The organism is Streptomyces sp. MBT53, assembly GCF_016654115.1.
Taxonomy (GTDB): domain Bacteria; phylum Actinomycetota; class Actinomycetes; order Streptomycetales; family Streptomycetaceae; genus Streptomyces.
Genome location: NZ_JAEQAZ010000063.1, coordinates 1 through 86,088, shown reverse-complemented (window position 1 = coordinate 86,088; position 86,088 = coordinate 1). Strand labels below are relative to the sequence as shown.

General features: G+C 69.5%; 90 protein-coding genes and 2 pseudogenes. 51 read left to right on the top strand and 41 right to left on the bottom strand.

The genetic code is table 11. From position 1 onward, the window contains the following. Positions 1 to 1,096, top strand: a 1,096-nt coding sequence (locus tag JHN45_RS23615) for a magnesium and cobalt transport protein CorA (protein WP_374195638.1), incomplete at its 5' end; no start/stop codon positions are given. Between the two features lie 286 nt (positions 1,097 to 1,382). Here JHN45_RS23615 and JHN45_RS23610 read toward each other — a convergent pair. The 3 genes from JHN45_RS23610 to JHN45_RS23600 all read right to left on the bottom strand — a co-directional run bounded on the left by JHN45_RS23610 (position 1,383) and on the right by JHN45_RS23600 (position 3,472). Further along, the gene (locus tag JHN45_RS23610) at positions 1,383 to 2,609 is read right to left on the bottom strand and encodes a site-specific integrase (RefSeq protein ID WP_201050526.1); all 1,227 of its coding nucleotides are present in this window, start codon (positions 2,607 to 2,609) and stop codon (positions 1,383 to 1,385) included. A gap of 47 nt (positions 2,610 to 2,656) precedes the next feature. Beyond that, on the bottom strand, positions 2,657 to 2,935 hold the full coding sequence (locus tag JHN45_RS23605; protein ID WP_307783171.1) for a helix-turn-helix domain-containing protein: 279 nt from the start codon (positions 2,933 to 2,935) through the stop codon (positions 2,657 to 2,659). A gap of 279 nt (positions 2,936 to 3,214) precedes the next feature. Continuing rightward, positions 3,215 to 3,472, bottom strand: coding sequence for a helix-turn-helix domain-containing protein (locus tag JHN45_RS23600; protein ID WP_201050524.1), 258 nt, complete (start codon positions 3,470 to 3,472; stop codon positions 3,215 to 3,217). 512 nt (positions 3,473 to 3,984) lie between these two features. Here JHN45_RS23600 and JHN45_RS23595 point away from each other — a divergent pair. From JHN45_RS23595 to JHN45_RS23585, 3 genes are all read left to right on the top strand, one after another. Further along, complete coding sequence (locus JHN45_RS23595; protein WP_201050523.1) at positions 3,985 to 4,914, top strand: hypothetical protein; 930 nt, start codon at positions 3,985 to 3,987, stop codon at positions 4,912 to 4,914. Then, complete coding sequence (locus tag JHN45_RS23590; protein ID WP_201050531.1) at positions 4,911 to 5,606, top strand: ATP-binding protein; 696 nt, start codon at positions 4,911 to 4,913, stop codon at positions 5,604 to 5,606. The genes JHN45_RS23595 and JHN45_RS23590 overlap by 4 nt, the downstream gene beginning before the upstream one ends. 92 nt (positions 5,607 to 5,698) lie before the next feature. After that, positions 5,699 to 7,030, top strand: coding sequence for a hypothetical protein (locus tag JHN45_RS23585; protein WP_201050522.1), 1,332 nt, complete (start codon positions 5,699 to 5,701; stop codon positions 7,028 to 7,030). A gap of 306 nt (positions 7,031 to 7,336) precedes the next feature. Here the strand turns inward: JHN45_RS23585 and ltrA are convergent, their stop codons facing one another. Next, the gene (gene ltrA, locus JHN45_RS23580; RefSeq protein WP_201050521.1) at positions 7,337 to 9,133 is read right to left on the bottom strand and encodes a group II intron reverse transcriptase/maturase; all 1,797 of its coding nucleotides are present in this window, start codon (positions 9,131 to 9,133) and stop codon (positions 7,337 to 7,339) included. Between the two features lie 923 nt (positions 9,134 to 10,056). Here ltrA and JHN45_RS54745 point away from each other — a divergent pair. From JHN45_RS54745 to JHN45_RS23570, 3 genes and pseudogenes are all read left to right on the top strand, one after another. Then, a complete protein-coding gene (locus JHN45_RS54745) occupies positions 10,057 to 10,218 on the top strand; it encodes a hypothetical protein (protein WP_374192811.1) in 162 nt (53 codons plus the stop codon). Between the two features lie 12 nt (positions 10,219 to 10,230). Further along, positions 10,231 to 10,368: a hypothetical protein gene (locus JHN45_RS53135; RefSeq protein WP_236583986.1), complete on the top strand. Its 138-nt coding sequence runs from the start codon at positions 10,231 to 10,233 to the stop codon at positions 10,366 to 10,368. After that, positions 10,365 to 11,950 (top strand): annotated as a pseudogene (locus JHN45_RS23570) (relaxase/mobilization nuclease domain-containing protein). The gene JHN45_RS53135 and the pseudogene JHN45_RS23570 overlap by 4 nt, the downstream one beginning before the upstream one ends. Positions 11,951 to 12,032: 82 nt before the next feature. On the opposite strand, the gene JHN45_RS23565 reads toward JHN45_RS23570, so the two are convergent. From JHN45_RS23565 to JHN45_RS23555, 3 genes are all read right to left on the bottom strand, one after another. After that, on the bottom strand, positions 12,033 to 12,779 hold the full coding sequence (locus tag JHN45_RS23565; RefSeq protein ID WP_201050530.1) for a DUF317 domain-containing protein: 747 nt from the start codon (positions 12,777 to 12,779) through the stop codon (positions 12,033 to 12,035). A 487-nt stretch (positions 12,780 to 13,266) separates the two neighbouring features. Then, positions 13,267 to 17,757, bottom strand: a complete 4,491-nt coding sequence (locus tag JHN45_RS23560) for a caspase family protein (RefSeq protein WP_201050520.1) — start codon at positions 17,755 to 17,757, stop codon at positions 13,267 to 13,269. Further along, entirely contained in the window at positions 17,754 to 18,170 is a 417-nt protein-coding gene (locus JHN45_RS23555; protein ID WP_200717185.1) for a hypothetical protein, read from the bottom strand. The genes JHN45_RS23560 and JHN45_RS23555 overlap by 4 nt, the downstream gene beginning before the upstream one ends. Before the next feature lie 303 nt (positions 18,171 to 18,473). Here JHN45_RS23555 and JHN45_RS23550 point away from each other — a divergent pair, with 303 nt between their 5' ends. The 4 genes from JHN45_RS23550 (at position 18,474) to JHN45_RS23535 (ending at position 21,747) form a co-directional block, all read left to right on the top strand. Then, positions 18,474 to 18,881: a hypothetical protein gene (locus JHN45_RS23550; RefSeq protein WP_201050519.1), complete on the top strand. Its 408-nt coding sequence runs from the start codon at positions 18,474 to 18,476 to the stop codon at positions 18,879 to 18,881. A gap of 6 nt (positions 18,882 to 18,887) precedes the next feature. Further along, positions 18,888 to 19,808: a hypothetical protein gene (locus JHN45_RS23545; protein ID WP_201050518.1), complete on the top strand. Its 921-nt coding sequence runs from the start codon at positions 18,888 to 18,890 to the stop codon at positions 19,806 to 19,808. Positions 19,809 to 19,834: 26 nt separating this feature from the next. Beyond that, positions 19,835 to 20,800: a hypothetical protein gene (locus JHN45_RS23540; protein WP_201050517.1), complete on the top strand. Its 966-nt coding sequence runs from the start codon at positions 19,835 to 19,837 to the stop codon at positions 20,798 to 20,800. A gap of 434 nt (positions 20,801 to 21,234) precedes the next feature. Beyond that, positions 21,235 to 21,747, top strand: coding sequence for a DUF6879 family protein (locus tag JHN45_RS23535; protein ID WP_200710915.1), 513 nt, complete (start codon positions 21,235 to 21,237; stop codon positions 21,745 to 21,747). A gap of 30 nt (positions 21,748 to 21,777) precedes the next feature. On the opposite strand, the gene JHN45_RS23530 is transcribed toward JHN45_RS23535, so the two are convergent. Then, complete coding sequence (locus JHN45_RS23530; RefSeq protein WP_200710916.1) at positions 21,778 to 22,332, bottom strand: flavoprotein; 555 nt, start codon at positions 22,330 to 22,332, stop codon at positions 21,778 to 21,780. After that, complete coding sequence (locus JHN45_RS23525) at positions 22,329 to 23,600, bottom strand: helix-turn-helix domain-containing protein (RefSeq protein WP_201050516.1); 1,272 nt, start codon at positions 23,598 to 23,600, stop codon at positions 22,329 to 22,331. Before JHN45_RS23525 ends, JHN45_RS23530 begins: the two co-directional genes overlap by 4 nt. A gap of 175 nt (positions 23,601 to 23,775) precedes the next feature. Here JHN45_RS23525 and JHN45_RS23520 point away from each other — a divergent pair, with 175 nt between their 5' ends. The 7 genes from JHN45_RS23520 (at position 23,776) to JHN45_RS23490 (ending at position 30,052) form a co-directional block, all read left to right on the top strand. Further along, entirely contained in the window at positions 23,776 to 24,213 is a 438-nt protein-coding gene (locus JHN45_RS23520) for an ATP-binding protein (RefSeq protein ID WP_200710918.1), read from the top strand. Positions 24,214 to 24,254: 41 nt separating this feature from the next. Continuing rightward, the gene (locus JHN45_RS23515) at positions 24,255 to 25,538 is read left to right on the top strand and encodes a UDP-N-acetylglucosamine 1-carboxyvinyltransferase (RefSeq protein ID WP_200710976.1); all 1,284 of its coding nucleotides are present in this window, start codon (positions 24,255 to 24,257) and stop codon (positions 25,536 to 25,538) included. Then, positions 25,535 to 26,761 (top strand): metallophosphoesterase, encoded by a 1,227-nt coding sequence (locus JHN45_RS23510; protein ID WP_201050515.1) that lies wholly within the window; start codon positions 25,535 to 25,537, stop codon positions 26,759 to 26,761. The genes JHN45_RS23515 and JHN45_RS23510 overlap by 4 nt, the downstream gene beginning before the upstream one ends. Continuing rightward, positions 26,758 to 27,297: a dCTP deaminase gene (gene dcd / locus JHN45_RS23505; RefSeq protein WP_200710919.1), complete on the top strand. Its 540-nt coding sequence runs from the start codon at positions 26,758 to 26,760 to the stop codon at positions 27,295 to 27,297. The genes JHN45_RS23510 and dcd overlap by 4 nt, the downstream gene beginning before the upstream one ends. After that, entirely contained in the window at positions 27,294 to 27,830 is a 537-nt protein-coding gene (locus JHN45_RS23500; RefSeq protein ID WP_201050514.1) for a deoxycytidine triphosphate deaminase, read from the top strand. Before dcd ends, JHN45_RS23500 begins: the two co-directional genes overlap by 4 nt. Further along, positions 27,827 to 28,912, top strand: coding sequence for a glycosyltransferase family 4 protein (locus JHN45_RS23495; protein ID WP_201050513.1), 1,086 nt, complete (start codon positions 27,827 to 27,829; stop codon positions 28,910 to 28,912). Before JHN45_RS23500 ends, JHN45_RS23495 begins: the two co-directional genes overlap by 4 nt. A gap of 87 nt (positions 28,913 to 28,999) precedes the next feature. Continuing rightward, on the top strand, positions 29,000 to 30,052 hold the full coding sequence (locus JHN45_RS23490; protein ID WP_201050512.1) for a serine hydrolase: 1,053 nt from the start codon (positions 29,000 to 29,002) through the stop codon (positions 30,050 to 30,052). A gap of 1,221 nt (positions 30,053 to 31,273) precedes the next feature. Here JHN45_RS23490 and JHN45_RS23485 read toward each other — a convergent pair. From JHN45_RS23485 to JHN45_RS23470, 4 genes are all read right to left on the bottom strand, one after another. Beyond that, a complete protein-coding gene (locus JHN45_RS23485) occupies positions 31,274 to 31,963 on the bottom strand; it encodes an HAD family hydrolase (protein WP_201050511.1) in 690 nt (229 codons plus the stop codon). A gap of 7 nt (positions 31,964 to 31,970) precedes the next feature. Next, on the bottom strand, positions 31,971 to 32,936 hold the full coding sequence (locus tag JHN45_RS23480) for an LLM class F420-dependent oxidoreductase (protein WP_201050510.1): 966 nt from the start codon (positions 32,934 to 32,936) through the stop codon (positions 31,971 to 31,973). A gap of 55 nt (positions 32,937 to 32,991) precedes the next feature. Then, positions 32,992 to 33,336, bottom strand: coding sequence for a hypothetical protein (locus JHN45_RS23475; protein ID WP_201050509.1), 345 nt, complete (start codon positions 33,334 to 33,336; stop codon positions 32,992 to 32,994). Positions 33,337 to 33,428: 92 nt separating this feature from the next. Beyond that, the gene (locus JHN45_RS23470; protein ID WP_236583985.1) at positions 33,429 to 34,607 is read right to left on the bottom strand and encodes an AI-2E family transporter; all 1,179 of its coding nucleotides are present in this window, start codon (positions 34,605 to 34,607) and stop codon (positions 33,429 to 33,431) included. 172 nt (positions 34,608 to 34,779) lie between these two features. On the opposite strand from JHN45_RS23470, the gene JHN45_RS23465 reads away from it, so the two are divergent. Then, positions 34,780 to 35,268, top strand: a complete 489-nt coding sequence (locus tag JHN45_RS23465; protein WP_201050508.1) for a flavin reductase family protein — start codon at positions 34,780 to 34,782, stop codon at positions 35,266 to 35,268. A 4-nt stretch (positions 35,269 to 35,272) separates the two neighbouring features. Here the strand turns inward: JHN45_RS23465 and JHN45_RS23460 are convergent, their stop codons facing one another. From JHN45_RS23460 to JHN45_RS23430, 7 genes are all read right to left on the bottom strand, one after another. Next, entirely contained in the window at positions 35,273 to 36,286 is a 1,014-nt protein-coding gene (locus tag JHN45_RS23460; RefSeq protein ID WP_201050507.1) for an SDR family oxidoreductase, read from the bottom strand. A gap of 23 nt (positions 36,287 to 36,309) precedes the next feature. After that, positions 36,310 to 38,100, bottom strand: a complete 1,791-nt coding sequence (locus tag JHN45_RS23455; RefSeq protein ID WP_201050506.1) for a glycoside hydrolase family 15 protein — start codon at positions 38,098 to 38,100, stop codon at positions 36,310 to 36,312. A 12-nt stretch (positions 38,101 to 38,112) separates the two neighbouring features. Next, positions 38,113 to 39,240, bottom strand: coding sequence for an enolase C-terminal domain-like protein (locus tag JHN45_RS23450; protein WP_201050505.1), 1,128 nt, complete (start codon positions 39,238 to 39,240; stop codon positions 38,113 to 38,115). After that, complete coding sequence (locus JHN45_RS23445; protein ID WP_307783170.1) at positions 39,240 to 41,051, bottom strand: thiamine pyrophosphate-requiring protein; 1,812 nt, start codon at positions 41,049 to 41,051, stop codon at positions 39,240 to 39,242. Before JHN45_RS23445 ends, JHN45_RS23450 begins: the two co-directional genes overlap by 1 nt. An 11-nt stretch (positions 41,052 to 41,062) precedes the next feature. Continuing rightward, positions 41,063 to 44,134 (bottom strand): FAD-binding and (Fe-S)-binding domain-containing protein, encoded by a 3,072-nt coding sequence (locus tag JHN45_RS23440; protein WP_201050503.1) that lies wholly within the window; start codon positions 44,132 to 44,134, stop codon positions 41,063 to 41,065. A 100-nt stretch (positions 44,135 to 44,234) separates the two neighbouring features. Continuing rightward, on the bottom strand, positions 44,235 to 44,783 hold the full coding sequence (locus JHN45_RS23435) for a type 1 glutamine amidotransferase domain-containing protein (RefSeq protein WP_200710978.1): 549 nt from the start codon (positions 44,781 to 44,783) through the stop codon (positions 44,235 to 44,237). Between the two features lie 2 nt (positions 44,784 to 44,785). After that, a complete protein-coding gene (locus tag JHN45_RS23430; RefSeq protein WP_201050502.1) occupies positions 44,786 to 45,445 on the bottom strand; it encodes a diguanylate cyclase in 660 nt (219 codons plus the stop codon). A 195-nt stretch (positions 45,446 to 45,640) separates the two neighbouring features. Here JHN45_RS23430 and JHN45_RS23425 point away from each other — a divergent pair, with 195 nt between their 5' ends. From JHN45_RS23425 to JHN45_RS23390, 8 genes are all read left to right on the top strand, one after another. Continuing rightward, positions 45,641 to 45,886 (top strand): hypothetical protein, encoded by a 246-nt coding sequence (locus JHN45_RS23425; RefSeq protein WP_201050534.1) that lies wholly within the window; start codon positions 45,641 to 45,643, stop codon positions 45,884 to 45,886. Between the two features lie 161 nt (positions 45,887 to 46,047). Then, positions 46,048 to 46,848 (top strand): RNA polymerase sigma factor SigF, encoded by an 801-nt coding sequence (locus JHN45_RS23420; protein ID WP_200710933.1) that lies wholly within the window; start codon positions 46,048 to 46,050, stop codon positions 46,846 to 46,848. A 159-nt stretch (positions 46,849 to 47,007) separates the two neighbouring features. Then, positions 47,008 to 47,190: a hypothetical protein gene (locus tag JHN45_RS23415; protein ID WP_201050501.1), complete on the top strand. Its 183-nt coding sequence runs from the start codon at positions 47,008 to 47,010 to the stop codon at positions 47,188 to 47,190. After that, positions 47,187 to 47,639, top strand: coding sequence for a monovalent cation/H+ antiporter complex subunit F (locus JHN45_RS23410; RefSeq protein WP_201050500.1), 453 nt, complete (start codon positions 47,187 to 47,189; stop codon positions 47,637 to 47,639). Before JHN45_RS23415 ends, JHN45_RS23410 begins: the two co-directional genes overlap by 4 nt. Beyond that, positions 47,632 to 47,892 carry a DUF4040 domain-containing protein gene (locus JHN45_RS23405; protein WP_200710935.1) on the top strand — a complete coding sequence of 87 codons (261 nt, stop codon included), beginning with the start codon at positions 47,632 to 47,634 and terminating at the stop codon, positions 47,890 to 47,892. The genes JHN45_RS23410 and JHN45_RS23405 overlap by 8 nt, the downstream gene beginning before the upstream one ends. Further along, positions 47,889 to 48,629 (top strand): MnhB domain-containing protein, encoded by a 741-nt coding sequence (locus JHN45_RS23400; protein WP_201050499.1) that lies wholly within the window; start codon positions 47,889 to 47,891, stop codon positions 48,627 to 48,629. The genes JHN45_RS23405 and JHN45_RS23400 overlap by 4 nt, the downstream gene beginning before the upstream one ends. Next, the gene (locus JHN45_RS23395; RefSeq protein WP_200710937.1) at positions 48,629 to 48,976 is read left to right on the top strand and encodes a sodium:proton antiporter; all 348 of its coding nucleotides are present in this window, start codon (positions 48,629 to 48,631) and stop codon (positions 48,974 to 48,976) included. The genes JHN45_RS23400 and JHN45_RS23395 overlap by 1 nt, the downstream gene beginning before the upstream one ends. Further along, entirely contained in the window at positions 48,976 to 50,718 is a 1,743-nt protein-coding gene (locus JHN45_RS23390; RefSeq protein WP_201050498.1) for a complex I subunit 5 family protein, read from the top strand. The genes JHN45_RS23395 and JHN45_RS23390 overlap by 1 nt, the downstream gene beginning before the upstream one ends. A 117-nt stretch (positions 50,719 to 50,835) precedes the next feature. Here JHN45_RS23390 and JHN45_RS23385 read toward each other — a convergent pair whose 3' ends face one another. Continuing rightward, positions 50,836 to 51,180, bottom strand: a complete 345-nt coding sequence (locus tag JHN45_RS23385; RefSeq protein WP_201050497.1) for a DUF6479 family protein — start codon at positions 51,178 to 51,180, stop codon at positions 50,836 to 50,838. A gap of 160 nt (positions 51,181 to 51,340) precedes the next feature. Between JHN45_RS23385 and JHN45_RS23380 the strand changes: the two genes are divergently transcribed. Together JHN45_RS23380 and JHN45_RS23375 are read left to right on the top strand one after the other, a co-directional pair. Further along, on the top strand, positions 51,341 to 51,877 hold the full coding sequence (locus tag JHN45_RS23380) for a hypothetical protein (protein ID WP_201050496.1): 537 nt from the start codon (positions 51,341 to 51,343) through the stop codon (positions 51,875 to 51,877). Positions 51,878 to 52,086: 209 nt separating this feature from the next. Next, positions 52,087 to 52,257, top strand: coding sequence for a hydrophobic protein (locus JHN45_RS23375; RefSeq protein WP_200710941.1), 171 nt, complete (start codon positions 52,087 to 52,089; stop codon positions 52,255 to 52,257). Positions 52,258 to 52,361: 104 nt separating this feature from the next. On the opposite strand, the gene JHN45_RS23370 is transcribed toward JHN45_RS23375, so the two are convergent. The 4 genes from JHN45_RS23370 to JHN45_RS23355 all read right to left on the bottom strand — a co-directional run bounded on the left by JHN45_RS23370 (position 52,362) and on the right by JHN45_RS23355 (position 54,993). Continuing rightward, entirely contained in the window at positions 52,362 to 52,733 is a 372-nt protein-coding gene (locus JHN45_RS23370; protein ID WP_201050495.1) for a PRC-barrel domain containing protein, read from the bottom strand. A 184-nt stretch (positions 52,734 to 52,917) separates the two neighbouring features. Beyond that, positions 52,918 to 53,715, bottom strand: coding sequence for a zeta toxin family protein (locus JHN45_RS23365; protein ID WP_236583994.1), 798 nt, complete (start codon positions 53,713 to 53,715; stop codon positions 52,918 to 52,920). A 60-nt stretch (positions 53,716 to 53,775) separates the two neighbouring features. Further along, positions 53,776 to 54,708, bottom strand: coding sequence for a zeta toxin family protein (locus tag JHN45_RS23360; protein ID WP_201050493.1), 933 nt, complete (start codon positions 54,706 to 54,708; stop codon positions 53,776 to 53,778). A 21-nt stretch (positions 54,709 to 54,729) separates the two neighbouring features. Next, on the bottom strand, positions 54,730 to 54,993 hold the full coding sequence (locus tag JHN45_RS23355) for a hypothetical protein (RefSeq protein ID WP_201050492.1): 264 nt from the start codon (positions 54,991 to 54,993) through the stop codon (positions 54,730 to 54,732). A 117-nt stretch (positions 54,994 to 55,110) separates the two neighbouring features. Between JHN45_RS23355 and JHN45_RS23350 the strand changes: the two genes are divergently transcribed. Together JHN45_RS23350 and JHN45_RS23345 are read left to right on the top strand one after the other, a co-directional pair. Continuing rightward, positions 55,111 to 55,935 (top strand): GntR family transcriptional regulator, encoded by an 825-nt coding sequence (locus JHN45_RS23350; RefSeq protein ID WP_201050491.1) that lies wholly within the window; start codon positions 55,111 to 55,113, stop codon positions 55,933 to 55,935. An 84-nt stretch (positions 55,936 to 56,019) separates the two neighbouring features. Next, on the top strand, positions 56,020 to 58,734 hold the full coding sequence (locus tag JHN45_RS23345; protein WP_201050490.1) for a tetratricopeptide repeat protein: 2,715 nt from the start codon (positions 56,020 to 56,022) through the stop codon (positions 58,732 to 58,734). A gap of 189 nt (positions 58,735 to 58,923) precedes the next feature. On the opposite strand, the gene JHN45_RS23340 is transcribed toward JHN45_RS23345, so the two are convergent. Next, positions 58,924 to 59,085, bottom strand: coding sequence for a hydrophobic protein (locus JHN45_RS23340; RefSeq protein WP_200710948.1), 162 nt, complete (start codon positions 59,083 to 59,085; stop codon positions 58,924 to 58,926). A gap of 42 nt (positions 59,086 to 59,127) precedes the next feature. Further along, on the bottom strand, positions 59,128 to 59,481 hold the full coding sequence (locus JHN45_RS23335) for a PRC-barrel domain containing protein (RefSeq protein WP_201050489.1): 354 nt from the start codon (positions 59,479 to 59,481) through the stop codon (positions 59,128 to 59,130). A gap of 198 nt (positions 59,482 to 59,679) precedes the next feature. Here JHN45_RS23335 and JHN45_RS23330 point away from each other — a divergent pair, with 198 nt between their 5' ends. The 4 genes from JHN45_RS23330 to JHN45_RS23315 are packed head-to-tail and all read left to right on the top strand — an operon-like array spanning position 59,680 to position 61,267. After that, positions 59,680 to 60,126, top strand: coding sequence for an SsgA family sporulation/cell division regulator (locus JHN45_RS23330; RefSeq protein WP_201050488.1), 447 nt, complete (start codon positions 59,680 to 59,682; stop codon positions 60,124 to 60,126). 21 nt (positions 60,127 to 60,147) lie between these two features. Next, positions 60,148 to 60,564 carry a phage holin family protein gene (locus JHN45_RS23325; RefSeq protein WP_201050487.1) on the top strand — a complete coding sequence of 139 codons (417 nt, stop codon included), beginning with the start codon at positions 60,148 to 60,150 and terminating at the stop codon, positions 60,562 to 60,564. Then, a complete protein-coding gene (locus JHN45_RS23320) occupies positions 60,561 to 60,989 on the top strand; it encodes a DUF3618 domain-containing protein (RefSeq protein WP_201050486.1) in 429 nt (142 codons plus the stop codon). The genes JHN45_RS23325 and JHN45_RS23320 overlap by 4 nt, the downstream gene beginning before the upstream one ends. An 11-nt stretch (positions 60,990 to 61,000) precedes the next feature. Next, on the top strand, positions 61,001 to 61,267 hold the full coding sequence (locus JHN45_RS23315; protein WP_201050485.1) for a DUF4235 domain-containing protein: 267 nt from the start codon (positions 61,001 to 61,003) through the stop codon (positions 61,265 to 61,267). A 258-nt stretch (positions 61,268 to 61,525) separates the two neighbouring features. Here the strand turns inward: JHN45_RS23315 and JHN45_RS23310 are convergent, their stop codons facing one another. After that, positions 61,526 to 62,002 carry an SRPBCC family protein gene (locus JHN45_RS23310; RefSeq protein WP_200710954.1) on the bottom strand — a complete coding sequence of 159 codons (477 nt, stop codon included), beginning with the start codon at positions 62,000 to 62,002 and terminating at the stop codon, positions 61,526 to 61,528. A gap of 205 nt (positions 62,003 to 62,207) precedes the next feature. Between JHN45_RS23310 and JHN45_RS54410 the strand changes: the two genes are divergently transcribed. The 5 genes from JHN45_RS54410 to JHN45_RS23285 all read left to right on the top strand — a co-directional run bounded on the left by JHN45_RS54410 (position 62,208) and on the right by JHN45_RS23285 (position 65,110). Further along, a complete protein-coding gene (locus tag JHN45_RS54410) occupies positions 62,208 to 62,519 on the top strand; it encodes a DUF3040 domain-containing protein (protein WP_200710955.1) in 312 nt (103 codons plus the stop codon). Positions 62,520 to 62,521: 2 nt separating this feature from the next. Further along, a complete protein-coding gene (locus tag JHN45_RS54740; RefSeq protein ID WP_374195637.1) occupies positions 62,522 to 63,013 on the top strand; it encodes a Rieske 2Fe-2S domain-containing protein in 492 nt (163 codons plus the stop codon). Then, the gene (locus JHN45_RS23295) at positions 63,010 to 63,183 is read left to right on the top strand and encodes a hypothetical protein (RefSeq protein WP_201050484.1); all 174 of its coding nucleotides are present in this window, start codon (positions 63,010 to 63,012) and stop codon (positions 63,181 to 63,183) included. Before JHN45_RS54740 ends, JHN45_RS23295 begins: the two co-directional genes overlap by 4 nt. Positions 63,184 to 63,338: 155 nt before the next feature. Further along, complete coding sequence (locus JHN45_RS23290; protein ID WP_201050483.1) at positions 63,339 to 64,295, top strand: LLM class F420-dependent oxidoreductase; 957 nt, start codon at positions 63,339 to 63,341, stop codon at positions 64,293 to 64,295. 338 nt (positions 64,296 to 64,633) lie between these two features. Further along, positions 64,634 to 65,110 (top strand): EamA family transporter, encoded by a 477-nt coding sequence (locus JHN45_RS23285; protein WP_307783169.1) that lies wholly within the window; start codon positions 64,634 to 64,636, stop codon positions 65,108 to 65,110. A gap of 28 nt (positions 65,111 to 65,138) precedes the next feature. Here JHN45_RS23285 and JHN45_RS23280 read toward each other — a convergent pair whose 3' ends face one another. From JHN45_RS23280 to JHN45_RS23265, 4 genes are read right to left on the bottom strand one after another with little or no spacing between them, the layout of a single operon-like run. Next, on the bottom strand, positions 65,139 to 66,686 hold the full coding sequence (locus JHN45_RS23280) for a CYTH and CHAD domain-containing protein (RefSeq protein ID WP_201050482.1): 1,548 nt from the start codon (positions 66,684 to 66,686) through the stop codon (positions 65,139 to 65,141). A 42-nt stretch (positions 66,687 to 66,728) separates the two neighbouring features. Next, complete coding sequence (locus JHN45_RS23275) at positions 66,729 to 66,947, bottom strand: CDGSH iron-sulfur domain-containing protein (RefSeq protein WP_201050481.1); 219 nt, start codon at positions 66,945 to 66,947, stop codon at positions 66,729 to 66,731. Next, on the bottom strand, positions 66,928 to 67,581 hold the full coding sequence (locus tag JHN45_RS23270) for a HemK2/MTQ2 family protein methyltransferase (protein WP_201050480.1): 654 nt from the start codon (positions 67,579 to 67,581) through the stop codon (positions 66,928 to 66,930). The genes JHN45_RS23275 and JHN45_RS23270 overlap by 20 nt, the downstream gene beginning before the upstream one ends. 59 nt (positions 67,582 to 67,640) lie before the next feature. After that, positions 67,641 to 68,630 carry an iron-containing redox enzyme family protein gene (locus tag JHN45_RS23265; RefSeq protein ID WP_201050479.1) on the bottom strand — a complete coding sequence of 330 codons (990 nt, stop codon included), beginning with the start codon at positions 68,628 to 68,630 and terminating at the stop codon, positions 67,641 to 67,643. 34 nt (positions 68,631 to 68,664) lie between these two features. On the opposite strand from JHN45_RS23265, the gene JHN45_RS23260 reads away from it, so the two are divergent. The 3 genes from JHN45_RS23260 to JHN45_RS23250 all read left to right on the top strand — a co-directional run bounded on the left by JHN45_RS23260 (position 68,665) and on the right by JHN45_RS23250 (position 70,561). Continuing rightward, positions 68,665 to 68,964 carry a hypothetical protein gene (locus tag JHN45_RS23260; protein ID WP_201050533.1) on the top strand — a complete coding sequence of 100 codons (300 nt, stop codon included), beginning with the start codon at positions 68,665 to 68,667 and terminating at the stop codon, positions 68,962 to 68,964. 42 nt (positions 68,965 to 69,006) lie between these two features. After that, entirely contained in the window at positions 69,007 to 69,609 is a 603-nt protein-coding gene (locus JHN45_RS23255; RefSeq protein WP_201050478.1) for a flavodoxin family protein, read from the top strand. Positions 69,610 to 69,766: 157 nt separating this feature from the next. Then, positions 69,767 to 70,561, top strand: coding sequence for a SigB/SigF/SigG family RNA polymerase sigma factor (locus JHN45_RS23250; RefSeq protein ID WP_201050477.1), 795 nt, complete (start codon positions 69,767 to 69,769; stop codon positions 70,559 to 70,561). Between the two features lie 138 nt (positions 70,562 to 70,699). Here JHN45_RS23250 and JHN45_RS23245 read toward each other — a convergent pair whose 3' ends face one another. From JHN45_RS23245 to JHN45_RS23235, 3 genes are all read right to left on the bottom strand, one after another. Further along, on the bottom strand, positions 70,700 to 71,917 hold the full coding sequence (locus tag JHN45_RS23245) for an ANTAR domain-containing protein (RefSeq protein ID WP_201050476.1): 1,218 nt from the start codon (positions 71,915 to 71,917) through the stop codon (positions 70,700 to 70,702). A 94-nt stretch (positions 71,918 to 72,011) separates the two neighbouring features. Then, complete coding sequence (locus JHN45_RS23240; RefSeq protein WP_201050475.1) at positions 72,012 to 72,383, bottom strand: hypothetical protein; 372 nt, start codon at positions 72,381 to 72,383, stop codon at positions 72,012 to 72,014. 128 nt (positions 72,384 to 72,511) lie between these two features. Then, on the bottom strand, positions 72,512 to 73,270 hold the full coding sequence (locus JHN45_RS23235) for a GAF and ANTAR domain-containing protein (RefSeq protein ID WP_201050474.1): 759 nt from the start codon (positions 73,268 to 73,270) through the stop codon (positions 72,512 to 72,514). Between the two features lie 427 nt (positions 73,271 to 73,697). Between JHN45_RS23235 and JHN45_RS23230 the strand changes: the two genes are divergently transcribed. From JHN45_RS23230 to tkt, 4 genes are all read left to right on the top strand, one after another. Next, on the top strand, positions 73,698 to 73,964 hold the full coding sequence (locus JHN45_RS23230) for a DUF5133 domain-containing protein (RefSeq protein ID WP_201050473.1): 267 nt from the start codon (positions 73,698 to 73,700) through the stop codon (positions 73,962 to 73,964). Then, a complete protein-coding gene (locus JHN45_RS23225; protein WP_201050528.1) occupies positions 73,964 to 74,413 on the top strand; it encodes an SsgA family sporulation/cell division regulator in 450 nt (149 codons plus the stop codon). The genes JHN45_RS23230 and JHN45_RS23225 overlap by 1 nt, the downstream gene beginning before the upstream one ends. A 404-nt stretch (positions 74,414 to 74,817) precedes the next feature. Beyond that, a complete protein-coding gene (locus JHN45_RS23220) occupies positions 74,818 to 75,291 on the top strand; it encodes a hemerythrin domain-containing protein (RefSeq protein ID WP_201050472.1) in 474 nt (157 codons plus the stop codon). A gap of 69 nt (positions 75,292 to 75,360) precedes the next feature. After that, positions 75,361 to 77,541: a transketolase gene (gene tkt, locus JHN45_RS23215; RefSeq protein ID WP_201050471.1), complete on the top strand. Its 2,181-nt coding sequence runs from the start codon at positions 75,361 to 75,363 to the stop codon at positions 77,539 to 77,541. A 14-nt stretch (positions 77,542 to 77,555) separates the two neighbouring features. Here tkt and JHN45_RS23210 read toward each other — a convergent pair whose 3' ends face one another. Next, positions 77,556 to 78,083 carry a DUF6328 family protein gene (locus JHN45_RS23210; protein WP_201050470.1) on the bottom strand — a complete coding sequence of 176 codons (528 nt, stop codon included), beginning with the start codon at positions 78,081 to 78,083 and terminating at the stop codon, positions 77,556 to 77,558. A gap of 118 nt (positions 78,084 to 78,201) precedes the next feature. Continuing rightward, positions 78,202 to 79,149, bottom strand: a complete 948-nt coding sequence (locus JHN45_RS23205; RefSeq protein WP_201050527.1) for a cation diffusion facilitator family transporter — start codon at positions 79,147 to 79,149, stop codon at positions 78,202 to 78,204. A 533-nt stretch (positions 79,150 to 79,682) separates the two neighbouring features. On the opposite strand from JHN45_RS23205, the pseudogene JHN45_RS23200 reads away from it, so the two are divergent. Continuing rightward, a pseudogene (locus JHN45_RS23200) lies at positions 79,683 to 79,880 on the top strand (CorA family divalent cation transporter); the annotation flags it as partial. Between the two features lie 68 nt (positions 79,881 to 79,948). Here JHN45_RS23200 and JHN45_RS23195 read toward each other — a convergent pair. Genes JHN45_RS23195 through JHN45_RS23180 form a run of 4 tightly spaced genes read right to left on the bottom strand, consistent with a single transcriptional unit; the run spans position 79,949 to position 81,866 of the window. Further along, on the bottom strand, positions 79,949 to 80,278 hold the full coding sequence (locus tag JHN45_RS23195; protein WP_236583983.1) for a hypothetical protein: 330 nt from the start codon (positions 80,276 to 80,278) through the stop codon (positions 79,949 to 79,951). After that, on the bottom strand, positions 80,275 to 81,333 hold the full coding sequence (locus JHN45_RS23190; RefSeq protein WP_201050469.1) for a hypothetical protein: 1,059 nt from the start codon (positions 81,331 to 81,333) through the stop codon (positions 80,275 to 80,277). The genes JHN45_RS23195 and JHN45_RS23190 overlap by 4 nt, the downstream gene beginning before the upstream one ends. A 20-nt stretch (positions 81,334 to 81,353) precedes the next feature. After that, on the bottom strand, positions 81,354 to 81,518 hold the full coding sequence (locus JHN45_RS23185; RefSeq protein ID WP_201050468.1) for a hypothetical protein: 165 nt from the start codon (positions 81,516 to 81,518) through the stop codon (positions 81,354 to 81,356). Between the two features lie 15 nt (positions 81,519 to 81,533). Continuing rightward, positions 81,534 to 81,866, bottom strand: coding sequence for a hypothetical protein (locus JHN45_RS23180; RefSeq protein ID WP_201050467.1), 333 nt, complete (start codon positions 81,864 to 81,866; stop codon positions 81,534 to 81,536). Between the two features lie 249 nt (positions 81,867 to 82,115). Here JHN45_RS23180 and JHN45_RS23175 point away from each other — a divergent pair, with 249 nt between their 5' ends. The 3 genes from JHN45_RS23175 to JHN45_RS23165 form a co-directional block, all read left to right on the top strand. After that, positions 82,116 to 82,706: a TetR/AcrR family transcriptional regulator gene (locus JHN45_RS23175; protein WP_201050466.1), complete on the top strand. Its 591-nt coding sequence runs from the start codon at positions 82,116 to 82,118 to the stop codon at positions 82,704 to 82,706. A gap of 271 nt (positions 82,707 to 82,977) precedes the next feature. Continuing rightward, positions 82,978 to 85,221 carry an MMPL family transporter gene (locus tag JHN45_RS23170; protein WP_201050465.1) on the top strand — a complete coding sequence of 748 codons (2,244 nt, stop codon included), beginning with the start codon at positions 82,978 to 82,980 and terminating at the stop codon, positions 85,219 to 85,221. 163 nt (positions 85,222 to 85,384) lie between these two features. Continuing rightward, positions 85,385 to 86,088 (top strand): response regulator transcription factor (locus tag JHN45_RS23165; RefSeq protein WP_201050464.1); only part of this gene is annotated, 704 nt, incomplete at its 3' end.

The following is an 86,088-nucleotide window of genomic DNA, read 5'->3' as shown; positions in this document are numbered from 1 at the left end:
GCCCAAGCCCGAACCCTCGCCCTCCTCCTCCACCGACGCACCCCCCTCCGAACCCTCCGACGCGGGCAGCGTCGTCCAGGCCGCGCTGTACCGGGACGGGGTGCGGGTCTCGGCGCCGGACACCCTCGCCGACACCTTCCGCGAACTGCGCGAACAGCCGTCCGGCATGGCGTGGATCGGCCTCGCCCGCCCCACCGAGGCCGAACTCCTCTCCCTGGCCGCCGAGTTCGACCTCCACCCACTGGCGGTCGAGGACGCGTTGGAGGCCCACCAGCGCCCGAAACTGGAACGCTACGGCGAGACGTTGTTCGTAGTCCTGAGCGCCGCCCGCTATCTCGACACACCGGAGGAGGTCGACTTCGGCGAACTGCACGTCTTCGTCGGCCCGGACTTCGTGATCACGGTCCGGCACGGCGCGGCCCCCGACCTCTCCGCCGTCCGCCAACGCATGGAGGAATCACCGGAGTTGCTGAGACTCGGCCCCGAGGCGGTGCTGTACGCGATCCTCGACGCGGTCGTCGACGGCTACGCGCCGGTGGTCGCCGGCGTCCAGACCGACATCGACGAGAACATCGACGAGATCGAGACGGAGGTCTTCCGCGGCGACCCCGCGGTCTCCCGCCGCATCTACGAACTCTCCCGGGAAATGGTCGAGTTCCAGCGCGCCACCCGCCCCCTGGTCGGCATGCTGCACAGCCTGATGGCGGGCTTCGCCAAGTACGGCACGGACGAGGAACTCCAGCGCTACCTCCGCGACGTGGCCGACCACGTCACCCACACCAGCGAACAGGTCGACGGCTTCCGCCAGGCCCTCACGGACATCCTCACGGTGAACGCGACCCTGGTCACCCAGCAACAGAACGCGGAGATGCGGGCGTTGGCGGAGGCGGGGTTCGAGCAGAACGAGGAGATCAAGAAGATTTCGTCATGGGCGGCTATTTTGTTCGCTCCGACGCTGGTCGGGACGATCTACGGGATGAACTTCGATCGGATGCCGGAGTTGCACTGGGTGCTCGGGTATCCCTTCGCGATCATCCTGATGGCGGTCGTATGCACCAGTTTGTACGTCATCTTCAAGCGGAAAGACTGGCTCTGAGTAATCGCCTCGGAAGGCGCTCCCGGGAGTGGGCAAGGCCCGGATCGCAGGCTCCGACAACTCCTTCCAGGCCGCTGGGGAGAATCTGGGGAGAATGAGCCGCGCTCCGATACGGGCGGTGTCCTGCGATCGCAGGCTTTGACCTGCGGAAGCCTCGCCGTTGAAGCGCAGGCTGGGAGCAAGGATCAGCACGGAGAGTAGCGAGCTTCCCTCGCGGAACGCCGAAACGGGTGGGCACAGCAGATCGCTGTGCCCACCCGTTCCGTGGGTTGTGTGGAGCGGACGGCTACGCGGCCAGTACAGGCTGGCCGAGCAGGGCGTCGATGGCGCCGCGCCCCTTGCCGCCGGCCTCCGGCATGAAGTGGGCGTAGTAGTCCAAGGTGATAGTCGGGCTCGAATGGCCGAGCCAGCGGGCCAGGGTGACGACGGACTCGCCCGCTTCGAGGATGACCGAGGCGTACGTGTGCCGGAGCACGTGGAAGCCGTCCTTGCGAGACGCCTTCCACCGCTCGTCCTTCTTCCGCATGGGGATGACGCCGGCGGCGGCCAAGGCCGGCTTCCACACCTCGACGTTGAAGATGTTCGCGCGAAGGGCGTTGCCGTACGTCGTGGTGATGACGAGCGGGAACTTCTTCGTCTCCCGTTCGGGCTCCGGGCCGCCCCACGGCAACTCCACCTCGACCGCCGGGTACTCCATGAAGTACTGGGCCAGGGCCGCCGCGACCGACGGAGGCATGTCGACGACGCGCGTCTTGCCGCCCTTCGGCAAGGTGAAGTACAGCCGTCCGCCGAGGAGTTGGACCTGCCGACGGATGCGCAGGACTCCACGAGCGAAGTCGACGTCCTCCGGCGACAACCCGAAGACCTCACCCTGCCGCAGCCCGCAGCCCAGCGCGAGCACGACGGCGATGCGGTACCGCGCGTTGATCGCGTCCCGTACGCGCTGCGCGGTCTCCAGGGGCCAGGCTTCCCTCTGGTCCTCCGGTGCCTTGGGCCACCGCACGGACTTGGCCCGCATCGGATTGCGTGCCAAGCGCTTGTCGTCGATGGCGGTCTCGAAGATGTTCGAGAGCGTGCCGAGGATCTGCCGGGCGTATCGCGGTGAGAGTTCGCTTTCCAGCGTGGCGATGTATTCGCGGAGTACTGCCGGGCTGATGTCCCGCAGGGCGACGGTGCCCAGTTGAGGCTGGACGTGGAGGCGGACGCGTTCATCGATGCGTTTGACCGTGCCGGGCGCACCGCGAACTCCCGTCTGCCAGAAGCGTGTTACGTAGTCGTCCAGCGTGATGGAGCCGTCGCGAGGATCGACGAACTCGCCGCGTTCGCTGTCGGTGCCGGCCCTGCGCAGCCACGCCTTGGCGTCTTCGAGCACGTCGAACGACTTGTCCCGTACGCCGGGAATACCGGCGACTCGGTACCGGGAGCCCTTGCCGTAGCGGGCGGTGCGTTCCCGCTTGCCGGTGTCGGGGTCTTTCTTCTTCTTGATCCAACGGTCTTCTATGTAGCCGGCCAAATACTTCCCTCAATGGCAGGTTGCGTTCGGTGGGAGTCGGCCGGGGCTCAGGCGCCCGTGGCGTAGTCCGAGCGTCTCTGCGGTGCCGCGCCCAATGGGCTCAGAGTCGTATTGGAACGCGAGTCGGCCTGCTCCTGTTCGCGGATCCAGGCGTCGAGCGCTTCCATCCGATACATGACGCGGCCACGCGGCCCCATCCGGAAACTGGGCGGGCCGTTTCGGCGATGCCGCCAGACATAGAGGGTGTGCGGGGACAGGCCGAGGTATTCGGCGGCGTCCTTCACGCTCAGGAATGCCTGGCGCGTTGCGGGGGTGGTGTCCGGCACTGGTATGGCGCTCGGGTTCGGAGCAGAAGGCGGACGTGCGGGCATGGTTGGCCTCCGTGGGCGTAGCGCGGGGGTGGGTGTGGTCTGCCGGGCGGCGTGACATTGGAAAGGGGCACTCTCCGCCGAGCGCGGTCGGCGAACACCATCAATGGTGTGGAGGATTCCCGGTTTCGGTAACCGGGGATCCCGTGCTACATGCCCCAGCGAGTACGAGCCGTATGGCCCTGGGCAAGCACTCGCCGACGGCCCCAGGACTGTGAATCCGGCTCCGGAGGCTGGTCAGACGAGTCCAGGGTCTCCGAGAAGCACTGGAGGTGCGACGTGCAGTGCCTCGGCGAGAGCCACAAGGTCGTCGATGTCACACCGACGCTGAACGCGTTCGATGCGAGACAACATGGTGTTGGACATCGGGTGGCCAAGTGCGGTGACGCGGCGGGCGAGTTGGCGCTGCGACAAGCCGCGTTCGGTGCGGATGATTTCGATGGTGCGGGCCGTCCGCATTCCTGCAGGACCGATTTCCAATGAGCGTGCGGGCATGGCTCCAGTTGTAGCGTCCATTCGCCGGTTTGGTTAACCGGCGATCGTGGTCTATGTTCCCCCCGCGCCGTCCACATACGGAGCGGTTCCTCGTGCTGACGCGACCCGAGAGCCGTCGCGCCGATCGCCGCTCAGCGACTGCTGCGACATGGGGTGTTGTGTTGTAGCTTGCCCGTCGCCGACACGTCAACGGCTTCCCGATGTGATGCTTCTGGCTCGGAAACCGGCACAACTATTTGGTCAACGGCCGATCGTGCCTTACGGTTTTGCCACCGCCCCCTACCGCCTGCTTTTACGGCTGCCTTTCTGCCGTAAGAGATTGCGCGGGATGGGGCTGGACTTGTGCGACCTGGGTGTGGCTATGTTGACGACACCCCCGGAAAGCGCGAGCGGCCATCAGCGCGCCCCGTGCCGCCGACAGGCCAACTCCCCCACCCCGTACGCCCGTACCGCCGATCGACGGTGAGCCGTGGGCTCCTGCCCACCTGCAACCGAGTGAGGACCCGCCCCTCTTGGCACGAATCCGCACCATCAAGCCCGAAGCCTTCGTCTCCGAGTCCCTGGCCGCCGTCTCGCTGACCGCCGAGCGCACCTTCTTCGGTCTGCTCACCCAGGCCGACGACCAGGGCCGCCACCGCGACCACGCCGCGATCATCGCCGGGCAGCTGTGGGTCCTGCGCCCCGAGCACACCCCGTCCGCCGTCGAGACGGACCTCGCGCAGCTCGCCGACGCCGGTCTGATCTGCCGCTACACGGGGCCGGACGACAAGCGGTACCTGCACGTCGTCACGTGGCACCAGCATCAGAAGATCAACCGGCCGAGCCTGAGCCGTCTGCCCGACTGCCCTCGCCACAACGGCCCGTCCGGCACCCGGCAGATCGTCGACGCACCGGTGGCGGAGGCGAGCGTCACGGAGTCCGCACCGTCGCCTCACGGAACCCTCCGTGAGACCTCCCGCGAAGCACGCGAGCCTGCACCGCACTCGGGGCCCGATGGCGAAACCGCAGGTCAGAAGGATTTCACGGAGCGCTCCGTGAAGGATTCGGGAGCCCTCCCTGTATCGGCGGTGACGCCTCACCGTCCGGATCTAGGATCTAGGACCTTGGATCTAGGAAGTACCCCTTCGGGGGCCGCAAGCGCCCCCGCGCCCGACACCGTCTCGGCCAAGGATCTCCTTCGGGAGTACGTGGCCGCGTGCAACCACCGCCCGCCGGATGACGTCCTGAAGCGTCTCGGCCAGCAGGTGCGCAAGCTCCTCGACGAGGACATCGCCCCCAGCCACCTCCGGGCCGCACTGGAACGCCACCGGGTCAAGGGCCTGTCCCCGAGCGTTCTACCGAGTCTCGTCCACGAGGTCATGAACGCCGCGCCCGTGCCTGCCACCCGCAGGGCATGGACGAACCCCACCGACATCGACGCCGCCTACGGAGGTGACCTCTGACCGCCACCCTCACCCACGAGCCCCACCGGGTCGGCCCGATCGTCGACCGGCTCAACGGCATCCTCGCCACTCGCGGCATCGACCCAGCGGTCACAGCCCGGGAACCACCGGCCGAGCCGATCACCGCCCTTGAACTTGCGGACGCCCGCATCCCCGCCCGCTACCGCCGCGCCCTGGCCGACCACCCGCAGATCACCGCCTGGGCCGAGCGGATCGCGCGTGCCGGACGCCCTGGTCCCGGCGGACCGGGTATCGCCGAGGGACCGTCGCTGTTGATCGCCGGCCCCACTGGCACCGGCAAGACCCATCAGGGATACGGCGCCGTCCGCGCCCTCCTCACGCGAGGCGTGCGCCTGCGCTGGGAAGCCACCACCAGCGCCGACCTCCACGCACGGCTCCGCCCCCGCGCCGGCCACGACGGCGAACGCGAGCTCCAGACGCTGGCCCGCTGCCCGCTGCTGCTCCTGGACGACCTCGGCGCGGCCAAAACCAGCGAGTGGACCGAGGAGCTGACCTACCGGCTCATCAACCACCGGTACGAGCACATGCTCCCCACCCTCATCACCACGAACGTGCCGATGCCCGAGCTGCGCACCACGCTCGGCGACCGCGTCGCCTCCCGCCTCGCCGAAATGACCGAACGCGTCATCCTCACCGGGCCCGACCGACGCCGTATCGCGCCCGCCGCCTGACGGCAGCCGCGCGTCTCCCTCCTCGCCCTCACCTCACCCCGCCCACGCAAGAAGCCTGCCCTCGATCGCGTGGGCCCTTGGAGAGCCTCTGCATGCCCCCTGGCACCACCGCACTCATCAGCGCCAACGGCACCGGCATACCCGCCTGGCCGCACTGGATCCCTGCGCCTGTGGCCGTCGCGGTCCTGGTCGCCGTCGCCCTGTCCGTCGCATGGTCCCTACGGCGGCGCCTACGGAAGCCGGGCTTCGAGCAGCGCCATAGCACCGTCGCGGTCCGAGTCGCCGCCATCGCCGCGATCGGCTGCACCGCCTACAGCGCGGACACCAGCTGGCGGTTCGCCGCCGACTACCTCGACATGGGCAGCAGCATCGAACGGGCGGCGATGTTCGCCGCCGCCGAACTCGCCCTGTTCTCCACCGCCCTGCTCGCCCGGGCGAACCTCAACAGCGCGAAACAGGCACCCGGCGCGCCCGGCACCCTCACCTGGGCAATCACCGGCGTGCAGATCGTGCCCGCCTACGCCGAGTCCGGGCTGGTCGGCGGAACCGTGCGGGCCTTCGTCGGCCCGGTCCTGGCGGCCCTGCTGTGGCACCTGGCTATGGGCATCGAACTGCGCCACCGCACCCCGGATGCCGACTCCCGCAGCCTGACCGCCGTTCTCGCCCGACAGACTCGCGAACGGCTGCTGGCTCGCCTCGGGATCGCCGACCGGGACGCGGACTCCGCTCGGATCATCCGCGAACGCGCCCTCGACCGGGCCGTCACCCTGATCCTCCGGGCAGAGGCCATGAAGCCCGAGAAACGCACCAGGTTGCGCGGCCGGCGCCTCACCCGACGCCTGCACCAAGCCCTGGAACAGGCCGACGTCGACCGCGACGAACGGCAGGACGAGTTGCTGCTGCGCAAGCTCGCAACCCGCCAACAAGCCCTCAGCCTGGCCTCCGTCCCACTGCCCGCCCGTTGGCCCGGCGCGCCCGTGGGCTCGACGGGCGGTTCAGCAACCGCCCGCCCGCGCGCCACGGCAACGAGGCGGGCAAAGAACCCGAGCCGCCCGCCCGAGAGCGATCCGAGCGATGACGCCACCGACCCGGTCGCCCGCCCCGAGCCCGAAATCCGCCCGCGCCAGTCCGCCCGCACCATGACAAGCACGGAGTCGCTTCCGGGCAAGGAGTCACCGGATGCCGATCCGGGCAAGACCGCGCGGGCGAAGCTGGACCCCTCTGGCCCCAAACCACGCGCAACCCGGAACGTCCTCACCGAATACGCCCATCGCATGCTCGGCGAGACCGGACGTCTCTCCCGCGACCTGCTGGAGCACACCGTGCGCAAGGACGGCTACAGCGTGGCCAGCGACACGGCCGGAGAAGTCGTCCGGACCATCAAGGCCGAACTGAAGGCCGCTCGCGCCGGCCATCCCCACTGAAACCGCTCCCACCCCCGCACCCAAGGAAGACCGCTCAATGCCCGACTCAAACCACGAACTTCCCACCGGCCAAAGGGAGATGACCACCTCAGCTCCGTCGGGGTCACCCCGCCGTTACCAGCGACGCATGTGAGCGCGGGAATGAATCCAGACACTGATTCGGAGGAAATTCCTTTGGCAGAACCTCTCCACGAGAACCACCTCACTTCAGAAAATGCGGCCTCACGTCGCACGTCGGGTAGCCGGGGCCCATCTCTGGTCCCCGGCCCCCTCAGAACCGGACGTGCGACTTTCACCGCATCCGGCTCAAGCAAGCCGCGAGGGCTCTGCTGGACGGTAACTTACGTCCCGATTTCCGTCGTTTGCATGATACGAACGGTGACAATCGGCATGAACGAGGCGGAGGTTGGTCCGTCTATCCGTGCCGCCGCTGCTGCGGTAGACGAAGTGATGCTTGTTCAGCATCTTCTTCATCGCAGCGAACCAGTCAATCCATTCCCGCAGATTGTCCGGCTCATATTCCGCTCCCTCGATCAACGCCCGCCCACAGAGAGGGCACAGGCCCTTCTGCCGGGCCGCCAGAACCAGACTCGTCTTGTCCATCGGCGGTGGCGCTGTGCTGCGGCGACGCTTCTGCCAGTAATCCGTCAAGGCCGGATCATCCGGGGACGCCGCGCCTTTGACGGGGTGATGCATTACATGGCGTGTCCAGGCGAACTTCTGGACGTAGGCGCCACTCGCATGGTCGCCGAATACCCAGTTGTCGCGCCTGGTCTTGTTGAACCTGCCGAAATAGTGGCGTTTGATCCACAGTCCCGAACGGTTCTCGTGACCGCGTTTCACCCACTTGTAGAGCAGCTTGAACATGTAGGCGTCGATCGAGCAGAACACTTGATGCGACGCCGCACTGCGGTAGTACGCCGTCCAACCCCTCACCAGCGGGTTGAACTTCGCGATGACCGCTTTAGCAGGCGCACCCCGCAGGGTCCGCATATCCGTCCGCAGCCGTTTCCGCAGCGCGTTGCAAGCCGCCTTACTCGGCCTGATGTTCAGCTTGTCGCCATGCCGCTGGATCGTGAAACCCAGGAAGTCGAACCCCTCGTCGAGGTGCACGACCTTCGTCTTCGCCTCGTTGAAGCGCAGACCTCGCGGCGCCAGCCAGACACTCAGTTCCTCCTTGACCCGGTATGCCTCCTCCTCGTCGTGGCAGAGCACCACGAAGTCGTCGGCATAGCGGACCAGCACGGGCACACCGGCGGACGCGTGGTGAGCACGCGTGCGATACCCGTCGGCGCAGAATCCCGCTGCCTGTTCCATCCCGTGCAGCGCAATGTTCAGCAGCAAAGGGCTGATGACGCCGCCTTGTGGAGTGCCCTCCACGCTCGGCGCCCATCTCCCGGCATCCATCACGCCCGCCCGCAGCCAGCCCCGGACAAGGTCCCTGGCGGGGAACTGCCCGAGCACGGCCGTCAGATGATCGTGACTGATGCGGTCGAAGGCCCCTTCCAGATCCGCATCCAACGCCCAACGACGCCTCGCTCGCGAGCCGCGCGCCGTCTGCAAGATGGAAGCGATGGCGTCCTGGCAGCTACGGCCGGGGCGAAATCCATAGGATCGCGACTCGAACCGCGCCTCCCACTCCGGTTCCAGCGCGTTCTTCACGCGTGCCTGGAGCACCCGGTCACGGATGACCGGGATCCCGAGTGGGCGCTGCTTGCCGTTGGCCTTGGGGATGTAGACCCGCCTGACCGGCTGGGCCCTCCACGGGGCCGACGATCGATGGCACTCGGCCACCAATCGCGCCCTCGCCGCTGGGGTGAGGGCTGTTTCCCCGTCGATGCCCGCCGTCTTGCGGCCCTGGCTCTGCTGGGTCACCCGCTTCACGCTCACCAGCGTGTTGCTGCGGCTTCTCAGCATGAGCTTCTGCAAATTGCGGACCTTCTTCAGGTCCCCGTCCTGCGTCGCCTTGAAGATCCGCTCCCTCAGCCGCCGTACGTCGCGCTCACATCTGGCCCAGTGGATCCCGTGCCAGTCGGAGGCCCCGCCCTCGGGTCCGTTCCCCTCGGGCGGGCGGGTGGCTGCAGCCGCCCTGATGGTGCTCATGTCCGCCTCCGGTATCTAACTTGTCCGTCGGTTCCGGTTGCCTTGCCTTGGTGCTCCAAAGGCTCACCTGGTCCACGTGGGCGCCCTTTCGGGCCGGGCCACACGGGCCCGTATCCGGCGGGTTATGACGGGCAGCGGGCGGAGAGGGCCGCCGCCCGGTTTTCCCCTGGCCTTTCGGCCTACCGGCCTTGGCTTCTTGGACCATCCTGTTCCTGCCGGGGACTTGGGCCTTCCTTGCGGTCGGCTTACCGGAACTGCTTCCGGACCCCGTCAGGGTTTCCGTGTTCCGCATTTCGAAGATGCGACTGGGGTGGGCGCCCCCTTTACCCCGTGGCCGGCGGTGTCTCACTTCCGTTGTTGCTTGCACCGGAAGCCGCTGGCGCCTTGCAGCGTCGGGCCCTGCCCCGCTGAGAGCAAGCCATCCGCGGGGGTTCCATATACCGAGGCATCAACCAGGGGTTCACACGTGTTCGCCCGTCCAGTCTTCCCCTCGCCTGTGGCCTCTCGATGGCCGAGACGCCCTTGGGCTTGAAAGCTCAGCTTCACACCCCGCCGTTACCAGCGACGCATGTGAGCGCGGGGATGAATCCAGACACTGATTCGGAGGAAATTCCTTTGTCAGAACCTCTCCACGAAATCCACCTCACTTCGGAAAATGCGACCTCGCGTCGCACAGCAAGTTGGGGCGGAAGCGTAGCTTCCGCCAACCCCGTCCCCAAGGGGGCGGGGAGGACCTGCACCGGGGGGCGCAGGTCCAGGAGGCTTCGACCGAGGACGGATCGAAGCCGGGACAGGAGGAGAAGCCGACCGAGCGCTGCAGCCGCCGTGAGTGCGCCGACCGTGTCCGTCAGCGTCTGCGTCAGCCGCGCGCCACGAAGCGCCTGCACTAGCCCAACACCCGTTTCAACGAAGAGGAGTTCGCACTGATCAAATCCGCCGCTGCCCAGTGCAACCTGTCCGTCGCAGGGTTCCTCGCCCGCGCCGCACTCGCCGCAGCCCGTGACCTCGACCGCACAAGCGCCGAGATCGCCGACGAACGCGAAGTGATCACCGCGCTGTTCGACAGCCGCCGCAAACTCGGCTGAGTCGGCAGCAACGTGAACCAAGCCACCAAGGCCCTCAACGCCGGCGCACCCAACTTCGCCGGCGCACTCGCCGATCTGCAACGCGCCGCGCAGGCCGTCCAGCGGGCGGCCGACAGGCTCACCAACCGGCAGGAGGAGCAGGCGGCTTGATCCCCCGGATCCACCGGCAGGGCAGCAAGACCCTCGGACTCCTGCACTACCTCTACGGCGAAGGCACCTACGAGGAACACATCGACCCACCCCTGGTCGCTTCCTTCGACGGCATGGCCCCCGACCCCGGCCGCGACCCCTCGGTGACGAGGGAGGACCTCCAGCACATCCTCGACTAGCCCCTGGCCCTCCTCGCCGCGGACCAACGACCCGACAAGCACGTCTGGCACTGCTCGGTGCGCGCCGCGCCCGACGACCTGATCCTCAGCGCCGAGCAGTGGGGGCGACATCGCCCGCCGTGTGGTCGCGGCCACCGGCATCGACCCAGGCGCCGGCTGCCGCTGGGCCGCCGTCCGCCACGCCGACGACCACATCCACATCATCGCCACCCTCGTCCGCGAAGACGGCCGCCGCCCCGACCACCAGCGCCGAACGACACAAGGCAGACCGCGAGGGCAGGCAGCAACCGGCACGCGAGGAACTGCGGGAAACGGTGCGGCGGGCAGTGGCAGGGGCCACGAGCGAGGAGGAGTTCTTCGCCCGGTTGGCCGCCGGCCTGCTCATCCGCAAGCGCGTCGCACCCCCCAGCGACCTGCTCGGCTACAAGGGCGCCCTCCCCGACAACCGCAACGGCGACAAGGAACCCGTGTACTACGCAGGCTCCACCCTCGCCCCCAACCTGCCCCTGCCCCGCATCCGCTAACGCTGGTCAAATGACGCGCCTGGGCAGAGCACGGGCCCGGCAGCCAGCAGTCCGGCCTCCGCGCGCCGCCGAGCAGCCACCGCGGCGTGGCAGGCGGTGCTGGTCATCGATCACGGTGAGGACGCCCAGGTGGCCGCGCACATTGCCGCCGCCGGAGAGGTCCTGGACGCGCTCGCCAAGACCTCCGCCGCCCACACCCGCGCCGAACTGCGCGAGGCGGCCTCCGTGTTCGAGCGGGCCACCCGCTCCCACGTCCAGGCCGAACGCGGACACGACCGCGCCCTGCGCCAGGCCGCCCGCGACCTCATCCACAGCGGCCCCGCCCTCGGCCGCAGCGAAGACGGCGCCACCACCGCCATGGCGATCGACATGCTGTTCTTCCTCGTCACCGCCACCGCCCACTGGCACACCAAAAGGGAACACGCCCAACAGGCCGCCGCAGCCCGCGAAGCCGCCGGACACCTGCGCACGGCCTACCGAGCCGCAGCCGGTGTCCCCATGAACATGCTCTATCAACGTGGCCGACGCCTGTCGCAGCCCCTGCGACACAAGCACGCCACTCATCTGCGGTCGGCGGTCGCCGAGTTGGCCGAGCAGATCCTGGCCGAGCCGGGCTGGCACGCTCTCGCAGCCACCCTCGCCGACACCGAAGGCGCCGGCCACGATCCGGCGGCGCTGTTGGCGGAGGCTGCCGGACGACGGGAGTTGGGCACCGCCGACTCGATCAGTGACGTGCTGGTGTGGCGGCTGCGCCGGATGGCCGATCTGCCCGCCGACGCCACCACGATGCCCGACCACGCACCCGCTGCCACCAGGCGCAGCGGGCGGGCAGTCTCGCCTGCCCCGAGCCGAGACGACCGGCCCCGCAAGATCCGCTGAGACGGCGCATACGCCGGTGCCCCTCTACTCAGGACAGGCAGAAGGGCACCGATGAGGCAGACAGGTCCCAGGACTTGGCGCGTCAGCGGCGACGGATGGTCAGCCGACCCTCGGCACTCTTGGGCAACACCCGGCGGGGCACCGCGACCTGCGAGGCGAGCGAGGAGGCGAAAACAGCGACCAGGTCATGCGGGACGCTGGCACTGAAGCTGGCGCACCACAGGTACGGGACGCCAAGAACGGGCTCTGCCCACGCCTGCCAACCGAACAGATCAGGGCGTGGGTCGGCGTCCTGGATGAACGGGGGCACTGGTTCGAGGGAGACGCTGGAGGTGAGTCCGGGATCGATAGCAGTCGTACGAGGGCGGTCCACGTCGCGGACCCAGCCTTGCGCGCTGAGTACGTTGATCACCGTCTCGGCTCCCTCGAAGGCGAGGTCGGGCGCCTCACGGGCGTCGATCGCCATGAGGAGATCGGCGAGCACCTCGTACGGAACGCCGGTGGTGAAGTACGCGTTCCACTCCGCCATCGCGGCGTCGGCATGCGGACGGACACTCAACTGCCAAGCTATGGACAGCCCGCCCAGCTTGAACAGATAGGCCGCGAGGAGCCACTCCGCACCGCGCAGCCCGTCCGGACTCACGTAGAGCAGGGTGTCGCGGGCAGTGGGCCACATGCGCCAGCCGAGTTCGGCCAGGGTGTCGCCGATCCGCTCGGCGAGCATGCCGTCGTCGCCGGCCAAGTGGCGCGGGGTGACCCAGTAGACCGGATCTGGCGAGTTGGGATGGGACGGTTCGCCGGGATGGTGCGGGAGCAGGGGCGCCTCCATGGCCATGGGCTCGGAAAGGCTCTCCGAGCAGGGTGTTGTACGTTGGCATGCTCTGTCGCAGGACTCCAGTCCCTGCGGCATCTTCCATGTCTGCCTCCGGCGAACTGGTGTCCTTTGACACCCAATCGAGGCGTTTGACAACGACTAAGCCATTTCGGCTTTTATGACAGTGAACTTAGTCGTGTGGGGTGAGCACGATGGAGGTGTTGTATGGCCGTACGGGCTGGAGAGGACGGGGCGGTGCCGTACGTCGATGTGTCGTGCGGAGATGCCGCGGGCACGCGCCGGCGGCATCTCCTGCTGAACTGTGCGACGGCCAGCTTCGAGGAGGCGGTTCCGGTACGGCCGTCATCCGACATCACCCTTTCGCTTTCAGTGGCGCTCACCAGTCTGGAGATCAGATCCCATCGGGGCGGGATTACCGCGTTCAGGGCGCGCAGGGCGGCACTGTATTGGTGACGGTCGAACTGGAAATGCAGGATCTACGTCACTGGCATGGCGGTTGATAGGGGCGGTCCGGCAGGTACTTCTTCCAGTCCTGCTCGGAGATGGGGTCGCCCACCGCGTTGCAGAGGTCCGTGATGACGTGTTGGGGATCGGCATCCCACAGGTCGACGCCCGCGGAGGCGCGGACCACAGCGAGGATCTTGCTGTCGGGGGTGAAGGCCAGTGAGTAGAAGGCTGATGCGGTCGGCATATAGAACTGCCGTGTGGGTGAGGTCGAGTCGCTCACGTCCCAGACCTCGGGGCGGGACGGGTTGTCCCCGTTGTCCTCGTTGTACGCGATCAGGGCGATGCGGGTCCCGTCGGGGCTGAACGCCAGTGCGCCGCCGAGGCTGCCGATGGACACCTTGACGGGGGAACCGACGAGGTGGTCACGGCGGACGTCCCACAGCCGGAGCGTTCCGGTGTCGTCGTAGAGCGCGAAGAGCTTTCCGTCCGGCCGGAACGCGAAATGAGCGAAGTCGGTGCCGGTGGGCAGGCGCACCGACCACGACGCGGACGGGTGCGCGGGATCGGTGACGTTCCAGCTGCGCACCAGCGGGCCCGCGGTCGGGCGGTCCGCCTTCTTTTTGCCCTGGGCGGACTCGTTCATGACGAGCGATCTGCCGTCCGGGGTGAAGCCGAGTCCGTATCCGGTCGTCTCGATCGTGGAGATGTGCCGCGGATGCCGGGGGTCGGCGATGTTGTAGAGCCGGACGACCTGGGGCTTGCGGTTGCTGGCCACGATGCCGTTGTAGTCGGAGACGGCCAGGAGGGGCTTGGTCGGGCTGAAGGCGAGTGCTCCCACACCGTTGTTCACGTTGATCATGCTCAGCTTCTGTTTCGGGCTGGCTGTGCTGCGCAGAAAGAGATTGGCGTATGTCTGCTTGCCCTGCTTGTAGACCTCGGTGTCGGCGAGGAGTTTGCCGTCAGGGCTGAGAGCGATGTCCTGTCCCGAGAACATGTCGGGAGCGTGCGTCGAGACCAACGCGTTGGACTGCAGATGCCGGAGATTGAGATCCCGCAGCCAGTTCGTGCCCACACCCTGGAAGGCGAGAAGCAGCTTCTTCCCGGACATCGCGAGGGCGAGCTGACTCCCGGTGCCGGGCGTCGGCGGTATGAATCCCAACGCCCCCGGCTGGGCGCCGTTGGAGAGGTCCCAGACCTGGACGCCGCGGTCGGTGGCCTGGACCAGCTGTTCGGCGTTGCCGGGGGCGAACAGGGCCACACCGCCGTTCGAGCCGTAGACGGTGTTCGACGCACCCGGCAGGACCGCGTCGGTTCCGTAGGTGTAGATCCAGACCTTCCAGCTGCCGCCGCAGCTCGCGACGATCCGTTTGCTCTTCGAGGCGAACGCCATCGACGTCACACTGTCGAAGCATCTGCTCGAGCCGGACGACACGCCCTTGTCCGCCGACACGACCTGCCGGGGAGAGCGCGGGTCGTCGAGCGTCCACAGCGCCAGGTCGTCACTGAACGCGAGGGCGTCCGTCTTCTTCGGTTCCTCGGCCGGCGCCGCCAGCAGCCCGCCCGAACTGTCGAAGGCGATCCGGTGCAAGGGCCGCATGTGCCCGTCGGAGTAGGACGACGTGTACGGCGCCGCGTGCAGCGTGGCGACGGGCTCGGTGCCGGTCTCCTTCCACAGCTGTACCCGCCCGTCCACGCTCGCGCTCGCGAGCAGACCGCGCTTGGGGGAAACGGCCAGGGAGTCGACCTGCTTGCCGTTGCCCCGGAGTGGGGACAGGGCGTGCGGTGCCGCCGGATCGCCGGTGTCCCAGCGGCGGATCTCGCCCGCCGAGGTACCGGCGAAGAGAGTGTTCCCGTCTGTGCCGAAGACCAGCGCGGTGACGGCGTCCGATGTCTTGGGCGCGGCCAGCTTCCGCGGTCGGCCGGGGTCAGAGATGTCCCACAACCGCACGGTCGCCGAGGCGGAGCCGTCGCTGTCGTAGGTGGCCGCGGCGAGCACAGTACCGTCGGCGGCCACCGCGATCGGGCCGGACAGGATCCCGCCGATCCGCCCGTCGCGATTCCCGGTGCGAAGGACGATCGAGTCGCCGGTGGAGATGGCGAGCACCTGACCGTTCGCGCTGTAGGAGAGGTCGTAGGCCGGTTCGTCGCCGTTGATCACACCTGGAGTGCGCTGGCTGTTGAGGAGGGCGCTGCGGCCAGCTTTGTGGTCGATCCGGTACGAGAGCAGGCTGAGCTGCTTGGCCAGCCCGGGGTGGAGTTCACGCTGGCCCTCGGCCTCGGCGGCCAGATACCGGGCGAGGTCGCGCTGTTGTGCTTGGTCGGCCCGCCGCCAGTAGATCCCCGCGCCGACCAGACCGGTCGTCGCCAGCAGGGCCAGGACGACGAAGAAGGTGAACGCAGCACGGCGGCGGCGGCCCTCCCGAGTGTGCTGGCGCCAGGAGCTCTCCATGAACTCGGCGGACACCGAGCTGAGAGGTGGGGCGCCCGGGGCAGCCGTGCGTTCCCGCATCGCGACGAGCCGGTTCCCCCGGTACAAGAGGGAGGAGTCCCGTTCGGACTGCTCCCAGCCCGCCGCGTCGGAGGCGAGTTGCTGACGGGCGCGCAGCAGGTCGCGATCCTCGTCGACCCACTGCTCCAGCTGGGGCCAGGCGCGCAACAGCGCTTCGTGGCTGATCCGGACCGTGTCCCGGTCGAGGGTGAGCAGGCGAGCGTCGGCGAACCGTTTGATCGCGTCCCGTGCGACCGCGTCGTCGGACACCCCGTGCAGGAGTACGGGCCACTCGACGGGCTGCGCGGTGTCGGCGGCGTCCTCGCCCACCCGGACCAGCCGGGGCAGCATGAGGCGCACGGCCTCCTGGCCTTCCGCGTCGAGTCGGCCGTAGACCTTCTCCGCGGTGGTCGCGACGGCCTTCGTGATGCCGCCGGTGGCGAGGTAACCGGAGACAGTGAGACGTAGGCCCTCGCGCTCCCTCCACGTCTCCTGCAGCACGTGGGACAGGAGGGGCAGCGCCTCCGCGGGGGACCGTCCGCCGGTCGCGCTGCCCAGCTCCTTCAGGATGAGGGGGGCGAGCTCGTCGTCGAGTTCCAACTGCGCGGTGGCCGCCGGTTCCTCGATCGAGGCGTGGAGTTCGCCGATGTCCATGGGATCGACCAGCAACTGACTCTCGCTCAGGACGGTCCGCAGTTCGGGGTGTGCGACTGCCTGGGCGTAGAAGTCCGCCCGCAGTGCGAAGACCACCAGGGCCCGAGGCTCGTGGCCCTCTCCAGGCTGGGCCAGTGCGGTCACCGCCCTCAGGAACGCCGTCTGTTCCTCCGGGTCCGCACAGAGGGTGAAGAGCTCCTCCAGTTGATCGACAACCATGACCAGCCGTTGTCCCGGATGGTCCAGCAGCGGGTCCACAAGTTCGGCCGCGTGGCCGTTCGCCAGCAGCGACTCGGCGGCGTCGGACGACTCGGGCGCGAGGGCGTCGGCCAGATTCCGGAGCGGGTTCTTGCCGGGGGCCAGACGCCGGCTGGGCCAGCCGGTCGCCCCGGGCAGGCCGGGTAATCCGTGGGTGCGCAGTCCGGCCAGCAGACCGGCATTGAGCAGGGAGGTCTTTCCGGAGCCGGACGCCCCGACGAGAATCAGGGGGCCAGGTCCGCCGAAGGCCGCCGCCGTCGCCTCCACAAGGCGCTCGGTCATCGCTGTCCGCCCGGCGAAGACATCGGCCCGGTCCACCGTGAAGGGGCCAAGCCCCGGGTAGGGGCAGACGCTGTCAGCGGGCGGCTGCCGTTCCGGTGTCAAGGCGCGGGTCCGAAAAGCCGGGTTCGGCGCGATGACGAGGTTGCCGGAGAGATCTCCGTTCACCCGCCGGGGCACGGGTTGCTGTCTGTCCCGCAGCCTCCTGTCCAAGGCGTAGTAGGCCGCGTCCAGGGTCAGCGACTGCTGCCCCTCGGCGTCGCCGGTCTCCAACAGCTCCAGGAACGCTCCGGTGAACGTGGTGTGTTCGGCGTCCTCCGGAGCGCGGGCCAGTAGCTCCGCGGACCCGAGGAGATACATCCCGTTCCCGGGGGCCGCGTTGAAAGCGGTGACCAATGAGGTGCCGCCGAGCGACGCGCGCCCGGAGAAACAGCAGTCCAGTACGACGACCTTGGACGCCGCCCGGCTCGCCAGCACCGCCTCCCGCAAGGCGGCGAAGGAGTACGCCTGGTGCTCGGCCATCCCGGGAGTGAGCTCCGCAGTGTTGCCGGCGGCCAGGTACAGATCCCCGCCCGGGGTGAGCAGACCGTGCCCGATGAAGTAGACCAGCAAAACGGTGTCGGCGCGCTTCGTCGCCCTGGCCACGGCGAGGGCCATGCTCTGGGCGTCGGCCGGGTCGAGCACCGCTGTCACCTGCTCCGGGCGCACCCCGCACCGCTCGATCAGAGCAGTCCGCAGATCTCTGAGGCTGTCGGCGACCGAGGGTACCGAGGGCAGTCCGCCGTCCTGGTGCGTCGCGGTGGCGATCAGCAGAACCTGTACGCCCGCGCCGTCCAGATCGGTCATCGGTCCTCTCGGCGCTCGGGCGGGGCGATCCGCAAGGTCGCGTCTCCTTGCTGGTCCTGCGCGCCGAGCAGGGCCGCGACGTCGGCCACCTGCTGGCGTAGGGCTGCCGCGTCGAGATCGGCCACGTTCTTGGAGGAGACTTCCAGCGAACGGCGGTCCGGGAGCGTCACCTTGATGCGTATCTCACTGCGCCGCGTACGCAGCCAGGCGATGACGGTCGTGGCCAGAGCGGTCGCTGCGGCACCGGGACCGAGCGCCACCGTCAGCGCCTCCAGCAAAGGACCGAGCGTGCCCTTCCCGGGTGGGCTCTCCTTGCACCCGACTCGGCCTCTCAACTCGTCCACATCCGACAACCACGCGTGCAGCGAACGAAGTTCGTCGGCCGCCTCTGGGCCATTGGTGTTCAGCGTCACTTCTCGCAAGCCCCCGTTGCCACCGCGTCTAACCCGTTGCCTTCACGGCTGCAATGAGATTAGCGGCAGCTGCTGGGACTGACCAGGGCCCCTGTTCTCCGCGGGACAAACGTGACTCCACCCCGCAGCGGTGATGCAGGACAAGAACAGGGAAAGTGGAGTGCCTTGGCCGTGGAACGGGGGGTGTTCACCGTGCGACGGCGCCGAATTGGGTCGCTCGTACGTTCAACTTGCCTGTGCTGTGGGAACGTTGACCACATGAGTGACCTTGGCGCAAGGTCTTGGCGGTCGGTGGCGTGGCGGGTGGGGGTCCCTGTCCTGGTCTTCGCGGCCAGTACGACCGTGGTGATGACCCTCAGGTTCTCTTGGACCCCGCGAGCGGACAGCGACCGGTGGGCCGTGGCGATGGTCGTTGCCGTGTTCCTCAGCGGTTTGGCGGTCAGCGCCTTCGAGTGGGCGCGCAGCAGCGGCAGCACGCCCGGCATCGGGACCGGCCCGGCCTCGGCCGACAGGCAGGAGGTCACCGCGGGCCCAGACAGCGAGAACATCGTGGCCCGTGGGGACATCGGCGTCGCCGGGACGGGCACGCCGGGGCCGGCCGGGCGAAGCAGGCCGGCGGTGCCGCTCGATCAGCGCGTGAAGTCGGGCCGCCGCAGCCGCAACATCGTGGCCGGCGGAAATGTCGCACTCCCGCCCAAGGAGAGGGAGTAGTGGCCGGTGGGTGACGGGGACCGCCGCGAGGTGCGTCAGCAGGTCCGCTCCGGCAAGGAGAGTGTCAACATCCTGGCTGCGGGGGACATGGGCGACGTCCATGTGGCGAACATCCACTTGAGGGCGAAATGGGCCGGTGGCATCGCGGCGGCCATGGTCGTCGCCTTCGGCATGGTCTATTACCTCGTCGGCGACCCGGACGTCAGGGACGCGGTCGCGAGTGGCCCGCCGCTGCGTGTTGCGGTCCAGACCAAAGACAGCGTCGTGAACCACAACGGGGCGTGGCTCTTCCCGGGAAGGCTGCTGAACACCGGACAGACGCTCCACACCGACCAGATGACCGCGGTCATGTCGAAACGGCCCGACAAGGTGGACACCTACGAGACATCGACGCTGGTGACCCTGGAGGGCAACCGCAGCCACACCGTCGACATCACGGATATGCACATCAAGGTCCGCAGCGAGACCACCCCGGCCCCGGGCGGGACCCTGCTCGTCTATCCGTCCCAGGGCGAGGACACCAACATCAAGATCGGGTTCAACCTCGACGAACCGGTCCCCGTCCCCCGCAACGCCGATCCCGAGGGGAAGGCGTACGGCGGACGCTACTTCGACGACCACTCGGTCTCCGTCAAGCAGGGGGAGATCGTGAACTTCGGCTTCTCCTTCCAGACCGTCAAGTGGGACGTCACCTACGACCTCGTACTCGACGAGGTCATCGACGGCAAACACACCACGCAGACGGTGACCGACGGATCCCGGCCGTTCCACACCCGGGGATTCGCCTCGGCCTACGACCAGGCGGTCGCCCCGGACACTCAGGACGGCTCCTTCGCCGTCACCGACCGCGCGAAGGCGATGGACGCGATGTGCGGCACGCCGTGCACGGTCCAGCTGGTCCAGGGCACCGCGGTCACGGCGGAGTAGGCGGGAAGCGCGTGCAGCAGGCCAGGATGAGCACGAACCGCAGGATGACGCTGGTGCTGGTCGTCGCGATGATCGTGGCCGGACTCGCCGGGTACCTGGTGCGACAGTGGGATGCCGCGCCTCCCGAGTCCGCCGCCCCGCACGCCGACGCGACCTCCCGCGCCCCGGCGAAGGCCACCGCCGTGCCGAGCCCCAGCCCGACCGGCGACAAGCCGTCCGCCTGGTGCGCCGCCGCACCGAACGTGGTCACCGTCCCGCCGCCGAAGGTCGAGCTCCTGTTCTCCACCGCCAAGTGGCGCACCTGCACCACCAAGGTCACGCGCAAGGGAACTGGAAAGGGAGGCGTCCAGTACTCGGTCGACACGACCCTGCCGGTCTTCTGGTCGGCCAACCCGGCCGTCGACGCGCTCAACTCGGAGATCAGGATTCGCATCGACGACACCGTCAAGGACTTCCTCGCCGCTACCGACGAGAGCACGTCCGACATGGCTCAAAGCACGGCCTTCACCCTCTCCGAGCTGCCCAGGATCAACCAGGTCGGCAGACTGGCCGTGATCCAGTTCACCGGCCAGGAATACGTCGGCGGCTCCCACGACGGGGTGCTCGACGACTGGATCAACATCGACACGGGCACCTGGAAGATCCTGGACAAGGACCAGATCCTCCTTCCCGTCGCCCGGCAGACCGCCGGTGCCACCAGGCTGGCGAGGCTGATCGCCCCGAAGATCAGAGGTATGAACGGCGGCTCCTGCACCACAGACGCGGAAACCCTCCTCACCGACGGCTATCAGAAGCACATGGAGATGGGCCTGCAGTTCGGCGGCGAACTCGTCGTCGACTTTCCCCCCTATTTCCTCTTCGCCTACAGCTGCGGCATCGGCTCCGCCACGCTCGATCTCCGCGATCTCAGCGGCCTGATCAATCCGGACACGACCGCGCTGGCCACGGCGACCGTCGCACCCGAGGTGGCCCCGTCACCCTTCACCGGCTGAACCGAAGGCGCTGGGGTCCTGCTTGAACCGCGAGAGCGGATTGCTCACCGTGCCGCCCGGCAGACCCGTCGACACCAACAGGCTCATCGACATCCAACCCAGTCGATCCAGGCCAGCGGGCTGCACACGACTGACTTCACCGTCAAAGGACAACTGGTCCATTGGGGCCTGCAGCAACCGGATCCAGCCATCCCCAAGGGCTGCGTCGAGCGCACCGCTCGTCGCCCCGACCCCGGCCGCGTAAGGTCAACTTCCCCACGCGCCTGGCAAGTTTCGGCAAGTTCCTAGCTCCACGGCACACACAGGCAAGCTCTGGCAAAGAGATCGAAGGCGGAGGACATAGAGCGCCCCAGTCAGATGGACATCTCCGACCGCCAGTCGGTAGCGGAGATCCCCCTCGTGCGTCGCGCAGTACTTCCTGGAGGTGAAGAAGGTTGACGAGGACCCCGACGTTTGAGGAGCTGTTCCGCGACTGCCAGCGGACGGCTGTCCACCTGGAGATGCGCGACGCCTACATGAAGTCGGACCCGGCCTTCATCGACTGGAAGGCCGGCATCGCACTCGACCCGGCCGAGCGCTGGGGCAACTGGCACGCCATCGTCACGGAAGCGACCTCGCGAGGCGTCCAGGTCCGCCGGGCCCGCGTCGTCTCGACTCCCGTCAGCGAGTACATCCGCTTCGAGTACGACGTGACAGACGGACTCAACATCGCCGCCGGCGAAGACGTCCGCTGGCTCTCCCGGCGAAGCGCCACGGACCTCGCGCTCCCGGGCAACGACTTCTGGCTCTTCGACTCCAGCCTCGTCCTCGTCAACCACTTCGACGGCGAAGGCGAACACATGGAAGTGGAACTCACCGACGACCCAGCGGTCGCGAAACTCTGCGAGTCAGCCTTCGAGGCCGTATGGGCGCGGGCAACACCCCATGCAGAGTTCCAGTTGGCCTGACAGCACCAACGACGCCTGCAGCGCCGCCGATCACGTCCGTGCCGACGGCTCAGGGGCCAGGAGGTCCAGCGCCTCCTCCCATTGGAAGCGGTCGGCGCCACCGCCCGCTTTGGGCTTGTGCGGTTCGTACGAACCGATCACCACTCCCATCCCCCGCAGCCGTGCCAGGCTCTGCTCGTAGGCGGGGTGGGCGGCCTGTGCCGCGTTCAGGTACGGCAGTACGGCGGTGGGGATACCCATGCCGTACGCCTCGCACAGGATGCCCAGGGCGAGAGTGTCGGAGATCCCGGCGGCCCATTTGTTGACCGTGTTGAAGGTGGCCGGCGCGACGACGATGGCGTCCGCAGGCGGCAGGGGGCGGGCTTCGCCGGGCGTGCGCCAGGCGGAGCGGATGGGATAGCCGGTCTGGGTCTCGATCGCCTCGGTGTCCAGGAAGCCCAAGCCCTGCGGGGTGGCGACGACACCGACGTCCCAATGCCGTTCCTGCGCTGCGGTGATCAGCTTGCCGACATCGCCGGCGATACCGCATGCGCACACGACGACGTACAGGAAGGGCTTCTTGTCCGGGGCGTTCGGCTCGGTCACGCGGGGACTCCCAGTTGGCGGCTGAAGTGGTGCAGTTCGGGCAGCGTACGACGGCGGTCGCGGGCGGCCATGTCGGCGACCAGGTCGCGCACGGCGGGGCGGCGGACGTCCTGGGCGGCGCAGGTCTCGGCGATCCGCAGTGCCTGGTAGCCGTCGGAGAGACGACCCTGCTGGCTGTAGGCGCGGGCCGTTTCCACCCACAGGGCCGCCCGGCGCTCGGGGACGGGGATGTGCCGACGCATCAGGGGCCTGGCCGCTTGCAGGGCGAGGCCCGCGTCGCCGAAAGCCACCAGGGAGCTGAGCTCGTGGAGAGCGACGTTGGTGGGGCTGAAGTTGGCCCAGGCATCGGGACGGTCGAGGGAGACGTACCGGGCCACTTCTTTGGCCTCGGCGAGAAACTCCTCGGTTGCCGCGCGGTCGCCTCCGCCGCTGGCCGCGGTCACCCCGCGCAGCAACAGCAGCCCGACTGCGGCAAGGTATTTCGGGGAGCGACGGTCGTAGGAGCCGACGAGTTGGTCGGCCGTGTGCCGGACGAGGGTGACGGCCTGGGCGGCGTGCTTCTCGCGGGCCAGGACGTGGGCCTGCACGCGGACACTGGAGGCGAGGACCACCGGGTCGCCGGAGCGTTCGGCCTCGGCCATCGCGCGGCCGACCGCCAGCCAGGCGTTGCCCTGGTCGTGCTGTTTGAGCAACAGGCTGGTCGAGGTCTGGTACGCGGTGGCCAGAAGCGCGGACAACGTGTCGCTGTCCGTCGCGCCGCTGGAGGCGAGCCGCAGGTTGGCGATCAGCCCGGGCAGGGTGCGTTCGAGTTCCGTGTAGTCGCACGTGTAGAAGAGCCTGCGGACCGCGCCGACCTGCTCGCGGAGGACTGCCGTGGCCAAGGGGGCGCCGGTGCTCGCCGGGTACAGACCCGGCAGGAGCGCTTGTACGAGGTCGTCGTGGGCGGCGGCCGAAGTGGCCGGGGTCGCGAGTGCGGCGATGCTCGCGACAAGGAAAGTGCGGCGGTGCATGTCTTCGGTTTCGGGGTCGGCGGTAGAGGGATCAGGGGCCGCAGCAAGACCCAACTGCTGGGGCGGAATCTTGAGTTCCTGAGCAACAGCGCGCAGGACGCGGATGTCCTCCGTGCCGCGTCCGCTCTCCAGGCGGCTCACCTTGGACTGGTGGTAGCCCAGCACGGCGGCGACGTCCTTCTGCGAGCGCCGCTGTAACACCCGTGCCTGACGGATCACTTCGCCGATCCGTCTCGCTTCGCCATGTCCTTCGGGCATCTGCCACGGCCCCTTCCGCCGTCGCCGATCCTGCCTGCCCAACCGAGCGTAGATCAGGCGCACTTCACCGTCATGCAGCTCCTGCATAACCGATGCAGCGCCAGCACCTGGGCTAACCACCCACCGCCACGGGCTGGTTGCGTGATGTGGCCGCACCTACCCCGGGAGGCCGCTCATGGCAGCGCACCAGCTCACCCTGTCCGTACCCACCACACCAACCGCGGTCACCGCCGTCCGGCACCAGGCGATGAACGCGATAACAGGCTGGGAGGCGGAGCTGGACGACGAGCTGATGCACACCGTCGAGCTGCTGATCAGTGAGCTGGTCACCAACGCGGTCCGCCACGCCGGTCCCGGCCAGATCTCGATGACCGTGCGGCTCGTAGAAACCGTCCTGCGCGTCGAGGTCCGCGACTCCAGCACCGCGCTGCCCCAGCTCAGTTTCCCGGACGAGTGCAGCGAGAACGGCCGGGGTCTGTTCCTGATCGCAGCTCTGGCCGACCGGTACGGCGCCGAGCCGACGCCAGCGGGCAAGCGGTGCTGGGCCGAGATCGACCTGTCCACCGGCTCGAACCAGAAAGACGCCATCTCCCTTCCCTTGCAGAGGAGTTGACCGTGACAACCACCGCCTCCACCCCGACCCGGGCCGCAGAGGTGATCGCTGTACGCCCCGGACCTCCGCTCGGCGGCACCGTCACCGTCGACGGCTCCAAGAACGCCGCCCTGCCGTTGCTGGCCACCGCGGCAGCGCTCGGTCGCCCGGTGCGGCTGACCAACGTCCCGGCCAACACAGACGTGCAGATCATGCTCGCGCTGCTGCATCAGGCAGGTTGGCACGTAGCGCAGCCTGTAGGGGAGCCGACCTCTGCAGTGATCCTGCCGACCGAGAGCCGACGTACGCACGCCGAGCTTCCCCAAGCCGCCCACATCCGTGCCTCCTACTACCTGGTGCCCGCCCTACTGGCCCGCCACGGGGAGGCCCGGCTGCCGTGGCCGGGAGGCTGTCGAATCGGCGCACGTGGAATGGAACTGCACTTCACGGCGTACGAGGCGTTCGGCGACCACACAGCAGTCGACGACTCCGGCTACCGCGTCGAAGCTGTCACGTCGCGCACCGGCACCGTCTCGCTGGTGTTGCCGTTCCGTTCACGCGGGGCGACCGTGGCCGCCGTACTCCGGGCAGTCACGACCAGCCGCCCGTTACGGCTGGGCGAGCCCAACCTCTCCCCGGAGGTCCTGTGCGTGCTCGACGCCCTGGAGACGGTGGGCTGGGAGACCCGGACGAGCGAGCACCTTCTCACCCTCACGCCACCGTCCTCAGCCCTGATCGACGGCATCGCCTGGGAAGTTCCCGGCGACAAGATCGAGGCAGGCACACTGGCGTGCGCGATCGCGGCAACCCGCGGTACGGCCCACATCGAGGGCGTGCACGGCAGGGACGTAAACCCGCTCATCGCTGCCCTTCGACGGCTGGGCATCCCTGCTGGCGCCGACGCCGGCATTCTCTCCGTCCGTGCCCGAGACGCGCGACCGACGAGTCGTGGTCTGCGGGCCATCGCGTCCCTCAGCCCCGGCGGGCTGGACGCCGACTTCGAACCGCCCCTGATGGCACTCGCCCTCAGCCTTCCCGGCACCCACCTGTTCGCCGACGCCATAAACCCCGGCCGCCACAGCAACCTGCTGCCCCAACTGGCCCGCCTCGGAGCCGACTTCGAGGAGCTCTCCCCCACCGAGTGCCGCCTGACCGGACCCCAAGAGCTCACTGGGACAGGCGTGGAGGCCACCGATATCCGTACCGGCTCCGCTCTCATGGTCGCCGGCCTCACCGCCCAAGGGGTCACCACCGTCGGCGGCCTCGACCAGCTCCGCCGCGGTCACGCCGACCTTCCCGGCAAGCTGCGCGCCCTCGGTGCCGACATCTGCGAGGTCACCCCATGACCCGTCATCGCACCGTGCGGCAGATCGTGGCCACCACGGACGTGCACTCCTCCTTCGCCAACACCGCCCCCTTCCTGACTCACCTCCATGCCCTTCGCCCCACGTCACTCGTCGTGGACTGCGGAGACTTCTTCGAGGGCAGCGGCTACTACCGCCTCGCCCACGGCACCGTCGAACGCGACATCCTGCTCAAGCTCTACGACGTACTCGCGCCCGGCAACCACGGCTGGCCCCACCACTTCGAACCCGACCTGCACCGACTCACCGTCTGCGCCAACGCCGTCGACACCACCGGTCAAGGGCTCTTCCGCCGCCTGCACACCACCCGCATCGCAGGGCGACGGGTCGCGATCACGGCCGTGATCGGGCAGCAGGCGTTCAACGCCATCCCTGCCGAGCATCGAGCCGATCACCGCGTGACCGACCCCGTCCGAGCTCTGCGCGAGGTGATGCTCGCCCACCACCACGAGGTCGACGACTGGATCCTGCTCAGCCACTCCGGCTTCGACGAGGACCTCAAGCTGGCAGCCGCCTGCCCCTTCCTCGACGTGGTCTTCGCCGGGCACTGCCACAGCAATCAGTACGGTCCTGTCCGCGTCGGCGACACCTTCATCGTCAAGGGCCGCGAACTCGCCGACGGGTACGCCATCGCCACACCCGTCGGACAAGGCTGGGGCGCCGGCACCACTCGCTTCCCGGACCGAGTTCCGGCCCGTGTCCCGGCCGAACTCGCGGCGCTGGAAGCAAATATCGGCGGACTCAGGCAGCAACTGACCGCCGTCCTCGGCCCCGTGACCAAGGCATATCGGCACCGGACTCCCGATCGCCACGGCCTGCTCGTCGACCTCGCAGCACGCCTGCGCACAGGACTCGGCATCGACGCGGTCATCCTCAACGAAACGGTGCTGCGTCCAGCCCCGCTCGGCGACACCCTCACCCTGGGCGACCTGCTCGCTATCGAGCCCTTCGACAACCAACTGGTCCACGTGAACATCCCGGAGGACTTCCGCAAGAACCTTGATGGCCTGCTGGCCCACCTCACCGAACAGGCTGGCCCGCTCGTCACCGCACCGGATCCCCTGCCGGACGGCATCACCACCGTATTGACCACCGACTACCTCGCCGGCACCTGCCTCGCAGGCCGCGCCCACGCCGCAGGGCTGCTGCTCAGCCAAGCCGTCAAGCACGTCCTCACCGCGCCGGCCCAGGGAGCCACTCGATGATTCTCACAGGCCCCGAGATCACCGCAGCCGCCCAGGACGGCCGCCTTCGCATCACCCCCTTCGCCCCCGACCAGGTCAACCCGAACAGCTACAACGTCCGCCTCGGCCCCACTCTGCTCACCTACACCGCCGACGTCCTGGACGCCCATCAGCCCAACCCCACCCGCGAGTTCACGATCGGCCCGGACGGATACGTCCTCCAGCCCGGCGAGTTGTACCTGGGTCACACCCTCGAAGAGGTCGGCTCCGACACGATCGTCCCGCTGCTCTTTGGCCGTTCCTCGGTCGGACGACTCGGCCTGTTCGTCGAGATCACCGCCCCCATCGGAGACATCGGCTTCCACGGCCAGTGGACCCTGATGCTCACACCGATCCGCCCCCTGCGCATCTACACGGGCATGAGGATCGGACAGATCATGTTCTTCGCCTCCGTCGGCCCGATCGCCCTGTACCGCGGCAAGTACCAGGCGGCGGCCGGGCCACAGCCCTCCGGCTACTGGCGCGACGTGACAAAACTTCGGACGGTGGCCTCGTGATCCTCACCGGACCCGGCATCGCCGCCGCCCGAGCCGCAGGTGAGATCACCATCGAGCCGTACGAACCGGCCCGCCTCTCCCCCAACGCCTACGACTGGTGCCTCGGCGACACCCTGCGCATCTGCGACACCGACCTGGACGCCGCGGCTCCAACCCCGTACGCCGAGACCACCATCCCCGCATCCGGAATGGTCCTGCAGCCCGGGGTGCTCTACCTCGGCGTCACGCACGAACGAACCGGATCAGAGACGTACGCCCAGTTCCTCAACGGCGACCGCACCATCGGCGCGCTCGGCATCTGGGTCCATGTCTCCGCCCCACTCGGTCACCAAGGCCACGCCATCCACTGGACCTTGGAGATCCGGGCCGCCAGACCCGTCCGGGTCCATCCCCGGATGACCTTCGGCAAGCTCGTCTTCCTCCACTGCCTCGGCACCCCGGCCAGCTACCAACTGCACGGCCTCAAATACACCGCGACCGCAGGCATCGACATCTCCCGCCTCTACGAAGAACTCGCCGGAGGTACAACATGAGCCCGTTGGTCGCGACCGCCCTCGACCTGCCCTTCGGTAGCGCCGGCGGAAGCGTCGAGCTCTTCCTCGACCTCTGTACCGGCCTCCCTGCCCGCGCTTTCATGCTCGCCCCGCGGCCTCGTCCACCACGTCTGCCTGCGGGACTGGAGTTGCTGGACGTGCCGGGCAAGTGCCTGTCCGGGCCGCCGTTCGCCCTGTACGTCAACGCACTGCGCAGGGCTTTGTCCCAGCTCATCGATCCGGCGGACATCGATGTGCTCCACCTCCAGCACCTCACCTTCGGCGGCACACCGGCCCTGATCCGCGCGCTGCCCACCCGCCCACGCATCGCACTCGTCCACGGCACCGACCTGCTCTTCGCCGAAGCCCGCAACGACCAACTTCGAGTCCTGCGAGAGAGCACCCGCGCCGCCGACGCCATCGTCGTCCCCACCGGCGCCATGGCTGATCGACTGCTGAAGCTCGTACCGACCACCAATCGCCGGAAGATCACGAACATTCCGTGGGGCGTCCCTGACCACCTGCTGACCAACCCGCCACCCCGTCCCGGGCGACGTCCAGCCGGACATTTACGGCTGCTCTACGCCGGACGCCTCACCTCCGAAAAGGGCATGGAGACCCTCCTGCGCGCGTTGCCCGCGATCGAGGCAGTCGAACTGAGCATCGCCGCACCGCCCCACCAGTTCCGCACCTTGACCCCGCTCCTGCGTCTGCTCAAGGTCCACGTCCGATATCTCGGCTGGCTGAACCGCCCACAGCTGTGGAACGCCTTCGCCGACCACGACGCCCTAGTCATGCCGTCGACCACGCTCGAAGCCATGGGGCTCGTCGCCCTCGAAGCCCAAGCCTGCGGACTGCCGGTCATCTACCAGCCCGTCCCCGGACTGAGCGACGTCCTTGCCGTGAGTGGCCACAGCACCGACTTCACCAACCCGGCGGTCCTCGCTCATGACCTCACCCGACTGCGCACCACACCTGGCCTGCTCCCGGCACTCCAGGCCGCAGGCCGCGCGAACGCGGCTCGCTATCCCCTCACCGCTACTGCAGCCGCCCTCACCGACCTGGGCAAACAGCTCATCTGACTTGCCCGCGCCGCAGTCAGATCCGTACCAGCGCCTCACTACGCTGACCCACGGGACATCACACGGCCCACGATCGATCGGGAGACCATGGCGCTCGACCTCGACACCGACCGCATCCACCAGCTCCTCCATGACGGGGTCCGCGACAGGGTCTACCCCGGTGCTGTCTGGGCGATGGGCAACAGCCTCGGGATCCTGGCCAGCGGCACCGCAGGCGTCCTGGATCCCGATCAGCCGGACGAACCGATGCGGCACGACACGGTCTTCGACGTCGCCAGCCTCACCAAGATTCTCGCTGTGTGGTCGACCATCGGCTGTCTCGTCGAGGACGGAAAGCTCCAACTCGACACGCCGCTGGGCGACTTCTGGTCCGAGGTGAGCGGACGTCCTTTGGGTCAGGTGACCGCACGTCACCTGCTCACCCACACCGCTGGCGCCCCCCTCCGGGCCAACCTCAGGAACCTCTACGGCACCGATCCGCAGGACGTCCGCGACGGCGTCCTGCGCGAAGCCCTTCACCGGCCGCCCGGCGAGGCCGTGGAGTACACCGACCGCGCCGCCCTCATCCTGGGCTACCTCGCCGAACACCTCTCCGGCCAGAGCCTTGACGCACTCGCAGCCGACCGCGTGTGGCAACCCCTTGGCATGGCGGAGACCCGCTTCGGGCCGTTGCCGGCTGGTGTCGCTGCCCGCTGTGCACCAACCGAGCTCGACGACAACACGAAAACCCATCTCAAGGGGTCTGCACACGACTTCTCCGCGCGCTTGCTGGGCGGAGTGTGCGGCATCGCGGGCGCGTTCTCCGTCCTCGACAACCTTGCCGCGTTCTTGCGCTACCTCTTGGCCCCGGCCCGAGTGAGCCAGTCACCCGGATTCGGGCCCGACTGGGTCAAGGAATCCCTGCGGCTCCACACAGGCGAACTCACCCCGCCCCGTGGCCTGTTCTGGCACCCGGCCCCGGGCACCACACCCAAGACCGACGACGTCTGGGTCCACTACGGCTTCACGGGCACGGGCATGTGGATCTCTCCTGACAAGGACCGTTGGGCGGCTCTACTCACCAACAAGCTCTACTTCACCCGTGACCGCGAGCCACTCACACAGGTGCGGAATGCATTCCGCTCACACGTCTTCACCTGAGCCGGGCCCGTTGATGGAGCTCCTTCGGCGAGTGGAACTGAAGACGAGCATGTGGCTCTCGGTTGTACGCTCCTCTGCGCCTGTCCGATCGGAGGACGATGAGTACTGCCAGCAGGTTCGAACGCACAGCAAGCCCTGCAGTTCAACGAGGACATGACGTTCAGCGACGAGGAACTGGACCGAATGCTGCCCGCCTCGCTACGAGCAGCCCAGTAGGGCCGTTCTCACTCATACAGAGTCGCCCCGAAGTGGCCGTTCCAGCGACTGATGCTCAAAATCCCCTGGGTCACATCGCGCTGAGATGGTGATCCGGTCGACCATGATGACGCTGCCGTCGCCGTGAGACCAGCTCCACTTCGCCCGCGCTGATCGCCACACCCCATCTCCAAGTTACTTTCAGCCAAGCGTTCCGGATCATGTCCGGTCGCACGCGCTTTGGCCATGCGTACTTGCGTGCGCCCATCGTTCCCCTTCTACCGTGCAGCGTTGCCCTGCAGGGCAACGCTGCGACCAGCGGGGACCATGGGGACCATGTGGAACAGGTGCCGAAGTCGGCGGATGACGCACTGGAAGACCTTGCACGGCATTCGAACGTCGCTGTCCACTCCACCCCGGCACTAGCCGGGGACGTAGAAGCCACAGCCGCAAAAGATGACGAAGAGCGCCGGAAAAGTCCGGCGGGGAGCGGCGCGCGACCTCCCCAGGCAGTGCGCCGCCCCCGCCATCGCGCTCCGGTTACCCGGTGACTGCCGCCTTACGCCCGTCCGGAGCCGCAAGGCAAGCACGCCATGCGTATCGCCCGGCCACCTCACCGCCAGGCGAACCCGCTCCAGTAGGAGGGGTGTTCTGGAAGGGTGAGCCGCATGGACGACGGAACCCTCCCGTTTCTTCACGTCAGGCGTGAGCCCGGTGCCGTACCGCGGTGCGGCCGGTTCGGCTCCACCTTGCGTGTGAAGGGGTTCATGGTTGCCCTTCTGGTCGTTCCCTTGCTGCTGGTGTCCGGGTGCGAGAACAGCTACCGGCAGCAGTACGAGGAGGGCTACAGGGCCGGCCAGGACGAATCAACCGTGTGCGAGGAGTACGTCACACGAAGCGGAAGGGAACCGTCCCGGCACTGGATGGCAGGCTGCGCCGACGCCGCTGCGGGCCGCCCGGCCAATCCGCCGAAGTCTCGGTGAGGTGACTGGCTTCGTCGGCCTCGACGGTGTCCGAAGGACCGGGTCACTCCTTGTCGGCGAAGACGCTGGAGTCCAAGCGGCCGAGCAGGTCTGCCGGATCCCGGTACACGGCGTGAGCACCGGCGCTCTCCAGATCCGCGCGCGGGATCCCGCCCGACAGCACCGCCACCGGAACGACTCCGTCCCGGACCGCGGCCTTCATGTCCCAGACCGTGTCACCGACGAACACGGCCCGTTCGCTCGGTACATCGGCCAGCTCCCTGGCCTGCCGGACGGGGTCGGGCGCGGGTTTGCCCTCGGCGACGTCGTCCGCGCTGGTCGCCCCGAGAATGACGTCGTCCGCGTCGATGGCACGGCGTAGCGCGGAGAGTTCCGCGCCGCTCGCCGAGGTCGCCAGGACGATCGCCCAGCCCCTACCGGCCAGCGCGCGCAGCAGCTCACCCGCCGCGTCCAGCGCCGGGAGCCGCTCGAAGTACGTGGCGTACAGGGCGTGGTGGGCCGCGACGACCTGCGCGTCCTCATCGGGATCGCGGTCGTCGCCGGCGCCGTCGCCGTCGCCGAGCAGGTGGTCGAGCAGGTCGCCGCCGCCGAGGCCCACAGCGCGGTGGATGTCCCGCATGGAGACGTGGCGGTCCGCCTGCCTGAACGCCTCCCACCAGGTCACGACATGCAGGTGGTTGGTGTCGACAAGCGTTCCGTCGACGTCGAAGATCGCAGCACGTTTCGCCGTCATCACACGCTCACAACTCCCGCAGGGCGGGCAGCAGCTTCTGCTCGGCCCACTCCAAGTAGGGCACCTGGTGCTCCCCGCCGATCTGCACGAGGGCGACCTCGGTGAACCCCGCATCCACATACGGTCGTACGGCCTCGACGACCGCCTCCACGTCGTCGCCGCACGGAATCGACTCGGCCACGTCCTCGGGCCGTACAAACCGCGTGGCGCCCTCGAACGCGGCGGGTCCGGGCAGTTCGGAGTTGACCGGCCAGCCACCGCCGAACCAGCGGAACTGGTCGTGGGCGCGGGCGATCGCCGCATCGCGGTCGACGTCGTAGCAGATGGGCAGTTGGCCGACCTTGGGCTTGCCCGTGCCGCCGTGGCGGTCGAACGCGGAGATCAGTTCCGGCCGGGGTTCGGTGGCGATCAGCAAGTCGGCCAGCCGGCCCGCGAGTTCGCACGAGCTGTCGCCGGAGACGGCGACGCCGATCGGCGGAGGCGTGTCGGACAGATCCCACACCTTGGCGTTCTCCACGTCGAAGTGGGCGCCGTGGTGGCTGACGCTCTCCCCCGCGAGGAGCGCGCGGATGATCTCGACGGCCTCCTCCAGCTTCTCCAGCCGGACGTGGGCGGCGGGCCAACCGCCGCCCACCACATGCTCGTTGAGGTTCTCGCCAGAGCCCAGACCGAGGCGGAAGCGGCCCTCGGAGAGGAGTTGCAGGGTGGCGGCCTTCTGGGCGACGACCGCCGGGTGGTAACGCGTGGTCGGGCAGGTCACGTAGGTCATGAGGGGGATGCGTTCGGTGGCCTGTGCGGCGGCGCCGAGTACGCTCCACGCGTAGGCGGCGTGGCCCTGGGATTCCAGCCAGGGGAAGTAGTGGTCGGACGTGACCGAGAAGTCGAAGCCCGCGTGCTCGGCGCCGACCACATGGTCGACGAGTTCTCGTGGGCCGACCTGCTCGGTCATCATCGTGTACCCGATCCGCACCATGCCGCTCAACTCCTCGTGGTTCGCCCGCGCGCTACGGTCTCCCGCCTCGTCACCGTCACTCCTTCGTCCCGAGCCGCAGGTCGACCTCCTTCTCCTGGTCCCCCGACGCGGCGCCCCAGTGTTCGACGGCGAACGTGGTGCTCAGGGCTTCGAACAGCTGGTCCACTGCGACGTAGTCGCCTTGCAGCGTGGCGGTGACCGACCCCTCCAGGGGCATCGGACCGGTCGGGATCCATTCCTGCGTCGGCTCGAACTCCGCGCTCCACACGGCGGAGCGGTCGCCCGGCTGTTCCTGCGGCACGTCGTCGGAGGGGCGGTCGGTGGGGAACGCCGTCCGCAGGACGCCGAAAACGGTGGCGGCATCCTCCCTGGACGCTCCGGTGAGGGACACGGTGACCATCGGGGGCACTCTCCTCGGGTAATCGGGATCGGGGATTCCGTGTGCGGGTACCCATCTCATGCTATTTCAGGCAACCGGAATCCCCGCGGCCGTCATGTCCGTTCCTTCTTGGGAAACACGTACTCGTCCAGGACCAGGCCGACGGCGACGGCCACCGGGATCGCGACGAGGGCACCGATGATGCCGAGAAGCGCCCCGCCGACCAGAACCGCAACGACGGTGACCAGCGGATGGACGTCCACGGCGAACTTCATGGCCCTGGGCACGATGAGGTAGTCCTCGGCGACGCGGAAGACGACGTAGAAGACCGCGGTCGCGATCGCGATGGGCAGGGACACCGACAGCGCGACCAGGCTGACGACGATTCCCGCGAGGGTGGAGCCGACGATCGGGATCAGGTCCATGAGGGCGGTGAAGATGCCCAGCGCGGCGGCGTACGGGACGCCGGTGGCCGCGCACCAGCCGAAGGTCGCCACGCCGGCGATGCCCGAGGTGACGAGGTTGCCGAGCATGAACTTGCCGATGCGGTTCATGACTTCCTCGGCCACGCCCTCGACGCGCTCACGGCGGCTGACCGCGACGAAGCGGTAGCAGAACTCCTTGATGGCCGGCAGGGCCGCCATGCAGTACAGGGTCACCGTGATCACGATCGCCGTGGACGTGACCGTGCTCAGGACCATCTGACCGGCGCCCAGGACGCCTCCCGCCAGGCCGGACGCTCCGCCTCCCGAACCGATCTGCTCCTTGGCCTTCTCGACCACGTGGTAGCGGTCCTCCAGGCGACCGATCGTCGACTGGTGGTCGTGGACCTGCTCCAGCCAGCCGGGCACCGCGTCGACCAGCGCGCTGATCTCCTTGGCCACCGGCGGGATGACCAGAGCCAGGAAGCCGCCGAGTACGACGACGAAGCCCGTCAGTACGATCGCGACGGCCCAGCCGCGCCGCAGCCCCCGGCGCGTGAACCAGACAACGAGCGGCTCCAGGCTGATCGCGATGAACACGGCCAGCAGGAGCAGGGTCAGCATCGAACTGACCCGCAGAACGGTCTGGACGGCGAGCCACGCCAGGCTCGCCCCCAGGCCCAGCGCGAAGCCCACCCTCACCCATGACCGCCTGCGTCCACCGCGTGAATCTCTGGGCGGGGGCTGCGGCGGCGCCTTCCGGAACTCCTGTACGGCGTCCGCCGGGCCGGGGGCGGAGCCGTTCACGTCCGTCCCTTCCGGAGCGCCCTGCTCGTCCCGGGCGGACTCGGGCTCGGACTGCGCAGACATCGCGACGGCTCTCCTAGATGGCCTCATGGCCTCGAATGGGCGCGGATGTTCCGGGTACCCCTGCTACTCCGGTCGTACCGCGTCAGTGCCCCGCGCGTCGTGAACCGACCGGCACACGGAACCGGGGAACGCTTGGCCGACATCCGATCTCTTGTGGCGGGAGCCGAACACCGTGACCGATCTCGATCCCTTCACCGACCTGCTCGACTACCCGATGTACGTCGTGACCGCCGAGACAGACGGGGAGCGAGGCGGCTGCCTGGTCGGATTCGCCTCGCAGTGCTCGATCGAACCCGCGCGGTTCATGGTCTGGCTGTCCAAGGCCAACCGGACGTACCGGGTCGCCGAGCGCGCCGAACGACTCGCGGTCCATCTCCTCCGCCGTGACCAGGACCGGCTGGCCCAGCTCTTCGGCGGCGAGACCGGCGATCGTACGGACAAGTTCGCCGAGGTCACTTGGCACTGGGGGCCGGGCGGATCAGTGATCCTCGACGAAGCCCCCGCCTGGTTCGTCGGTCGCGTGGAGAACCGGATCGACGGCGGCGACCACGTCGGTTTCTTGCTCGCCCCGGAAGCGGCGGAGAACCGCTCGGGCGACCACACGGCTCTGCTGACCCTCGGCGACACCCACGACATCGCTCCGGGCCACCCGGCGGACTGAACGGCTAACGCACTCGCCGGCGCCGGATCACCGCTCCCAGACCCACCGCCGCCACTCCCGTCGCGACGGCCAGCACGAGCCCGGGGTGTCGCGCGAGCGCTGCTTCCGTCGAGCGCGAGTGGGACCTCTCGTCGAAGGAGCCCCGTGCGCCGAAGTCGTGCTCCGGGGCCTCGTCCGCCGGATGCCACAGGTTGGCCGGGCGGGTGCCGGATCCGCTGTCGTCGGTCTGCTGCGACGCGTAGCCCGTGCGGGCGAGGTAGCGGTCCAGCAGGGCGGGCGCGAGCTTGTTGGCGAGGATGGTCGCGGCGGTGGACGCGCCGACGTAGTACTGCTTGCGGTGCGGATGGTCCGCCGCGTTCACTACGGCGCGGGCCGCCACCTCCGGCTGATAGATGGGCGGTACGGGCTGGGGGCTCTTCGGCAGGCGGGACAACACCCATGAGAACTGGGGGGTGTTGACGGCCGGCATCTGTACCACGGTGATGCTCACGTGGCTGTGCTGGTGCATCAGCTCGGTGCGCACGCTCGACGTGAAGCCGTTGACGGCGTGCTTGGCACCGCAGTAGGCGGACTGGAGCGGGATGGAGCGGTCACCGAGGGCCGAGCCGACCTGCACGATCACGCCCGCGTCCCGGGGGATCATGCGCTGCAGCGCGGCCCGGGTGCCGTGCACGAAGCCCAGATAGCTGACCTCGGTGACCCGCTTGTACTCGGCGGGTTCGATCTCCATGAACGGCGCGAACACCGACGTGAAGGCGTTGTTGACCCAGATGTCGATCGGCCCGAAGGCTTCCTCGGCGGCCACGGCCGCGGCCTCGACCTGTTCGGGGTCGGCCATGTCGGTGGGCACCGCGAGGGCGCGGCCGCCCCGGTCCTCGACGTCGGCTGCCGTGGCGTCGAGGCCCGCCTTGCCCCGCGCGAGAAGGACGACGTTGGCGCCCCGCTCGGCGAAGAGTCGCGCGGTGGCCCGGCCGATGCCGGCGCTGGCCCCGGTGATGACGACGGTCTGCTGGTTCATGCTCGTCCTGTTCGTCTCGGAAGTCAGGTGGGAATGCCCGGAGTTCGGGCGAGGGTGGCCGCGGTGTCGAGCATGAGGGCGTGGACGAAAGCCTGGGGCAGGTTGCCGCGCAGTTGCCGTTGGGCGATGTCGTACTCCTCGGAGTACAGGCCCGCCGCTCCGCACGCGTCCCGGTTGCGTTCGAACCAGCGGTGGGCGTCCACCTCTCGTCCCTGGTGGTGTTCGGCCAGCGCCGTCACGAAACCGCAGAGCAGGAAGGCGCCTTCGGCTTCCTCCAGGGGGCGTTCGTCGTGCCGGAAGCGGTAGGCGTAGTGGTCGCGGGTGAGGTTCTCGGTGTAGGCGTGGAGGGTGGCGCGGGTGCGGGGGTCGTCGGCCGGGAGCAGTCCGCGTACCGGCGGCAGCAGCAGGGCCGCGTCCAAGCCCGGGTCGTCCGGGGCGCGTTGCCAGTGTCCGTCGGGGTGCAGAGCGTGTGCCGCGGTGTGCGCGAGGATCGTGTCGGCCAGCTCGATCCACTTACTCTTGCGGGCCGCGTCCGGCGCCACGTCGGCGATCCGGCGCAGCCCCGCCGCGCAGATCAGACGGCTGTGTGTCCAAGCCCGGTCGTCCAACTCCCAGATGCCCGCGTCCGGTTCGTTCCAGCGGGCGGCGATGGCGGCCACGGCGATCTCGGCGGCCTGCCGACCGTCCCGGTCGAGCCGGTCGTGGCGCGCTGCGGCGGCGAACAGCAGCAACGCCTCACCGAACACGTCGAGTTGGAACTGACGGTTGACATGGTTCCCGATCCGGTCGAACCCACCGGGATAGCCGGGCAGTTGGAGCGTGCGCTGGTCGGGCACGGGACCGCCGTCGACCGTGTACGCGGGTTTCAGTTTCGGCCCGTCCTCATGCAGGCGGGCACCGACGAACCGAACCGCCTCGTCCAGCAAGGGGTGTTGACCGGCCGCGGCGACCGCCTGGCCCGCGTAGCACTGGTCGCGGATCCACGCGTAGCGGTAGTCGTAGTTGCGTCCCTCCTCGGAACGCTCCGGGAGGCTCGTCGTGGCCGCGGCGACCATGCCTCCGTCGGCGCTGGTCATGCCGCGCAGTACGGCGTACGCCTGCCGTGCGTCGCGGGCGGCGACGGTGTCGTCGAGCCCGGGTACGGCGTCCTGCCAAGCGCGTTCGGTCCGGGACCACTCCGTGGACGGATCAGGAACGGGGGTGTCCCACAGCGGGAACTCACCAAGTTCGAGCACCAGGTCGTGCCGCTGTCCGGCGTCCAGAGTGAGGTCGAGGGTGAACTTCCCACCGCTGGAGCCGACTTCGGAGAGCGAGGCGTCGCCGCCACCGGTCCACCGCAGGTGCAGGTCTCCCACCCGTGCGGTCCACACACCGTCGTCGTCGCGTCGCGCGTCACGCAGGCGCTGGGTGCCGTACTCGGCGAGGGGATGCAGCAGCACCCGGACGCGGGCCGGTCCCTCCGTCGCCCGCACGCGCCGCAGCAGCACGAGTCGGCCCCGCTCGCCCGGAAACCCCAGCGTTTCCCGGCATTCCACGATCCCGTCCTCGGTGACCCAGCGGCTGCGCCAGATCAGGGAGCCCTCTTCGTAGTGTCCGCCGGGCACGAAGCGCCCCCTCGGCGTGACGGCGTAGAGACCGCTTCCGCCGATGAGAGTGGAGAGGACCGCGCCGCTGTGCCAGCGGGGTGCGCACAGCCAGGCGATCTCCCCGCGTGGGCCGACCAGTGCCCCGCGTTCGCCGTCGGCGAGGAAGGCGTAGTCGTGCAGCGCCTGCGGCGGGAACGCGTCGCGCTCGGCTGTTTCCGGCGTGCTCATCGTCTTCCGTTCCTATCCGGTCCGGTACTTCTCGGCCTGTTCGCTGCGGAGGGTCAGGCCGTGGCCGGGCGCGCCTTCTGCGCCCGGGTGGATGCTGCCGCCCTGGGGATCGAGGGTGCCGTCGAAGAAGAGGTCCTCGATGCGCGTGTGGTCGTGGAACCACTCCAGATGGCGCAGGTTGGGGATCGCGGCGGCCACGTGCGCGTGGACGTGCGGGGCGCAGTGCCCGGAGAGTTCCAGGCCGGCCGCTTCCGCGAGGGCCGCCGCGCGCAGCCAGACGGTGATGCCGCCGCAGCGGGTGGCGTCCGCCTGGAGGCAGTCGACGGCTCCGGCGCCCAGCATCTGCCCGAAGTAGGCGAGGGTGTAGCCGTATTCACCGGCGGTCACCTCGGGCAGGACGGCTGCCCGGATCGCCGCCAGGCCGACCGGGTCGTCGGAGGAGACGGGTTCCTCGAACCACGTCACGTCATGCTCGTCGAGATGGCGGCCCATGCGGATCGCCTGTTTGCAGCCGTAGCCACCATTGGCGTCGGCGTACAACTCCGCCGCGTCGCCGATGCTCCGGCGAGCCCGCGCGATCCGCTCGCGGTCCCGTCGCTCGGCCCGACCCCAGGACTCCCCGATCTTGATCTTCACCCGGGGGATATCCAACTCCTCGACCCAGCAGCGCAGTTGACGATCCAGCTGCTGCTCGTCGTACGTCGTGAAGCCGCCGCTGCCGTACACGGGCACGTCGGTGCGGCTCGCGCCGAGCAGCCGTATCAGAGGCAGGTCGAGGAGACGGGCCTTCAGGTCCCACAAGGCGATGTCCACGGCCGAGACGGCGCCGGCGATCAGGCCGGGGCGGCCGGCGTTGCGGACGGCCCGGTTCATCGACTCGTTGGCGGCGGGCACGTCCCAGACGCTCAACCCCGTTACCACGTCGGCGAGTTGCTGATCGACGACGTGCGCGGTCGCGGCGGCGCCGTATGTGTATCCGAGTCCCGTGGCCCCGCCCCCGTGCACCTGGACCACGACCATGGTGGTCGAGTCCCAGGTCAGGGTGCCGTCACCTTCCAGCGCGTCGGTGGGGACGGTGTACACAGCCGTCTCGACCCGGTGCACGAGCGGCTCACCGCGCCCGACGGTCTGCGGGGCCATCACTCCCCCGGTTTGTCCTGGCGCCGCTTGCCGCCGGGCAGCATGTCCTGCACCTTCGCCTTCAACCCCTGCCGGATCATGCCCGCCCGGTCGCTGTCGCCCTTGAGGACGGCCGAGGCGGCGGCCTCGATCTGGTCGAGGGTCGCGTGCGGGGGGATCGGCGGTACGGCGGGGTCGGTCCGGAAGTCGATGACGAACGGCCGGTCGGCGCCGAGCGCCCGTTGCCACGCCTCCTCCACCTCCGCCGGCTTCTCCACCCGCACCCCGCCGAGGCCGATCGAGCGGGCGAAGTCGGCGTACGGCACGTCCGGGAGCGCCTGGGAGGGCAGGAACTGCGGGGCCCCGGCCATGGCCCGCATCTCCCACGTCACCTGGTTCAGATCCTGGTTGTTGAGGACCGCGACGATCAGCCTCGGGTCCTCCCACTCGGGCCAGTACTTGGCGGCGGTGATGAGTTCGGCCAGGCCGTTCATCTGCATCGCCCCGTCCCCGACGATCGCCAGCGCCGGACGGCTCGGGTGGGCGAATTTCGCGCCGATGACGTACGGCACCCCCGGCCCCATGGTGGCCAGCGTGCCGGACAGTGAGCCGCGCATGTTCCCGCGCATCCGCAGGTGCCGGGCGTACCAGTTGGCGGCGGAGCCGGAGTCGGCGGCCAGGATGATGTCGTCCGGCAGGAGCGCGTCGAGCGTGTGGACGACGTACTCGGGGTTGATCGGGTCCGCGTCCACAGCGGCCCGCCGCTCCATCACGTCCCACCAACGGGCCGTCGCCATCTCGGTCTTCTTGCGCCACGAGCCGTGCTTCTTCGGCTTCAACTGCGGCAGCAGGGCCCGGAGGGTCTCCTTCGCGTCCCCGACGAGGTTGACCTCGAAGGGGTAGCGCAGCCCGATCATGAACGGGTCGACGTCGATCTGCACGGCCCGGGTCTGCCCGAACTCCGGCAGGAACTGCGTGTACGGGAAGCTGGAGCCGATCACGAGCAGCGTGTCGCAGTCCCGCATCATCTCGTAGGAGGCGCGGGTGCCGAGCAGGCCGATCGAGCCCGTGACGTACGGCAGATCGTCCGGCAGCGCGTCCTTGCCGAGCAGCGCCTTCGCCACCCCGGCACTGAGCACCTCGGCGATCTCCTCCACCTCGGCCCGGGCACCGCGCGCACCCTGCCCGATCAGGATCGCGACCTGCTCCCCCTCGTCCAACACCTCGACGGCGCGCGCGAGTTCGGCCGCCGGCGGCACCGGCGCGGAGTGCGTCAGACCGAGGCTTGACGGCACCATCTTGAAAGCGTGGGTGGGCTCCGAGTAGGTCAACTCCTGCACATCGGCGGGGATGACGATCGCCGTCACGGTCCGCTTCGCGTACGCGGTGCGCATCGCGCGGTCGATGACGTTGGGCAGTTGCTCGGGAACGGTGACCATCTCGCAGTACTCGGAGGCGACGTCTTTGTAGAGGCTCAGCAGATCGACCTCCTGCTGGTAACTGCCGCCCATGGCACTGCGGTTGGTCTGTCCGACGATCGCCACGACCGGGACGTGGTCGAGCTTCGCGTCGTAGAGACCGTTGAGGAGGTGGATCGCGCCAGGGCCCGAAGTCGCCGCGCAGACACCGACCTTGCCGGAGAACTTGGCGTAGCCGACCGCCTCGAACGCGGACATCTCCTCGTGCCGCGACTGCACGAACTTCGGCTTGTTGTCGGAGCGGCCCCAGGCGGCGAGGAGGCCGTTGATGCCGTCGCCCGCGTAGGCGAAGACGTGGTCGACGTCCCATTCGCGGAGCCGCTGGAGTACGTAGTCGGACACCTTGACGGACACGGGAGTTCCCTTCATCGCGCTGATGGGCGGTTGCGGAGCCGATAGGCCCCGACGGCCGCCGCTGCCCCGAGCACAGCGGCGGCCGAGATCAGCAGACGGCCGTCGCGGGCGGAGCGCTCGGGCCGGTCGGCGAGTTTCTCGGGGTGGTCGGCGGGCAGGTGGTGTCCGTCGAGGGCGAGCGCCAGGGCCTCGGCCAGGTGCAGGGCGCGGCGGCCGGTGTCGCCCTGCTCGATCTGCGTACGGCAGCTGAAGCCGTCGGCGAGGACGAGCGCGCTGGGGGCAGTGTCCCGTACGGCGGGCAGCACGCCTTGTTCCGCCACGGTCATCGACAGGTCGTAATGGCCTTGCTCGAAGCCGAAGTTGCCGGCCAGGCCGCAGCAACCGGCGTCCAGCACATCGGCGTCGATCCCGGCCCGTCGCATCAGCTCGCGGTCGGCGTCGTCCTTCGTCACCGCGTGCTGGTGGCAGTGGGTCTGCACGGTCGCCGCCCTGGTGAGGGTCGGGGGCCGCCAGTCTTCCGGTGCGTGGTTGAGGAGTTGCTCGGCGAACGTCCTGAACTGCCCTGCCAGGCGCCGCACATCCTGGTCGTCGGGCAGCAACTCGGGGGCGTCGGCGCGGAATACGGCCGTACAGGAAGGTTCGAGTCCGATGACGGGAGTGCCCGCCTCCAACCAGGGCCGCAGCACGTCGAGCGTGTTCCCCAACACCCTCTTGGCGGTGGTGAGTTGGCCGGTGGAGATCCAGGTGAGGCCGCAGCACACGGTACGGGTGGGGACGGCGACGTTGAATCCGGCGTCTTCCAGGACCCGGACCGCGGACTTGGCGACGCCCGGGTGGAAGTAGGTGCTGAAGGTGTCGGGCCACAGCAGGACGGTGCGTGGGTCGGCCGGATCGGGGTCGGCATTCCCGCGAGCCCGCCACCACTGCACGAAGGACTCCTCGGCGAAGACCGGCGCGTCGCGCTCCACGGCCACGCCCGCGAGGCGCTTGCCGAGACCGGCGATCCCCGGCGCGCCGAGCGCGGCGTTCACCAGCGGGGGTGCCAGTCGCGACAGCCGCGCCCATACCGGCAGCCAGCCCATGGAGTAGTGCGCGGCCGGCCGCAGGCGTCCCTCGTAGTGGTGGGAGAGGAACTCGGCTTTGTAGGTGGCCATGTCGACCCCGACCGGGCAGTCGGACTTGCAGCCCTTGCAGGCCAGGCAGAGGTCCAGGGCGTCACGGACCTCGGTGGAGCGCCAGCCGTCCGTGATCGCGGAGTCCGCGTGCCCGCCGAGCATCTCGAACAGCAGCCGGGCTCGCCCGCGCGTGGAGTGCTCCTCCTCGCCGGTCGCCCGGTAGGAGGGGCACATCACCCCGCCTTCGTGCGTACGGCAGTTGCCGATGCCGACACAGCGCAGCACCGCCCGGTCGAAGGAGTGGTCGTCGTCGGGATAACTGAAGTGCGTGTCGTGGCTGTCCGGCCGCCACAGGGGTCCCAGCCGCAGGTTCTCGTCGACGCGGTACGGGGCGACGACCTTGCCGGGGTTCATCCGGTTGTCCGGGTCGAAGAGGGCCTTCATCTGCCCGAAGGCGGCCACGACCGACTCCCCGTACATGCGCGGCAGCAGTTCGCCGCGCGCCTGCCCGTCGCCGTGCTCGCCCGAGAGCGAACCACCGTAGGAGGCCACCAGATCGGCCGCCCGGAAGAGGAACTCCCGGAAGTTCGCGACGCCTTCGGCGGTGGTGAGTTCGAAGGGGATCCGCGTGTGGACACAGCCCTGTCCGAAGTGCCCGTACAGGGAAGGATGGTCGTAGCCGAAGTCCCCGAAGAGCTTCTTCAGGTCGCGCAGATAGTCGCCGAGGACTTCGGGTGCCACGGCCGAGTCCTCCCAGCCCTCCCAGGTCTCCCGGCCGTCCGGCGGGCGTGCGGTGACGCCGAGTCCGGCCTCGCGGGCCTTGAGCATCTTTCGCTCGCGCGCCGGGTCGTCGGAGAACGCGACCGACGGATCCCTCTCGTCGCGTCCGAGCGCCCGGATCAACTCCCGTCCCTGTTCGTCGACTTCGTCCTGGCGGTCCCCGGTGAACTGGAGCAGGAGCCAGCTCTCGCCCTCCGGGAGCTCGCTCAACGAGTCGAGATAGGCGCCCTCTTCGCGCATCAACTGGGCCATCCGCCCGTCGAGCGCCTCCAGTTGGGTCGGGCTGCTGTGCTTGAGCAGTCGGGGCACGTCGTCGGCCGCCGAGCAGATGTCGTCGTAGCCGAGGACGAGGAGGGCTTCGTACGGCGGGAGGGGGACGAGGTCGAGTTCGGCGCGCAGGACGGTGACGAGCGTGCCCTCGCTGCCGACGAGCGCGCGGGCCACGTCGAAGCCGTTCTCGGGGAGGAGTGAGTCGAGGTTGTATCCGGAGACGCGGCGCGGGATGCGGGGGAATCCGCGCCGCACGTCCGCCATCGTGCGGTCGATGATCTGCCGCAGCCCCTGATGGATCTCGGCGCGTCGGCCGCCGGCCGCGATGATCGCCTCGTACTCGTCGTCCGTCGTGGGGCCGACCCAGCAGCGGGTGCCGTCGTAGGTGAGGATCTCCAGGCGCCGGACGTTGTCGACGGTCTTGCCGTACGCCTGGGCGGAGCCGCCGCAGGAGTTGTTGCCGATCATGCCGCCGAGCGAGCAGTGGCTGTGGGTGGACGGCTTGGGGCCGAACTGGAGCCGGTGATCGGCGAGTTGGCGGTTGAGCTCGTCGAGCACGATGCCGGGTTCGACGACGCAGACGCGCCGGTCGGGGTCGATGGAGAGCACCTTGTGGCAGTACTTGGTCCAGTCGATGACCACGGCGGTATTGGTGCACTGGCCGCCCAGGCTCGTCCCGCCGCCCCGCGAGAGCACCGGCGCCCCGAACTCGGCGCAAACGGCGACAACTTCGGCGCCGGCGTCGATCGTGTGCGGGACGACGACCCCGATCGGGACCTGGCGGTAGTTCGAGCCGTCCGTGGCGTAGGCGCCCCGGCTGCCCGCGTCGAACCGGACCTCGCCGTCGACCCGTGCGCGGAGCGCCTGCTCCAGGGCACGGGTGTCCAGTGCCGTTTCGGATCGTCGTGCCTCGGTCACCGTCGACTCCCCTCGGCGAGGGCCCCGAGGCGGAGGGCCGCTCGGTTGCCGTGGGTCGAGTGCCCGGTGATCGAGGCGACTAACGTCCGGCCAGTGCGCATCAGACCTCGTGCCGGGCCTTGGCGAACTCCGTGAGCAGCGCTTCGCAGAACGCCTTCAGGTCATCCGGCTTACGGCTGGTGACCAGGGTGTTGGGCCCGTCGTCGCAGACGCGTACCTGTTCGTCGACCCAGGTGCCGCCCGCGTTCTCGATGTCCGTGCGCAGGCTCGGCCACGAGGTCAGCGTGCGACCCGGGACCACGCCCGCCTCCACCAGCGTCCACGGCGCGTGACAGATCGCGGCGACCGGCCGACCCAGATCGAAGAAGTCCCGTACGAACGACACGGCGTCCTCGTCGGTGCGCAGCAGGTCGGGATTGGCGACCCCGCCGGGCAGGACAAGACCGTCGAACGCCTCGGCCGACGCCTCGCGCGCCACCATCTGCACCGGGAACGCGTCGGCCTTGTCCAGATGGTCGAACGCCTGGATCTGTCCGGGCTCCGTCGACACGAGAACCGTCTCGTGGCCCTGGTCGGTGACCGCCCGCCACGGCTCGGTCAGTTCGATCTGCTCGACGCCTTCGGGCGCCATCAGGAACGCGATACGCATGGTCATCCCTCTCCTTGGGTGGCTTGCCAGGTGGTTTCGTCCCGGGCCGGCTTTCGGCGGGTCCGGGCAGCTCGTCGGCAGCGCAGCAGTTCCTCTCCGTACGGCAGCAGGACGCACGCGCCGATCCCTGCGGCGATGCCCGCGAGGTAGCCGCGCGACAGCAGTCGCTCGCGCGGCACCAGCCGCCAGGCGTTCGGGTCCGAACGCCCGCCGTCCAGAAGAGACTTGACCTGATCGCTGTGCAGGCACATCAGGGACGTGAGGGCGGCGAAGGGCAGCGATTCGAGGAAGCTGTGGATGTGCTGCTCGATCGGCTTGACCTCGCGCTCGCTGCGCACGGCCGTCCGTACGTCCCACAGAGCGGTCGCCTCGTGGACCGTGGCGCCGCCCAACTGCACAGCGAGGAGAAGGGGGTTGACCTCGTAGCGCAGGGTCAGCGCGATGGGGATGCCGACCTCGGTCATCATCAGCGCGTGGATCAGGGACTCCTTCGTGCCGGAGGTGTCCTCGATCCGGGTCCGCCGGTGCATCACCCAGTCGGCCAGGCCCGGCACGAACCAGCCGGGCAGCAGCCCGTACAGCAGGTAGCGGGTCGTCGCGTCCCCGACATCGGTCTCCTGCCGGCGGACGGCCGGTCGCGCGAAGGTGCGAAGCGAGGTCACACGGTTCTCCTCGGTGTCGTGGTGTTCGAGGCGGGCGGAGGCCGGTCGGCGCCGTAGCGCCCGGATCTTCGGCCGTGGCACCCGCGTACCCGTAGACCGGACACCGACACGGAGGACCGACGTGGAGGTTTGTGCCATCGCTTCGAGGACACTCGCGCCTCGTCCCTCGCGCGGCTTCCCGAAGAAGGACATGTCATGGCAGTGCTCGCGGTGCTCATTCCGCCCTTCATGCTCGGCCTGCTGCTCGCCCTGGGCAGATACGAGGAGCTGGTTCTGCCCGACAAGAGCACCGAGCGGCCCCCGCCGGCCGTCGCGCCGACCGAGCCCGCCCGGCTTCCGGCAGGGAATCCCGCGCCTTCGCCCCGAATCCCCGCCCCGTCGATCGGGGTCGGCGCCCCGCGCCTCCTCGACGTCCCCCTGCCTGCCCCGGGTCCGACCTGATGTTTGCCACGGATTGACGGGGGTACCCGAAGAGCAGTGCTTCGGACAGGAGGCACGTCCGTGGGAGCGACGAGTCGTCGCACCGGGTGTGCCTGTCTCTACGGCGAGTGCACTTCCCATGGTGATCGTCCGCCCCAATGCAGGGGAAGCGGTGAGGCACCATGTCTGTCCGATCGAGCACGAAACACCATCCGCACGACGACGCCCCCGACACCGCGGAGTCCTTCCGTCTGCTCGTCCTGCTCGCCCCCGGTCCGCGGCACGACACCGTGCGTGACCAGATCGTGGTGGCGTGGCTGCCCATGGCCGACCGGCTCGCCGGGCAGTTCCGCAACCGGGGCGAAAGCTCCGAGGACCTCCGCCAGGTGGCGGCTCTGGGCCTGGTCAAGGCCGTCGACCGGTACGACCCCGCGCGCGGCAACGCCTTCGAGAGCTACGCCGTGCCCACCATCACCGGCGAGATCAAACGGCACTTCCGCGACTACATGTGGACCGTGCACGTGCCACGCCGGGTGCAGGAACTGCGCAACCGGGTGCGGTTCGCCATCCAGGACCTGTCACAGACCGTGCAGGGCCGACGCCCCACCACCGCCGAGATCGCCGCCGAGGCCGGCCTCAGCGAGGAGGACGTCCTGATCGGGCTGGGCGCCCTGGAGAGCTTCACCTCCCTCTCCCTGGACGCGGAACTGCCCTCCGGCGAGGGCGGGTACTCGTATTCCCTCAGCGACACCCTCGGGGCACCCGATCCGGCCCTGGACACCGTCGTCGACCGCGAGGCCGTCAAACCCGGTATCCACGCACTCTCGGAGCGCGACCAGACCATCCTCTACCTGCGCTTCTTCCGCGGCATGACACAGGCCGCCATCGCCGACCGGCTCGGCATCTCACAGATGCACGTCTCCCGCCTGATCGCCCTCTGCTGCGACCGACTGCGGGATCAGGTCATGCACGACGCGGCCTGAGTCCGCTGCGCGTGACCGGTTTCCCTTCGTCTTCTCAGGGCACTTCGGTTGCCAGGTCGTCGCGCGTCGCCCTCGGGTGGACGAGCGACGATGCTTGGATGCCGTAGCGAAAATATCCAATCAAACAGGGCGAGTTGACCTCGTCGGTGGAGGTGCCAGGTGAACCGGCGTACGACACTCCTCGGCCTGGCCGAGGTGCTGGCCTGGTGGGCCGTACTCGCCCTGCTGTGGCTGGTCTTCATCAGCACGGTGAGCACGCTGGAACTCGTCGTGGGCGCGTCCGCCGCGCTGGTCGGCGCGTTCGCGGCCTGGGGGACGCACCGCGCGGTGAGCGGGTGGTGAACGGCTGGACCGTCGCCACGACGGCCGCGCTCGGCGCGGGCGTCGGAGCCGCGGTCTGGGGCGTCGCCACGGGCCCGCTGCGCCGCCGGGTCGTCGCACAGAACCTGTCCACCTCGCTGGCCTGCCCCGCCCTGCTGCTCCTCGCCCAGGGCTACGACCGCCCGTCGTACGTCGATCTCGCCCTGCTCCTGGCCCTGTTGGGCCCGGTCGGCACCCTCGTCTTCGCCCGCATCCTCGCGGAGGACTTGGCGGACGATCCGCCGCGGGCATGGGGAGTCACGTACGCGGTCGCGGTGTTCGGCGGTGCCGTCGTGATCGCCGTGTGCGTGGCCACGGGTCCGGGCCGCGCGCTGGGCAAACTCCTGGTCGTCGGCGCCCTGTTGATCGGCGGGAACCTCATCGCCTCCCGTGCCCTGTCCGGTGGTTTCGCGGGGAGCCAGCGTGGATGATCCGCTGATCGTCGTGGCGCTGCTGCTGGTCGCCGCCTCCGCGACCGCGGCCGTCGCCACCCGCGACCCCGCACGGCAGGCACTCGTCCTGGCCGTCCTCGGTACGGTCCTGGCCGTCCTGTTCACCGTGCTCCAGGCCCCCGACGTGGCGCTCTCCCAACTGGCCGTGGGCTCCGCCCTCACTCCCCTGCTCATCATGCTGTCCGTGCGCAAGGTCCGACGGCCGAAACGGAAGCGGGAGACCGACCGATGACCCGGCGGATGCGACTGATCGTCGCGGCCGTCGGCGCCACCGGTCTCGCGGCCCTCCTCGTCGCCGCGTGCTTCGGCCTGCCGGGCTTCGGCGGGGCCCAACACCCGTATGGGGAACGGGTGGTACGCGCCTCCCTCGCCCGCCGCACCGCGAACACGATCGCCTCCGTCAACTTCGACCAGCGGGCCTTCGACACCCTCGGCGAGATGAGCATCCTCTTCGCGTCCGTCCTCGGCACCGTCGTCCTGCTGCGCCAGACCCGCGACGAGCACCGCGCCGCACCCGAACCCGAGCAAGTCGCCCTCCCCGTACGCCGATACGCGCTCCTCGTCCTCCCCGTCGCCGTCGTCACCGGCCTGTACGTGATCGCGCACGGCCAACTCAGCCCGGGCGGCGGCTTCCAGGGCGGTGTCGTCGTCGCGACCGCCCTGCACCTGCTCTATCTGGGCGCCGACTACCGCGCGTTGGAGCACGTCCGCCCGGTCGCCTCCTACGAGACCGCCGACGCCCTCGCCGCCTCCGCCTACCTCGTGCTGGGCCTCGCCGGGCTGCTGGCCGGCACCGCCTTCCTCGCCAACTTCCTTCCCTACGGCACCTTCAACACCCTGTCCTCGGGCGGCACCGTCCCCCTCCTGAACGCGGCCATCGGCATGGAGGTCGCCTGCGCGGTCGTCGTCCTACTGGCCCGCTTCCTGGACCAGGCCGTGGAGATCGAGAAGGGCGGCGAGGACACGTGATGTCGGTGTTCCCGTACCTCGTCGCCGCCTGGGTGTTCCTCGTCGGCTGCTACGGACTGGTGACCAGCCGGAACCTCATCCACGCCGTGGGCTGTCTGGCGGTCTGTCAATCCGCCACCTACATCCTGCTGTTGGCCATCGGCTACCGCGACGGCGCCACCGCCCCCGTCTTCTCCGACCTGAAACCCGGCTCCCGCCCCGTCGTCGACCCGGTGGTCCAGGCCCTCGCCCTCACCGACGTAGTCGTAGGAGCCACGGTCACCGCCGTCCTGCTCGCCCTCGTCCTCCAAGTCTCCAAACTCCACGGCACGGTCGACCCGGACGAACTCTCGGAACTGCGCGGCTGATGCACCACCTGCTCCCGGTCCTCGTCACCGTCCCGCTCCTCGGAGCCACCCTCCTAGTCGCCGGCGGACACCGACTCTCCCGCGTCGCCGCCGAGACGATCGGCTGCGCCTTCGCCGCCGGCACGGCGGGACTCGCGATCGCGCTCCTCCTCAACTCCTCACCGCCGCTGACCGATTGGGTGGGCGGCTGGACCCCGAAGGGCGGCGAGAGCGTCGGGATCGTCCTCGTCGGGGACGGCCCCGGACTCGGCATGGCCGCCCTCGCCTCACTCCTGACGGTGGCGGCACTGGCGTACTCCTGGCACTACTTCGACGAACCGCCCCGCCGTCACGCGGGCGCCTTCCCCGCCCTGATGCTGCTCTTCCAGGGCGGCATGTGCGGCTTCGCGATCGCGGGGGACCTGTTCGACGCCTTCGTGTTCTTCGAGTTGATGAGCGTCGTGGCGTACGCGCTGACCGGTCATCGCGTCGAGGAACCGAAGGCCGTGCAGGGCGCGTTGTCGTTCGGAGTCCTCAACTCCCTCGGCGCGTACGCCGTGTTGACGGGCATCGCCCTGCTGTACGCGCGTACCGGCGAACTCACCATGACCAAGATCGGCCAGGGCCTCGACCACCACGGCGGCCCCGACGCCCTCACCCTCGCGGCCTTCGCACTCGTCCTGACCGGACTGCTGGTTAAGGCCGCGGCCGTGCCGTTCCACTTCTGGCTGCCGGACGCGCACGCGGTCGCGCCGACACCGGTGTGCATGCTGCTGTCCGGAGTCATGGTCGAGCTGGGCGCCTACGGCGTGTGGCGGGTGTACCGGACGGTCTTCTCCGGCCCGGGCGGCATCCCGGCGTCCGACCTGGAACGCGCCCTCGTCGTCCTCGGTGTACTGACCGCCGTGGTCGGTGCGGTGATGTGCTGGTATCAGCGGCACATCAAACGGCTGCTCGCGTACTCTACGGTCGCCCACATGGGCCTGTTCCTCATCGGCATCGGTGCCCTCAGCCCAGAGGCCGACGACGGAGTCGCCCTGTACATCCTGGGCCACGCCGGTGTGAAGGCCGCCCTGTTCGCCTGCACCGGCGTCCTCCTCGACCGGTACGGCTCGGTGGACGAACACGCCCTGCACGGCCGCGCCCGCGAACTGCGCGGAGTCGCCGTCCTGTTCGTCCTCGGCGCGCTGAGCCTCGCCGGGCTCCCGCCTTTCGGCATCGGGCTCGGGAAGGCGGTACTGGAGGAGGCTGTCGGCGGCCCGTTGACCGTACTGTTCCTCGCCGTGTCGGCGGTGACCGCGGGCGCGGTGCTCCGGGTCGCCGCGCGGGTGTTCCTCGGCCTCGGTCCCCGGCCCGGCGACGAGTCGTCGTACGAGACCACCGGGATCGACGAGGAACCGGAGACCCGGCACCGGCTGAGCCGGGTGCCGGACACCATGACCGCGGTCCCGGCCGTGCTGCTCGTCGCATCCCTCGCCGCGGGCGCGGTACCGGGCTTCGCCAGGGTGGTCGGTCGGGCGGTGTCCGGCGGGACCGCACCGTATTGGACCCCCGCCGGTGTCCTCCTCGGTCTCACCTCGACCGCGCTGGCCCTCGGCCTGGCCGCCCTCGCCGTGACCCACCCGAAGCCGCTCGCCGAACCGTCCTGGACGACTCCCCTACGACGCCTTCAGTCCGGGCACATCGGCGACTACGTGGCGTGGCTGCTGATGGGCACGACGCTGCTGGCGGCACTGGCGGCGCCGGGGATCCTCGGGCGATGATCGCGGCCCTGTACCGGGCGGCGCCCAGCTGGTCCGGACGCTCGCCCCGGCTGGCTCCGCGTTCCGCGTCGCCCACTGCGCGTCGCACAAGCAAGACGTACGCCACTTTCGCCGGCGTCACACGGAGCCCGAGCCCCAGCGGCGGCGCTTCTGGTCCTCGCTGCGCCTGCTGCCCGAGGTCCCGCCCCCGGACAGCTGGTGCGGGGTGAGCCTCTCGCTTCCGTCCTTCGCGCGCGGCACCTCGTCGGGCTCGCGGATCTCCTGGATCTCGCGGGTCGGCCCGGACTTCGGCAGCCGGGGCTGCTCCTCGGGGCGCGGCGGCGCCGACTCCCGACGGCGGGTCCGCATTCCGAGCCGTACGGCCCCGATCAGCGCGACGACGACGATCACGCCGATGGCCAGTGTGAATACTCCGACGGCCGTTCCGCTGGACGCGGTCACTTCCATGCTCGGTGCGTTCATCGCTGACGGGTACCCCGGGGCCGTCGGGACAACCTCGTGGACCGCCGGCGTGCCGGATGCCTTCCCGGGGAACCGATACCGATACCCGCTCAAGCCGTAGTCCTGGAGCAGATGTACTCCGCAGCGTCCGGGGGACGTCGCGCTCCGTGCGCTGACGCCGGTGACGAACTACGGCACGGCCACCTACGATCCGCTGTGCGAGGAGTCGCACGACGGGACCCCGCGGCGGATCGTGTCGTCGGCGGTGGAGATCGTCGAGGGCTGTGACTCGGCGGGCATCCTGGTCCGGGACAGGGACAAGGTGGAGACGCCGGCCTCGACGGACGGGCTCGCGGCGGAGTCCGACCGGCTTCAGGAACGGCTCGTCGAGGGCCCCTGCTTCGACATCGCTGTCGCCCGTGAACGCGAAGAGGGCGGTGCGCATGTGTTTCGCATCGAGGACCTCACCGAGCTCGAACAGCGGTGGCCGCGCTACTCGCCCGCGGCACGCGAGTTGGGTGTCGGCAGCATGATGACCTTCCTCTTGTTCGCCGACCGAGGAGTTCGGCGCGCTGAACCTGTACGCGCGCCGGCCGGGAGCCTTCACCGAGAACAGCGAGACCGCGGGACTGTTGCTGGCCTCGCACGCCGCCGTCGCGCTCTCCGGCGCCCGCACGTCCACGCAGCTGCACGGCGTAGCGGTGGCACCGAGGACTGATCCAGCGATCGTTGTGGGCGGCTCTTCCGGCACATGGTCCGGACCGAAAGAGCCTGACCATCGCCTTCCCCCGGGGGACATGGCGCCGGCTGACGGCCGAGTGCCCACTAATCCGCGACCTACCTGTCACCTCGGCCTCCAGGACAAACTGCCGTCAGAGCGTCTGATCGGACTGTTTCCGGGCACTCGGCGGCCAGGAGGTACACGCCATGGTTCCCATCCTGTTGGTACTGCTCGTGGTGCTGATTCTCTTCGGCGCCGGTTTCGCGGTCCAGGTTCTCTGGTGGATCGCTCTGGTCGTCCTCGTCCTCTGGCTTCTCGGGTTCCTGGTGCGAGGGACAGGAGCGGGCGGAACTCGGGGACGCTGGTATCGCTGGTAATGCCCCACACGGGCCATGTTCGACTCGGCCCGGATCGGAAAAACAGCAGCCCCCGGACTCTGTGACGAGTCCCGGGGGCTGCTGCGCTCAGAGGCGGCTTTCGGTCAGACGTGCGGGCCACCGAACGGGGCGCCACCGGTCCCGTAATAGGTGCCCAACTCGTCACGGTAGCCCTGGTCGCCGAGGTGCTTCTCTCGGTGGAACTCCGGGGCCTCCTTGATCTGTTGCTTGGCGAGGCTGACGTAGACCTTCTTCTCGTTCGGGTCGATGCTGTCGACCGTGCTGGCCGGGAGCATGGCCTCCTTGCCGAAGATCCAGACACCGGTGTCGACCACCAGGTAGGCGTCACCGACCTCGTCGGAGTGCTTGTCGACCTTGCCGATACTGCCGTCCGTGGCCTCCACCTTGTATCCGGTGAGGTCGGCGTCCGCCAGACGACCCGCGGTCGACTTGTAACTCCACACATTCTCAGTCACGCGAAAACAACTCCTCCGGTAAATGGAGGACGGCGGATACATCCACCGGTCCTCCTTTTCCGTACGTCGTACACAGCGGTCTCATCGGTTCTTCGACCGCCATGGTTGCGAGTGCCCGTCATCCGGGGTCGCACGCCCCCAATTCAAGCCAGGATCAAGAGTTTTCCCATACTCATCCACGTACTCATGCACGAGAAATATTTCCATCCGTCAACTGGCCGAGCGGCAGCCTGTGGAGCGGAAATCCTGGTGGTAGCAGGGGCGCCGCCAAGTCGTTGATTTCCGCGAGTTCCGTGCGGTGTTGCGGTAGTGATGCCCACAGCCGGCGCTGCACGGCTGCGAACCGGGCCGCCTCGGTGTTCGTGTAGGGGCGCTGCCGTTCCCTTTCCAGCATGGCTTCGGTGCCGCCTTGCCTGTTCCGCAGAGCGCGTACGTCCCGGTCGGTCACCGTGACGGTGTGCACGGCCGGATGGTGGTCGAGGGCCGGTGCGAGTGCGGCGAGTGCTCGGTAGCACCGGTCGTGTCCGTGGGGTGTGGTGAAGCGGGAGGGCAGTCCTTGTTCGAGGCCGAGGGCGAACCGGCGCGCGGTGCCCTGGCGGCTGTCGGCCGCGCGTACCGCGAGGACCAGCATCTCCACCCGGTAGCCCGTGGCCTCGAACCGGGAGGCGGCGGCCAGTAGGTCCGTGCCGCTGGCCGGCGCCGCCTCCACCACCACATCGGCCTTCCGGCTTCGGAGCCATTCCTCCGCCGAGTTCTGCCAGGCCCGGTAGTCGGCTCGCAACAGGGCTCCCGCCGTACGCGGGCGCCGGGCGAGCAGCCGGGAGTACTCGGGATGGAACCCGCGGAAGTCCTCGCTGGACACGAGGACGGTACCTGGACGCATCGCACGCAACACCAGGGCGGAGGCCGCTGTCTTGCCGGCGCCGGGCTGCCCCACCACGTAGACCACTACCGGGTCCCGTCGGGGCTCGGAGTCGCCCAGATGGAACGGAACGATCAGATCCGTGAAAATGCGCCGGTGTTCCGCGCGTGACAGCTGGCGCTAGCCGCCCCCTCGGAGAGCGGCCCGATCGGCGCGGTCCCGGGGAAGCAGGGGTGCGGCCCATCCGAGGCTGCTGCGGATGTCCTCGGCAACGGCCGTCCGCCGCGCCGCTCCGGAGGCGCCGCGCGCGATCTCTCCGACCCGTAGAGCGATGGCGCGGAAGTGCTGGGCTTCGGCGGCGGTCCACGGCCGTGTCCGCTCGGCGTCCACCGCTCGGGCGGCGTTCGGCCGGCGTGACCAACTTCCGTCCGGCGCCAGCCGGTTCAGGTACCGAACGCCGTTGGCGCCGATCACCGTCACCCGGTTCGCCAGTCGCTCGGCTTCGACGATGCGCAGGACTTCGGGAAGTTCTCGGGAGCAGTGGTCGTGGTGGTGCGCCGACACGTAGCGGCCGGTCCCGGTGGCCCGCACCTGCTGGAGGTAGCGGTGCACCACGGCCAGACTGCTGAGGGCCTGCGGAATCGCGAGCACGGCCAGTTCGACCCGGTGGCCGGCGTGTCGGTAGGCGCCCACGGTGGAGCGGGCTTCCTGCGGGTCGGCCAGAGCCGTCTCGATGACGGCGTCCAGTCGGTGACGGCGGGTGTGGTCCTCCACCTCGGCCTGCCAGCGGCGGGTGTCGGGGCGCGTTCGTACTCCGGCGCTGAGGTCGTCGACCGCCAGGAGCGCCGGATAGCAGGGGTGGGCCCGTTTGAAGTCGTCGCTGCCTATGCGCACCGCGCCTCCGCGGTGGGCCAGCGCATGGTGCACCAGGTCCGCGAAGGTGGATTTGCCGACGCCGGGCTGACCTGCCACGAACACCACGACCGGGGAAGTCTGGGCCGTGGCCTTCTTGGTGACGGCCGGCAGGATCGTGCTGACGAGCAGGTCGCGGTGCCGCTCTTCGGGCAGTACGGCCGGGGCAAACCGTTGTTCACCGCCACGTGGCCGCGTCAATCGGAGTTCCACATGCGGCGGTCATCCGGCGTCGGGATCCGCCGAGCGGAGCTCGGCACGCAACAACCGGGGTTCGGAGCCGAGGCCGCGGCCCTGCACGCTCCAGGCGTCGGCGTCCTCAAGTGCGTCCTGCACGTCGACCCAGGCGTGCTCGGAACCGATCGGGTCGATGGTGCACAGGACGAGCGCGCCCTGGTTGATCTCCTGGATCCGAGTGGTGCCGCCCGTGAGGTCCGCGAGCCGGGCGGCGAGTGCCGCGGCACGCCCTGCCAGGACCGCATCCACTCCTCCCCCTCACACCGCACCGATTACTGAGCGTATCGCTAATCGATTAGCGTGCCGTTAACCGATTAGCGTGTCAAGCGTTGCAAGGAGTAGCGAGTTCCTCTCCGGGAGTAGGCAGTGCCCACTGCGGACTATCAGCGCATCGCCGACGACCTGCGCAGGCGACTGGCGGAAGGAGAATGGTCCCCGGGTGAGCAACTGCCGCCGCGGGCCCAGCTGGCGCACGAGTACCAGACCAGTCCGGCCGCGGTCCAGCGGGGCCAGGAACTGCTGATCGACACCGGCCTGCTGGAGGGGCGCAAGAGTGTCGGCGTCTTCGTCCGCGCCCCGCAGGCGCGCATCGCGCTGCCCGTGCTGCTGCCGATTCCGGACGCGATCCGGCGGGCCGGGCTCGTCCCGGGCATCGAATACCGGTCGGACGTCAAGGTCCCGGCACCGGAGCCCATCGCCCGGCGGCTGTCGGTCGACATCGACACACTGTGCGTCCGCACCCGCTACGAGTATCTGGGCAACGCCCGTCCCTTGGCCCTCGGCGAATCGTGGGAGCCGATGGCGCTCACCCACCGCACGCCGGTTCTCCTGCCGGAGGACGGGCCGCTGGCCGGTACCGGTGTGGCTCGCCGGATGGCCTCGGTCGGCGTCCGGGTGGGCCACGCCCAGCTCCGCACACACGCCCGGCACCCGGACGACCACGAGGCACTGCGGCTCGGCATCACCCGTCGCACGCTGATCGTCAGGCTGGACCGGACCCACCTGACCGACACGGGCCGGCCGGTCGAGACCGCCACCTTCCTCCTCCCGCAGACGCGTTGGGAACTGGTCTACGACGTCCCGGTACCGGCCTGCGATCCCCTCGGCGACGGGCATCGCCCGCAGGAAACGGACGCCCATGATCCAGAGAGCCGACCGGCCAGGCAGAGCGGCACCCCTCGCAGGCCGTGACCGCCGCGTGCACGTGCTGAAGGGGCGTCGGCCACACGGACCGGCAGTCACAGATCGAGAGCGAATGACCATCAGGGGGTGGGCGTGGCAGGCCGGGACCTGAGGGCTCTGTTCGGCTCCAACGATCACCGAGTGGGCGCGGACGAGGCGTTCACCAACCGGGAGGGCCAGTGGCACATGTTCGTGAGCGCCCTGGACGCCCACCTGCGGCATGTGACCGCTCCGACTTTCGATGCCGCGGACCTGGAGGCGCCCCGACGCAACCTGCTCGTCTTCCACGGTGTCGGCGGCATCGGCAAATCGACGCTGTCACGGAGGCTGGAGGCCGCGCTGGCCGATGCCGAACGCAGGCCGACGCAATGGGGTGAACCGGCTTGGCACGGGCCGCGGATCGTCCCTGTCCGGCTCGACCTGGCGCGCTCGGCGAACACCGACTTCGAGCGCGTCGTCGTCACGATCCGGCTTGCCGTCGCGGCGGCGGTCGGCCGGCCCATGCCCGCCTTCGACATCGCGTTACGCCGTTACTGGGACCACCGGCATCCGGGCGAGCCGTTGGAGGAGTACCTGCGCCGTGACGGCCTGGTGACCCGCTTCGGCCAGGCGCTTCCTCAGCAGGTGCAGGCGGCGCTCGGCGAGGTCGCCCAGGGCCTGGCGCTGCCCGGGATGCTCGGATCCGCGGTCGGACAGCTCACCGGCGCGCTGGTGCGGGCGCTGCGCGAACACCGCCGCTCAGTAAGCGCGTTGGCCGGCTGTGCGCGGCTGGCCGACCTCCTGGAGGCCGACACCGACCTGGAGTCGCTCTCGTACTACCCGCACCTGCTCGCCTGGGAGCTGGCCCGCTTGCCCGCCCGCAAGCAGATCGCCCCGGTGGTGCTGCTGGACACCTTCGAGGACGTCGGGGACCGCACCCACCGGGACCTGGAGCGGCTGCTGCAGCACGTGGTGTGGCTCATGCCCAACGTCTTCTTCGTCGTCACCGGACGCAACCGGCTGCAGTGGGCCGACCCGGCCCTGCACGGTCAACTCGACTGGACCGGCCCGACGGCGTGGCCCGGACTGGCCGACCACGGAGCCTGGCCCGGGCCGGCCGGCCACGGCGTGCCGGCGCCCCGCGCCGACGCGGCCGATCCGGGCGGTCACCGTCAGATCCTGATCGGGGACTTCAGCGACGAGGACTGCCAGGACTACCTCGCCCACCGCCTCGCCGCCGACGGCCGGCCGCTGATCGACGCGACGCTGCGCCGTGTGATCGCCGAGCGCTCCCACGGCCTTCCCCTGTACCTCGACCTGGCCGCCATGCGTTTCCTTGAGATCCGTCGCACCGGCCGCACCCCTCAACCGGCCGACTTCGGCGGCGACTTCCCCGCCCTGATCGCCCGTACCCTCGCCGACCTCACCCCCGACGAACGCCACGTCCTGCGCTCGGTCAGCCTCCTGGACGCCTTCGACATCCCCCTCGCCACCGCCGCCGCCGGCATCAGCCGTGACGCCCCGGTCCTCCGCCTGCTGGAGCGGCCCTTCGTCCGCCACACCCCCACCGGCCTCTGGCCCTACCACCTGCACGCCCTCATCCGCTCGACCCTGCGCACCGCCGAAGACACCACCGACGACCGCTGGTCAGCACGAGACTGGCGAAACGCGGCCGAACGCGCCCACAGTGCCGTTGGCCGACAGTGGGCCGAGCACACCGGCCCCGGCCGCCGTCTGCTGATCGCCTGCCTGCGCCAAGGTCTCACCCTCGCCTCCGAGTTCCACCTCGACCTGAGCTGGCTGACCGAGGCGGCCTGGCAGTACGTCGGCGACTCCGTGTGGGAACCCCTCGCCTCCGCCCGGCGGGACAACGGCGACGAGACGCGTCCACAGACGCCGGCCGACGCCCTGTCCGAACTGCTCAACACGCTCGGCCGTCGACAGCACGAACACCGCCGCACCACGGCCGACCGGCTCGCCGCCGTCATCGACACCGGTCAACTGCCGGAAGAACTGGGCCACATGGCCCGCTACTACCTGGCCAAAGCCCAACGTGACCTCGGCGAGTCAGCCGCCTCCCGGACAGGAATGCAGCAGGTCGCCGACGGCGGAGGCCGCCTCGCCCCCGCCGCCCGCCGCGGCCTGGCCCACCTCGCCCGTCTGGCCGGCGACTTCCCCACCGCCCTGACCGTCGCCGAGACCCTGGGGTGGGCCGGCCGGCAGAACCGCGTACTCGGCGACATCCACTGGCCCCAGGGCGACATCGCACGAGCGGCCGACGACTACGAACGTGCCCGCGACGACGCCGACCGACGCGGCATCGCGGGAGAACGCGCAACCGCCCAGGCACACCGGGCACTTGCGCTGTCCTTCGCGGACCCCACGACCGCGGACGGCGACATCGCCCTCGCCCACGACCTCCTGACCGACCTCACACTCCACGCCACCACCCTGACCGTCCACATCGCCGTCCTCGTCCGCGACGCGGGCCGCAGGCCGGACATCGACGAACGCGCCCAAGCCCTGCACACCGAGATCGAGACCGCCGGGCTGACTTCGCTCCTCCCCCTGCTTGAGCTCGCCGTCTGCTTCCACCACGCCGTCCGCGGAGACGAGGAACTCCTCGCCGCCGCCATCCACCGACTGCGCCGGATCACCAACGACGGCGACCACGCCTACCTCGCCGACATCGCGTGCTTCATGGACGACAGGCTCATCGCCGCGGAGGCTTCCCCTGTCCGGTGGCTGGAGAACGAAGAGGCAGTCCGCCGACGTTGGCACGCTCTCGTCACCGAACGGCGCGGCACCTGGCTCAACCGAACGCGATAGGGCCCACGGACCAACGGCAAGGCCGAACCACCGACCACATCCGGCTCGACGAACGGGACGGCAGGCGCACTGGGCCATCCCGCCCTGCGCGTACCTCACGACAACCGAGTTCAAGCCCAATGCCACGCATGTGGGCCCCGGTCCGGAAGACCGGGGCCCACATGCGTGGCAGAAAAACGTCGGTCGCGGCTACCAGCGATACCAGCGGCCACTTCCGCCCTTGGGCCGGGCGACAAACCCGACCAGCCAGACCACCAACACGATGATCGCGATGAACCACAGAGCCTTCAGCGCGAATCCCGCACCGAAAAGAATCAGGGCCAGCAGAAGCACAAGAAGAAGGGGAACCATAATGATCGACCTCCGGGCCGTCAGGTTGGTGGTGAGGAGCGGTCAGATAGGGCGTTGACCGACGTAATAGCCGCCGACCTGCTCCTGGTAGCCCGCGTCGCCCTCGTGCTTGTCCTTGTCGAACTCCGGGGAGTTCTTGATCTGGTCCTTGGTGAGACTGACGTAGATCTTCCGCTCGGCCTGGTCGATGGAACTCACGGTGCCGGCCGGCAGCAGAACGTGCTTGCCGAAGATCCAGACACCGGTGTCGACCACGAGATACGAGGAGTCGACAGCGTCCGAGTGCTTGTCGACCTTGCCGATGCCGCCGTTCGTGGCCTCGACCTTGTAGCCGATCAGGTCGATGCCCGCGGTGTGGCCGGAAGTCGGCTGGTAGCCCCAGATGTTGTCACTCATGCAAATACTCCTTCATGGGAATGTCGAATTTCGATTACGTCCTGCTCGAAATGGCGAGTGCCCTTGATCGGGAACCTCACACACGTCATGCGGTCATCAATTTCCGCAATCCTCAAGATTCCTGCTGCCCAATCGGGGTACACGTCGCGTCGGCCCACCGTGCTCAGGCGCGCACTCATGCTCAGGAAGTGATCACTCGTGCCGAAGCCAGTCACCCTCACAGAAATTCACCCGCACCCGACCACCACGCTGCGCCACCGCGCGCAGCTGGTCCGTGGCGGCGGGCCCGCCGTACCGCTCGACCTGGAGTTGCACTACACCTCGTTGGACCCGTTCGCCGTTCGCATCGTCCTGCGAACGGACGGCGCCTCGGTGCACTGGTCCCTGTCTCGAGACTCTCTTCTGCTCGGACTGCGCCGCCTGGAGGGGATCGGCGACGTGGCCGTCTGGCCCCTCCGCGAGGCAGACGGCCACGGATGGCTGCGTATCCGGCTCGGACCACTGGGCAGCGGCGCCGTCTTCCAGACGGAACAGGACGTGGTCGCCGGCTGGCTCGACGTGACACAGCAGCTCGTTCCCCTGGGCGGCGAGAGCGACTACCTGGACTGGGACGGCTTTCTCACACCACTACTCGGCCAGGACTGAGCCGATGACGAAGGGCGAATCATGGATCAGGCAAGCCGGCCTATGGCCGACGCCGCCGAAGAGCCGGTCGGCGAGTTGGTGCAGCGCGCCTCGCACCAGCTGACGGAACTGATACGCGGTGAGATGCGGCTGGCGCGGGCCGAGTTGACGGAGAAGGGCAGGCGCTACGGCAGGGGCGGCGGCCTCTTCGGTGGGGCCGGACTGGCCGGATTCCTCGCGCTGCAAGCGCTGGTCGCCGCCGGGATCGCCGCTCTGGCCGTGCCATTGCCGGTCTGGGCCGCCGCCCTGATGGTGGCGGCCGTCCTCGGACTGGTCGCCGGCGTGCTGGCCCTGACCGGGAAGAAGCAGGTCAGGCAGGCGGCCCCACCCGTTCCCGAGCAGACCGTCGACAGCGTGAAGGCCGATGTGACCGAGATCAAGGAGAGTGTCAAACGATGACGCAACCGCCCCACGACGAGCCCACCGCCGCCAACACGGAGGAGCTGCGCGAGCAGGTCGAGCAGACCCGGCACGAGCTGGGCGACACCGTTCAGTCCCTGGCCGACAAGGCGGACGTCAAGCGCCGCGCCCAGGAGAAGGCCGCCGCGCTCAAGGAGCAGACGACGGCGAAGACCGCGGAACTGACGGACCAGGCCAAGGCGAAAGCCGCCGAGGCGTCGCACATGCTCCAGGACAAGGTGCCCGACACGGTCAAGGAGAAGGCAGCCGTGGCCGCCGGGCAGGTGAGGACCGCAGCGTCGCAGGCCGAGCAGGTGTGGCAGGACAAGGCACCTGAGCCCGTCCGGAACAACCGCACCCCCTTGATCGCCGCGGGCGTGGCGCTGCTGGCCGTCTACGTGCTGCTGCGTCGCAAGAAGAAGTAGGAGGGCCCGGGATGAGGGCATCGAAGATCGCCTACAAGCCCGTCGGTCTGGCCCTCGGCATGCTCGGCGGCCTGGCAGCGGGCGCATTGTTCAAGCAGGCGTGGAAGACGATCGGCCACGACCAGGACGCGCCCGACGCCACCGACGAGGACCGCGGGTGGGGCGAGGTGCTCACCGCGGCCGTCGTGCAGGGCGCAATCTTCGCGGCGGTCAAAGCGGCCGTCGAGCGCGGCGGCGCGATAGCGACCCGGCGCGTGACTGGTACCTGGCCCGGCTGACCCACCGCGTCCGCATCACCTTGCTCGGGCCGATACCGCAACACTTCCGGTGGGGCCCAGGCCGGCCGCCGCCGGAAAGGTCGGGCAGGCTGCCGTCGGTGGTGGCCTGCCCGGCCTGGGCGAGTCATGGGTCCTGGCCGACAGGTCGTCGCGGCCGTGAGCCTTCCAGAACCGACGGTGCTCCCGCCCGGCGCTCCTCAGCCGGGCGGGAGCACCCGTCGGAACGCTCTGTGTGAACGGGTCCGGGCAACGGGCCGGTCAGAGCATCGGGCCGGGATCCCCGGGGCGGATACGGCCACGCCAGCCGGCGGTGTCGCCGTCCTCGCGCTCCACGTACTCCTTGAAGCGCCGCATGTCGCCCTTGACCCGCCGGGTGATCACACCCAACGCGTCCGCACTCTTCTCGGCGACGCCGGTGGGTTCGACGTCCATGGTCAGCTCGACCTTGGTGTGCTGGTCGTCCAGCCGCTCGAACCGGACCGATCCGCTCTGCCGAGTGTCGCCGCCCACGGACCGCCAGGTGATCCTGTCGTCCACCAGCTGGTCGACGATCTCGGTGTCGAACTCGCGCCGCACCCCGCCGATCCTGGTGATCCAGCGATTGTGCCGGTCGTCGAATTGCGTCACTTTCTCGACGCCCTCCATGAACTGCGGGAACTCCTCGAACTGAGTCCACTGGTCGTAGGCCGCGCGCAGCGGAACCGCCACGTCGACCGCTTCCTTGACCGTACTCATGAGTCCCTCCTCATATCCCTTGTGTGCGCGTGCGAAGCACCGAGTACCCGGAGAAAGCCGTACCAAGAGCCCGTCCGGGCGTCGGAGGGCGTCGGTCGGCCTTTTCGGGGAACTCGTCCGCTCATCAGCACCCACGACTCCCGCTCCGCACCGACCGGGGCGGAGCGGTCCGGTGTCACCGCACGGGACGAACGAGGTACTCACCGTGGAAAGCCGAAACGACCCCGACGGCGTCACGTTGTCGTCGCACGAACGCCTCGCCCTGTGGCGGATCGAAGCCGAACTCCGCCAGGACCGACGCCTGGCCCGCCGGATGCGCCGCCCGGGCGCCCGACCGTGGCTGCCTCTGTCCGTGGCCGCCCTGACATGTGCCTCCCAGGTCCTTCTCGTCATAGGGATCCTCTCCCCCAACGCGACCGTGCTGTGGTGCCTCCTCGTGCTGTGGCCGCTCGCCGTCCTGCTGGCGTTCCACATGTTGCGCGGGCCGACCGGCGGCGCGGACCGCACCGGGTGGTAACCATGAACTCGGCCTCACCGCAGGGAAGTTCGAAGCGCCGGGGCTGGTTGCGCGACAGCGCTCTCCAGCAACCGGGGATCACCCGGATCCGCTTCCTCGAAGTGGCCCCCGCCCTGCCCCTGTTGCTCACGCTCACGGCCGAAGAACTCGACGCCCGGGGGCTGAGCGGCGGCGTCATGGCGGGCAGCCTGCTCAGCGACCTCGTCAACGGGCGCGCGTGCGAGTGGAGCGGCCTCTGCGATCCGCGCCGCCTCGCCTCCGTGATCCGGACCGGCGGTCGGCAGTGCGCCGTTCACCGCGACGAGAACGGACAGCTCCACGCGGTCCCGGCCCGGTGCACCCACCTCGGCCAGATCCTCCAGGGGCCCGCCGTACGGCCGTTGGCGAAGCGCGACATCCGAACCGCACAGCGTTTCACCCCCGTTGCCCCCGGGAACCCGGTGAACACCCTGACGAAAGCTCGACCGAGACAGAGAGAAGTTGAAATGCCGTGAGCGCGCGGACCGTCGAACAGCATCCCCTGCACGTGGCCAGGACCGGCTGGTCGAAGGCCCGTCACCGCCAGGGCAAGGGCGTGCGCACGTGTGTCCGCGCCGTGGACGACGGCGCCCCAGTGACGGCGCGCGCCGACCTGGAGTCCAACATCGTCCGCGGCGAGGACTGACCCGCCGGCCATCCCCGTGGCGCTGCCCGGTGAACGTCTCTCCGAACCGGCTCTGACGTACCTGAGCACAAGGTCGAGGCGTACGCCCTGTTATGGCCTCGCCTCACGGGTACTCGCGAAGGCGCTCGCAGAACCGCTGCCACCCGGGAGAGACGATGCCCGACTTCGGATACTTCCTGTCGTGCGAGGAGCACAGCCCGGCAGAACTCGTCGACCAGGCCAGGATGGCCGAACAGGCGGGTTTTGACGCCCTCTGGATCTCGGACCACTACCACCCGTGGAACGACCACCAGGGACAGAGCCCGTTCGTCTGGACGGTGATCGGCGCCCTGTCCCAGGCCGTCTCGCTGCCTGTCGAGACGGCAGTGACCTGTCCCCTCGTCCGTACGCACCCCGCCGTGATCGCCCAGGCGGCGGCCACCAGCGCCGCCCACCTCGGCGGCCGTTTCCGGCTCGGGGTCGGCACCGGCGAGGCACTCAACGAGCACATCCTGGGCACCGGCTGGCCCGAGGCGTCCGTGCGGCTGGAGATGTTGGAAGAGGCACTCCACATCATCCGGCAGCTCTTCACCGGCGAGCAGACGAGCCACCGCGGCAAGTACTACACGGTGGAGAACGCCCGCCTGTACACACTGCCCGACGAGCCGGTACCGATCGACGTCTCCGCGTTCGGCCCGCAGGCCGCCGAGGTCGCCGCACGCATCGGCGACGGCATGATCACGATGATGCCCGACACCGCCCTGGTCGAGCGCTTCCGTCGCGGTGGCGGCGGCTCCAAGCCCGTGCGGGGCGGCCTCAAGGTGTGCTGGGGCACCGACCGGAAGGAAGCCCTGCGCACCGCACACCACCTGTGGGCCAATGAGCAACTCCCCGGCGAACTCCCGCAGATCCTGCCGACCCCGCGCCACTTCGAGCAGGCGTCCGAACTCGTCACCGAGGATCAGGTGGCCGCCGCCGTACCGTGCGGCGACGACCCCGACGCGCACGTCGAAGCCCTGACCGCCTTCGCCGACGCGGGCTTCGACACCGTGTACGTCAACCAGATCGGCAAGGACCAACAGGGCTTCTTCGACTTCTACCGCACCAAGATCCTGCCGGCGCTCCGCGCCTGACGGCTGTGACCGGACGGCGAGAAAAGCGGACGAGACCACGGCGAACTCCTCGGCCCCGCATGTTCTCGGCTCGCGGAACCCGGCCGACAGGGCGTGGCCGGCGCGTGCCATGGGTGAGTTCCTCGCTCTGATGGCGGCGCTGTGCTTCGGCGTCACGCACTTCGTCAACGGCCTGTTGTCCCGGCGAGCCGACGGAATGACCGTCGCTCTCCACGCCCAGCTGGGCGGGACCGTACTCGCGCCGGCCCTGGCCACGAGTCTGCCCGGCGGCTCCGCTTCGCCCGCGGACTACGGCTGGGGAGCACCTCTCCGCGCCGCTGTGGGTGGGTGTCGCCGCCGTGGTGCCGGCGCTCTGGCTGGTCTCGCGGACCACGTCGGGCACGGCCCGGAAGGACCGCGGAGCACTGTCCGACGGCGTGCCGAGCGCGCTGGTGGCGAGCGTGGGGATCGGTGTGCAGTTCCTGGCCACGGCGCAGGTGGACGGCGACAGCGGTATGTGGCCGGTCGTGCTGAGCCGGGTGGTGTCGGTCGTGGTCATCGCCTGCGTCATGGCGCCGTATCGGGCCCGCTGGACCATGCCGACAGGAGCCTGGGCGGTAGCGGTGGCGGCCGGCATGGTCGGGACGGTCGCGATCGTGCTGTACCTGGAGGCGACCGCGCGCCGGCTCATGGCCGTGGCCACGGTGCTCGCGTCCCTCTACCCCGCCGTCCCCGTCGTCCTCGCCCTGCTCCTTCTGGGAGAACGTCTGAACCGTCGTCAGGTCGTCGGGCTGGGATGCGCGACCCTGGCAGTCGCGCTGATCGCCCTGCGCTGAGCCGTCCGCGAGCGGCCACCACCGGTTCTCAGCGGGTGAGTGCCCGGCGCAGCGCGCCTCGGGACGCGGCCTCCCATACCGCCGCGAGCTCCCGTTCGCGCGCCTCGGCGATGGCCTCCTCCTGTCCGTACAGCAGGCCCCAGACGAAACCGGTCTCGCCGGCCGCGTGTGCCGCCAGGGCCAGTTCTCGTAGGGCGTCCCGTGCGACGACGCTGTCCTGGTGGTCGCCGAGTACCTTCTGGACGGCCTTGACCCGCTTGCCGAGGCGCTTGGCGGGTTTGCGGAGCGAGTCGTGTGCCGGCTCCGTGGCGTACCGCGTCCTCTTGGCCGCCTTGCGGGCCTCGTGGAGCGCGGTGTCGCGATCCGTGCCCGGCGGGACGTCCACGGCGTGCGCCACGCGGCGGGCGAGTCGGCCGTACTCCTTGAGGATGGCCTTGGCCATGACGTTCGAGGGCTTTCGGGACGCCTTGGTGCGCAGCGGAGGCTGTTGCGTGAGCGTGGCGAGGGAGTCCAGGAGTGCCAGGTAGCGGGGAGAGTTGAGGGCGTCGAGGGTGCGCAGGTGGGCCTCGGAGCTGGTGGTGACGTCCCATATCTGGAGCCGTGCGGTGACGGGGCCGAAGAGCAGTTCCGGGGGCAGCGTCTCGATCCGTGAGGTCAGGCGTTCCAGAAGGACCTCCTGATCGCGTTCCGCGGCGAGTTCGTTCCCCAGCCACTTGAGTTCCTCACGGATCGGATCGGCGGCCTCCCGATCGACGACCGACCGGTAGGAACGCAGCACGCTGCGCAGCCGGCGACAGGCGACGCGCATCCGGTGCACGGAGTCGGGCAGGTCACGCCGTACGGCGGGGTCAAGGTGCACGAGGACGCGGATCTGCTCCTCCGTATAGCGAAGGACCTCCTCGCCGGAAGAGCCGGGCGCCAGAGCCACCCTCTCGGGAACCTGTTGAGCGGACAGCCGGGGCGCTCCCGCCTCCGTCTCCGCCAGGGCCCTGGCCAGCTTCGACGGGGAGTGCGCTCGGTCGATACCGCTCCTGCCGAATGTCTTTTCCACCGCGTCCAGGAGATCCGGGTCGGTGTCGTCCGCGAGTTCGACCGCCATCTCACTCCAACCGGCCCGGGTGCCGGCGCCGCGCACGGATTCGGCACGCACTGCGTCGATGCTCAGTTCGGCCAGGACCTTGCCTCCGAAACCGACGAACTGTCGTACTGCGCGGGTGGAACGGATGCGCACCACCGGTCGCAGCTCCGCGCCCCGGGTGCGGGACAGGGCCAGGTCTCGCAGTGCGTCCGGAACCGTGTCGGACAGCGGGGCGTGGATCTCCTCGCGACTGTCCCCGGACAGCGGCAGTTTGAGATGCCAGCCCGCGTCGGTCCCGCCGGTCCTTCGCCGGAGCGTGGCCGAGGTACCCGCCAGCCGCAGGTCGTCGGTGTCGTAGTAGACGGCGTCCAGATCCTGGGTGCCGTGGTCCACGACCGACGTGACCCCGCCCACGCCGGTGAGGTCGGGCAGCCATGTCGTGTCGTCGGCGGACGGTACGTCGTACTTCCGTTCTGTTTCCTGTTTCGACTCGGTCATCCATTGCGCGTACACGTCTGAACCGCGAGCAAACCCGACCGGTCAGGATTTGTGCGGAGCGGGCTGATCGGAGCGGCGGTGGCTGGTGTCGCACCACGGGTAGGCGCGGCTGCGTCGGCAGGTGCACAGGGCGACGCAGAACCGGTCGGACGACACGGTGGTGCCGTCCTCCAGCGTGACGTCCACCGGGCCCTCGACCAGCAGGGGTCCCGCGCGCCGGGCCACTATGCGGCGGCGTCGTTCATCGGGGCCGTACGGCACGGATGATCACCAGCTCTTCCTTCTCGGCATCGTCCTCGGTGAGGCCGCGGTCGTGCAGCCAGCCGCTGCGGGAGCGCAGGACCGGGCCGAAGGCGACGCTGCGGTGTTCCACGATGTCGGCGCGCAGGCCCGCCGCCCGCAGCCGCCGCAGCGACTCCTGGGGGCCGCTCAGTTCGGACTGGACCAGAAGCAGCACTCCGCCGGGCTTCAGGAGCCCCGGCGCGCCCTGGCAGATCCGGTCCAGTACGAGGCGGCCGTCGTGTCCCGCGTCCCAGGCCCGTGCCGGGCCCCGGCGGGGGCAGGCGGCGGTGGGGGCAGGCACGTACGGCGGGTTGGAGAGGACGAGGTCGAAGGACCGGCCCGCCACCGGAGTCAGCAGATCGCCGCGTCTGACCCGGACCGGGAGACGCGCCAGCAGCGCGTTGATCTTGGTGTTGAGGGTCGCGCGCCAGGAGATGTCGATCGCCGTGACGCGGGCCCCGAGCCGGGCCGCGGCCAGCGCGACGGCACCAGTTCCCGTGCCCACGTCGAGGACTTCGGCGCGCGGGGGCAGTCGTTCGTCGTGGAGGAGTCGGACGAGCAGGTCGGTGTCGTCCTGCGGGGTGTAGACGCCAGGCAAAGTGACCGTGGTCATGGGGCTTCGTTTCCGGTTCCCGTGGACGCGAGAGAACCTGTTCGTGGTCGGAGAGCCGGTCAGACTGACAGGCGCAGTGACGACTCCCCCGCCCGCCAGGCGCCGAGGAGGTGTTCGGCGAGGCGGTCTTCGAGATATGTGGTTGCATCCACGCCGAAGGCGACATCGCCGTCGAGGTGGGGTTCCTCTTCGAGCAGGCCCGCCACGACCTCGCGGCGGACGACCTGTTCGTGCACGGCGTCCGCCTCGACGTGTTCGTCGTAGAAGTGCTCGGCGGCCGACCCCGCGCCGGTCCGCCGCATGGCTTGGGCCAGGCGCCGTGAACCCGGCGAGGAGGTGATCTCGACGGCGGCGAAGTGCCCCACAAGGGCTCCTCGCAGGGCGCGGTGCAGGCCGAGGAGGGACATCAGGTTCACGGTGGCGAGGGCCTCGGCGCCGGCCGCGTCGAGCCAGTGCCCGTATTCCGTGTCCAGGTCGAGGTCGGTCATGAGGTCGGCGAACAGGCGGGCGTGCACGCGGTCCGCGCGGCCCCCGCCGAACTCGTCGAACTCCACGGCCGCCATGCCCGCCTTCGCCCTACCCCACAGCCGGGGCAGCACCCACGCGTGCGGATCGGCCTCCTTGAGGTGGTAGAGCGAGCGCTGCGCTGCGTACTCACGCACCTGCCACAACTCCCCCTCGTCCCGCAGGAAGTGACTGACGCCGCTGCCGTCGACGGGTTCGACGAGCAGGTCGTCCAGCGCCTCGTCGGCGTGCTTGTGTACGGTCGCCCCGGCACGGAGAGTTTCGAGGAACGGCCGTTCCAGGGCCGCCCGGACCCTGAGCAGGTCAGGGTCCCATTCATGGTCGGCGTCGACGCCGGCGAATCCCCTGTAGTGCAGCTCGTAGCAGATGTAGAGGGCGAGCTGGAGGTCGTCTCCGAGCGGGGCGGCGGCAGACATCGCCCCGTCGTCCGGGAGGGGTCCCGTACTCCGCAGGTACGCGATGATCGCCGCGGAGATCGGACCGCGAGCGAAGGGCAGGGGCGGCTCCGGCGATGTGACGTTCATGAACGCCGGGTACCCGTGATGCGGAAACCCTCACGTGAGACGTTCGTCGTGTGCCGGATCGTCCCGCGGGTACACGGTCGGCTCCGTCGTATCCCGACGCCTGGAGCCGTCCGCGCGCCCACGGCCCCGCAACGTATTCGTCGTCGGTCTCGACGAGGACGTGGCACAACTGATCGACCGGGCACGGAGCGTGCTGGACGGCGTCGACGGGCCCGTCGACGCGATCGTCGGTTACGGGGACTTCCCGGTGAGCACGCTCGTGGCGCTCAAGCAAGGAATCCCGGGTACTCGAAACCCTTCAAGGCGGCAGGCCGAGAGTCTGCTCAGCGGCTGAGGCCGGACATCCTCCGGCCTCCCCACCCGATCGGGAGTTCTCATGATCCGTGCCGTGGCGCTCGTCTGTACGCTCACTCCGTCCCCCGCCCCTTCGAGCAGTCATCACCTCGCCGGACAGGTGATGTCCGAACTCGCCGGCCTCGGTGTCCAGGGCGAGACGATCCGGGTGGCCGATCACCACATCCGCTCGGGAATCGCCCGTGACCTGGGGGACGGTGACGACTGGCCGCGCGTGTGGGAGAAGGTCATGGCCGCCGACATCGTCCTGCTGGCCACCCCGATCTGGCTCGGCCACCCCGCCAGCCTCTGCCAGCGCGTGCTGGAGCGGCTCAACGCCGACATCTCCGAGACCGACGACCAGGGCCGGCAACTGCCGTACGGGAAGGTCGGGTTGGTGGCCGTCGTAGGCAACGAGGACGGGGCGCACAAAGTGAGCGCCGACCTCTTCCAGGGCCTCAACGACCTCGGGTTCTCCCTGCCGCCCGGCGCGGTCACCTACTGGGTCGGCGAAGCCCAACAGAGCACCGACTACCAGGACCTCGACAAGACCCCCGACGCCGTCGCCGCCACCACCAGGACCCTTGCCGCCAACGCCGTCCACCTCGCGACGCTGCTCCAGGGCACGCCCTACCCGCCCAGCTGATCGGGCGTTTGCTCGCGTGGGTCGGGGGCACCCGAGTGCTCAGTGCTTCAGACAGCAGGCACACCGTGGGAGCGCCGATCGTCACGCGCTCGTCTACGCGCCGGACGCGCTCCCGCACTGACCGTCCGCCCCACAGCATGGGGAGTAGTGACGCATCATGCCTGCCCAAGTCCGTTCGAAGCGCCACCCGCACGACGACGCCCCCGACACCGCGGAATCCTTCCGTACCCTCGTCCTGCTCGCCCCCGGCCCGCAGCACGACATCGTCCGTGACCAGATCGTGGTGGCGTGGCTGCCCATGGCCGACCGGCTCGCCGGACGGTTCCGCAACCGCGGCGAAAACACCGAGGACCTGCGCCAGGTCGCGGCCATCGGCCTGATCAAAGCGGTCGACCGGTACGACCCGGACCGCGGCAAGGCGTTCGAGAGCTACGCCGTTCCGACCATCACCGGCGAGATCAAACGGCATTTCCGTGACCACACGTGGGCCATGCATGTGCCACGTCGGGTGCAGGAACTGCGCAACAGGGTGCGATCGGCCCTCCGGGATCTGTCCCAGACCGCCCCGGACCACCGTCCCACCAGGTCGGAGATCGCGGCCCGGGCCGGCCTCAGCGAAGAAGACACCCAGGACGGGCTCGAAGCTCTGGAGAGCTATGCCGCCCTCTCGCTCGACGCCGAGCTGCCCGGCGGCGAGAGCGGGTATTCCCTCGGCGACACGCTCGGGACAGCCGACCCGGCTCTGGACACGGTGATCGACCGTGAGGCCGTCAAGCCCGGCATCAAGCAACTCTCGGAGCGTGACAAGGTCATCCTCTACCAGCGGTTCTTCGGCAACATGACGCAGGCCGCCATCGCCGAGGAGCTCGGCATCTCACAGATGCACGTCTCCCGCCTGATCAGCCTCAGCTGTGAGCGGCTGCGGGACCAGGTGATGCGGGAGGCTGCCTGAGAGCCGTCCGTCCGGCAGCCTCGGGGCCGAGCGGGTCGCCGAGGCCACTGGCCGGTGCGGCGTGACACGGACGCGGAAACACTCCGGGCGCGCCCGATCGCGTCCTTCCCGCCCACGCCGCGGTGCGGGTCCGCCGGCTTACCGCTCACGCGGCGATGTGCGGGCTACGCGGTGCTGGTGGAGGTATTCGAGTGCGTTCAGTACGACGGTGCGCCGGTACCAGGAGCGCCAGGCCGCGGTCTCGGTGGCCAGGAAGTCCAGGGCGTATCGCTGTTCGTCCGTCAGCCATGATCCGGGCGCGGTCCAGTGCAGGGTCAGGGTGCCGGTGCAGTGGCCGTCGGGGGTGACCAGCGGAACGCAGGCGAGGGCTCTGCTGTCGGCGTCGAGGAGGGCGCGGCCTGCGGGGTGGAGGAGGAGGTCGGGGTCGGCCGCGACGTCGGGGACGTTCACGGGCTCGCGCAGATGCTGCGCGCGGGCGCATACGTAGGGCGGCCCGGTGACGAGCGCCGCCTGGTCCCGGTAGGCGGCGTCGAGGCCCTTGTGCTGTTCCAGGACCAGGGCGTCGTCCTGCGCCGGATCCGTGAGATGGAGTTCGGCGGCTTTCGCGTCCGAGATGACGACCGTCGCCTCGTGGAGAGCGGCTGCGAGAACCTGCCGACGGTCGTGAGCGTCGATGTCGTAGCTCTGCAGGAAACCGCCGGCCGGGAGCAGCGCGCGGGTGGATCGTCCGGTGAACCACTGGACGTCGGAGTACGGCGGCGGAGCGGTGACGACGGCGGAGGCGAGGACACGCAGCGGCACGTTGTGACGCTGGGAGCCCTCCCGCAGGAGGGCGAACGCGGCATCCGGGCCGGGAAGTCCGTAGCGGGCCAGGAGGATGCCCTGGGCCACACCGATCAGGGTCCTGGTGCGGGCCCTGGCCCTGAGCCCGAACACCTCGTCGCGCAGATCGTCCGCCTCGTGGGAGAGTCTGGCCGCGCGCTGTCTAGTGGTGTCCGAAACGCTGTCGGGCAGCACGGCCAGCGCGTCGCCGAGGGTGTCGTGGATGCGGACGCCGGGGAGTTTCCCGCGTTCCAGCACCGCGCGAACGGAGGGGGCCGCGCCGACGACCAGCACGGGAGCGTGTGCGAGGTGGTCGGTGGCGAGACGGAGGGCCTGGCAGGCCGCGATGCTCACTGACCGCACGCCGGCCATGTCGAGGACGAGCGGTTGCCCGTCGCGGCCGGCCTGGTCGAGCGGCTGTCGCAGCTCCCGTGCCAGGTCGAGGCAGGTGTCGGGGCCGAGCGCGCCGGACAGGCAGACGATCGTCGTGAGTCCGGTGGCCGTACGTACCGTCAGGGGTGGGTGGCTCGTCATCCTGTTGTCACTCCAGCAACTGGGCGCCGTCACCGGCGAACCTGCACCGGCCGCGGACGGGCGACCGGGACGGTCGTTGCCTGACCGCGCGCTTTCACCTTCCCCCCGATGTCTGACGTATGCAACAACGGTCCTCACCCCGCACGGCGGCGAGGGGCAGGGCGCGGGTGCCCAGGGCGTGGGCGGTCTCGGTGAGGCGAACTCGCTGCCGCTGTACGTCGGTGTCGAGAGGGCCGGAGGCTTCGGCGATGGTGGTGTCCGTGTACCGCACGACCATGCCCTCGGCGCTCTCCGGCGTGACCGTCGCCGCTGTGACGGTCTGTACCCGGGTGACGATGTGGTCGACGCGGGTCGGTCCGGCCGTCCTCGGCCAGGTCTCCGGTGCGTCGGCGCGACGGGGTGAGGGCGTCCGGAAGGCGCTCGTGCAACCGAACCGGTACTGCTTCAACGCGTCGGCCGGGGGCATCGCCGTGACCAGATCTGGCCGGCGCCCCTGCTGTAGCAGTCCACGCGGGTTGGGCCGACCGCCGCTCGCGGTTCACGACCGCCTTCTCGGCGCTGTCGTTGCGGGTACCGCCACGCGTGCCGGTTCCCTCACTCGTCGCGCAGGTCCAGAGTGCGGTCGACGACGGCCCGGGCCATTTCCATGGAGGTGCGGCCCTCGGCGAAGGCCCGCGCGCGTAGCCGCAGCAGCGCCTCCTCGGCCCTCACGCCGAGCTGCACCATGATCATCCCGGTGGCCTGGTGAACCTCCTCGTGGTCCGCTTCCGCTCCCGCCAGCCACGTGGCGACTCCTTCGGGGGACGCGTGATCAAGCGCGACGACCACGAGGCTGATGGCGTCGGCGACCAGCAGCGCGGTCCGGACCTGAGCACCGCGCAGCGAACCCGGCGTCCTCCTGTAGAGGTCCAGGGTGCCCAGCGCACTTCCCGCGCCCGCCAACGGCAGTGAGAAGACCGCCCCGGCTCCAGCCTTGGCGGCCTGGAGGGAGAACAGCGGCCAACGGCGGATGTCCCGAGCACTCGTCAGATCAGGCACGAGCACGGGCGCCCGCAGGCGAACCGCCTCCCGGCCCGGCCCTTCGCCCAGCGTGTACTGGATCTCCGCCAGCCGGGCAGCGACACCGTCACTGGCGCACAGCACCACTCCCGAATCCAGGTCGCCCGGCGTGACGGAGACGGACAGCCCCGACATCGCCGGCAACAGTGAGACACACGTACGGCACAACACGTCGGGCACCTCGGCCGACGGCACTCCGCCCACGCCTGCGGCGAGTTCGTGGGCGATACGCGCCCGCTCGATCTCGTTCGCCTCTTCCGCGCCTCCGCCGCTCTGCGGATCACCGCCGAGCATGGCTCTCGCCTCCCCTTGGTCGTCTCACACCACGCGCCCGAACCCGACCCTGGCCCGGACCGCCTGATCAGCCGGAGCACGACCTGTGTCAAAGCCCCGGCCAACCACACCCGGCAAGCAAGCACACACCTGTACTCCTCTTCCTCGTGGTTCCTCGTGGCGAGTGTCCGCTCGACTCAAGCGAAAACGTCGTACGGGGAGTCAGGGCTGTACACCGCTGTCGCCCGCGCCGGGGCGGCCTCTCACCGCCCACCGGGGCCCTCCTGCCCGTTTCGAGCCCTACGGACGGGGCACACGGGAGCGCAGTCAAGTGCTGCGGTCGGCAGGCTTTCTTCCCACTTCGAGGAGTGCCGTGGTGCCATCTCTCTGCCCTTACGACTCCGGCCCGAGGAACTCCGATACCCCACCCGAAAGGTGCAGACCCAGCGTGCTGGCCCCGAACCCGGCTGTTCTGCGTCGGGCCCTCGACGGTTACCTGGCACTCGCGGCCGACGAAGACCCTGCGGCTGCCGTCGCGTTGCAGAACGCCGCCTACACCCTGTGCGTCCTGACCGGCACCCGCACCGTGGAGGAAGCCGTGTCGGCAGCAGATTTGCTGGACGCGCGTCGCATGGGGCCGGCGCCTTCGTCACCGCGGACGTTCATCGCCTCCACGGTCGAGCTGGGCTCCGGGCGAACGGGGGCCGTTTCGTGATGGACCACCCGGACGGTCCGCAACTGAAGGTCGGCACGATCGGATTCGTGGCCCTCGCGGATGACGAAGGGGCCGTCATCTCGGCGGAGTTGGTGTACCGGCGGAACGACTGCCTCGCCGCGCGTCTGGTGCTGTCGGGACCGGACGGCGTGGAAGTCGGCTGGACCTTTGCCTGGGACCTGCTCGCCAGGGGCCTGATGTTCCCGGCCGGCGACGGAGACATCACCGTACAACCCGCACCGGGCCCCATCGGCGGCGTCGAAGTGAGCTCCGTCGCCAGACGGTCCGCCGCACGGGTGTGGCTGCCCACGGCTGGCGTCAGGGAGTTTGTACGGAAGGTACGCGGCAGGGCCGGCCTCGACACCCGCGCCATCGCTCCGGCGCTCGACAGAGAACTCGACATGATCACGCAGGGGACCCAGGGGGCACCGCCTGCCGCTCCGGAGTGACGCGGGATTGCGCCTCACCGGCCGTACGTCGGCAGATTCGAGTACGCGAGGTATACGCGGCACGCGAGGTGCCGTGCGGGCGCCGACGTCTTCCTGCGCGAGGTCCAGGCGGTCCGGCCTGGGACGGCGTCGTACCTGAACGCCAAAGGCCGCCAAGGAGCCGTCTCCCTTGACAAGAACGCGCCCCAGGCCGTCCGCGAGGCCGCCCGGTCGCCGATCCACAACGGGGTCACCCGCGATCGTCCCCGACTCACATCTGAACGCGGCAAAAGGTGCGCTTCGGCCGGGTCGGATGCGATGCCGGGGGTACCCGGGCGTGGAATCCGATCGGCTTTCGGTGGTCGACCGGCGAAAACACACCCCGCGCCCCCGCGGGAGATGTCGGACGAAACGAAGGAGTGCCCATGGACGCGATCGTGCTGCTCAAGGACGACCACCAGACGGTCGAGAAGCTCTTCAAGGAGTTCGAGCAGGCCGGGGACCGCGCCTACAAGACGAAGCGGAAGATCGCCGACAAGGTGATCGAGGAGCTGACGGTCCACACCTGGATCGAGGAGAAGATCTTCTATCCCGCCGCGCGTGCCGCCGTGCCGGACACCACCGATCACGTGCTGGAGAGCGTCGAGGAGCACCACGTCGTGCTGTGGATGCTGTCCGAGCTGGCGGGCCTGGACCCGGAGGACGAGCGCTTCGACGCCAAGATGACCGTCCTCATGGAGAACGTGCGCCACCACGTCGAGGAGGAGGAGAAGGAGTGGTTCCCCCAGGTCCGCTCCGCCCTCGGCCGCAACCGGCTGGGCGAACTGGGCGAGGAGATGGCCGCCGCCAAGTCCGACGCCCCCCGCGACCCGCTCCGGGTCCCCAGCGCGCACGAATGACGGACACGCGCCCACGAAGGACAGACACGACGGCAGCACCGACCACCGGCCTTTCCGAGGAGCGACGGCATGACGAGTGAACAGTCCGGCAACACGGCCTCGACCTCACCGGGCCGGTCCGTGACGATGCCCGTGGCGGACGCCGCCGGGTGGGATCCGGTCGACGTACGGGCCGTGGACACCGCACGAGTGCTGGCGGCCGACGCGGTGCAGAAGGTCGGCAACGGCCATCCCGGCACGGCGATGAGCCTCGCCCCGCTGGCGCACCTGCTGTTCCAGAACGTCCTGCGGCACGACCCGGCTGACGACCAGTGGCTGGGCCGCGACCGGTTCGTGCTCTCCTGCGGGCACTCCAGCCTGACCCTCTACATCCAGCTCTACCTGACCGGCTACGGCCTGGAACTGCCGGACCTGGAGGCGTACCGCACCTGGGGTTCGGCCACCCCCGGGCACCCCGAGCACCGGCACACCCGCGGTGTGGAGATCACCACCGGCCCGCTGGGCCAGGGGTTTGCCAGTGCGGTCGGCATGGCGATGGCGGCCCGCAGGGAGCGCGGTCTGCTCGACCCCGACGCCGAACCGGGCGGCAGCCCCTTCGACCACCGCGTCTACGTCATCGCCTCCGACGGCGACATGATGGAAGGCGTCACCGCCGAGGCCGCCTCCCTCGCCGGACACCAGGAGCTCGGCAACCTCGTCGTCTTCTACGACTCCAACCACATCTCGATCGAGGACGACACCGACGTCGCCTTCAGCGAGGACGTCCCGGCCCGCTTCGCCGCCTACGGCTGGCATGTGCAGACCGTCGACTGGACGCGCACCGGCGACTACGTCGAGGACGTCGATGCCCTGCTGGCAGCCGTCCGTACCGCACAGGACGAGGACGGCCGCCCCTCGCTGATCATGCTGCGCACGCTCATCGGCTGGCCCGCGCCCACCAAGCAGAACACCGGCAAGGCCCACGGTTCCGCACTCGGCGACGACGAGGTCGCCGCGACCAAGCGGCTGCTCGGCTTCGACCCCGAGCGCGACTTCGTCGTGGAGGAGGCGGTGCTGGCCCGCACCCGGCAGGCCGCCGACCGCGGGCGCCGGGCACACGCGGAGTGGGACGAGGCGTACACGGCCTGGCGGACGGCCCATCCCGAGCGGGCCGAACTGCTGGACCGGCTCCGCGCGCAGCGGCTGCCGGACGGCTGGACCGACGCCCTGCCCGCCTTCCCCGCCGACCCCAAGGGGATGGCCACCCGCGCCGCGTCGGGCGCGGTGCTCAGCGCGCTCGCGCCAGTGCTGCCGGAGCTGTGGGGCGGCTCGGCCGACCTGGCCGGGAGCAACAACACGACCATGGACGGCGAGCCGTCCTTCGTGCCCGCCGACCGCCAGTCCAAGGACTGGAAGGGCGGCCCGTACGGCCGCACCCTGCACTTCGGCATCCGCGAGCACGCCATGGGCGCGATCCTCAACGGCATCGCGCTACAGAGTCTGACCCGCCCCTACGGCGGTACGTTCCTCACCTTCTCGGACTACATGCGCCCGGCCGTCCGCCTGGCCGCACTGATGAAGCTGCCCGCCACCTACGTGTGGACCCACGACTCGATCGGCCTCGGCGAGGACGGCCCCACGCATCAGCCCGTGGAACACCTGGCCGCACTGCGCGCGATCCCCGGCCTGGACGTGGTCCGCCCCGCCGACGCGAACGAGACCGCCGCCTGCTGGCGCACCGTCCTCGAACACCGGGACCGCCCCGCCGCGCTGATCCTGACCAGGCAGAAAGTGCCCGTCCTGGACCGCGGCAGCGGTGCCTGCGCCCCCGCCCGGGACGCGGCACGCGGCGGATACGTCCTCGCCGACACCCCGCACGGCACCGCACCCGACGTCATCCTCGTGGCGACCGGCTCCGAGGTGCACATCGCGCTGAAGGCGAGCGGGCTGCTGACGGCCGAGGGCCTCGCGGTGCGGGTCGTGTCGATGCCGTGCCGGGAGTGGTTCGCCGCGCAGCCCCTGGCCTACCGGGACGAGGTCCTCCCGCCCTCCGTGCGGGCCCGCGTCAGTATCGAGGCCGCGGTGGGACAGGGCTGGCGGGACGTGGTCGGTGACGCCGGACGGATCGTCAGCCTGGAGCACTACGGCGCCTCAGCCGACTACCAGCGCCTGTACGCCGAGTTCGGCATCACCCCTGAGGCCGTCGCCGCAGCCGCCCGCGACAGCATCGACGACGTCGGCCGCGCACCCCGGCCCGGCGGCCACCACTGATCGCGTTCTGCCACTCATGACGCTTCTGAACCGCCACGCGTCCGCGCCCACAGCGGCAGAACGAACCAGCACACCACGAAGCCGAGCACCACGGGTACGACCAGCCAACCGGCCAGGGCGTCGTGCAACACGACCCGCAGGATGAGCAGGAGAGCGGACGTCATCATGCCGAGCAGCAGTACCAGCCCGATCACGGTGAGACGCGCGGCCCATCGCACGGTCTGTGGTTTGACCCGGTGGCCGGCGAGCATGCGGTGCAGAGCTACGGGACCGATCAACGCGGCCGTCGCACCCGCACCCAGGAACACGGTGATCAGGTAGATGACCCGGTCCGTCAGGGGCAGTGCGGCGAAGCGTGGCTGGAACACCACGGCAAGCAGGAAGCCGAAGAGGATCTGGACGCCGGTGAGGGTGACTCGCACCTCCTGGAGAAGGTCGTTCCACTGCCGACCCGCCCGCTCCTCCTCGCTCTCCTCACGCCCGCGTCTGACCCCCCGCCGTCCTGTGCCACGGCAGTCCTCCTTCCGCCGGCGCCTCTCCACGGTCGGTCCGACCCGGGGGCGCGATCCGAGTTCCCGGAAACGGCACGGCGAAACCGGGCGCGCTGCCTCCGGTGACCGCGACGAGAACCTGCCCGACTGTTGGTTGACAGGGATCCCCTCATCGCCCTGGGCGGGGTGGTGCCTCTGTGATGTCGAGGAAGACCTGGTCCGCCTGCGGCCATCGATCGGACAGGGCCTTCTTAATGCGCTCGGAGACGGTCTCGACCTCCTCACTGTCCAGGCCGGGGACGAGGTCGATCCGGGCGGCGACCAGTGCCGAGTCCGGCCCGAGACGCATGGTGAGCAGCTGGGCGACATTGTCGATCTCCGGCTGTCCGTCGAGCATGCGTCGGATGGCGGTGCGCGGTTCGGGGTCGATGGCGGCGCCGATGAGCTGGTCGCGGGACTCGCGAGCCAGCCGGTAGGCGACATACACGAGCAACAGTCCGATCGTCAGGGAGGCCGCCGCCTCCCACACCGGGTTCCCGGTGGCGAGATGCAGTCCCATCCCTGTCATGGCGAGAACGACTCCGACCACGGCGGCGCCGTCCTCGGCGATGACCGTGCGATGCGCCGGGTCGGGGGCCGTACCGCCCTGCTGACGGGCCTGGTGCAGCGCCCGCAGCAGCGAACCGCCCTCGGCGAGCAGCGCGACAACGAGGACGGCGATTCCGGTGAGGTAGCGCGGCACGGACACGGTCTCGGTGCTCCGCAGGGCCTCGACCGCCTGGAAGAAGGAGAAGCAGCCGCCCATGACGAAAATGCCGATCGCGGCGAGCAACGACCAGAACCACCGTTCCTTGCCGTAGCCGAACGGATGCCACCGGTCGGGCGGGCGTCGGCTGCGACGCAACGCGGTGAGCAGGAAGATCTCGTTGAGACAGTCGGCCACCGAGTGCGCGGCCTCCGACAACAGGGAGGGCGAGCCGGCGACAAAGCCCCCGACGGCCTTGGCGACGGCGATGCCCAGATTCGCGACGAGCGCGACGACGACGGTCACGCGGGTATGCCGGTCCGAGCGGACGCGCCGGGCCTGTTCGGCGGGGTTGTCAGCTCCTCCGGACATCACACCGCCCACCCAGACCTCGCCTCGTACGTCCGCCACCGGCTCATCCACCGGTGGATGAGCCCGTCCATCACCGCACCCGAGTGCCCGATGTACGCGAACTCATGCGGACGGACTGGAACGGCAGATGCTCCCGGCCAGCCTTCTCCAGTCCGTCCCGTGCGCCGAAGGAGGCGCCCTGAATCGCTGGACGGTCGTTCAGCCGGATGCTCCAGCAATGGCCTCCACCGATCGCACGGCGTGCCCAGAGCGTGCCCCAAAGACCGGTGAACCACGGTCGACAGCGGTGGTCTGGACGACACCTCAGAGGTAACCCATAGTGACTTCCCCCGGCCGCCAGGCAAGCACGAGCACACGTGGCATGGATCCCTCCGGGACACCCTCGCTGGGGAGAATCTGGGGAGTATGGCCGGCGCCGGGGAGCGCGTGGGGAGAATCGGCTGCGTAGCGCGGCATGATCCGATCAGACGCTGAAAGATCCATCCGCGCAGGCCAGAGGCCATCAGAGCCGTATCATCGCAGGTCAGCATCCCCAGGTAGACAACTTCAAGAAGATCTCGAGCTGGGCCGCGATTCTCTTCGCTCCGACGCTCGTGGGGACCATTTATGGCATGAACTTTGAGAACATGCCCGAGCTTGGGTGGCGCTTCGGATACCCCTTCGCGATCGGTCTGATGGGCGTGGTGTGCGTCAGCCTGTACCTGATCTTCAAGCGGCGGGACTGGCTCTGACGCAACAGCGCGCACCGCTCAGTGACCTATCGCCCGGGCCACGGACGTCGTACTCACCGCGTCCGGGCTCAGATGTGTCGCTTCTGACACCGGTCGATCGGCGACGACCACGAAGTGGACGTGTGCGACGCGTTCGCGGAGGTCGGCAGGCGGTAACGCTGCACCACCACATTCCTGGCGCTCGTCCTTGCCATGTCCTGCATCGCCGCCCAGATGCCGGTCGGGTCCGGGTCCGTGGACGTCAGGAGGCAGGCTCGGGTGGCGGTGTCGACGTGCGAGACGGGGGCCGGGGCGGACGGCGGGGGCGTGCTTGTCGCGAACAGGAGCCAGCCGGCGATCGTCGTCGCCGTGGCAGCCGCCGCGGCGACGAGAGCGACGCGACGCTTTCCACCGTTCACGGCCATGATCCCCATGCCGTGTTCACCCCGCTCTCCTCCATGCCGACGCCCGTGACGATGCCGTGCCGCGCGCGTGCGGCACCGATCGCCGTGTCCTCCACCGAGAGCGACAGGCTCCACTCGGACTCGTGGGTCATGGCGTGCACGAGCTCCCGCCACGACATGCCCGTCCCGTTCGTGTCCTCGGGCAGCACGATGTCGAGGACGAGCGGTTGCCCGGAGCCACCCGACATGGACACCGGCACGCCCGCACGGCGCAGGACGTCCCCGTTCGGGCCGCCGATCCGTACGGCTGCCGTGAGCGGCTCGGCCGGGTCGAGGTCCAGGGTCGCCGACACCCGCAGGTCGTCGCCGTCCAGGCCGAAACCCTGGACGACGAGCCGCGGCACGGGAGGGTTGTCTGCGCCGTGCCGTCCCCGGTCCTGTACCCAGGTGACCTCGTCGCCGTCCGCCCGTTCGCGTTCGCGTTCGTCCCAGAAGTCGTCGAGGTACTCCCAGGGGTCGTCCCCGGCATCCTCCAGTTCTTCCTCCGTGCGGACGTCCAGGTACCGCGAGTGCGGATGTCCCGCGATCCCGGTGATGTCGGCGGGGCGGTCCAGCGGATCGCCGAGCATCAGGACGAGGAACTCCGCCATTCCGTAAGGCAGTTGGAGTGCCGTCCCGCTGCGATAGGCCGCGACCACCACCGGCCAGCTGTCCGGGTCGTCGCCCTGCCTGCGCCAGAAGAGGTCGTAGCCGACCGGTGTGGTGCCCCAGCTCAGCAGCGCTCCTTCAGCCGGCCAGGGCGGGAACCGCACCGGTCCGTGGAAGGTCCGCAGCTCCTGCTCGGCCACCGGTGACGGCTCCCGAACGGCGGGGTCCTCCACCTCTCTTCCCAGGCCGCCGGGAGGGCGGACACCGAGCAGACCGTCGAGGCTGCCGTAGCCGTAGGTGTCCACGAAGTCCCGGAAGTCCCGGGGCGGCACGGTGCCGAACACGGCCTGGATCCGGTCCCAGGACTGTGGTTCCACCCCCGCCTCGGGCGGCGGGAGCAACTCGGTCAGACGGCTCACCATGTCGTGCAAGGGTCGGCCTCTCACTTGACGCCGGGGGTGGGCAGCGGACCGCGGCAGGAACCGCAGGCCGTGAGGCCGATGTTGACCCACGCATGCTGAACCGGACTGTAGATGACGTCGGGAACCACGTCGGTGCGGAGCTCGCCGGTCGTGCCGGCAGCCACCATGACGAAGGCGTAGGGCACAGTGCGGTTCCCCTCCTACATGGGTTCCACGTGGTAGTGGACGTCGGCCCCGGACTCCACCTCCGCTCGTGTCGTGTCCTCGAACTCGCGCATGTCGCCGGAACGGCCGGGGTCGGTCGCATCCTGACGGGCGGAATTCGTGGACCGGCCGCAGGTCGCCTCGTTGGCCAGGACGCCTTCACCGCCGAGCTGGTCGCCCAGCGGATGGCAGGCGTTCACGGAGTACCTGGCGTCGGCGACACCCAGCCCCTTCGCGTATGTCTGGGCCCATTTGCATCCGGGGACACCACGAGGGTTGGAGGCGGTGCCGCCGTCCAGACTGCCGTCGGTGAGGCAGGCGTCGACCACGAGGTCGTCGATGTCGCACCGGCGCCGAGCGCGTTCGATGAGGGACGGACGGTGGCTGGCGCGATGCCGTGACCGGTGTCTGCGTGCCCGTCGCGTCCGACCAGGAAGGCCCGCTCGCCAAGGGCGAAGTCATCATCCATGAGATGTGATTCACGCCACATAGGAAACGGTGCCGTTTTCTTCGTGGCCTCGCTAGTCTGATGCCGTCCGAAGAAAACGGCACCGTTTTGTAGAGGGAAGGAGCAGGTCATGGCCGAGCAGTCCACCGCTCGCGGCAGCCGCTTCACCCCCCTGCGCGCGGCACAGCTCTACGACGCCGTGCTCGACCTCCTGCGTGAGGTCGGATACGAGGCCCTTTCCATGGAGGCCGTGGCCACCCGCGCACGGTTCAGCAAGGCCACCCTCTACCGCGACTGGGGCGGCAAGCCCCAACTGGTCGCAGCGGCCGTGGAGTTCCGCAGGCCGACGCGGATCGACCTGATCGACACCGGTTCGCTGCGCGGCGACCTGTACGCGCTGGCCGAGCACTCCGACGACGAACGGCTCGCGCGGGACGCGGCTCTGCAACTGAGCGTGGGCCACGCGATCTACAGCAACCCCGAACTCCGTCGCACCCTGAGAGAGGTGAGGCTCAACCCGGCCCTCGACGACATCGGCGCCATCCTCCAGCGTGGCGTCCACCGAGGCGAACTCGCCCCGGACAACCCGGCGTTGGACCTCGTCCCGCCGATGCTGGTCAGCATCATCGTCGCCCGCCCGCTGCTGAGCGACACGGCGATGACCCAGGACGACCTCAGGCGGAACATGGAAGCACTGGTCTTCCCCGCACTCGGTATCTGACCCACCCGAATCCGGGTCTTCACGCGCCGACCTTCCCCACCGTCGGCGTGCACCGCACACCTTTCCCGCCCCGGCTTCCCGCGCCGTCGGCTTTCCGTGCCCTGCCCGGCCAATGACGGCCGCGCGACGACGCGCCCTCCCCTCCTTTCCGCGTCCCCGCGCAATCGCACACACCCCCACCCGACGCGCGCCGCTCACGCCGTCGGGGTACCCCCGCACGCCCTCATGCCCTGACGGGCGTCGCCAACGACCTGACCGAGAGAGCACCATCATGGCTACATTCCTGTACAGACTTGGGCATACCTCCTTCCGGCGGCGCCCCGTCGTCCTCCTCGTCTGGCTCGCCCTGCTGGGCGCGGCCGTCATCGCCGCCCTCAGCGCGCCGGCCACGAAGGCACTGCCCTTCACCCTGCCCGGCGCGGAGTCCCAGAAGGCGTTCGACCTGCTGGACCAGCGGTTCCCCGGCTCAGCCTCGGACGGAGCGACCGCCCGGATCGTCTTCAAGGCCCCCGAGGGACAGACGGTGACCACCGCGGCCAACAAGGCCGAGGTGCGGAAGGTCGCCAAGGAGATCGCGAGCGGCTCCGACCAGGTGGCCTCCGCGGTCGACCCCTACACCGCCGGGGCCGTCAGCAAGGACGGCTCGACCGCGTACATCTCCGTCACCTACAAGGTGACCGCGGCCGAGGTGGACTCCGACTCCCACGACGCGCTCGACAAGAGCGTGGAGCAGGCTCGTACGTCCGGACTCACCGTGGAGGCCGGCGGAAACGCCGTCAAGGTGGCGGCCCACGGCGCCGCCGCCGAGGTCATCGGCGTGATCGTCGCGGCGGTCGTCCTGGTCATCACCTTCGGCTCCCTGGTCGCCGCCGGACTGTCGCTGCTGACCGCGCTCATCGGCGTCGGCATCGGCTTCCTCACCCTCGCCGCACTGAACTCGCCCCTCGAACTGGGCGACAACGCGGGGGTGTTGGCCCTGATGCTGGGGCTGGCGGTCGGTATCGACTACGCGTTGTTCATCGTCTCCCGCTACCGGTCCGAACTCGCCGAGGGACACCCGAAGCAGGAGGCCGCGGCCCGTGCCACGGGCACCGCGGGCTCGGCGGTGGTCTTCGCGGGCCTGACCGTGATCATCGCGCTGGCCGGACTCGCCGTGGTCAACATCCCGATGCTGACCAAGATGGGCTTCGCCGCCGCCGGATCCGTCACCATCGCGGTGATCATCGCCGTCACCCTCGTGCCCGCACTGCTCGGCTTCGCGGGTGACCGGGTGCTGTCCAAGAGGAAAGCCGGGACGAAGAAGCCCCGTACGGGGAAGCAGCCCAGTGAGGCGAACACCCCGGCAAAGTCACCGATGGGCGTGCGCTGGGCGCAGTTCGTGCTCCGGCGTCCGGTCGCCGTCCTGCTGACCTGTGTCGTCGGCCTCGGTGTGATCGCCGTCCCGACGGCCTCCATGACCCTGGGCCTGCCCGACGACGGCGCCCAGCCCACCGACACCACCCAGCGCCGCGCCTACGACCTGCTCGCCGAGGGCTTCGGCGTCGGCTTCAACGGCCCGCTCGTCGTCGTGGTCGACACGGCCAAGAGCGACGACGCGAAGACGGCGGCCACCGAGGTGGTCACCAGGATCGGCAAGCTCGACGACGTGGCCGCCGTCGCCCCGCCCCGCTTCAACCAGGCCGGAAACACCGCGATCATCACGACCGTCCCCTCGTCCAAGCCCGCCTCCGAGGCCACCGAGAAACTGGTCGAGCACATCCGCGACACCGGCACGGCCATCGAGCGGGACACCGGCGCGAAACTGCTGGTCACCGGCCAGACGGCGGTGAACGTCGACTTCTCCCAGAAGGTCAACGACTCCCTCGTCCCCTATCTGGCCCTGGTCGTCGGACTCGCCTTCCTGCTGCTGATGGCCGTCTTCCGGTCCGTCCTCGTCCCGCTCAAGGCGGCGCTCGGCTTCCTGCTCTCCGTCCTCGCCGCTCTCGGCGCGGTCGTCGCCGTCTTCCAGTGGGGCTGGCTCGCGGGCCTGATCGGAGTGGAGGAGACCGGGCCCATCATGAGCCTGATGCCGATCTTCATGGTGGGCATCGTCTTCGGCCTGGCCATGGACTACGAGGTCTTCCTGGTCACCCGGATGCGGGAGGCGTACGTCCACGGCGAGGGACCGGGACAGGCCGTCCTCACCGGCTTCCGCGACGGAGGACGCGTGGTCACCGCCGCCGCCGTCATCATGATCGCCGTGTTCTCCGGCTTCATCGGCGCCAGCGGAGCCATGATCAAGACGATCGGCTTCGGCCTCGCCGTCGCCGTCCTCTTCGACGCCTTCGTCGTCCGCATGGCCATCGTGCCCGCCGTACTGGCCCTGCTCGGCAAGTCCGCCTGGTGGCTGCCGTCCTGGCTCGACAGGATCCTGCCGAACGTCGACGTCGAGGGCGAGGGACTCGCCAAGTCCACCGCCCCCAAACCGGGTTCGGGACCGGGGAGCGACGACCAGCCCCAGCCCGTGCACGTCTGATCCGTCCACCTCTGCCCCGTACGTCGATGCCCCCCGGGCACGCGCGCACCACGCCCGTGCCCGGGGCCCGACCGGACCGCCCTCACACACCCCGCACACCGCACACCGCACACCGCTCCCGCCACCCCGTGGACACCCATCCCCCACACAGGAGCAGTCCGGCATGATCACCGTCCTCCTCGCCGACCCCCACACCCTGCACCGCCTCGGCCTGCGCACCCACCTCGGCTCCTGCCACGGCCTGACCGTCGTCGGCGAGGCAACCACCGGCGCCGAGACCGTCCGTCTGCACGAACGCCTGCGACCGGATGTCGTACTCCTCGGCAGCGGCCTGCCCGCCACGGGCGCCACCACGACCGTCCGCCGCCTCAGGCAGACCCGCACCCCCGGCTCCGCAGCACCCCGCGTCCTCGTCCTCAGCTCCGCACACCGCGACGAGCACGCCTACGACGTCCTGCGCGCCGGAGCCGACGGCTTCCTCCCCGCCACCATCACCCCCGACGACCTGATCGCGGCCGTGTTCACCGTGGCCGCCGGAGATGCCGTCGTCTCCCCCCGTCTGGCCGGCGCCCTCATCCACGCCGTCCGCTACGGCCCCCGACCCGAAATCCCGCTCCCCTCGGGTCGGTTGGAGGATCTCACCGAGCGCGAACGCGATGTCCTGGCGGCCCTGGCCGCCGGCCGGTCCAACGCCGAGATCGCCGCCCGGCTCTCCATCGCCACCACCACCGTCAAGTCGCACGTCGGCAGCATCCTCACCAAGATCGGCGCCCGCGCCCGCGTCCAGGCCGTGATCTTCGCCTACGAATCCGGACTCGTACGCCCACCCCTCACCCCGGCCGGCCCACGAGACATCTCAGGATCTCG

Coding starts and splice junctions, on each gene's coding strand:
- JHN45_RS23375 (WP_200710941.1), top strand. CDS start 52,087: ATGGTTCCCATCCTGTTGGTACTGCTCGTGGTGCTGATTCTCTTCGGC.
- JHN45_RS23175 (WP_201050466.1), top strand. CDS start 82,116: ATGGCCGAGCAGTCCACCGCTCGCGGCAGCCGCTTCACCCCCCTGCGC.
- JHN45_RS23455 (WP_201050506.1), bottom strand. CDS start 38,100: ATGAGCACGCCGGAAACAGCCGAGCGCGACGCGTTCCCGCCGCAGGCG.
- JHN45_RS23585 (WP_201050522.1), top strand. CDS start 5,699: ATGCCCCCTGGCACCACCGCACTCATCAGCGCCAACGGCACCGGCATA.
- JHN45_RS23245 (WP_201050476.1), bottom strand. CDS start 71,917: ATGACGAGCCACCCACCCCTGACGGTACGTACGGCCACCGGACTCACG.
- JHN45_RS23510 (WP_201050515.1), top strand. CDS start 25,535: ATGACCCGTCATCGCACCGTGCGGCAGATCGTGGCCACCACGGACGTG.
- JHN45_RS23325 (WP_201050487.1), top strand. CDS start 60,148: ATGGATCAGGCAAGCCGGCCTATGGCCGACGCCGCCGAAGAGCCGGTC.
- JHN45_RS54740 (WP_374195637.1), top strand. CDS start 62,522: ATGAACTCGGCCTCACCGCAGGGAAGTTCGAAGCGCCGGGGCTGGTTG.
- JHN45_RS23520 (WP_200710918.1), top strand. CDS start 23,776: ATGGCAGCGCACCAGCTCACCCTGTCCGTACCCACCACACCAACCGCG.
- JHN45_RS23395 (WP_200710937.1), top strand. CDS start 48,629: ATGTCGGTGTTCCCGTACCTCGTCGCCGCCTGGGTGTTCCTCGTCGGC.
- JHN45_RS23250 (WP_201050477.1), top strand. CDS start 69,767: ATGCCTGCCCAAGTCCGTTCGAAGCGCCACCCGCACGACGACGCCCCC.
- JHN45_RS23495 (WP_201050513.1), top strand. CDS start 27,827: ATGAGCCCGTTGGTCGCGACCGCCCTCGACCTGCCCTTCGGTAGCGCC.
- JHN45_RS23270 (WP_201050480.1), bottom strand. CDS start 67,581: ATGACCACGGTCACTTTGCCTGGCGTCTACACCCCGCAGGACGACACC.
- JHN45_RS23400 (WP_201050499.1), top strand. CDS start 47,889: ATGACCCGGCGGATGCGACTGATCGTCGCGGCCGTCGGCGCCACCGGT.
- JHN45_RS23290 (WP_201050483.1), top strand. CDS start 63,339: ATGCCCGACTTCGGATACTTCCTGTCGTGCGAGGAGCACAGCCCGGCA.
- JHN45_RS23310 (WP_200710954.1), bottom strand. CDS start 62,002: ATGAGTACGGTCAAGGAAGCGGTCGACGTGGCGGTTCCGCTGCGCGCG.
- JHN45_RS23190 (WP_201050469.1), bottom strand. CDS start 81,333: ATGGTGAGCCGTCTGACCGAGTTGCTCCCGCCGCCCGAGGCGGGGGTG.
- JHN45_RS23205 (WP_201050527.1), bottom strand. CDS start 79,149: ATGTCCGGAGGAGCTGACAACCCCGCCGAACAGGCCCGGCGCGTCCGC.
- JHN45_RS23170 (WP_201050465.1), top strand. CDS start 82,978: ATGGCTACATTCCTGTACAGACTTGGGCATACCTCCTTCCGGCGGCGC.
- JHN45_RS23255 (WP_201050478.1), top strand. CDS start 69,007: ATGATCCGTGCCGTGGCGCTCGTCTGTACGCTCACTCCGTCCCCCGCC.
- JHN45_RS23565 (WP_201050530.1), bottom strand. CDS start 12,779: ATGGAGGCGCCCCTGCTCCCGCACCATCCCGGCGAACCGTCCCATCCC.
- JHN45_RS23315 (WP_201050485.1), top strand. CDS start 61,001: ATGAGGGCATCGAAGATCGCCTACAAGCCCGTCGGTCTGGCCCTCGGC.
- JHN45_RS23335 (WP_201050489.1), bottom strand. CDS start 59,481: ATGAGTGACAACATCTGGGGCTACCAGCCGACTTCCGGCCACACCGCG.
- JHN45_RS23435 (WP_200710978.1), bottom strand. CDS start 44,783: ATGCGTATCGCGTTCCTGATGGCGCCCGAAGGCGTCGAGCAGATCGAA.
- JHN45_RS23240 (WP_201050475.1), bottom strand. CDS start 72,383: ATGCCCCCGGCCGACGCGTTGAAGCAGTACCGGTTCGGTTGCACGAGC.
- JHN45_RS23490 (WP_201050512.1), top strand. CDS start 29,000: ATGGCGCTCGACCTCGACACCGACCGCATCCACCAGCTCCTCCATGAC.
- ltrA (WP_201050521.1), bottom strand. CDS start 9,133: ATGAGCACCATCAGGGCGGCTGCAGCCACCCGCCCGCCCGAGGGGAAC.
- JHN45_RS23600 (WP_201050524.1), bottom strand. CDS start 3,472: ATGCCCGCACGCTCATTGGAAATCGGTCCTGCAGGAATGCGGACGGCC.
- JHN45_RS23525 (WP_201050516.1), bottom strand. CDS start 23,600: ATGCCCGAAGGACATGGCGAAGCGAGACGGATCGGCGAAGTGATCCGT.
- JHN45_RS23235 (WP_201050474.1), bottom strand. CDS start 73,270: ATGCTCGGCGGTGATCCGCAGAGCGGCGGAGGCGCGGAAGAGGCGAAC.
- JHN45_RS23385 (WP_201050497.1), bottom strand. CDS start 51,180: ATGAACGCACCGAGCATGGAAGTGACCGCGTCCAGCGGAACGGCCGTC.
- JHN45_RS23340 (WP_200710948.1), bottom strand. CDS start 59,085: ATGGTTCCCCTTCTTCTTGTGCTTCTGCTGGCCCTGATTCTTTTCGGT.
- JHN45_RS23220 (WP_201050472.1), top strand. CDS start 74,818: ATGGACGCGATCGTGCTGCTCAAGGACGACCACCAGACGGTCGAGAAG.
- JHN45_RS23560 (WP_201050520.1), bottom strand. CDS start 17,757: ATGACCGATCTGGACGGCGCGGGCGTACAGGTTCTGCTGATCGCCACC.
- JHN45_RS23450 (WP_201050505.1), bottom strand. CDS start 39,240: ATGGCCCCGCAGACCGTCGGGCGCGGTGAGCCGCTCGTGCACCGGGTC.
- JHN45_RS23480 (WP_201050510.1), bottom strand. CDS start 32,936: ATGGTGCGGATCGGGTACACGATGATGACCGAGCAGGTCGGCCCACGA.
- tkt (WP_201050471.1), top strand. CDS start 75,361: ATGACGAGTGAACAGTCCGGCAACACGGCCTCGACCTCACCGGGCCGG.
- JHN45_RS23485 (WP_201050511.1), bottom strand. CDS start 31,963: ATGACGGCGAAACGTGCTGCGATCTTCGACGTCGACGGAACGCTTGTC.
- JHN45_RS23540 (WP_201050517.1), top strand. CDS start 19,835: ATGAGCACGAACCGCAGGATGACGCTGGTGCTGGTCGTCGCGATGATC.
- JHN45_RS23470 (WP_236583985.1), bottom strand. CDS start 34,607: ATGTCTGCGCAGTCCGAGCCCGAGTCCGCCCGGGACGAGCAGGGCGCT.
- JHN45_RS23420 (WP_200710933.1), top strand. CDS start 46,048: ATGTCTGTCCGATCGAGCACGAAACACCATCCGCACGACGACGCCCCC.
- JHN45_RS23390 (WP_201050498.1), top strand. CDS start 48,976: ATGCACCACCTGCTCCCGGTCCTCGTCACCGTCCCGCTCCTCGGAGCC.
- JHN45_RS23320 (WP_201050486.1), top strand. CDS start 60,561: ATGACGCAACCGCCCCACGACGAGCCCACCGCCGCCAACACGGAGGAG.
- JHN45_RS23225 (WP_201050528.1), top strand. CDS start 73,964: ATGGACCACCCGGACGGTCCGCAACTGAAGGTCGGCACGATCGGATTC.
- JHN45_RS23460 (WP_201050507.1), bottom strand. CDS start 36,286: ATGAACCAGCAGACCGTCGTCATCACCGGGGCCAGCGCCGGCATCGGC.
- JHN45_RS23425 (WP_201050534.1), top strand. CDS start 45,641: ATGGCAGTGCTCGCGGTGCTCATTCCGCCCTTCATGCTCGGCCTGCTG.
- JHN45_RS23280 (WP_201050482.1), bottom strand. CDS start 66,686: ATGACCGAGTCGAAACAGGAAACAGAACGGAAGTACGACGTACCGTCC.
- JHN45_RS23265 (WP_201050479.1), bottom strand. CDS start 68,630: ATGAACGTCACATCGCCGGAGCCGCCCCTGCCCTTCGCTCGCGGTCCG.
- dcd (WP_200710919.1), top strand. CDS start 26,758: ATGATTCTCACAGGCCCCGAGATCACCGCAGCCGCCCAGGACGGCCGC.
- JHN45_RS23475 (WP_201050509.1), bottom strand. CDS start 33,336: ATGGTCACCGTGTCCCTCACCGGAGCGTCCAGGGAGGATGCCGCCACC.